At 58.4% G+C, this 113,611-nt stretch carries 103 protein-coding genes and 7 pseudogenes (1 of these 110 running past the window's edge); 37 read left to right on the top strand and 73 right to left on the bottom strand.

Going from position 1 to position 113,611, the window contains the following annotated elements; translation table 11 throughout:
- Positions 1 to 49: 49 nt before the first annotated feature.
- The 8 genes and pseudogenes from ACFSNN_RS31630 to ACFSNN_RS31595 all read left to right on the top strand — a co-directional run.
- Positions 50 to 1,075, top strand: a pseudogene (locus ACFSNN_RS31630) (tyrosine-type recombinase/integrase); the annotation flags it as partial.
- A 647-nt stretch (positions 1,076 to 1,722) separates the two neighbouring features.
- Complete coding sequence (locus tag ACFSNN_RS31625) at positions 1,723 to 1,956, top strand: FitA-like ribbon-helix-helix domain-containing protein (RefSeq protein ID WP_134466418.1); 234 nt, start codon at positions 1,723 to 1,725, stop codon at positions 1,954 to 1,956.
- Positions 1,943 to 2,359 (top strand): type II toxin-antitoxin system VapC family toxin, encoded by a 417-nt coding sequence (locus tag ACFSNN_RS31620; protein ID WP_134465868.1) that lies wholly within the window; start codon positions 1,943 to 1,945, stop codon positions 2,357 to 2,359. Before ACFSNN_RS31625 ends, ACFSNN_RS31620 begins: the two co-directional genes overlap by 14 nt.
- An 82-nt stretch (positions 2,360 to 2,441) precedes the next feature.
- Positions 2,442 to 2,762 carry a hypothetical protein gene (locus ACFSNN_RS31615; RefSeq protein WP_134465869.1) on the top strand — a complete coding sequence of 107 codons (321 nt, stop codon included), beginning with the start codon at positions 2,442 to 2,444 and terminating at the stop codon, positions 2,760 to 2,762.
- A 112-nt stretch (positions 2,763 to 2,874) separates the two neighbouring features.
- A complete protein-coding gene (locus ACFSNN_RS31610; protein WP_134465870.1) occupies positions 2,875 to 3,594 on the top strand; it encodes a DUF5677 domain-containing protein in 720 nt (239 codons plus the stop codon).
- 146 nt (positions 3,595 to 3,740) lie between these two features.
- Positions 3,741 to 4,018 (top strand): annotated as a pseudogene (locus ACFSNN_RS31605) (HU family DNA-binding protein).
- On the top strand, positions 4,015 to 5,172 hold the full coding sequence (locus tag ACFSNN_RS31600) for a PDDEXK nuclease domain-containing protein (RefSeq protein ID WP_134465871.1): 1,158 nt from the start codon (positions 4,015 to 4,017) through the stop codon (positions 5,170 to 5,172). Before ACFSNN_RS31605 ends, ACFSNN_RS31600 begins: the two are co-directional and overlap by 4 nt.
- Before the next feature lie 693 nt (positions 5,173 to 5,865).
- A complete protein-coding gene (locus ACFSNN_RS31595; RefSeq protein WP_134465872.1) occupies positions 5,866 to 6,474 on the top strand; it encodes a Cap15 family cyclic dinucleotide receptor domain-containing protein in 609 nt (202 codons plus the stop codon).
- A gap of 154 nt (positions 6,475 to 6,628) precedes the next feature.
- On the opposite strand, the gene ACFSNN_RS31590 is transcribed toward ACFSNN_RS31595, so the two are convergent.
- Positions 6,629 to 7,537 (bottom strand): helix-turn-helix transcriptional regulator, encoded by a 909-nt coding sequence (locus ACFSNN_RS31590; protein ID WP_134465873.1) that lies wholly within the window; start codon positions 7,535 to 7,537, stop codon positions 6,629 to 6,631.
- Positions 7,538 to 7,624: 87 nt separating this feature from the next.
- On the opposite strand from ACFSNN_RS31590, the gene ACFSNN_RS31585 reads away from it, so the two are divergent.
- The 5 genes from ACFSNN_RS31585 to ACFSNN_RS31565 all read left to right on the top strand — a co-directional run bounded on the left by ACFSNN_RS31585 (position 7,625) and on the right by ACFSNN_RS31565 (position 13,345).
- The gene (locus ACFSNN_RS31585) at positions 7,625 to 8,638 is read left to right on the top strand and encodes a CBASS cGAMP-activated phospholipase (RefSeq protein WP_134465874.1); all 1,014 of its coding nucleotides are present in this window, start codon (positions 7,625 to 7,627) and stop codon (positions 8,636 to 8,638) included.
- A complete protein-coding gene (locus tag ACFSNN_RS31580) occupies positions 8,632 to 9,771 on the top strand; it encodes a CBASS cGAMP synthase (RefSeq protein WP_134465875.1) in 1,140 nt (379 codons plus the stop codon). The genes ACFSNN_RS31585 and ACFSNN_RS31580 overlap by 7 nt, the downstream gene beginning before the upstream one ends.
- Positions 9,768 to 11,411 (top strand): ThiF family adenylyltransferase, encoded by a 1,644-nt coding sequence (locus ACFSNN_RS31575; RefSeq protein WP_134465876.1) that lies wholly within the window; start codon positions 9,768 to 9,770, stop codon positions 11,409 to 11,411. Before ACFSNN_RS31580 ends, ACFSNN_RS31575 begins: the two co-directional genes overlap by 4 nt.
- Entirely contained in the window at positions 11,399 to 11,905 is a 507-nt protein-coding gene (locus ACFSNN_RS31570) for a Mov34/MPN/PAD-1 family protein (protein ID WP_134465877.1), read from the top strand. Before ACFSNN_RS31575 ends, ACFSNN_RS31570 begins: the two co-directional genes overlap by 13 nt.
- A gap of 600 nt (positions 11,906 to 12,505) precedes the next feature.
- Positions 12,506 to 13,345 (top strand): hypothetical protein, encoded by an 840-nt coding sequence (locus tag ACFSNN_RS31565; RefSeq protein ID WP_134465878.1) that lies wholly within the window; start codon positions 12,506 to 12,508, stop codon positions 13,343 to 13,345.
- 313 nt (positions 13,346 to 13,658) lie between these two features.
- On the opposite strand, the gene ACFSNN_RS31560 is transcribed toward ACFSNN_RS31565, so the two are convergent.
- Positions 13,659 to 14,237, bottom strand: coding sequence for a nucleotidyl transferase AbiEii/AbiGii toxin family protein (locus ACFSNN_RS31560; protein WP_166799432.1), 579 nt, complete (start codon positions 14,235 to 14,237; stop codon positions 13,659 to 13,661).
- Between the two features lie 299 nt (positions 14,238 to 14,536).
- Here ACFSNN_RS31560 and ACFSNN_RS31555 point away from each other — a divergent pair, with 299 nt between their 5' ends.
- Positions 14,537 to 16,381 (top strand): hypothetical protein, encoded by a 1,845-nt coding sequence (locus ACFSNN_RS31555; RefSeq protein WP_134465880.1) that lies wholly within the window; start codon positions 14,537 to 14,539, stop codon positions 16,379 to 16,381.
- Positions 16,378 to 17,955 carry an argonaute/piwi family protein gene (locus tag ACFSNN_RS31550; RefSeq protein ID WP_134465881.1) on the top strand — a complete coding sequence of 526 codons (1,578 nt, stop codon included), beginning with the start codon at positions 16,378 to 16,380 and terminating at the stop codon, positions 17,953 to 17,955. Before ACFSNN_RS31555 ends, ACFSNN_RS31550 begins: the two co-directional genes overlap by 4 nt.
- A 492-nt stretch (positions 17,956 to 18,447) precedes the next feature.
- On the opposite strand, the gene ACFSNN_RS31545 is transcribed toward ACFSNN_RS31550, so the two are convergent.
- The 3 genes from ACFSNN_RS31545 to ACFSNN_RS31535 are packed head-to-tail and all read right to left on the bottom strand — an operon-like array spanning position 18,448 to position 21,562.
- Positions 18,448 to 18,732, bottom strand: a complete 285-nt coding sequence (locus tag ACFSNN_RS31545) for a DUF3850 domain-containing protein (protein WP_134465882.1) — start codon at positions 18,730 to 18,732, stop codon at positions 18,448 to 18,450.
- Positions 18,733 to 18,734: 2 nt separating this feature from the next.
- On the bottom strand, positions 18,735 to 20,948 hold the full coding sequence (locus tag ACFSNN_RS31540) for an FAD-dependent monooxygenase (protein WP_166799433.1): 2,214 nt from the start codon (positions 20,946 to 20,948) through the stop codon (positions 18,735 to 18,737).
- Positions 20,945 to 21,562 (bottom strand): nucleoside/nucleotide kinase family protein, encoded by a 618-nt coding sequence (locus ACFSNN_RS31535; RefSeq protein ID WP_166799434.1) that lies wholly within the window; start codon positions 21,560 to 21,562, stop codon positions 20,945 to 20,947. The genes ACFSNN_RS31540 and ACFSNN_RS31535 overlap by 4 nt, the downstream gene beginning before the upstream one ends.
- A gap of 801 nt (positions 21,563 to 22,363) precedes the next feature.
- On the opposite strand from ACFSNN_RS31535, the gene ACFSNN_RS31530 reads away from it, so the two are divergent.
- Both ACFSNN_RS31530 and ACFSNN_RS31525 read left to right on the top strand, forming a co-directional pair.
- Entirely contained in the window at positions 22,364 to 22,504 is a 141-nt protein-coding gene (locus ACFSNN_RS31530) for a hypothetical protein (RefSeq protein ID WP_166799435.1), read from the top strand.
- A gap of 193 nt (positions 22,505 to 22,697) precedes the next feature.
- Positions 22,698 to 24,299: an anti-phage dCTP deaminase gene (locus ACFSNN_RS31525; RefSeq protein ID WP_134465885.1), complete on the top strand. Its 1,602-nt coding sequence runs from the start codon at positions 22,698 to 22,700 to the stop codon at positions 24,297 to 24,299.
- 563 nt (positions 24,300 to 24,862) lie between these two features.
- Here ACFSNN_RS31525 and ACFSNN_RS31520 read toward each other — a convergent pair.
- The 3 genes from ACFSNN_RS31520 to ACFSNN_RS31510 all read right to left on the bottom strand — a co-directional run bounded on the left by ACFSNN_RS31520 (position 24,863) and on the right by ACFSNN_RS31510 (position 26,112).
- The gene (locus ACFSNN_RS31520; RefSeq protein ID WP_134465886.1) at positions 24,863 to 25,132 is read right to left on the bottom strand and encodes a DUF1488 family protein; all 270 of its coding nucleotides are present in this window, start codon (positions 25,130 to 25,132) and stop codon (positions 24,863 to 24,865) included.
- 357 nt (positions 25,133 to 25,489) lie between these two features.
- On the bottom strand, positions 25,490 to 25,813 hold the full coding sequence (locus ACFSNN_RS31515) for a type II toxin-antitoxin system RelE/ParE family toxin (RefSeq protein WP_244323199.1): 324 nt from the start codon (positions 25,811 to 25,813) through the stop codon (positions 25,490 to 25,492).
- A 14-nt stretch (positions 25,814 to 25,827) separates the two neighbouring features.
- Positions 25,828 to 26,112, bottom strand: coding sequence for a type II toxin-antitoxin system Phd/YefM family antitoxin (locus ACFSNN_RS31510; RefSeq protein ID WP_134465888.1), 285 nt, complete (start codon positions 26,110 to 26,112; stop codon positions 25,828 to 25,830).
- A gap of 290 nt (positions 26,113 to 26,402) precedes the next feature.
- On the opposite strand from ACFSNN_RS31510, the gene ACFSNN_RS31505 reads away from it, so the two are divergent.
- Complete coding sequence (locus tag ACFSNN_RS31505; RefSeq protein ID WP_377765083.1) at positions 26,403 to 26,813, top strand: DUF1016 N-terminal domain-containing protein; 411 nt, start codon at positions 26,403 to 26,405, stop codon at positions 26,811 to 26,813.
- A 7-nt stretch (positions 26,814 to 26,820) separates the two neighbouring features.
- Here the strand turns inward: ACFSNN_RS31505 and ACFSNN_RS31500 are convergent, their stop codons facing one another.
- The 8 genes from ACFSNN_RS31500 to glcC form a co-directional block, all read right to left on the bottom strand.
- Positions 26,821 to 27,078, bottom strand: coding sequence for a hypothetical protein (locus ACFSNN_RS31500; RefSeq protein WP_134465889.1), 258 nt, complete (start codon positions 27,076 to 27,078; stop codon positions 26,821 to 26,823).
- 291 nt (positions 27,079 to 27,369) lie between these two features.
- On the bottom strand, positions 27,370 to 28,209 hold the full coding sequence (locus ACFSNN_RS31495; protein ID WP_134465890.1) for a hypothetical protein: 840 nt from the start codon (positions 28,207 to 28,209) through the stop codon (positions 27,370 to 27,372).
- 253 nt (positions 28,210 to 28,462) lie between these two features.
- Positions 28,463 to 28,630, bottom strand: a complete 168-nt coding sequence (locus ACFSNN_RS31490) for a hypothetical protein (protein WP_377779202.1) — start codon at positions 28,628 to 28,630, stop codon at positions 28,463 to 28,465.
- A gap of 80 nt (positions 28,631 to 28,710) precedes the next feature.
- On the bottom strand, positions 28,711 to 29,139 hold the full coding sequence (locus ACFSNN_RS31485; RefSeq protein ID WP_134465891.1) for a UPF0158 family protein: 429 nt from the start codon (positions 29,137 to 29,139) through the stop codon (positions 28,711 to 28,713).
- 97 nt (positions 29,140 to 29,236) lie between these two features.
- A complete protein-coding gene (locus ACFSNN_RS31480; RefSeq protein WP_244323201.1) occupies positions 29,237 to 29,923 on the bottom strand; it encodes a DUF7713 domain-containing protein in 687 nt (228 codons plus the stop codon).
- Positions 29,924 to 31,245: 1,322 nt separating this feature from the next.
- Entirely contained in the window at positions 31,246 to 31,488 is a 243-nt protein-coding gene (locus ACFSNN_RS31475; protein ID WP_377688782.1) for a hypothetical protein, read from the bottom strand.
- A gap of 224 nt (positions 31,489 to 31,712) precedes the next feature.
- Positions 31,713 to 33,173 (bottom strand): APC family permease, encoded by a 1,461-nt coding sequence (locus ACFSNN_RS31470; protein WP_166799437.1) that lies wholly within the window; start codon positions 33,171 to 33,173, stop codon positions 31,713 to 31,715.
- 588 nt (positions 33,174 to 33,761) lie between these two features.
- Positions 33,762 to 34,520: a transcriptional regulator GlcC gene (gene glcC / locus ACFSNN_RS31465; RefSeq protein WP_134465893.1), complete on the bottom strand. Its 759-nt coding sequence runs from the start codon at positions 34,518 to 34,520 to the stop codon at positions 33,762 to 33,764.
- 222 nt (positions 34,521 to 34,742) lie between these two features.
- Here glcC and glcD point away from each other — a divergent pair, with 222 nt between their 5' ends.
- From glcD to glcF, 3 genes are read left to right on the top strand one after another with little or no spacing between them, the layout of a single operon-like run.
- On the top strand, positions 34,743 to 36,242 hold the full coding sequence (gene glcD, locus ACFSNN_RS31460; RefSeq protein ID WP_134465894.1) for a glycolate oxidase subunit GlcD: 1,500 nt from the start codon (positions 34,743 to 34,745) through the stop codon (positions 36,240 to 36,242).
- Positions 36,242 to 37,318: a glycolate oxidase subunit GlcE gene (gene glcE, locus ACFSNN_RS31455; protein WP_134465895.1), complete on the top strand. Its 1,077-nt coding sequence runs from the start codon at positions 36,242 to 36,244 to the stop codon at positions 37,316 to 37,318. Before glcD ends, glcE begins: the two co-directional genes overlap by 1 nt.
- A gap of 20 nt (positions 37,319 to 37,338) precedes the next feature.
- The gene (gene glcF / locus ACFSNN_RS31450; RefSeq protein ID WP_134465896.1) at positions 37,339 to 38,556 is read left to right on the top strand and encodes a glycolate oxidase subunit GlcF; all 1,218 of its coding nucleotides are present in this window, start codon (positions 37,339 to 37,341) and stop codon (positions 38,554 to 38,556) included.
- A gap of 27 nt (positions 38,557 to 38,583) precedes the next feature.
- Here the strand turns inward: glcF and ACFSNN_RS31445 are convergent, their stop codons facing one another.
- The 11 genes from ACFSNN_RS31445 to ACFSNN_RS31395 all read right to left on the bottom strand — a co-directional run bounded on the left by ACFSNN_RS31445 (position 38,584) and on the right by ACFSNN_RS31395 (position 50,225).
- Positions 38,584 to 39,696 carry an MFS transporter gene (locus tag ACFSNN_RS31445; RefSeq protein WP_244323267.1) on the bottom strand — a complete coding sequence of 371 codons (1,113 nt, stop codon included), beginning with the start codon at positions 39,694 to 39,696 and terminating at the stop codon, positions 38,584 to 38,586.
- Positions 39,697 to 39,759: 63 nt separating this feature from the next.
- On the bottom strand, positions 39,760 to 40,653 hold the full coding sequence (locus tag ACFSNN_RS31440; protein WP_244323203.1) for a LysR family transcriptional regulator: 894 nt from the start codon (positions 40,651 to 40,653) through the stop codon (positions 39,760 to 39,762).
- A gap of 68 nt (positions 40,654 to 40,721) precedes the next feature.
- Positions 40,722 to 42,038: an MFS transporter gene (locus ACFSNN_RS31435; protein WP_244323205.1), complete on the bottom strand. Its 1,317-nt coding sequence runs from the start codon at positions 42,036 to 42,038 to the stop codon at positions 40,722 to 40,724.
- A gap of 17 nt (positions 42,039 to 42,055) precedes the next feature.
- Complete coding sequence (locus ACFSNN_RS31430) at positions 42,056 to 42,550, bottom strand: RidA family protein (protein WP_134465898.1); 495 nt, start codon at positions 42,548 to 42,550, stop codon at positions 42,056 to 42,058.
- A complete protein-coding gene (locus ACFSNN_RS31425; protein ID WP_134465899.1) occupies positions 42,547 to 43,614 on the bottom strand; it encodes a DUF4392 domain-containing protein in 1,068 nt (355 codons plus the stop codon). The genes ACFSNN_RS31430 and ACFSNN_RS31425 overlap by 4 nt, the downstream gene beginning before the upstream one ends.
- Positions 43,615 to 43,653: 39 nt before the next feature.
- Complete coding sequence (locus ACFSNN_RS31420) at positions 43,654 to 44,640, bottom strand: threonine/serine dehydratase (protein WP_134465900.1); 987 nt, start codon at positions 44,638 to 44,640, stop codon at positions 43,654 to 43,656.
- A 405-nt stretch (positions 44,641 to 45,045) separates the two neighbouring features.
- On the bottom strand, positions 45,046 to 46,170 hold the full coding sequence (locus ACFSNN_RS31415) for a porin (protein WP_134465901.1): 1,125 nt from the start codon (positions 46,168 to 46,170) through the stop codon (positions 45,046 to 45,048).
- A gap of 163 nt (positions 46,171 to 46,333) precedes the next feature.
- The gene (locus ACFSNN_RS31410; RefSeq protein WP_208949660.1) at positions 46,334 to 47,140 is read right to left on the bottom strand and encodes an alpha/beta hydrolase; all 807 of its coding nucleotides are present in this window, start codon (positions 47,138 to 47,140) and stop codon (positions 46,334 to 46,336) included.
- A 137-nt stretch (positions 47,141 to 47,277) separates the two neighbouring features.
- The gene (locus tag ACFSNN_RS31405) at positions 47,278 to 48,036 is read right to left on the bottom strand and encodes an SDR family NAD(P)-dependent oxidoreductase (RefSeq protein WP_166799438.1); all 759 of its coding nucleotides are present in this window, start codon (positions 48,034 to 48,036) and stop codon (positions 47,278 to 47,280) included.
- Positions 48,037 to 48,412: 376 nt separating this feature from the next.
- Entirely contained in the window at positions 48,413 to 49,111 is a 699-nt protein-coding gene (locus ACFSNN_RS31400) for a helix-turn-helix transcriptional regulator (RefSeq protein WP_208949636.1), read from the bottom strand.
- Positions 49,112 to 49,292: 181 nt separating this feature from the next.
- Entirely contained in the window at positions 49,293 to 50,225 is a 933-nt protein-coding gene (locus ACFSNN_RS31395; RefSeq protein WP_134465904.1) for a LysR family transcriptional regulator, read from the bottom strand.
- A gap of 198 nt (positions 50,226 to 50,423) precedes the next feature.
- On the opposite strand from ACFSNN_RS31395, the gene ACFSNN_RS31390 reads away from it, so the two are divergent.
- Together ACFSNN_RS31390 and ACFSNN_RS31385 are read left to right on the top strand one after the other, a co-directional pair.
- Positions 50,424 to 50,612, top strand: coding sequence for a hypothetical protein (locus ACFSNN_RS31390; RefSeq protein WP_134465905.1), 189 nt, complete (start codon positions 50,424 to 50,426; stop codon positions 50,610 to 50,612).
- A 15-nt stretch (positions 50,613 to 50,627) separates the two neighbouring features.
- Positions 50,628 to 51,935, top strand: a complete 1,308-nt coding sequence (locus ACFSNN_RS31385; RefSeq protein ID WP_134465906.1) for an NAD(P)/FAD-dependent oxidoreductase — start codon at positions 50,628 to 50,630, stop codon at positions 51,933 to 51,935.
- A gap of 355 nt (positions 51,936 to 52,290) precedes the next feature.
- Here the strand turns inward: ACFSNN_RS31385 and ACFSNN_RS31380 are convergent, their stop codons facing one another.
- From ACFSNN_RS31380 to ACFSNN_RS31300, 17 genes are all read right to left on the bottom strand, one after another.
- Positions 52,291 to 53,376 (bottom strand): Gfo/Idh/MocA family protein, encoded by a 1,086-nt coding sequence (locus tag ACFSNN_RS31380; protein WP_377747683.1) that lies wholly within the window; start codon positions 53,374 to 53,376, stop codon positions 52,291 to 52,293.
- 8 nt (positions 53,377 to 53,384) lie between these two features.
- Complete coding sequence (locus ACFSNN_RS31375; RefSeq protein ID WP_134465908.1) at positions 53,385 to 54,350, bottom strand: Gfo/Idh/MocA family protein; 966 nt, start codon at positions 54,348 to 54,350, stop codon at positions 53,385 to 53,387.
- A gap of 43 nt (positions 54,351 to 54,393) precedes the next feature.
- Positions 54,394 to 55,389, bottom strand: a complete 996-nt coding sequence (gene iolG, locus ACFSNN_RS31370; RefSeq protein WP_134465909.1) for an inositol 2-dehydrogenase — start codon at positions 55,387 to 55,389, stop codon at positions 54,394 to 54,396.
- A gap of 19 nt (positions 55,390 to 55,408) precedes the next feature.
- The gene (locus ACFSNN_RS31365; protein ID WP_134465910.1) at positions 55,409 to 56,386 is read right to left on the bottom strand and encodes a Gfo/Idh/MocA family protein; all 978 of its coding nucleotides are present in this window, start codon (positions 56,384 to 56,386) and stop codon (positions 55,409 to 55,411) included.
- Positions 56,387 to 56,488: 102 nt separating this feature from the next.
- Positions 56,489 to 57,655: a Gfo/Idh/MocA family protein gene (locus tag ACFSNN_RS31360; protein WP_208949637.1), complete on the bottom strand. Its 1,167-nt coding sequence runs from the start codon at positions 57,653 to 57,655 to the stop codon at positions 56,489 to 56,491.
- A gap of 117 nt (positions 57,656 to 57,772) precedes the next feature.
- Entirely contained in the window at positions 57,773 to 59,488 is a 1,716-nt protein-coding gene (locus tag ACFSNN_RS31355) for an acetyl/propionyl/methylcrotonyl-CoA carboxylase subunit alpha (RefSeq protein WP_134465911.1), read from the bottom strand.
- A complete protein-coding gene (locus tag ACFSNN_RS31350) occupies positions 59,485 to 61,083 on the bottom strand; it encodes a 5-oxoprolinase subunit B/C family protein (RefSeq protein ID WP_134465912.1) in 1,599 nt (532 codons plus the stop codon). Before ACFSNN_RS31350 ends, ACFSNN_RS31355 begins: the two co-directional genes overlap by 4 nt.
- Positions 61,076 to 61,861 carry a LamB/YcsF family protein gene (locus tag ACFSNN_RS31345; RefSeq protein WP_134465913.1) on the bottom strand — a complete coding sequence of 262 codons (786 nt, stop codon included), beginning with the start codon at positions 61,859 to 61,861 and terminating at the stop codon, positions 61,076 to 61,078. The genes ACFSNN_RS31350 and ACFSNN_RS31345 overlap by 8 nt, the downstream gene beginning before the upstream one ends.
- A 62-nt stretch (positions 61,862 to 61,923) precedes the next feature.
- A complete protein-coding gene (locus ACFSNN_RS31340) occupies positions 61,924 to 62,217 on the bottom strand; it encodes a putative quinol monooxygenase (protein WP_134465914.1) in 294 nt (97 codons plus the stop codon).
- 74 nt (positions 62,218 to 62,291) lie between these two features.
- The gene (locus ACFSNN_RS31335; RefSeq protein ID WP_134465915.1) at positions 62,292 to 62,741 is read right to left on the bottom strand and encodes an OsmC family protein; all 450 of its coding nucleotides are present in this window, start codon (positions 62,739 to 62,741) and stop codon (positions 62,292 to 62,294) included.
- A gap of 38 nt (positions 62,742 to 62,779) precedes the next feature.
- Positions 62,780 to 63,118, bottom strand: a complete 339-nt coding sequence (locus ACFSNN_RS31330) for a hypothetical protein (protein ID WP_134465916.1) — start codon at positions 63,116 to 63,118, stop codon at positions 62,780 to 62,782.
- A gap of 51 nt (positions 63,119 to 63,169) precedes the next feature.
- Positions 63,170 to 63,973 (bottom strand): putative hydro-lyase, encoded by an 804-nt coding sequence (locus ACFSNN_RS31325; protein ID WP_134465917.1) that lies wholly within the window; start codon positions 63,971 to 63,973, stop codon positions 63,170 to 63,172.
- Between the two features lie 27 nt (positions 63,974 to 64,000).
- Positions 64,001 to 64,438, bottom strand: a complete 438-nt coding sequence (locus ACFSNN_RS31320) for a GlcG/HbpS family heme-binding protein (protein ID WP_134465918.1) — start codon at positions 64,436 to 64,438, stop codon at positions 64,001 to 64,003.
- Between the two features lie 28 nt (positions 64,439 to 64,466).
- Positions 64,467 to 65,222: an SDR family NAD(P)-dependent oxidoreductase gene (locus ACFSNN_RS31315; RefSeq protein ID WP_134465919.1), complete on the bottom strand. Its 756-nt coding sequence runs from the start codon at positions 65,220 to 65,222 to the stop codon at positions 64,467 to 64,469.
- A gap of 34 nt (positions 65,223 to 65,256) precedes the next feature.
- Positions 65,257 to 66,378 carry an acetoin dehydrogenase dihydrolipoyllysine-residue acetyltransferase subunit gene (locus ACFSNN_RS31310; RefSeq protein WP_134465920.1) on the bottom strand — a complete coding sequence of 374 codons (1,122 nt, stop codon included), beginning with the start codon at positions 66,376 to 66,378 and terminating at the stop codon, positions 65,257 to 65,259.
- Positions 66,379 to 66,384: 6 nt separating this feature from the next.
- A complete protein-coding gene (locus ACFSNN_RS31305; protein ID WP_134465921.1) occupies positions 66,385 to 67,392 on the bottom strand; it encodes an alpha-ketoacid dehydrogenase subunit beta in 1,008 nt (335 codons plus the stop codon).
- Between the two features lie 11 nt (positions 67,393 to 67,403).
- Entirely contained in the window at positions 67,404 to 68,372 is a 969-nt protein-coding gene (locus ACFSNN_RS31300; protein ID WP_134465922.1) for a thiamine pyrophosphate-dependent dehydrogenase E1 component subunit alpha, read from the bottom strand.
- A 282-nt stretch (positions 68,373 to 68,654) separates the two neighbouring features.
- On the opposite strand from ACFSNN_RS31300, the gene ACFSNN_RS31295 reads away from it, so the two are divergent.
- Entirely contained in the window at positions 68,655 to 69,602 is a 948-nt protein-coding gene (locus ACFSNN_RS31295; protein WP_377688783.1) for a LysR family transcriptional regulator, read from the top strand.
- Positions 69,603 to 69,667: 65 nt separating this feature from the next.
- On the opposite strand, the gene ACFSNN_RS31290 is transcribed toward ACFSNN_RS31295, so the two are convergent.
- From ACFSNN_RS31290 to lipB, 3 genes are all read right to left on the bottom strand, one after another.
- A complete protein-coding gene (locus ACFSNN_RS31290) occupies positions 69,668 to 71,149 on the bottom strand; it encodes an APC family permease (protein WP_134465924.1) in 1,482 nt (493 codons plus the stop codon).
- Between the two features lie 230 nt (positions 71,150 to 71,379).
- Entirely contained in the window at positions 71,380 to 72,339 is a 960-nt protein-coding gene (gene lipA / locus ACFSNN_RS31285) for a lipoyl synthase (RefSeq protein ID WP_134465925.1), read from the bottom strand.
- A 23-nt stretch (positions 72,340 to 72,362) separates the two neighbouring features.
- Positions 72,363 to 73,070 (bottom strand): lipoyl(octanoyl) transferase LipB, encoded by a 708-nt coding sequence (gene lipB, locus ACFSNN_RS31280; protein WP_134465926.1) that lies wholly within the window; start codon positions 73,068 to 73,070, stop codon positions 72,363 to 72,365.
- A 282-nt stretch (positions 73,071 to 73,352) separates the two neighbouring features.
- Between lipB and ACFSNN_RS31275 the strand changes: the two are divergent.
- Positions 73,353 to 73,513: pseudogene (locus ACFSNN_RS31275) on the top strand (IS21 family transposase); the annotation flags it as partial.
- Between the two features lie 385 nt (positions 73,514 to 73,898).
- Here the strand turns inward: ACFSNN_RS31275 and ACFSNN_RS31270 are convergent.
- The 5 genes from ACFSNN_RS31270 to ACFSNN_RS31250 form a co-directional block, all read right to left on the bottom strand.
- A complete protein-coding gene (locus ACFSNN_RS31270) occupies positions 73,899 to 75,158 on the bottom strand; it encodes an MFS transporter (RefSeq protein WP_377689132.1) in 1,260 nt (419 codons plus the stop codon).
- 215 nt (positions 75,159 to 75,373) lie between these two features.
- On the bottom strand, positions 75,374 to 75,964 hold the full coding sequence (locus ACFSNN_RS31265; protein ID WP_134466425.1) for a malonic semialdehyde reductase: 591 nt from the start codon (positions 75,962 to 75,964) through the stop codon (positions 75,374 to 75,376).
- A gap of 32 nt (positions 75,965 to 75,996) precedes the next feature.
- On the bottom strand, positions 75,997 to 76,503 hold the full coding sequence (locus tag ACFSNN_RS31260; RefSeq protein WP_377747685.1) for a cupin domain-containing protein: 507 nt from the start codon (positions 76,501 to 76,503) through the stop codon (positions 75,997 to 75,999).
- Between the two features lie 129 nt (positions 76,504 to 76,632).
- Positions 76,633 to 77,745 (bottom strand): alcohol dehydrogenase catalytic domain-containing protein, encoded by a 1,113-nt coding sequence (locus ACFSNN_RS31255; RefSeq protein ID WP_134465929.1) that lies wholly within the window; start codon positions 77,743 to 77,745, stop codon positions 76,633 to 76,635.
- Between the two features lie 75 nt (positions 77,746 to 77,820).
- Positions 77,821 to 78,402, bottom strand: a complete 582-nt coding sequence (locus ACFSNN_RS31250) for an amino acid synthesis family protein (RefSeq protein ID WP_134465930.1) — start codon at positions 78,400 to 78,402, stop codon at positions 77,821 to 77,823.
- Positions 78,403 to 78,550: 148 nt separating this feature from the next.
- On the opposite strand from ACFSNN_RS31250, the gene ACFSNN_RS31245 reads away from it, so the two are divergent.
- From ACFSNN_RS31245 to ACFSNN_RS31225, 5 genes are all read left to right on the top strand, one after another.
- The gene (locus tag ACFSNN_RS31245; RefSeq protein ID WP_134465931.1) at positions 78,551 to 79,405 is read left to right on the top strand and encodes a fumarylacetoacetate hydrolase family protein; all 855 of its coding nucleotides are present in this window, start codon (positions 78,551 to 78,553) and stop codon (positions 79,403 to 79,405) included.
- 64 nt (positions 79,406 to 79,469) lie between these two features.
- Positions 79,470 to 80,033, top strand: coding sequence for a VOC family protein (locus tag ACFSNN_RS31240; protein WP_134465932.1), 564 nt, complete (start codon positions 79,470 to 79,472; stop codon positions 80,031 to 80,033).
- Between the two features lie 17 nt (positions 80,034 to 80,050).
- On the top strand, positions 80,051 to 81,490 hold the full coding sequence (locus ACFSNN_RS31235; protein ID WP_134465933.1) for an aldehyde dehydrogenase family protein: 1,440 nt from the start codon (positions 80,051 to 80,053) through the stop codon (positions 81,488 to 81,490).
- An 83-nt stretch (positions 81,491 to 81,573) separates the two neighbouring features.
- The gene (locus ACFSNN_RS31230; RefSeq protein WP_377689131.1) at positions 81,574 to 83,196 is read left to right on the top strand and encodes a bifunctional 3-(3-hydroxy-phenyl)propionate/3-hydroxycinnamic acid hydroxylase; all 1,623 of its coding nucleotides are present in this window, start codon (positions 81,574 to 81,576) and stop codon (positions 83,194 to 83,196) included.
- Positions 83,197 to 83,334: 138 nt separating this feature from the next.
- Positions 83,335 to 84,030, top strand: a complete 696-nt coding sequence (locus tag ACFSNN_RS31225; protein ID WP_134465934.1) for a GntR family transcriptional regulator — start codon at positions 83,335 to 83,337, stop codon at positions 84,028 to 84,030.
- A gap of 94 nt (positions 84,031 to 84,124) precedes the next feature.
- Here the strand turns inward: ACFSNN_RS31225 and ACFSNN_RS31220 are convergent, their stop codons facing one another.
- The 5 genes from ACFSNN_RS31220 to ACFSNN_RS31200 form a co-directional block, all read right to left on the bottom strand.
- Positions 84,125 to 85,243, bottom strand: a complete 1,119-nt coding sequence (locus ACFSNN_RS31220) for a porin (RefSeq protein ID WP_166799440.1) — start codon at positions 85,241 to 85,243, stop codon at positions 84,125 to 84,127.
- 358 nt (positions 85,244 to 85,601) lie between these two features.
- A complete protein-coding gene (locus tag ACFSNN_RS31215; protein ID WP_244323207.1) occupies positions 85,602 to 85,919 on the bottom strand; it encodes a hypothetical protein in 318 nt (105 codons plus the stop codon).
- A gap of 50 nt (positions 85,920 to 85,969) precedes the next feature.
- Positions 85,970 to 86,107, bottom strand: coding sequence for a 3-hydroxyacyl-CoA dehydrogenase family protein (locus tag ACFSNN_RS31210; RefSeq protein WP_208949640.1), 138 nt, complete (start codon positions 86,105 to 86,107; stop codon positions 85,970 to 85,972).
- The gene (locus tag ACFSNN_RS31205) at positions 86,104 to 87,342 is read right to left on the bottom strand and encodes a CaiB/BaiF CoA transferase family protein (RefSeq protein WP_134465935.1); all 1,239 of its coding nucleotides are present in this window, start codon (positions 87,340 to 87,342) and stop codon (positions 86,104 to 86,106) included. The genes ACFSNN_RS31210 and ACFSNN_RS31205 overlap by 4 nt, the downstream gene beginning before the upstream one ends.
- A gap of 12 nt (positions 87,343 to 87,354) precedes the next feature.
- Positions 87,355 to 88,542: an acyl-CoA dehydrogenase gene (locus tag ACFSNN_RS31200; protein ID WP_134465936.1), complete on the bottom strand. Its 1,188-nt coding sequence runs from the start codon at positions 88,540 to 88,542 to the stop codon at positions 87,355 to 87,357.
- 122 nt (positions 88,543 to 88,664) lie between these two features.
- On the opposite strand from ACFSNN_RS31200, the gene ACFSNN_RS31195 reads away from it, so the two are divergent.
- Both ACFSNN_RS31195 and ACFSNN_RS31190 read left to right on the top strand, forming a co-directional pair.
- The gene (locus tag ACFSNN_RS31195; RefSeq protein ID WP_134466427.1) at positions 88,665 to 89,576 is read left to right on the top strand and encodes a LysR family transcriptional regulator; all 912 of its coding nucleotides are present in this window, start codon (positions 88,665 to 88,667) and stop codon (positions 89,574 to 89,576) included.
- A 1,021-nt stretch (positions 89,577 to 90,597) separates the two neighbouring features.
- Positions 90,598 to 90,945, top strand: a pseudogene (locus tag ACFSNN_RS31190) (DDE-type integrase/transposase/recombinase); the annotation flags it as partial.
- A 921-nt stretch (positions 90,946 to 91,866) separates the two neighbouring features.
- Here ACFSNN_RS31190 and ptsP read toward each other — a convergent pair.
- From ptsP to ACFSNN_RS31140, 10 genes are all read right to left on the bottom strand, one after another.
- Complete coding sequence (ptsP, locus tag ACFSNN_RS31185; protein ID WP_134465937.1) at positions 91,867 to 93,867, bottom strand: phosphoenolpyruvate--protein phosphotransferase; 2,001 nt, start codon at positions 93,865 to 93,867, stop codon at positions 91,867 to 91,869.
- A gap of 51 nt (positions 93,868 to 93,918) precedes the next feature.
- The gene (locus tag ACFSNN_RS31180; protein WP_134465938.1) at positions 93,919 to 94,296 is read right to left on the bottom strand and encodes a PTS glucitol/sorbitol transporter subunit IIA; all 378 of its coding nucleotides are present in this window, start codon (positions 94,294 to 94,296) and stop codon (positions 93,919 to 93,921) included.
- Between the two features lie 20 nt (positions 94,297 to 94,316).
- Entirely contained in the window at positions 94,317 to 95,342 is a 1,026-nt protein-coding gene (gene srlE, locus ACFSNN_RS31175; protein WP_134465939.1) for a PTS glucitol/sorbitol transporter subunit IIB, read from the bottom strand.
- Between the two features lie 31 nt (positions 95,343 to 95,373).
- The gene (gene srlA / locus ACFSNN_RS31170; RefSeq protein ID WP_134465940.1) at positions 95,374 to 95,919 is read right to left on the bottom strand and encodes a PTS glucitol/sorbitol transporter subunit IIC; all 546 of its coding nucleotides are present in this window, start codon (positions 95,917 to 95,919) and stop codon (positions 95,374 to 95,376) included.
- A gap of 106 nt (positions 95,920 to 96,025) precedes the next feature.
- On the bottom strand, positions 96,026 to 96,427 hold the full coding sequence (locus tag ACFSNN_RS31165; protein WP_134465941.1) for a transcriptional regulator GutM: 402 nt from the start codon (positions 96,425 to 96,427) through the stop codon (positions 96,026 to 96,028).
- 44 nt (positions 96,428 to 96,471) lie between these two features.
- Entirely contained in the window at positions 96,472 to 97,776 is a 1,305-nt protein-coding gene (locus tag ACFSNN_RS31160) for an acetoin dehydrogenase dihydrolipoyllysine-residue acetyltransferase subunit (RefSeq protein ID WP_134465942.1), read from the bottom strand.
- Position 97,777: 1 nt separating this feature from the next.
- On the bottom strand, positions 97,778 to 98,773 hold the full coding sequence (locus ACFSNN_RS31155) for an alpha-ketoacid dehydrogenase subunit beta (protein WP_134465943.1): 996 nt from the start codon (positions 98,771 to 98,773) through the stop codon (positions 97,778 to 97,780).
- Positions 98,770 to 99,804, bottom strand: a complete 1,035-nt coding sequence (locus ACFSNN_RS31150) for a thiamine pyrophosphate-dependent dehydrogenase E1 component subunit alpha (protein WP_134465944.1) — start codon at positions 99,802 to 99,804, stop codon at positions 98,770 to 98,772. Before ACFSNN_RS31150 ends, ACFSNN_RS31155 begins: the two co-directional genes overlap by 4 nt.
- Positions 99,805 to 99,814: 10 nt before the next feature.
- Positions 99,815 to 101,143, bottom strand: a complete 1,329-nt coding sequence (locus ACFSNN_RS31145) for an NAD(P)H-dependent oxidoreductase (protein WP_134465945.1) — start codon at positions 101,141 to 101,143, stop codon at positions 99,815 to 99,817.
- 276 nt (positions 101,144 to 101,419) lie between these two features.
- Entirely contained in the window at positions 101,420 to 102,382 is a 963-nt protein-coding gene (locus tag ACFSNN_RS31140) for a sugar-binding transcriptional regulator (protein WP_377688724.1), read from the bottom strand.
- A gap of 104 nt (positions 102,383 to 102,486) precedes the next feature.
- On the opposite strand from ACFSNN_RS31140, the gene ACFSNN_RS31135 reads away from it, so the two are divergent.
- From ACFSNN_RS31135 to ACFSNN_RS31120, 4 genes and pseudogenes are all read left to right on the top strand, one after another.
- Entirely contained in the window at positions 102,487 to 103,335 is an 849-nt protein-coding gene (locus ACFSNN_RS31135; protein ID WP_134465946.1) for a hypothetical protein, read from the top strand.
- A 14-nt stretch (positions 103,336 to 103,349) separates the two neighbouring features.
- Entirely contained in the window at positions 103,350 to 103,970 is a 621-nt protein-coding gene (locus ACFSNN_RS31130) for a hypothetical protein (protein ID WP_134465947.1), read from the top strand.
- A 348-nt stretch (positions 103,971 to 104,318) separates the two neighbouring features.
- Positions 104,319 to 104,558: pseudogene (locus tag ACFSNN_RS31125) on the top strand (IS6 family transposase); the annotation flags it as partial.
- 520 nt (positions 104,559 to 105,078) lie between these two features.
- A pseudogene (locus ACFSNN_RS31120) lies at positions 105,079 to 105,361 on the top strand (DDE-type integrase/transposase/recombinase); the annotation flags it as partial.
- A gap of 99 nt (positions 105,362 to 105,460) precedes the next feature.
- Here ACFSNN_RS31120 and istB read toward each other — a convergent pair.
- Both istB and istA read right to left on the bottom strand, forming a co-directional pair.
- Positions 105,461 to 106,210 (bottom strand): IS21-like element helper ATPase IstB, encoded by a 750-nt coding sequence (istB, locus tag ACFSNN_RS31115; RefSeq protein ID WP_134465948.1) that lies wholly within the window; start codon positions 106,208 to 106,210, stop codon positions 105,461 to 105,463.
- A gap of 16 nt (positions 106,211 to 106,226) precedes the next feature.
- Positions 106,227 to 107,777: an IS21 family transposase gene (istA, locus tag ACFSNN_RS31110; RefSeq protein ID WP_134465949.1), complete on the bottom strand. Its 1,551-nt coding sequence runs from the start codon at positions 107,775 to 107,777 to the stop codon at positions 106,227 to 106,229.
- Between the two features lie 260 nt (positions 107,778 to 108,037).
- Here istA and ACFSNN_RS31105 point away from each other — a divergent pair.
- Positions 108,038 to 108,189 (top strand): annotated as a pseudogene (locus ACFSNN_RS31105) (IS6 family transposase); the annotation flags it as partial.
- A gap of 441 nt (positions 108,190 to 108,630) precedes the next feature.
- Here the strand turns inward: ACFSNN_RS31105 and ACFSNN_RS31100 are convergent.
- The 4 genes from ACFSNN_RS31100 to ACFSNN_RS31085 form a co-directional block, all read right to left on the bottom strand.
- Positions 108,631 to 109,164 carry a gamma carbonic anhydrase family protein gene (locus tag ACFSNN_RS31100; protein WP_134465950.1) on the bottom strand — a complete coding sequence of 178 codons (534 nt, stop codon included), beginning with the start codon at positions 109,162 to 109,164 and terminating at the stop codon, positions 108,631 to 108,633.
- A gap of 37 nt (positions 109,165 to 109,201) precedes the next feature.
- Entirely contained in the window at positions 109,202 to 110,857 is a 1,656-nt protein-coding gene (locus ACFSNN_RS31095; protein WP_134465951.1) for an MFS transporter, read from the bottom strand.
- An 806-nt stretch (positions 110,858 to 111,663) separates the two neighbouring features.
- A complete protein-coding gene (gene gabD / locus ACFSNN_RS31090) occupies positions 111,664 to 113,145 on the bottom strand; it encodes an NADP-dependent succinate-semialdehyde dehydrogenase (protein WP_134465952.1) in 1,482 nt (493 codons plus the stop codon).
- A gap of 23 nt (positions 113,146 to 113,168) precedes the next feature.
- Positions 113,169 to 113,611, bottom strand: partial view of a class I adenylate-forming enzyme family protein gene (locus tag ACFSNN_RS31085; RefSeq protein ID WP_166799441.1) — the end only. It continues 1,138 nt past the right edge of the window; only the last 443 of its 1,581 coding nucleotides appear in the window; the start codon falls outside the window, past its right edge; the stop codon is at positions 113,169 to 113,171.

Raw genomic sequence — 113,611 nt, 5'->3', positions numbered from 1 at the left:
GTGTCCGCTTTAACACAGCCTGCGAGTATCAGAGAATCGTTACTGACTTGCGCATAAGGCGTGGCTGTCGCTGCACGAGTCGCCGGCCACACAGCGCGCGTACCGCAAGGAGGTCGAGCGCCTGATCCTGTGGGCGATCGTCGAGAGGGGGCGGGCGCTGTCGTCGCTCACCACGGAGGACGCGGTGGCGTACCGCTCGTTCCTGCGCCGACCGACCCCGCGGGAACGCTGGATGGGACCGGTCCGGCCACGCGGCGCGCCTGACTGGCGCCCGTTCTCCGGCGGCCTGTCGGCGCGCTCGGCCGCCCATGCGCTGTCCGTGCTGGGCGCGCTGTTCCGGTGGCTCATCGAGCAGCGGTATCTGCTCGTAAATCCGTTTGCCGGTGTCAAGGTGCGGGGGAGCGCCCGCGCAGGCGTGCTCAACACGTCGCATGTCTTTACTGAAGGGGAATGGCTGCTGATCCGGGCAATTGCCGACGGCCTCGAGTGGTCTTATGGCTGGGGACCGGAGGCGGCACAGCGAATGCGCTTCGTGCTGGACATCGGCTATGCGACGGGTCTGCGCGCGAGCGAACTGGTGGGCGCAACGCTCGGCGATATCGAGACCGACGCACACGGCGACCACTGGCTCAAGGTCGTCGGGAAAGGGCGCAAGGTGGCCAGGGTCGCCTTGCCGCCGCTCGCCCGCACGGCGCTTGATCGTCACCTGGTCGAGCGTCAGCTACCGGTGACGCCCAGCCGCTGGCGACCGGACACGCCGTTGATCGCGAGTCTCGCTGAGGACGCTGCAGTGTGCATCACCAGCGCGCGACTCTGGACCGTGCTGCAGCGGTTCTTTGCCGGAGCCGCCGACCTCGCCGAAGCTGACAGGCCGGCAGTTGCACAAAAACTGAGGCAGGCGAGTCCTCACTGGATGAGGCACACGCACGCCACTCACGCGCTCGCAAAGGGTGCCGATCTGACTACGGTGCGCGACAACCTCCGTCATGCCTCGATCTCGACAACATCCATTTACCTGCATGGCGACGACGTCAGGCGGGCGCGGCAGATCGCTGGCGCGTTTGGGGACAAATGAATGCCGGGACGGTATTGGCGAGCAATGAGATCAACCGGGCCGACGGTCTGTTACCGTTCCGACTTGGTCCGACCAAAAACCCACGTCCTGTTGTTATACCTAGCACAATCGCCGCGTTCAATTGGCATATCGAATGGCGGTGCCGACGCGGTGCCGGGTCGGCTCTGGATCGACGCAAGTATCGCGGTCTCATGTCCCACTGGCGGCTGATCCTCACGCAGAAAGGTAGCGCGTTCGAATTGAGCGTCAGGCGGCTGGTCAGCTTCAATGGAGAGGCGTTCGAATATCTCGTGGCCGACAGTCTTCAAAGCTATGTCACTAGTCTCTGCCGTTCTGCTGGCTTGATTGCCGGTTATAGCAGCCATGGTGGCCTACGAAGATTTGCGAGCCGCCTTGTCGCACCGGCACACTCGCTAGATACCGTTCAGTTATGGCTCGGGCACTCCCATCTCGAACACGTCTAGCTCTATCTGGACGTCACAGCGCATGAACAGCGGGAGAAGATATCGGCGTTCGATCGGTTGGAATGGGACTGAAGAAATCACCTGGCGAGCCGATATCACCGCACGAGGCTTTCGGTGATAGCAATGCTTGCAATTCTCCACCTGATTGCTATCATTGATAGCAATATCACTGGAGGTACTGCAATGGCAAATCTTTTGGTGCGTAACGTGGACGACGCTCTGGTTCAGAGTCTACGCGAGTTGGCGGCTGCGCATGGCCGTAGCGCCGAAGCGGAGCATCGCGAAATACTGGCAAAGGCGCTGCGAAAGCCCAAGCGTAAGAGCTTTGCGGAAGTGTTGACGGGTATTCCGAACGTCGGCGCGGATTCGGATTTTGAACGCATCGATGACGGCGAGGCATCGCGTGTATTTGGTTGATACGAACGTTATCAGCGAGGTCCGAAAGCGTGACCGCTCGAACAAAGGGGTGCGTGCGTTCTTCCGCCAAGCGGTGCGTGACGACAGCGATATTTACTTGTCGGTAGTTACCGTTGCGGAATTGCGCCGCGGCGTTGAACTGATCCGCTACAGGGGCGACACGCAGCAGGCGACAATCCTGGAAGACTGGCTTGTGAGAATCATGGCTGGCTATGCCCAGAACGTTCTGTCAGTGGACGAGGAAATCGGCCAACTATGGGGACGGCTCCGGGTCCCGCATCCGGAGCATGCTTTGGACAAACTGATTGCGGCCACGGCGTTGATTCATGACCTGACCGTTGTTACACGCAACGTCGATGACTTTGCAGGAACAGGGGTCCGGTTGTTGAATCCCTTCGACTAAGCAAAAGCGGCTTGGTTTCACAGTGATCGTTTGCAAAAACGTAGCGTCGGCAAACGCAAACCAATAAAAAAGGATGTGCAGCATGGAATCTTCTTTCATCGCGGATCTGTCAGCGTCAAACATGCACTTGCCCGAAAACGTGCTCACTTTGATGACGAAGCTGATCTCGAAAGGCCACACGAGTGGCGGCGAGAAAATGCTGCTAACGGGCAAAGACTTGACTGATATGGACATCACGGATCAAGAGCTGACGGACGCCCGTGATCTTCAAATCCCTCGTCTCAACTCAAGTATGGACGAAATCAATGCACCTAATCGCGTCACGCCTTTCTTTTCGCAGTTCGAACGCTATCTCGGCTCGGATGACGTGGTGGTGACGCTAGGGTGGAATTTGGTTCCTTGATGCCGACCACTCGGCGCACATCGTCGAGAGGATCGCAAGGCGGACTCATTCTGCAGTGAGTGTTATCAAATCGGAAAAGCGGCCTCGGCCGAGCGACAAGGAAAAAATAGGTATGAAAACCGAAGTCCCAAGCATTGAAGTGGCGGGCTTTCTTTCGCCCGAAATCGAAAACTATCGCTCAAACTTCCGAGTCAAGTATGCTTTGCTGTTGGCGGATTGTGAACGCGCGTCAGCAGTTGCTACGACGCGTTTGCACGCAGTACGATCGGTCGCTCGTGACAAAGCAACTCCGGTTGCAATCGCTCTATGGGCCCGCTGCATAACCGCGTGCCAATCGTCGATTCTTCTCGCGGAACGAGGGTTGGGGCTCGAGGCTCAAATTTTGTTGCGGAGCGCACTCGAAAACTTGTTTCTCTCGGTCGCCCTCGTCAAACAACCCGATGTGTTGGATAAGATGATCGCGAAGCAGAACAAGGAGATGCAAAAGCAGGCGAAAGCGATTTCGCAGCATAAAGACAACTTCGATGCTCTGAATCCGGAGAATCAAGCCAACGTTCAATCCTTCATCGAATCCGCGTCCACGATTGATGGAGATATTTCCGCGCATGGAGCTGCTGAAATCGCGAATCTAGAGTTTTTGTATCACGCGTCATACCGGACACTTTCACTCATTGCTGCGCACCCATCGTTGGCGACTGCGGCACAGTCGTTTGGCGAGTCTCCCTTCGACCTGCGCTTTGGCCCTTCAGATGCGCATCTCGATGAGGTATTTAAGCTGGCTCGAGAATGTCTCTCGATTGGAGATACGGAGATGGCACCGGTGTTGGGCTAGCCGAACGTCTCATACGACCGGCGACAGCGAATCGCTCTGGATGGTTTATTGGGGTGTTGTGATTCCAGCGCAGCTGCCTGCCCATTGCGCGGAGACGCGCCGGTCGGGTAGGGTGGTGACATCGTCAGTTACTCAACGAGGAAAAAATGAACAAGCAGGAACTGGTAGACGCCGTCGCCGCGAAGACCGGAGATAGCACGGTCGCGATGGGCGAGACGATCGACGCGATGATAGCCGCTGTCACCGGTGAGTTGACGAAGGGGAAACTGTGCAGTTGATCGGCTTCGACTCCTTTTCGACGGGCGCCCGCGCCGCGCGGGTTGGCCGCAACCCGGCCACGGGCGCTGAGATCCAGATCCCTGCCGCGAAGACCGTGAACTTCACTGTGGGCAAGGCATTCAAGGATGCCGTCAACGCGTCATGACGAAGGACGTGATCGCGCCCGGCGATTACGCGGGGCTGCATAAAGAAGTAGTCAGCGTTGTTGAGTCGGCGCGGCGCACGGCGGCACGTAACGTCAATGCTGTGATGACCGCCGCCTACTGGGAGATCGGGCGGCGGATCGTCGCCAGTGAGCAGGGCGGCCAGGCGCGCGCCGGCTACGGACAGGCGTTGATCGCCCGGCTCGCGGACGACCTGACCCACCGTTTCGGACGCGGATTCGGCAAGGCCAATCTGGCCAACATGCGTGCCTTCTATTTCGCATGGCCGGCGGCGGAGATTTTCCAGACAGTGTCTGGAAAATCAGCCGTTCCTGAAAATGCCCAGACACCGTCTGGAAAATCGCTGCCGGCGAAGGACGTCGTCGACGGCATGGCAACGGCGCCCGATTACATGGCGCTAGCCACCCGTTTTACGTTGCCGTGGTCCGCTTACGTACGCCTGCTTTCAGTGAAGACGGCGACCGCTCGCGCTTTCTATGAAACAGAGGCGTTGCGCGAAGGCTGGTCGGTGCGCCAGCTCGACCGCCAGATCAGTAGCCAGCTTTACGAACGGCTGGCGCTTTCGCGCAACAAGGCGGCCCTGCTCAGGAAAGCCGCCGATGTCCAGCCGGGTGATCTCCTCACGCCGGAGGAGGCGATTCGCGACCCGTTCGTCCTCGAGTTTCTAGACATCAAGGACGAGTACTCAGAGTCGGATCTTGAGGAGGCGCTGATCCAGCATCTGGCGGATTTCCTGCTAGAGCTAGGCGACGACTTTGCTTTCATCGGCCGGCAGCGCCGCCTGAGAATCGACGACACGTGGTTCAGGGTCGATCTGGTGTTTTTTCATCGACGTCTGAAATGCCTGGTCATTATCGATCTCAAGGTCGGTCGCTTCAGCTACGCTGACGCAGGGCAGATGCATCTCTATCTGAACTATGCGCGCGAGCACTGGATGAAGCCGGGCGAGAATCCGCCTGTCGGTCTGATCCTTTGCGCAGAAAAAGGCGCGGCCGAGGCACACTACGCGCTGGACAACCTACCGAACAAGATTCTCGCGGCAGAGTACCAGACTGTGTTGCCAGATGAGGCGATGATCGTGCAGGAGCTGGAGCGCACTACAGCGGAACTGGAACGGCGTACCGGGGCCGGGTAAAATCTGGTCCCGAGGCCCGACAGATCCCGGTCGTGTGAACGTGAGGCCGCGCATCGGTATACGATATGAGACTTATCAAAGGCTCCATCGAGAACAACGCCGCTGACGCCCTCTACCAAGTAAACGAAGCGTTCTGGGTAGGGCTTGGCATCGAGTAATGCGGTACGCTTCGTGTCCAAACTCCACTACCCCATGCCTGAACAGGCCACCATATTCAATGACCACTCAACTTCGAGGTTCCGAGTCGGAATGTGAAATTCTAATAATGCGCAAACTCCGGGATACGTTGGCAAACGTAAAGCAGAACGTTGGGGCTGATTTTTCCGGGATTGGGATTGTCGTTTGTGATTCGGTGGATGATCTTCCTATCCATCCACTCAGGACCGTAAGCACACCCGCGGAGACCGGCGACTTGGTCTCATTACTGTGTTCTTTCTCGTCGATTCACAGTACATACCACGATGGCTTCCACATTGTGTCAGCGAACTGGAAGCTGATAAAGGTAGCCCAGTACTTTTCGCCACCGATTGTCGCAGACGCCGAGATTGACTGGAGTAGACAGTTCGGCGGGCGATATCTCGCAGCGCTATTCGGGTCAGCTCTCCCTGTTGTTATGGCGACCGGGGTGGCCAGCAACGGTTTCGGCTTGGCTGTTTTTCAAGATGGAAAAGAGGTGCACTTTGAGGGAACGAAATGATAAGCCTTGTGCCGCTGAATCGCTTACTTGTGGCCGTCGCGGTCATCTATGCCGCTACAGTCTGCATTATTAGTGGGCTCATTTGGATGCATTCTGATGAGGCAAGCCTGCTAACTGGTTGGAGAGTTGCACTTGGGGGCGCAACGCTATTAAATATTCTTCTGGTCACGCTGCTGCGCTTCGCTTGGAAGCCGATATGGCAGAGAGTTGCCATCTTGAACAAAGTCTTGTTCCCTAATCTAAACGGCACTTGGAACATGGAAATTCACTGGCACAATCCCGTACAAGGACAGCAAGGTGTCGTGAAAGCAAAGGCCGTGATAAAGCAAACTTTGACAAGCATGAGTATGGAAGTGGTATCACCGGGTTCAGATTCGGAGACACTAATCGCTCATCCGAAAAAGGACCCTGAGTCGGGACGTCCTCAGTTGTTTTACGTCTACCGCGTTGTCCCCAAGAACAAGAACCTCAACTCAGAGAATGAGTATCGCGGGTCTGCTTTACTAAAATTTTCGGATGCGGGACAGGGTGAGCTGAGCGGCAACTACTTTACCGACCGGCTCACTAAGGGGCACTTCTCACTCACAAGAGCAGGCAGCCGGTAGCCAAAGAAGCGTTGTAGCGTTCATATATAAAGGTGTCCCTCGCTTCGACTTGACTACCCACTGGCTCGGTTGGGCATGACAGCATCAAGGCACCTTCATTGAACTTGCCGCGTAGGATGAGCAACCGACATTGGATTACCGCCCGAGCAGGCGGCTATTCGCTGGCGCGATCAAGACGGAAACGGTCCACTTCAGCACGGTTCTTCAACACTATCTGTTGGGCTTCGGGTGTTTCCCCCGCGGTGGCATCAAGACCTAACTGTTTAAGCGTATAGAACAGAAGCGCCTGCCTGCAATTTAGGTCTAGCTGGCCTTGCACCATTCCATAGTCCAATTCCACAACGCGCCGCTTGGCTTCGCTGAGCGCCGGATTGGGAGCAAGCTTCAGCGTGACGGCGGTGTGCCACTCCTCGTCGTCCCCGTGCCCAAGTCCGGCGGCCTCCTCGCCTTCGACCTTCAGTATCCGTGCAATTACGAAATCCAAGAATCGGCTTCTTGTGTGGCAATAGGCCCGAACGTGCCATCGAAAGCCGTCGAAGGCTAGCGCATGGGGTGTCATCACACGGCTATTGGGTTCTGTGCGGGACATCGACTGGTAGCTGATACAAAGACCTTTACCCTCGCGAATAGCGCGTAGCACGGCTGTCAGCACGTCAACGTCGAGCACGCGACTCGGAAGTGGACTTACCGCTATTGACGGCCACCAACCGACGAAAGTTGCGTCTCTGGGTAGTAAACCAGTAGCAGTGGCCAGCAACTCGTTGAGGTACCGAGAAGGATGGCTGACCGGATATTGGGGCGAGAAACGGTTGGTTTTGACGTAGACCCTCGAACTGCGGTCGTATTCCATATTCTCCGGGCGTAGCTCCTGGTACTTAGCGATGTCCGCCGACGCCTGCGGAACGGAGATGCCGAAGAAATCAGTAATGTCACTGCGGTTTAACCGCTCATCCCATTGCAGGCGGAAATCGATAAATTCTAGCCGGCGCTCCTGGCCCCAACGTGAACCGGTTTTGGGCTCGCCCGTAGCAGTCGCGGGATTTTGCTCTCTTTGCGTATTCATGGCCAGAGTGTGCCACAAATAAAATAAGTATACGCGTGTAAAAAATACGCGTATATTTAATTTACGTATATAAATTGGCGCGAGAGCATGGACGAAGCCGACCGGTCGAAGCCGTTTCACATCCTAGCCCTGTCGGGTGGGGGGTATCGCGGGCTTTACACGGCGACGGTCCTGAGTTCATTGGAAAAATCACTTGGGCGGCCACTCGCGAAGCATTTCGACCTGATTTGCGGCACCTCCGCTGGTGGCCTGCTCGCGTTGGGACTCGCAGCAGAGATTCCGGCATCAGAACTTGAGGCAATGTTTGCCAACGACGGAAAGCGAATCTTCGGGGCACGAAGCCTTGTCCGACGTGTGATTGGAAAGTGGATAGTGGCGAAACACTCCGCTGACGGCCTTAGGTCTGTGCTCACTGAGCGGCTCGGCTCTACGACCATCGGCGACTTGAAACATCGGGTTCTCGTTCCGGCGGTCAATTACAGCACGGGCAAAGGTCAGTTCTTCAAGACTCCGCATATGCCTGCATTCGAAACGGACTATCGCCGCACGTTGGTCGATGTCGGTCTCGCGACTGCGGCGGCACCCACCTACTTTCCGCTGCACCGAATCGACGGCGAAGGGGTGTTCGCAGACGGCGGCCTGGTTGGAAACTCTCCAGGATTCTTCGGGCTGCACGAAGCTACGAAGGTTCTCTGCGTCGGGGAGCAGACGCCGGTGCGCGTGCTTTCAGTGGGGACTATGACACTTGGCGCGACCCTTCGGGGTTCTGCCGGGCTCGACCGCGGGATATTCCGGTGGGGCTCGAAAGTGTTCGACCTCGTAATCTCTGCCCAGGAAAGTGCAGTCGACTCCATGCTCACGCATGTCCTCGGGGACTGTTACTACCGTATCGACGACCTTGCGACGCCGGACCAGAGTCGCGACGTTTCCTCGCTCGATGCAGTGACTGCCGGCGCGACCAATGTGCTTAGAGACAGGGGCGCTCAAGCCGCGCGTCGGACACTCGGGGATGCGAGATTTTCAGTTTTTAAATCGCATCTGGCGGCGGCGCCAACGTTCTATCACGGGCCTAACAAAAGCGCGGGAGTTGTCTCATGTTGAACTTGAGTTCGCTGTTCCACTCGACCGTCGAAGCTCCCACGTTGCTCGCCAACATGGACCTTTCGGACAATCGACGCACTTTCATCGCAGAGGCAAAGTCTGCGGTCCGCATGTGTCTGCGGGAAGAGCTGCTCAAGGTCTTGCGTGCGCATGGATATACGGGCCCGGCAGTGCGCCCCAGATTTTTCACGCAGGGCTCATGGGCGTACAAGACCATCAATGCGCCCGCCCAGCATCCACAGCAGGCCGATATTGATGACGGTGCATACCTGCCTCTTAGTTTCGTATCGCAAAAGGTGAGACCGAGCGTCGCCAGCAATATCTTTTTCGCTGCAGCCGAACTCGCGTTACTGCCGCTGGTCAGGCAACGTGGCTGGAAGCTTGTCACGGACAAACCAACTTGCATCCGCATCGAGATAGCTTCTTTTGCGCACGTTGACGTACCGCTGTACGCCATACCTGACGACGAGTTCGAAACACTCCAGAAAGCAGCATCGAGCGTCTACGGCTACCTGTCGCTGGATGCTGCGATGGACCGTGCCGAGCGCGATGCCTGGACGGCTTTGCCGCGCGACCACGTGCTTTTGGCGCACCGCGAAGACGACTGGGTCAAGTCCGACCCCCGGCCGGTGAAGACGTGGTTTCTTGACGAGGTAGAACGGCATGGCGAGCAGTACCGGCGGACGGTTCGATACCTGAAGGGATTTCGTGACTGGCAATGGAGCGCGGGAGGACCTTCTTCCATTCTTCTGATGGCGGCATCAGCCCCGATATTTGAGGCGAGAGACCGGCGCGACGACCTTGCATTGCTCGACGTGGTCGAAAAGTTGCCCACGGCGCTTCGTGAAGGCGTCTGCAACCCTGTCGATGCCAACGAATCGTTGACAGACCGCCTTGGTGCCGAGGGGGTAGAGGATGCTGCTAAAAGGTTCGGGCGCTTGGAGGTCTACCTGCGCGGCGCACTTAACAGCAGCAACTCCAGCCAGGCGTGCACGTGGATAGTCGACCAGTTCGGCCAGAGATTTCCGAACGCTCCACTGCGGGTGAAGGTGACAACAGCGGCAGCTACTGTTCTGGCGGTTCCGGCGAGCGCCGCGGCATCGCCGCTGGTGGGACGGAACCAGGCAGGATGAACGCCGACGACACGAGCGGTGCCCGCATATCCCGTTCGCTTGCGACGCGAGGGTTCACGTACAGGGGGCGAAGCCTCGACAGGTGGTATACGTTCGAAGGTCCGCTGCACGTTGACGGCGTCGACTATCCTGTCAGACTCGACGTCGACCCTATCGGACAGGCATTGCCGCGGATTTCCCTTACTCCGATTCCCGATTCACTCAAGCCGGTCGCCCCTCATGTCTCGGCATCGGGAAGTCTTTGCTACGCTGCGTCGACCTCCATAACCCTCGACGTGTTCGACCAGGGTGGACAGGTTCTTGCCTGCGTTGAGCGGGCGCAGCTTGTCCTCGGGCAAATACTTCGTGGCGAATTGACCGCAGACCTAGAGGAAGAATTTTTTGCGTGCTGGCCAGCGGAAGGCTTTTGCCTTCTCGACTTCGACGAGGGTTCGAATCGACCAGTTCGTGCGGTCGTCCTCAAGAGCGCAGACGGGGCCCGTCCGATGACTGCTGTCACGGACAACGTACCGGCGACTATCGTAAAGCTGACGGCCTGCGGACTGACAGTCGACGAGAATCGCGCTGTAAGCGTGCGTCGCGTCGTGACGGCTGCGGCACCCCGTGCGATGCAAGACCAATGGCCGCCCCGCACGGTAGCGGATTTGTTGCGATGGCAAGCTGCGCTCGACAGGCAGACCCGCAAAAAGCTCGAGACGGTAATTCACGCAGAGGCAAAGACTGGCGCCAACGGAGTACTTTGTGTGGTTGAGTCGCCAAAATTCAAATACGCCTTCGCGGTGGCGTTCGACCGCAAGGCGAAAAAACAAACTCACAAATGCTCACCGTTGCAACTGGCCTACCAGAGCGCCGTGTTGCCAATGGCGTGCTTCCGGATGGACGATGCATACCTTGCGCAGCGGAATACGCCGGGGCGGCGAACGCTTGCCGGTAAGCGAATCGCACTGATTGGATGCGGCACTATAGGTGGATATCTCGCTGAGAGCCTGGCAAAGGCGGGAGCGGGTACCGGTGGTGGCGAACTCGCGCTGGTGGACTTCGACATTCTCCTACCTCAGAACATAGGCCGACACCGGCTCGGGATGAATCACCTATTCCACAGCAAGTCAGCAGCGCTCGCAGAGGAACTGACACGAAGTGCACCCTCGGCCACCTTCCGTCCGTTGCCGGCCGATGCGATGAATGTTGATTTGTCAGCGGTAGATTTCGTGATTGACGCGACAGGCGAGGAAGCTTTGGGACATCTTCTAGCGCAAAGATTGTCCGGCACGGCATTTCGTCCCTCGCTTTCCGTGTGGATTGAAGGGCCCGGGACGGCAGTGCGGGCGCTGCTGCGGGACTCCCCACGCGCTGCATGCGTGCGTTGCCTGAAAACGGTCGACCGAACTCCCATCTATCGCGTCGTTGACGGCGACTTGCCGGCGAGGTTCGCAGGCCATGGATGCGAAAGCCTGTACGTCCCGTTTCCTGCTACTGCCTCCATGCAGGCCGCCTGTCTGGGTGCGGAGATGACGGTCGACTGGATAAACGGAGTCGTCTCTCCTCGGCTTCGAACCCGCGTGCTTGACACTGGCCTTCGGCCTGGTAGTGAAGATGTTGATGCAAAGCGACAAGCCTCCTGCCCGGCATGCAGGACGTAGATTCTTGGGCGACACCTGACCGGCGGGTGATGGTGCTATTTTCGGAAGCCGTCATCGCGACCTTTAACGCCTATCGCCAACTCCTCCCCGGCCAAACGGAAGCGGGCGGCGTATTGCTCGGCAGGCGCCGGGGCAAACATTTCGAAGTTGTGCACGCGACGCAGCCTCTGCGGACGGATAAGCGCACTCGCACATCGTTTGTCCGAGAAAGCTGCGGACATCAGGAACAGGCGATTGAGTTGTGGAAGGCGTCGCGTCGGGAGGTTGGATATTTGGGTGAGTGGCATTCACATCCTGAGACGTGCCCGTCGCCGTCCCGCGTAGATGTCAAGCAGTGGCAGCAGCATTCGCGGGAGACATCGGACGAGTCGCCGCTGCTCGCAGTCATCATCGGAACTGAGCAACTCTACGTCGCACTACTGACACACGGAAATGCGCATGTCCCTTTGGATTGCTTGTTGGCGGATGGCGTACCGAAAAGCGCTAATACTTGAATTTGCGGCCGATGCGAACTATTTAAACCGCATCTCACTGTGTCGGCTTCATGCAGAAGGCGCTCGTTGGACACAGTTGCGCAAACTGTGGGGACTCACCTGCGCTTCCGCAGGTGTAGTCGTCTGCTCGACATCCGCGTATCTGGCGCGTCGGAAGAAGCCGACCGCTGTCGTCAGCAGTCACAACTCGGAGATTTATGACGCCCGCGCCTTTAGCTCGACGTGGACCAGCAGTCTCGTATCGAGTCCCTCCCTTTGGGCTTTTTGACGATAGCCAGCGACCGCAGCAACGCGCTGCGACCAAACCGCTCAAGTCCCACGCTGCCAACAATCTTGTCACGTCGTCCTCCGCGACCGGGAAGTCGACGAGCAAGGCTGCATCGACATCAGTGTCCGTTGGTTCGTTCTAGGCGAACAAAGCTTATAGCATCGAGATGATCACTCCGGGCGGTACGTATGAAGCGCGCAATCTAGCGCACGGAATTGATAACGCTCTCGCCGTCGGAGGCTACAGAAACTCAGACTACGGCCGTAATGTTCTTAAAGGAGTAAATAGTTACTTCTTGCAAGAATAATCCATTCCAAAAGACGGACTAGAAAATGTCGACCACAAACCCACCTGAGATTCCTCCCGAGCAGCGTCCCGTGACCGCCTCGACGAGCCCAGCGAATTCGGTAATGCGGGAACTCGCAGTCGCCATCCTTCCCATCTTCTTCAGCTCTTTTCTGTTTGCTGCAATGCTCGAAACATATAAAGACAATATTTCTTCAAGGAAGGATCTAGTTATCGACTTCTATCGGCCCATGCGCGAAGCGCAAACCGAGTGTCGGTCGGAACAAAATCAGCAATTTCTCAAACACTCGGATCAAGCGAGCACCTTCGCGCTTATGGTTCAAGAGTTCGATCATGTGGCATCTGGTGATCCGCAAACACTATCGCCTGAATACTATGTGCTGCCTACATCACTTCTGAAGGCTACGAACCAGTTAAACACTGAGTCGAATGAGCTAAAAATCAAAGTGGATACATGCACAGCGGCGCTCTATCGGAAATACGAGGAGGTGGCGCTTGCTACCGGGACGTATGATCGCTTCCTGGAGATTGAGAACAAGCGTATCGCCACTGTCAACAAACTTTTGGACGAGCGCTCTAGGTTGGCAAACGCCGTAGCGCAGAATGCAAACCTTCCGTCAGTTATGGACACACTTCGAAAGTCCTTGGGTCCGGAAGCGGAAACTCCGGAGGGCAGACGCGAAATGTCAGGCAAGATTCATGAAATTGGCGACATCACCGTTGAAGGGTTCGAAAAAATATCAAAGAACGAGCAAGATGTGTACAACGTCGATCTTGAGGCGGACACACAACTCATCTCTCTGTTCGCGAATGAGGTCAGTCGCCGATATAAACGCAACTTGTTTTCGATGATTTTTCGGAACTGAGTCTCGAACACCCGCTCGTGTCCGGGGCTCGTCACGCCCTATGCACCGACTTCGCCTAGCGGCTTGGCTCCCAAGGGGAGATCGTTATTCAGACCACTGCCCCGCCAGCTAGCGACCGGTTTGTCGAGCCTGAAGGCGACGCGTGATCAAATCGCGAAGGATCAGGGCATGCAGGTCGCGATCGGCGCAAGACGTTGCTAGCACACGGACTCGTCGACTGATCTGTATTGGCCGCATCCCCGACCAGCCTGTGACAACGAAAGCGGAATTGCGAACAATCTCGCACCGGTATCGGTCGACCCTGGTTTACGGGCTACAGTTGTCGGTTGTCGGTCTGAAGCACGCCTGCAAGGCAATCCGTCATCGAGCGCCACGAAGCCTTCCTCCAGGAACGCGCCCTGATCAGCAAAGCGGGGCGGGGCGCGTCGCGTGTCCTGAGCTTGACAAGATTCTCGATCTTCCAGCGAATGGGCGGCAGGTCGCGTAGATGGTCATACGGCATCAATGACCAGTCGGGTTCAAGTCTTACGAGCGAGGCGAGAAATTGACGGCGCTCCTCGGTCAGCGCCCGCGGAAGGTCATAGTGGAGTCGTGCCTGAACGGTCTGAAGTGCGGCCAGCTCAACCTGGTCAACGGTCATCCCAACGAAGCCGGCTTCGTACTCGTCCTCCAACGAGCGCCGTTTTGCAAACAGTACCTCATGGACCGGGCGGTTATGGTCAGCAACATAGCCGACAGACGCCGTCACGACATCCTGGCGCGGACCATAAGTATCATACATGTGCTGCACATCACAAATATCGCGCGGATGCTGCCGGACCAGTGCCGCAAACGAGATAGGTCGGCGGTTCGCCGAGAGAAAAATTTCCGATTGACGATTCGGAAATCCCATCAAAGATTTTCCACTAGGGGGCAGGAAAAAATTTACGCAAGAAGCGGGAATCCTAGTGCAAACGTGTGTTCGAGGAGGAGCACGACATCCTCTTCTGCGCCTTTGGAGACTGATTCGAGTGGCCGCGTCGACGATCACCACGAAAAACGACCAGAGGTGACCACCGGAGTTAGATGCAGGTCGCATATCGACGACGATGTGTTCGTCGCGCAATTGGTTTTAAGTGCTCTAGCTATGGCAAGATTCTCGCTACACTCAGAAATACCCAGCGCGACAGTTCTTTCTTACATCACTTCGTCATGTCCGCCGACCCGATAACATACTGTCTCGAGCGCATCTCGGATTACAGAGATTTTGAACGACTGAGCTCGGCCATTTTGGCGGGGCTGGGATACCCAGAAATTGATCCGCTTGGTGGGACAGGCGACGAAGGCCGTGATGCCGTCATCCGAAGTGACGGGCAAGGCCGCAAAATCAGCTTCGCCTACACGGTCCGGTCTGACTGGCGTGCAAAGCTCCGTAGCGATTGCAAACGGGTTCATGACACAAATCATGCTCCAGATATCTTCGTGTTCGTTTGTACGGAAGCGTTGTCTGCATCAGACAAGGATTTCGCTCATGAGTTTGTTAGCGGCACGTACGGTTGGACGCTCAACCTGTTTGACCTTGAGCGACTACGCGTGCAACTCGTTGGTCCACAGCGTCATCTGATAGCGCAGCACCCGAGCATCTTCGCGCCCCCTTTCTTTCCGCAACGCGGTGGCGAATCAATCGCTGAAAGCCGCGATACCTTGCTGATTGATCATGTGAAGGAAGATCACGCTCTTGCCACCTGGCTGGCCCGCCGTTTGACACTTGCGGGATATCGGACGTGGTGCCACGGGACCGCGCCTCTTGTAGGTGAGCACGCCGACGATACTGTCCAACAGTTGCTTGAGGCTCGCACGCTCCAGTATCTGCCCGTGGTTTCGACTGCCAGTCTGTCGGATAGCATCTTTGCCGAACGATGCACGATCGCTTCGAGCAAGTCGGACTTCGTGCTTCCTTGCACTGTAGCCGTTGCTTCAGATGCACGCGTGCCTTCGCGGCTGGCAAGATTGGTCCCGGCCACCTTCGCTGGCTCATGGATCGTCGGGCTGAACCAGGTTCTTGCCCGGCTGAGTACGCTGGGAGTCAAGCCAACGCTGGACCGCGATCGAGGGCGCCAGATCGCTCTTCGTGATTACCTGCCGACGCGGGTGACGATAGCGAAGCCTGAGCCAGTCTATGCGAACGTGTTTCCCCTTCAGCTTCCGGAGTCGATGCTTGTTTTCGACCTTAGAAGGCCGCTTACGGAAGAACAGGCCAACGATCTGCGTGCTCGGTGGGCATATGTCGAGCTAAGCTCGACCCGGCTTGTTGCTTTCACACAGCCCCCGGAGAACGCCATCTCCGCCATAAAGGTGGCCCGTACGCCGGAGTTCCTGTGGCAACACGTGAAGGAGCAAAACGGCAAACGAACCCAAGATCTTGTGAAGGAACTTGCCTGGCGTAGTCTGCAGGTGGTGTGCGCGCAGAAAGGGCTAAAACTATGCTTGGACCGCAAGGTCTTTTATTTTCCCGACCGCGAATCAGGTGTGTGGAACCAGGCTATACGTCACGTCGACGGGCGCGCGACAAATGTGCAGCTTACGGGCGAGCGCACAAAAGGATGGGGGGACCGTGCGTCACGGTTCCTCTACCAGCTAGCACCGATTTTTCGTCCACAGCTTGACATTGATGGGTCGTGGAACGTGGTCGTCAAGGTTTATGTTCGTGTCACGACACTCGAAGGCGAATTGTTCGAGGGATTGGAGATCGGTCGGCGTCGCAAGGTCGTGACAAGGTCGTGGTGGAATCAGCAATGGCTCGCACGCATGCTGGGCGTCGTTCAGGGGCTTGAGACCTCGCCCGGTCAGGTCATGTTAGGTGAAGGGAAGCGGGCAGTAATTATGCAGACCCGGCCGCTCAGTTGGGTGTGTCCGATAGGGCTCGATGTGTTGGCACTGTCCGGCTTGTCGGATATTGGAGAGGAGATCGCTCAATACCGCGAGCGACTAGACGATGATGACGATGACGACGAGGGTGATGCGTCAACCTCGACCAAAGGAGCTCCTGCGCCATGACTGATGTATTTCACTTCCTTGGCGAGCCTCTGCTTCAATTCGGCCATGGCCAAACGGCCGAAGACCCGCATGATGGTCTCGCACTCTTTGGCCCAGCCGAGCCGCGCACGCAATTGCCCGACCACATTGTCATCGGCACGCCTCAAGGAGTCGAACTCTGGAATGATTGGTGCGCTGCATTGAATTCCCCCGCAGCCTGTGTTGATCCCGCGCGCCACCGGGCGTGGCCTCCATTTCCAGGGTTTGACGTTGCGTTCGGCGCACGGTGGCCGAATCCTGTCCGGCGCTACCTCGTAGACGCTGACAGTCTGTCGGACGCCTCGCGTAAGGCTGACAAATACGAACGCGCTTATGCGGTGGCGGGACTGTATATTGAGCCAACCGATCGGCTTTCGAAGCTCGACGCGAGGCCGGCGCTCGCGGTCTGTGTGGTCCCCGACGAGGTGTACGAAAACTGCCGACCAAAATCATCCGTTGCGTTAGCGAAGCGTAGCGATAGCGCACGCAGCAAACAGGAGGAGAAGTTTCTCAAAAAAGCCATCGACGATCGTAACAGCGGTCAGGTCCGCATGTTCGACGACGAAGATCCGGCCGTTCTTGAGGTGTTGGAAGAAATGGGCGAATTCGAAGAGGCTCGCGGCTTGTCACCCGACTTTCGGCGTCAGTTGAAGGCGAGAATGATGGCGCACGAGTTGCCGGTTCAGATCATCAAGGAGTCGACGCTGCGAATCGTGCCATCGGTCCGCAATGGTGAGCCAGGCACCAATCCTCTGTCGGACAGGCTATGGAACTTTGGAACGGCAGTTTTCTATAAATGTGGCGCCAAACCGTGGAAGACACCATGGGCGCGGGAAGGCGTGTGCTACGTTGGCCTTGCATACAAGCTGACGGAGGACGGTCGTAACGCATGTTGTGCCGCCCAGATGTTTCTTGACAGCGGAGATGGTGTAGTTTTCGTCGGAGAGTTCGGCCCGTGGTACTCAAAAGAGCGCGGCGAATTTCATCTGCCACCCGACAAGGCGGAGGCACTACTTCGCGGCACAATCGAAACGTATAAGCAGGAGGATGGACGTACTCTGAAGGAGATCTTCCTGCATACCCGCTCGGGCATCGACGTGGAAGAACACGCTGGCTTTCTCCGCGCGTGCCCGCCAGGCGTCAAGCTGACGGTAATACGCGTCCGTCAGGACCGCGGCGGCCTGCGACTCTATCGATACGACGAACACCCAAACGTGACGAAGCGCGGTCAGCATCCCGTTCAACGTGGGGTGTTCTGGCAACGGTCAGAGCGATACGGGCTACTGTTCACGAATGGTTTTAAGCCGCGGATCGCAACCTACGATGGGTTCGAGGTGCCTGTTCCATTGGCGATCAGCATTCAGCACGGCGACGCCGATATTGTGCAGGTTGCCAAAGACATCCTGGGCCTTACGAAGCTAAACTACAACGCCTGCCAGCTCGGCGAAGGTCAGCCCATCACCGTCAAGTACTCTGACAGGGTCGGCGAGATTCTACTCGCCAATCCGGGACTACCTCCCGAAAAATGGCGACACAATTTCAAGTACTACGCGTAGAGCACGATGGTGTGACGATTTTTTTTGAGGTTCGATGGGCCTCGACCTAGACATGAAGACACGATGCGTATCGACCCGACGGTGTATTCGATGGGAAGTACAATGGGAATGACGATCAGGGGTTTGTGCATGTCAACGTTACGCCCGATGGCACGGTGACGGGTGCAGCGCACTGCCGCTGCCGTCGGTTGCCAGTCCACGCTTTCCGATGGAAGTCGCACATGACCATCGCAAAGTGCCTAATACACCGTTCCGATAGCATGTTGGTCGCCGAGCGTCACAGGCCGCTCTGCACTCTGCTACCGTCAGTTTTGGCGTCAAAATGACGAATACCCCGAGTACCGAAGGCCGACGAACACGAGAAGCGTCATGGGTGTCACGACATCCGAAGAGATTGCTTGACGCGTCGCATTAACGAAGTGCAAAGAGGGGGATGCTGCTGGCGAGCGCTATGTCAACGCGCCCACAGGTAATAGTTAAGCAATGGTGCGGTCACGGAGAGGGCGAGACCAGTCTTATGCTGAGAATGCAGTAGTCCTGATGCAGGGCTTGAGCCGATACAGCACAGGGTTCCAAAGTCGATGTCATCGATGTGACTTCGACCATGCATTCGCGCCCCGTGAAAGCGCCACTGGAAACATCGAACTCTTGTAACGTCAGTCGGTCTCCGACGTGGAAATCTCTGTCATTCTTTCTTAACTCATGCGTCCTGGATCCGCGCACAATAGCTTCAAAGAAACGCGGCCAGCTCTTGAGCGTATGTGTGGTGTTAGGCATTGTTATTCCAGTGCTACGAATTCGCTGTAGTCGAAATTCATTTGAAATGGACCGCCGGTCATTGGTGGGACGATCGAAGTTACCTCCTCGAGTAACCTCTTAGCCGTAGCATCGAACAACGGGTGAGAGTTAGTTTCGGCGACAATCTTGTTCGGGGCAAACAGCACCGGAGGTGCCATATTGCTTAGGCGTTGAAGGCGACTCTCACTCAATACTTGTAGCCCGCTGACAAATCCGTCCGCCATTGTGACGATGCCAGACAGTACCTTGTTGTTGATAAAGTAGCCTGGCTGTTGGCTGTCGATATAGATAACTCCGACGACTGACGAGGGCGGAGTGTGTCTGTTGGGCTCGGGCGGCTCGACGATGGGAATTGCCAATACGAAGGTGACGGATGGCGACATGTCCCGACTCGCCTCGTTAAGAGCTCTAGCAGGCGACTTCATATAAAGTCGTAATTCGGTCGGTGATACTTTTTTGCGTGACCGGATAATTTGTCGAGTACCGAAGGCTAAGCCTATTGTCCCGACATGGGTCGGAAATGTACGCGCAACGCCGGATTTGTCTGCGTGAGACAACGCCACGCCCTGATAGTCGCACGCCTGCTGCAGAACCTCTCGTCCGCCGAACGATACGACCCGATGCAGAACAACTCTGAGTCTGAAATCGCTCGAATGACCCGCGGCGAGTACTCCAGATAGACTCGCGCAGAAGGCTGTCGCCATGAGTGCTGTCGGTCCCGGCAAGTACTCTTTCTTCCACGACGATTTTGTCGTTTCCGGAAGATGAACTGCATCAAGCTCTCGCCCAGGAAAACCGAAGTATCCGCCACGCCAAGCGGGGGCGTGAGGCTGAAGAAAGTAATTTGCATCTTTCTCCGTGCGCGCGCTCGAGATCAGTTTGTAAAGATACTCAGACAGAACGTCCTTCAGCATTTCATCCCGACGAGTCCCATGACGGCGCACAACTCGCTCAGCGATGAGTTCGCTGTCGCGCTCCAATTCATCAGTTCCCCGAGAGGATGGGAAAAACCCCCCGCACTTGTAAAGAAGGTAAACCAATACGCGATTTTGGAAGGAAATTCTGCGTGTGGCCGGATCAAACAGCTCAGAGAACTTTTTGACCTGAAGGCTGAGTATGACCTCGGTGTCGCGACGTAGCCTTCGCGACATCCGGTCGCGTACGGTAGCAAATTCGTCGGGGTGTCGATCGCTAAGAACTTCGAGGGCGTTGAACAAGCCCGGTGCCGCATTTAAACCAGTGTGCAGAGCTTGAATCTCTTGCAACGCATCCACAAGTTGCTTTTTACCTTCAAATATCTCTCCAAGAATGCGGTCTTGTCGAAATTGGGAAACGCGCAGGCGCAAGAGATCCATCATGGCACCGTCGCCTTGACCAGATACGACATACGTGTGGCGCTGGCTGTCCAGACTTGGCTGCGCGTATGTTTCATTGCGCCAGTAAGACTGCTCCGTGTCTCGCTCGGTACCAAATCCGACGGCGAGCAACACAATGTCAAACTCTTCGGAGCTTCCCGTTGTCACAGTGTGGTAAGTCGCCGAAGGCGAGCCGTTCAACGGCACTGCCGTGATTCCATCTTCTGGACTACGCTGTTCGCCTACCCATTCAATACGAAGTTGATTCCGATCTGTGCCAGTCTCGTGCACTTGAACATGGCGTGCATTGCAATACAGTCGAAACTTGTTCTCAGAAGTACCGTGCCATTCTCTATACGTTGCTTTCCATTCTCCGAGAATCTGGACGACAACGTCGGATGCGCGTGCTGCCGTCCAGTTCAAGACGGGAAGCAGGGCAGCGCCCGACAGGCTTCCAACCTTGGGCCAGTCATAGATATGGGGGTGTAACCACCGGGAATCGCTTCCCTGCTGTAGGGGAAGGAGCGTATCGCGTTGCTCAAAAAGCGTGATGTCGGCGTTGATTCCCTTGCGCAATAGGCCTGCTGCAGCCGTAAGGCCGGCAAATCCGCCGCCGACGATTGCAACTCGTTGAGGGCGACCAGCGGGACCAGCGACGTTTGATTGGCGGTGGTATTGGAGGAAGTCCTGCTCCACCAACGCCCACACCAGATTTAGCGCTCGAACTTGTTGGTCTAGAACGGTAACGCCGGCGTCGAAGGTACCGATCAGAAATATGTTCTGGCCTGGCACCTTATAACGCTTGAGCAAATCCTCGGAATTAAGATCGTCAGTGCTCACGTCGCCTCCGCGAGCCACTGATCGATCTGCCGATGGATCTCCGATACGTCCGGACTCTCTCCCACGTGAAGCACCTTCTCGCTTGGAAGGAGACCCACCAACTGCCTCAGCCGCTGGGTGGCAACGCTGATGTCTTCATCCGAAATGTTCTCGTTCGCTCGGTTTCTTGCTCGCTGACGGCCAACGACGGTCGTTGCTGGCAGATTGAGATAAAGATACCCTACGGGACCGCCGTATGCACGCGTGAGCGATTCGCGAATCGCGCGATAGACAGCGAGCTCTTCATCGGCTTGTCGCAAGCTTGCCCACAGATCGTCTGTAACGAAGGACCAATCACAAATCCCTAGTCTCGTCGCATCATCGTTGAGATCGGAGGCGACTAAGTAGTGATGTTGCAGCAAAAAGGAGACGTCGTACGCGAGGGCGCCAACCGCCATATTTGCCGCAGGGTTGTGCCAGAAGATATTGTGCTCGTGCTGCTCAAGCAGAAGAGAAACACCCTCTTTTCGAAGGCTGCTTGCCAATGTCGTCTTGCCCGCGCCGAACGCTCCGAGGACTTCCACTCTCGGGGCAAATTTGCGACCGCTTTCTGGCTGCCGATTCAGGGTCACCACCGGAGTACATCTCCTCGTTTCTGCGATTCCGCACGCATGTCTGCGTGTAAGTCGGCAATATGCGCTGCGGACTCAAAGTGCGACGATTTTTGCTTGGCGGGAAAGATCAACACACTTTCATCGCCGAGGGAAAGTGGTACCGAAAGATCTCTTCCGGGATAGACGGCTTGGGGCTGTCGATGCCCCAGAGGCAACTGGCGAGATTATATCGGATCACGACTTTTCCGGGACCGATGATCTGGAGGAAGCGGCAGCTTGCGGCCGGCCGCTGCGCGCATGTGGCAAGAGCAGGGCCCTTCGCGCGTTGGCGTTCGTCGACCGAACGAGTTCGCTGGACTTTTCCGCGATTTGGTTCCGTCCCAATCATTGTTGTTGCACGAAGAGGGCTAAGTCATCTGACTATGTCTCTTGCGGTCGTGATCCTTGGCAGCGTTGTGTGCTTGCGGCGCACAGTTCAGCGATGATGGTTAGGAACGAAGGCGCGGGGGATAAGTTTCCTCGCCGCCTGATGCTCGACCACTATCGGGTACGGTCGCCGGCGAAGGGCGAGAACTCGGAGACGGTTTTTGATGCGTGTCGGGTTGATCGGGCCGCAGCAGATCGGGTATTTCGCGCGCGACCCGTCATTCTCTTGCCTTTCGTTTCCGAAAGAAATGCCAACTTGGGGCGCGGCGACTGGTCAGCTTGACATGGTGTCAGCGGCCAGCGCTCCACGCCTATCAAAGGCCGAAAACGAGCCGATGGGTGCTACTCTCCAGCCTGTGGATATCTTCCAATCAAGCACTTCAACCGGGCGACGACATGAGTGAACTGACGGTTGGTGATCTGAAACGCCAGTTAGAGGAGTTGGGCGACGATGTAAAAATCTCGTTTGCCGACGGGCTGACATTTTATCGTCTGAAACGGTGGGGGAGACTAGGACTTGATTGTCGAGTTCAATGAGGCACAATCAGGTTCAGTGGCACCTCCGCCAAAGTAAGCGGCCCGTTGTGGCCTGTTTACGTTCCTTGGCACAGAGACGAGGGGCGCGTTATGCGAAGCGCATAACGCGCGAACTTGTTGCGTTGGACGACACACTTGTACAACGCTTTTCGTGGGAGAATCGAGCGCAGCGAATACTCGAATCAAGAAAAAAATGAGCGCTCAACCACTCTCTACGCGCATTCCCATCCAAGTCGTCACAGACGCCCATTCCAACCAATCGCTACCAAAGCTAAAGTCGAGAATTACTGAAGAACTGGTAATCGCTTTGGTCGGACCTGTTGGATCTGGTTGCACAACAGCGGGCGAGCTAATTGGAACGATTCTGGAGAATGACTACGGCTACAACGTCAGCTACTACCGATTGAGTTCCTTTATCGCTTCGCATGCGTCTGTGGTCGGCGAAAAAATCAACCAAGGAGTAGACGCTGCTGACCGTATCACGGAACTCCAACGAATCGGGGATCGCCTTCGTGAAGAGTGCGGACACGGGTATCTTGCAGCCAAGGCAGTTGAAGCTATAGCTGCCGAGCGAGAGCAAGACGGTTTTGGGAAGAGCGCCGACGGAGGAGAGGTGCCGCTGAGTCTGCGCCGGGTACATATAATCGACTCTTTGAAGAATCCTGAGGAACTTACCCTTCTCCGTGACACATATGGAGAAATGTTCTGGCTGTTCGGTGTTTTTGCTCCGGAATCCGTAAGAAAGGAACGTCTCGAGCACGACCGTAGGCTGGGCAGAGACGACCTCCAGGCGATCATAAACAGAGACTACAGGGAAGCTCACCAATATGGGCAAAACGTACGAGACGTTTTCCATGAAGCCGACTTCTTTGTTCGAAATGACAAAGCCAATAACCAAACATTACGAGCGGCGCTGACGAGGTATGTCGAGATATTATTTGGATACCCTGTACATACACCGATCAGCGACGAATCATCGATGGCTGCGGCGCATGCGGAAGGCTCCAAGTCAGCCTGTCTGTCGCGGCAAGTCGGTGCGGCGATCGTCAGCCCTGCGGGCGAATTGATAGGACTGGGGCGCAACGACGTGCCCAAATTTACCGGCGGCCTGTATAGCGAAGACGACAGCGAAAACGATCACCGGTGCTTCAAGTGGAGTGGTCATTGCTGTCACAACGATGACAAGAAGAGCCGCTTGTACCAACAGATCGCCGAGAAGCTTCTGGAACGGCAATTGATCAGTAGCCCCGCGCTGTTTGGCAACGTGATCGAGGCACTTAAGGAAACCGATGTGCGCTCCCTTATCGAATATTCGCGTGCGGTTCACGCCGAAATGGACGCTATCGTTTCCGTGGCGCGTGCCAACAAGGCGGGCTTGGCTGGAGGTACGTTGTATGCCACGACGTTCCCTTGCCATTCTTGCGCGCGGCATATTGTGGCCAGTGGAATTACTCGTGTCCTGTACATTGAGCCATACCCTAAGAGCTTGGCTCTGGATCTTCATCGCGACGCAATATCGGATGACGAGTCCCAAGCCTCGAAGAAGGTGCTCTTCCTTCAGTATTCGGGGGTCGCACCGAAAAACATGTTGACGTTTTTCAGCACGAGATTGACACGTAAGTCTGAGGATGGAAAACTACGCACGTTGGACAGACGCACTGCAAGGCCATTGGTTGCCGTATCGTTGGACGACGTCCCGACTCACGAACGAATGGTTATCGCGGAGTATGCACAAAATGAAAGAAAGGCAGCGGGTGCAAAGCAAGCAACTCTCTTTGGATCTGAGACAACCTGAAGCGTTGCGAATCGTCGCTGTTACCCAATCGCCGCGGACAGTGGTCCCGTTTCCCCAGCGTTCGCCCACGACCGGTTTTCAGGATCGGGTGATCGAAAAGCTCATGCGGACCAAGGTTGTTGTCACGGATTAAAATCAGGGTCGCATGAATACATTGGGCGTGCGAGCGTTGGTTTGCTTGTTTTTGTTCTCGCGGATGGGGCACCAGACTCGGCGTGGTGGTTGACCGGGAACAAAATTGCTTCCAAAAGTTGTACAGAGAGTTGTTTCAAAGACGAGTGGCCCTCGCAACCTTCCAGTCTTCCCATGCAGCGAAGACTTCAGAATCAGTGACTCGGAAATCCCGTCAACGATCGCCGCACAATTTGTGCAGCAGACTGCTGCACAATGATTTCCCTCGGGGGGCCAGGAGCGAATTTATGCAAATCAGCGAGACCTCCCGCCAGACTAAGCTCGCGCGGATAAATTTGACATAACATAATTTATCAATATTTGAACGATCGTGCTTTTTTGTATTTATCAGACGTATACCGCCGCAAAACGCATCGCCAGCCAAAGGTCGGCTACCGGGTCACGAAGTCGTTGACGCCCAGCCGCAGTGGCTCATTGGGCTGCGCAAGCAACTTTCGTTGGGCGACCGCGACAATGCGGTTGCGACCGTTTTCGAACGTCTTCAGCGTGCATGTCTCGTCGACGCCGCACGGTAGCCAGAAACATTCTTCAAGTGCGTCACGTGCAATGGCGGCTTCAACCTCGCGGCCGCGAATCGGCAGCGTGAAAATCACAGTGCGTCCGTCCGGCGAGACGGCGGGCACACCATCAAGCATTTCCATGGTGAACCTCGTCCGTAGCATTCGCGGTCCCTTATGTGTTTTGCATTACGCCACGCTGGGATCAATCTACCAGAAGCTGGAAGTGGCACGAGCACTGTCGGACAGGGTGCTTCAGCGAATGTCCATCGCCCTCGATGACGGGCCATCCTGAGATAGGGTCACCAGACCGCCCCCTCGCACTTGTCAGCCAAGGGTTTTCAGTTGTGGTCAGGTGATGCGGGATAGACGGTTAGTTGCGAATTTTCTCGATATCCAACGGCGTGGGTGAGCTTTTGCAGGAACAGTGTAGATGAGCGGAACGGGTGAGATCGCTCCGGGCAATGGCAGAGTGCCGTTCCCGCAGAGATGCCCGTTCTGCTAGCGTGAACGCAGTAGTCGCTTCTGAAGCAGCGTGCGTAGATCGCGGCGCGTGTCGGTGACGACGTGAATGTAAATCGTGTCGTCGCGCACCTCGTAAATTACCCGGTTCTGCCCGCTCAACGCTTCGCGGAAGTTCAGACCGCCGAAATCCGAAAGCTCCGCCGGAACATAGCCGCTCTGCGGGAACTGCCGGATATTGGCGAAGGTGACGGCCAGCTGTGCGGACGTTTGCTTCCAGGTCTCAGCACCGAAACTCCGGAGGATGTAGCGGCGCAAATCCTTCGTATCTTCCTGCGCATCGTCGAGAATCCGCAGCTTCAAACTCGCCTGCCCCATCAGCCGATCTGCTCCCTGCGATCAAGGTCGTCGAGCTCGGCAAGAAACGCATCGGCGTCCCTGAATTTCCCCTGCTCGATGTCCTTCTGGCCCAAGGCCAGGATCTTGAGGAGCGCCAGCGTCTGCTGGGTCTCCTCATAGCTTCGCACATCCTGAACGACGAGCTTCGCCTCGCCATTCTGCGTGATCAGCAACGGCTCGCCAGACGCCGTCAGATCCTTGACGATCTGCGCCGCGTCGCTTTTCAGGTAACTGATTGGCTTTACGTGATCTGCCAGCCTCATGTCTGATCCTTAGCGAATTCCCAATGAAAACCAAATATAGACTAAATTCAGCCTCACTGGAAGTTCCGGATCAAGGAGTGAAGACTACCGCCGCTGGCTGTACACATTGAAGGAGTTCGTCGAGCGTGCGACCGTGGGCTGAGCAAGCTGTACTGGCAGATCGGCCACGATATTCTTGTGCGTCAGCAGAACCAGGGATGGGGAGCCGGCGTCGTCGTCCAGCTTGCGCGTGACCTGAAGGCCGCCTTGCGGATATGCGGGTTTCTCGCCACGCGAACTGAAATACATGCGTGCGCTCGCTCCAGGCATGGCCGGACCCGGAATTTGTGCAGCAGCTTGTTGCACAATTGCCCTGGTTCCACCTTTGCACCATGCCAGACAAAGTCAAGAACCCCGTTCAACGCGACTGGCACGCCGCCGAGCCGCTCGAACACGGCTGGTCGAGCTCCATATCTCGTCGCACAGCTCGAAACGCCTGCATGGGGCCGTGGCGGCAACGCTGTCACGAATTTCGCCAACCCGTTGCCGCCTCCGCAATCCGATCTGGCCACGGGCGCAGTGATCGGCACGGGGCGGCTGCCCGATACGCGGTAACTGTGATGGCGCCCCTGTCTGCCGGGGCTTGTATGCGTCTCGTGCTTGTCGAGCCCCCACGAGTAGGCTCTTTTGGATCTCCCGGTGCAGAAGGCGCACCCTTCTGATCCACGCCTATCCACCTGCGCTGCCCGTCGCGCCAGACTGCCGCTTCGCTTCAGCAACCAGTTCCCTGAGCGCCTCGATACCAGCATCCGTGAACGCGGTTACCGAAACCAGCTGTTCAGCGGGGACGTCCAGTTCGTCGATGATCCCGAGACACCCGTCCTCCGGCTCAAGGTTCATAGTCGCCAGTTCGTCCAGCCAGTCCTCCGACTCTCCGAGCATCTTTGCGACACAGGAGATCGTATAGACAAAACTCGGTGCTGCCATCGCACTAGCCTCCTGGTTTCATGGGCATCCAGCCTTGTTCTGTCGTTGTTCCCCAGTCCCCGACGTCCATCTGTGCGCAGTTTCTGTCTTGTGCCGAGAGCGGCAGGTTGACGTGCCTTGTATGACCATCGCCTTCGTGCGCGGAATCGAGACGACGCTACAAGCCCGCTTTCGTGTCGAACCTCCCCAATCCTGAACGCGATTCCCGCCCTCGCCCGCTCGCCTCCGATTGCCGGGCAGCGCACTCTGCCACGCGCAGATCCCGGATTCGGCAACCTTCTGAACCCGTTATTACGGCGCACACCGCTTCGCGATGCATCGCCAGCCATTGCGCGTGCGAACTGCCTCCGCCAGGATCGCCAGGTATGTTCCGTGATCGACGCGCTCATCCGGCGGCAACTCCGACGCCTTGTGCCGTTCGAGCGCCGCCTTTCGGGACTCGCCATCCTCCGCCATCGCAAAAATGCGGCTGTAGGCCTCACACGCGTAAGCAAAGGTCTCTCGATGAGGGAAAGCGATGTCGAGCGGCGTTGGACAGTGACGGCGCTCAGGCAGACCGATCGCTGTGCGGCGACAATTGTGCAGTACGTGTGCCGCCTCATGCACGACGTAATTTGCAAACGGATCGGTCTGGTCGAAGTACGCGAGCGACACGTAGCACGTGGCGTCCTGGCTTAATCCGACCAGTTCGTCGGCCTGCGAGCCGAGCCGCTGCGCGCCCAGGCTATCCAGATAAAGATTCGCAAGGCGCCATGCGGTGGACAGCCACGGTTCCCTGGTGAGCACGTCGACGATATTGAGCGGTGTGACGAAGACGATCCCCTTTGCGAGCGCGTCGAGCACGCAATCACGTTCGTGCCCGGTGAATAGTCCATGCACCATGGGGCTGAGCTTATCGCGCAGCCATGGATCAATCGGCTCCGGCAAGGGCGCCGACCGCTCGAAACCACGTGCCCGACGCAGTGTGGCTTCCACAAGCGCGGCACGGAGCCGTTGCGTGGCGCCCGTCGCGATATCAACCACTGTGTGTCCCGGCCAGCCCGCAAAGAAGCCGTCGTAGTCGCCTCTTGTCAGATAGCGCCGGACTTCAGCTTCGATCCACAACGACGAACCGACTGCAGGCATGCTCATGTCCTGCTCCTCATTTCGTTGCCGCCTCAATCAGCAGGGCTGTGACGCACTCCGCGCCGATGTCCATCATAGTTCGGCATCCATTCCACAGTCTTCTGCCTTTCGGAAGGCGCAATTGATCAAAAATCCACGGTAGCGCGCCCATCACCAGCGACCCAGGACACGGTAACTGCCGACACATGCTACGCGAAGCCGCAGATTCTGACGTTTGCTTACGGATGCATGGTTCATGCGCCGGCAATCGACATCGGGCTCATCGCGTCGCCTGATTAAACAGCCGCGGATCCAGCGTAAAGGGTTCGGCGTTGATGACCTTGACGCCGGCCAACTCCGGATGACTCGGGTTCGGCAGCAGATTGAAATCATTTGTGGAGACGACCGACGGTCCCCGGACCGCCAGCTGCTCGACCACTCCAGCCATTGCCGGCCAGGCGTGCTTGTCGCTGTAGGCTCGCGCCTCAGGTCTGCTGAGCTTTCAAACAGCCTAGGCTACGGCGCCCGTCAAGTCTCCACGAGCTCGAGCCCGTTTTCGGCGCACCATTGCTTCAGCGCGCTTTCGACAGAATCGGCTTCATACGAATACCAGCGCTCGAGAACGCCTTCACGCTCCAGCAAATCCTTGAAACGCGCATACGCCCCTTGCCGTCGGAATAATGCATCGACCTTGTCGTAACATGCAGGCAACTCTTGCGCGATAAAACGCAATGCGAGACTTCTTCCGAGATGGAGCTCGTTCCTGTGCGGTATCGCAAGGTAGCGATCTGAGGTTTCGAGGTCGGCAGGAGTCTCCTCGTTGAATGCGTCGCTGGCATCGCAAGTCCAATAGACTTTGCCCGTATCGAGCGAGACATACGCGTTATGCTCCGCTGGCGCCGCGTAGCTGACGAAATCGAACGCCGTGGAAAGATCGTCGTACGTGACTGCGACCATGGCTCTACACCGGTAGTGTTGTAACGTCCGAGCGGCCAGGTTGGCACCGCTACGGGGCGGGGGTTGGCCGCCCGTTTCGCCGCATTTGCACCGCGACTCAAAGCTCTTCGCTCGGGTCAGCGAGATCGAGCCGGAACTGCCATCCTTCCATGCTCATGAGCATTCGCCCAAGATCATCCCACGAGACCTCCTTGCCGTCGACCACCACGAGTGGCAAGTCTCCCGCCTGCGACTCATCCCATTCGATGCGACCGCGCACCGTGCTGTCAATGATCTGGTGCTCACGGAAATCGATGTGCCGGACCGACAGTGCACGACGAACCTTTTCAACGAGACGCCCAAGCAGCACGAACGCATCGTCGTCGGCCTCGCCGATCAGCTGGAACCGGTAGCCGGTCGGCAATTCTCCGCAAAGCTCGAAAGCATCCAGAGCAACCCGGTCGCACAGGAGCCGGAGCTGAAAATGGAACTGATGGGACTCCCCGAGGCAATCGATCATCCGGATGGGATCAAACCGGACGTTTTCGAAGTCGGAGAGTCCGGTGGACCTGGCAATCCTCGCATTGAAGCAAAGAGTGCAAAGCAACTCATAGCTGCCGCCGCTGGAGCCGCAGTGTATGGCGTCCCAAGGCGGGGTCTGGTTACCACAGTGTTCGCATCGCTCGTGTGCCATGACGCGCCTGCTGTAATGGTTCTTCCCACGATCGCTGGGAGGATGGGTTCCGCTTGTCGTCTGCGGCACTGTTCGTTGCACTTTGGCGGCGACGGGCAGCACGACTAACATGCAATGGCGTACGTGGGGATCGGCGGAACAACTACTGCTATTGTGACAGGGTCTGCAAGCGCTTGCCGGGGGCGAGGAGCGCCGGACCGGCGTCAAGCGTCTTCGGGCGGGCGACCGGGATGGAGACACGCCATCCATGATCGACGCGCTCGGTGAAGTCATCAACGCATGACTCCCGCATACGAAAGCGAAACATTCCTGGGCTGGCCCCCACAGAAGAGTCCGTGCCTGGCGCCGGCGCAGGGTGAATTAGCGTACTGCGCCTGGCCACCAAGCTCATTGACATCCGGGCTGGCGTCCATGCAGACGAGCTACAGGTCTCATATGTCCGGGGCTTTGAAGCCGGCATCACTTCGCCCCATTAAAATAGGAATGCGAATTAAATGCTGATTTCTTTTATGTCAAATTAAGTATTTTGCGAAAAAGGCTTGATGTCGACCCGTTGGTTTGCATAATTTTGTTCCCCCCTTGTCCGTGTAAAAACGGTTGCCCAGCCTGCGCCGTTCTCCACCTGCATCTGCTTTTGTGGGTATTCCGGAGCATCGTGACCGACGATTCCGGATGAGCGTGACGGCCATTCCGGGCGAACGTGACCGATTTCGGAGGGCTTCCGGAATCATCGGTCACGATGCCGGAACGGCGTTGTACGGCACAGGAATGGTGTTACGCATATGAGCAACTGAGTGGGTACGCTTCCAGCTTTTTCGTCTTGAGACGGGGTAAGCGTACTTTTTGTGCGAAATCTGGCGGCTACAGGGTGCCGAGCCGCTTGCAACAAGGCTTTGCAGCCGATGGGATTTCGCGCGCGACATGCGAAAACACAAGTCCCTGATATTTCGGCTGTTTTCTTGTCTTACCGCCACTTTTGGCACGAAAAGGACGGATACCCCTTGACAGAGAAGCGGCGAAAAAAATGTCGTTGGTCGTGCCTGCAGACGGACACAATCAACGACGCGAACTCCAACTGTCATCTGGTTTGGCAGACTCGCTCGAATTTGATTCGCCGCTGCAGGTATCAAAGTTCAGGTACGCCACCACCTGCCCGAGACTGAAGAATGCGGGATACTGAACCCCATTCGTCACTCCCCCGCGGAATCCAGTACTAGGATCGGGAGGGCAGTTAAGGGCTCCAGTCGAATCGACCGACGAACGTTGATCGGATAATCGCCGTGATGACTTTCTCATGATCAAGCACCTTTTAACATGCACTTCTTGACGTCGCTCGCATAAGAATCCTCCGAACCTCCGCGACTTCGTTACAGCGGCGGTGTCCTGTTGAGTCAGCCTCTGCACTGAGATTCAATACGAGGAAATCCACAATTTCACGAGACATACATCGAGAAGCTCATCTGTATGTTCCTGGGATCCGGGGGAAACACGCGCCACGAGCCATCGTGATGGCGAAAGAAGAACATACCCTCGTCGTCCGGCGAGTTCAGCAGCACGACGCGCACGTACCGTCGCGAGTGAGCATCGCTCAGACGAGAAACGCGGGCCGATTTGTGGGCGGCAGCGCCCAACCATTTTTCAACGACCGCCCGCAACGACACTCTCAACTGTTCCATGACGCCCTCCATCCCGACCATACGACTTATCGAAGCTCGAATCTGCATGTTATGACTTAGCATATCGACGGCAAGGTTGCGTCGCGTCCACCGAAAGGATGAGAAACGCGCACGAGGTCGTGCGAATAGCAAGCGTGCTCGCGGGGGGCCTTCATCGAAGCAGAACGCAGCCAGCGAACATATCGCCGACTGCGTCTCTATCCAACTGCCTGCTTCGAACAAGCTCAGTCTTTGTGGCTGCGCCCGAGTCGCTCGAACACTTCCGGCTTGGCGCGCTTGAAGTATTGCGCGAGCACGATCCCGAACACCTGAACGCCGATCAGGCAATAGAACATCCACACATATTGGCCCGGATCGCCGCCTGCCAGCACATCGAAGTGAGCGGCGATCAGGACCACCAGCGCGATGAAGAACAGCGAAGAAATCGCTGGCGCGACGAAAGACTTGAACACGTTCACGCCCTGCGCCTTGCCGCTACGCACATACCATACGAGCGACGAGATGCTGACCACGGCCATCAGAAAAACAATGCCGGCGGTGCCCACGCCCGACAACTGACCGTACAGGAGGTCGGGTTTCGCGCCGAGTGCGATGAATGGCACGAGCACGCACAGCACCATGATCGACACCGTCAGCGAAGCAAGGTAAGGCGACTCGTGTTTCGCGTGCACCTTGCCGAGGAAGCGCGGCAACGCACCGTCGGTGCCGAGGTTGTGCATATAGCGCGCGAGAACGTTCTGGGTCGACAACGCGGACGCGAACGCAGAGATCAACACCAGACCCGAAACGAGCGTGTGCAGACGGCCACTGACGAAGCGTGCAAACGCATCGGGGAACATCGCGGCGGGCGTCTTTGTTGCGACATCAGCCGTATGGCTGCCATAGGACAGAATGAGTGCGTACGCGCAGATCGTGTACACCACGCCGATGAAGATTACCGCGCCGTACGTCGCTACAGGAATGGTCCGATCGGGTAGGCGCACCTCGTCACGGAACAGCGCGGTCGCTTCAAATCCCATGAAGAAGCCAACGATGAACAGAATTGAAAACGGCACGCTCTGACTCTTCGAAAGCTCGCTCGGCGAGAACGGCGCAGTGGCCGAAATATCGCCACCACCGCCCTTGACAAACACGAAGAACGAGAACGCAAGACAGACCACGATTTCCAGCAACATGATCCACGTCAGCACCTTCGCCGACAGTTCGACGTGCAGATAGCCGAGAATGCTGACGACCAGCCAGCAGCCGATGGTCGGCACGTACCACGGAACCGTCGCGCCGGACAGTTCGTGTATCAGATCGGAGCACGAAACGCCGAAGAACGACGTGACGCCTGCCAACAGCAAAAAGTATGACACGGCCGCCAGAATTCCGGAGCCGAGGCCCGTCGATTTGCCGATGCCGAAGCTCACGAATGCATAAAAATCGCCGGGCCGCTTCACGATGTTATTTAGCGTGACATAGCCGACTGAAAAGAGCAGCAGCACGACAGTCGTAACGCAAAACAGCAACGGACTCGCTACACCACCGAACATCAGCGCGAAAGGTATATAGCCCGATACCGTCGTAAGCGGCGCCGAGAATGCGAGGACCATCAGCGCGAGGCCGATCGGCCCCATGTTGCCGGTCAGCTTCTTCCTGGATGTTGGCGCCGCCAAACTCACGTCTTGCATATTCATATCCATCACCCCACTCCTCCATCGTTTCCGTGAATACCTACAATCTCGATTGGCAGGTCCGAAAGTTCCTGTTCTGGCTGGCCGCGCAGCACTGCAATGTGTTGTGCTTGAAACCACGCAATTAAGGATCTGCATGCTTAGCTTGACTATTTGTCGCCTAGATGCATCCCGAGATGATCGTCCTTCGACAAATTGGGGCAGTCCAATCGCTATGCATGATTTGGCGAGATAAGCGTTGCTTATCAGAAATGCACCACGTTGAACGATGCGGACGAAGAGAAGGCCGGAAGCCACGTCAGTCAAGGCGCTCGGGGAATCGATGATGCCGGCCCCAAGGCCCATTGAAGTGACGCGTATGGGTACAGCGCGATAGTGGCGAAGGGAAAACCCCGACCAGCTGAGCGGCTTGTCGAGGTCTCACCGAGATAATCGTACGCAGAATTAGTCCTAGATGATACAAAACACCTTCGAATTACTTACGAACGTGTTTATCGGAATCTCGCGACTCATTTGGGATGTCCTGCTTGGGGCGAAGAGAAAGAATCAGCGCTGCTGGCGATTGATCTGGTTTGAAATTGCCAGGAGAAAACAGTGTCAATCCCAACCTTCCAGACGCAACGTCGAGCGTACCAGACGCCGCTCCTCCTGCTCGATTTCAGAAAGACTCTCGCGCACGCTCTTGATGTGCTGTTCCGCTGCGCGCCGGGCCTGCTCCGGTCGGCGGCCTATGATCGCGTTGTAGAGCTTCGCATGCTGACGATCGATCTCGCGCTTCTGCGGTTGACGGTGATAAAGGTTATTCACCGATGCGAACACGGAACTCAGCATCAGGTCGTTCAACATGCCGAGTGTGTGCACGAGAACTGGATTGTGCGAAGCCTCGCAAATTGCCTGATGAAACGCGTGATCCAACTGCGCATGTTTAGACGCATGGGTGTCCGTCGCGTTTGCGCCGCTCATGTCCTCATACCGCCGTCTGATCAGAATGTGATCGGCGGGCGTTGCACGCAACGCAGCGAGCCGTGCGGATTCGGCTTCGAGCATTTCGCGCACCTCCAGCAGATCGTAGAGCGTGCGCGGTTGTGAGCACAGCAATTGCAGCATCGGCGCCTGCGTGGGTTCCGCGGTAAGTTGGGCGACGAACGAACCCTTCCCATGCGCCGTGTCGATTACGCCGCGCGCGCGCAAGATCTTCAGTCCCTCCCGCAACGCCGTTCGCGACACGCCCAGCTTTTCCGTCAGACGCCGCTCCGACGGAAGCGTTTGTCCCTGTCGAACCACACCATCGACAATGAGTTGCTCGATGCGCTCGACGACAACGTCAGCCAAGTGCCGCTTTGCATCCGTGTTCACGGCTCACCCTTCCTTGCTGGTATTACCAGTGACTTTTCCCGCACTCGCAGAATCCTGCGTTTTACATTAAGCCGACTTTACAACGAGTTGCGTCGTTTAGATCGGACCTACATCTCAAAAACTGGTAATACCAGTGAACAATCGGTTCGACAAGCTGAATCCGGCAGGCAAAATGCAAAGAAAACGCGGCACCGCATCGATGCCCTCGAACCAGAGACGCAAATGACCTATGCCTATGACGAGCACGTAGACGGCCCGCTGCTCACGCATGACAAAGCCACGATCGTGCGCGAGCTGCAGGGGCTGATGCCCGCGCTCAAACTGCTGCATGCGACCGAAGACCTGCGGCCATTCGAGTGCGACGGCCTGTCGGCTTATCGGATCACGCCGATGCTCGTCGCGCTGCCGGTGTCGTTCGACGAGGTCGAAGCGATCCTGCGCTACGCGAACGAACGCGGTGTGCCGGTGGTGGCGCGTGGCGCTGGCACGGGCTTGTCTGGCGGCGCGCTGCCACTCGAAAAAGGCATCTTGCTCGTGATGTCGCGCTTCAACCGCATTCTTGCCATCGATCCGGAAGCGGGTACAGCACGCGTGCAACCCGGCGTCCGCAATCTCGCGATCTCTCAGGCAGCCGCACCACATGGCCTGTATTACGCGCCCGATCCGTCGTCGCAGATTGCGTGTTCGATCGGCGGCAATGTCGCGGAGAACGCGGGCGGCGTGCATTGCCTGAAGTACGGCCTCACCGTCCACAACATTCTGAGCGTGGATATCGTGACGATCGAAGGCGACCGCCTCACGCTCGGCGCCGAAGCACTCGATTCGCCCGGCTTCGATTTACTCGCGCTCATCACGGGCTCGGAAGGCATGCTCGGCGTCGTCACCGAAGTCACGGTCAAGCTGCTCACTAAGCCACAAAGCGCGAAAGTCTTGCTCGCAAGCTTCGACGATATCGAAAAGGCGGGCGATGCTGTGGCCGGCATCATCGGCGCGGGCGTCATTCCAGGCGGCCTCGAAATGATGGACAACCTCGCGATCCGGGCAGCCGAGGACTTCATTCACGCGGGTTATCCCGTCGAGGCCGAAGCGCTGTTGCTCTGCGAAGTGGATGGTGCCGAATCCGATGTGGCCGAAGACTGCGAGCGCGTTGCGTCGCTGCTGCGCGATGCCGGCGCAACCGATATCCGCCTCGCCGCCGACGAAGCCGAACGTCAGCGTTTCTGGGCGGGACGCAAGAACGCGTTCCCCGCTGTCGGCCGCATCTCGCCGGACTACTACTGCATGGACGGCACCATTCCGCGCCGCGAGTTGTCGCGCGTGCTGCGCGGCATCGCGCATCTGTCGGTGCAATATGGCCTGCGCGTCGCCAACGTTTTTCACGCCGGCGACGGCAACATGCACCCGCTGATTCTGTTCGACGCGAACACACCCGGCGAGACCGAGCGGGCCGAAGCCATCGGCGCGCGCATTCTCGAACTGTGCGTAGAAGTCGGCGGCAGCATCACCGGCGAGCACGGCGTGGGACGCGAAAAGATCAATCAGATGTGTGCGCAGTTCAACAGCGACGAACTGACGTTCTTCCACGCGCTCAAGTCCGCTTTCGATCCATCCGGCATGCTTAATCCCGGCAAGAACGTGCCGACGCTCCACCGTTGCGCCGAATTCGGTTCAATGCATATTCATCACGGCGCGCTGCCTCATCCCGAACTGGAGCGATTCTGATGCGACACGGTCCTCTGTCTCTCGACAACAGCAAACAGCTCGTCGAGCAAGTGCGCCATGCGCTCGCCCATAAGCGCGTGCTGCGCATACGCGGCGGCGACAGCAAGCATTCGCTGGGACGCGCGGTCGTGGGTGACGACATCGACACGCGCTCGCATCGGGGCGTAGTGACGTATGACCCGAGTGAACTCGTCATCACGGCGCGCGCGGGCACGCCGCTCACGGAAATTGTCGCAATTCTGAACGACGCAAACCAGATGCTGCCCGCGGAGCCGCCGACGTTCGACGGCACGGCGACAGTCGGTGGTGCAGTGGCGAGCGGCTTGTCTGGCCCACGCCGCCCGTGGGCCGGTTCATTGCGGGACTTTGTGCTGGGCTGTCGTGTCGTGACCGGTGAAGGGCAGCATGTGCGCTTTGGCGGACAGGTCATGAAAAACGTCGCGGGCTACGACGTGTCGCGCTTGATGGCAGGCAGTTTCGGATGCCTCGGGCTCCTTACCGAGGTGTCGCTGAAGGTATTACCGAAGCCACGCGCGTTGGCATGCGTGAGCATCGCGATGGACGCGAGCGAAGCCATGAGTGAGCTTTCCGTATGGCGCAGGGCCGCATTGCCCGTCAGCGGCGCGTGCTACATCGATGGACGTCTTCACGTGCGACTCGAAGGCGGCGAAGTTTCCGTGCGCGCAGCAGCGGACCGGGTGGGCGGCGAAGCATCGGAGACGTCGTTCTGGGCGTCGCTGCGCGAACATCGTCTCGCCTTTTTCGACGATACCAACGATACGCGCGCGCTCTGGCGCGTATCGTTGCCGAACAATACGCCGCTCGTCGCATGGCCCGGCGATGTGCTGATCGACTGGGGCGGCGCACAACGCTTGCTCAGGAGCGATGCGAGCGCCGCCGAAATTCGCAACATCGCGCAAGCGCACGGTGGCCACGCGACCTGTTACACGCCTGCCGACGATGTCGAACCGTTTCATCCGCTGGCGGCGCCGCTCATGCGCTATCACCAACGCCTGAAGCAACGTCTCGATCCGCACGCCGTGTTCAATCGCGGCCGCATGTACGCCGAATTCTAAGTCACTTTCCGACCTGACCAATGCAAACCAATCTCAGCGACAAAGCCCGCGCACTCGCTCGCGCGGACGAAGCGGAAACCATCCTGCGTACGTGCGTGCATTGCGGATTCTGCAACGCGACATGTCCCACATATCAACTGCTCGGCAACGAACTCGATGGCCCGCGCGGCCGCATCTATCTGATCAAACAGATGCTGGAAGGGGCGCCCGTTACCGACAAGACACAAGTGCATCTGGACCGTTGTCTAACGTGCCGTAACTGCGAAACGACGTGCCCTTCCGGCGTCAAATATCATACACTGCTCGATATCGGCCGAGACATGCTCGATCAGACGGTCGAGCGCCCGCTTGCAGAACGTGCGCTGCGTGCAGGCCTGAGACATCTCGTGCCGCGTCCGCGTGCATTCGACGCGTTGCTCAAGGCGGGACGGATGATACGCCCCGCCCTGCCGAAAAAGATCGCCGATAAGATTCCACACAGTATCGCCGATGCAGGCGAGCGTCCCGCGATCCGTCATGCTCGACGCATGCTGATGCTCGAAGGCTGCGCGCAGCGATCGCTTTCACCGAACACGAATGCCGCCGCCGCACGCGTGCTCGACCGGTTCGGCATCAGCATCGAGAACGCGCCGGAAGCGGGCTGTTGCGGCGCGACGGACTATCATCTCGATGCGCAGCAGGCCGGGCTCGTCCGTGCACGCCGCAACATCGACGCGTGGTGGCCGAGTGTGGAAGCAGGAGCGGAAGCGATCGTGCAGACCGCGAGCGGTTGTGGCGCGTTCGTGAAGGAATACGGCGAACTGTTGCGAAGCGATCCCGCGTATGCCGAACGCGCGCGCCATATCAGTGCGATTGCGCGCGACCTCGTGGAAGTTATCGCGTCAGAATCCGTCGAGGAATTGCGCGTCGCGACGGATATGCGCATCGCGTTTCATTGTCCGTGCACGTTGCAACACGCGCAAAAGCTCGGCGGTGCCGTCGAAGGCGTGTTGAGCCGTCTCGGCTTCGATCTGACGAACGTACCGGACTCACATCTGTGTTGCGGATCGGCGGGCACGTATTCGATCACGCAGCCCGAACTAGCGCAACGTCTGCGCGACAACAAGCTCGATGCGCTTGAAAGCGGCCAACCCGATTTGATCGTCACGTCCAATATCGGCTGTCAAACTCATTTGGGCAGTGGCGGGCGCACGCCGGTGCGTCACTGGGTCGAACTGGTGGATTCGATGCTTTCTTGAGTTCTGGTGCTTCGAATCGATCGACGGTCAGCCCTCGATTCGGCGTCCCGCGAGCGCGGCCGCGAGCAGAAGTGCGGCCAGAATCGCAAAGGCCATCTGCAAGCCGAGCGCATGCGAAAAGAAGCCGACGACGGCGGGCCCTATCAGATTGCCGCCATACCCGAGCATCGTCAGCGCGGAGATCGCCTGAGTCGGCTCCATCGATTCCTGACGGCCTGCCGCAGCGAACAACACCGGAACGATATTCGCGCAGCCCAGACCGGTGATCGCGAAACCGAAAATCGCCTGATTTCCCGTCGGAAATAATATCGAGGCAATCAGGCCAATGACCGCAAGCACGCCGCCGCCGGTGATCATCGACCTCGCTCCGAGTCGCTTGACGAGATAGTCACCGCCGAGTCTGCCGATGGTCATGGCGATCGAAAACGCCGTATAGCCGAAACCCGCGCGGTCCTGATCGTACGATTTCACCGACGTCAGGTAGACAGCGCTCCAGTCGAGCATCGCCCCTTCCACCAGGAAACTGACGAGCGCGATTCCACTCATGACCACGACCACGCCTTGCGGCAGCACGAGTACCGACTTCGCACCCGCTTGCGCCCCTTCCGATTCGATATGACGAGCAAACACGGCGACCAGCGTAATCACGGCCGCGACGACAGCACCGGCAACGCCTAAGGGGTGGACTCCGATTGACAGTAACGTTCCGCCTAGCAGCGACCCGGTGATGCCGCCCACGCTGAAAAAACCATGAAAGCCGGACATCAAGCGACGCCCGGTGCGCGCTTCCAGTTGGATCGCGTTGATGTTCATCGATACGTCGATGAAGCCAAGACCCGCGCCGAAGATGAGTAACGAGCACCCCATCGCCACCTTGTTGGTGACCGTCGCTAGACATGGCAGCGCGACGCAGATCATCGCTGCGCCGCTATAGACCATCGCGCGGCATCCATATCGCGCAACCAGTCGTTGACAAATCGGCATGCAGCCGACAGCGCCGATTCCAAGACACAGTAAAAGAAATCCTAAGAGCGCGTCATCAGCCCTTAGGCGATCTTGCGCATAGGGCACAAGCGGCGCCCACGCTGCAACGCTCGTCCCCGCCAGGAAGAATATTACCCGTGTGGCGATGCTGGGCATCAATGCCTGATTTTTATCTGAAGCCATCTTTGTGAACGAGAGCGGGGATTGTGCGGCACCAGGTCAAATAGCGCCCGATACGTCAGAGGCTATCTGAGTCAATAGTTCGTAGATCCTCACGTCGATGGCGCGGGGATACGCAGAGCAAAACGTAAAGTCTTCAAGCACGAGCGTCGATTCCTTCTCGATCAGCGTGCCGCGATCGAGTTCGCTATGCGCGGCGGCCAGAGGCATCACGGCAATACCGATCTTGTCAACGGCCATCTTCACGATGGTCGATAAAGACCAGTTGGCGAATATTCTTGGTGACGGATTTTCTCGCGTTGCGATCGCATCGCGTAGCGTCACATAGGGGTGCGTGCGCTTGGGCAACGTAATGATCGGATAGCGAGATAAATTCGCCGGCGTCAAAGGACCTTCGCCAAGCTCAAGATCCGGCGAAACGATGAATTTCACCGGATACTTGCAAAGCGGCTTTTCGATAAAGTCGGCATCCGCGCCTGGGCCAGCCAAAAGAAATGCCATATCGATTTCGCCCGATCTAAGCGATTCCCTTAGCGCAGGGGAGATGTCCACGACGATATCTATGACAATGCCCAGATATTTCCGATGAGTCTCTTCGATAAAGTCGGTCAGCCACGTGTGAACGATCGTCTCTGCCACGCCGAGCCGCACCACACCCGAAAACTGGCCTGGACTGGCGATCGCGGACAGCAATTCCGATTCGAGCGCGAGAAAACGTTCAGCATACTCGAGGATCGTTCGCCCGTGAGGCGTCAGACGGACCGATCGCGACGTGCGGTCGAACAACGTCACGCCAAGCTCGCCCTCGAACGTGGCGATACGATGCGACACCGTCGACTGGGTCGCGTGCACCCTGGCCGCGGCTTTGTGAAAGCTGTTTAGCGTTGCAACCCAATAGAAAATTTCAAGGCTTCTGAGATTGAGCATCAGCATGCGCGGAGCAATGCCGCTCCGTTAAAATGCTGAGTTTGAGGTCTCGTGTTCATCGTTATGGTCCGCGTCTAGCGATTCACGATCTTCTTAGGAAGCGCCCAGGTAAGAGCCGCCCCGACAATCGCCATGCACGCAATGAACAGAACACCGTTGTTGGTGCTACCCGTTAGATCCTTGATTGTGCCGACGACATAAGGGCTTACGAAGCCGCCAAGACCGCCTAGCGAGTTGATCATCGCCACGCCCGCAGCCATTCCGACGCCAGACAAAAACAGGCCCGGAATCGAGAACAGCATAGATGTCGTGCTATAGGCGCCGACAGCAGCGACGCTTAGCGCCGCCATCGCGCCGAACGGCGAGTCGTGCAGATACACACTCGATGTGAGACCCGCGCTCACGCACAAGAACGGACCGACCAGATGCCACCTGCGCTCTCGGCGCTGGTCCGAACTCCGGCCGATGAGGTACATCAGTATGAACGCGGCGGTAAACGGGATCGCCGTATAAAATCCCACCTGCAGCGGATTGCCAACGCCGAGTTGAGCAACCAATGTCGGCAGCCAGAACGAAACGCCATACGAGCAGATAGCAGAACAAAAACAAATTAGGGTCATATGCCACACCTTGCGGTCGCACAGCATGGTGGACAGCGTATGGCTTCCTCCGTCGTCGATCGTGGCTTTCTGCTCGGCATCGAGATCGGCCTCAATGGCGTGCCTTTCTCCATCGCTTAGCCACTTCGCACGCTTTGGGTCGTCGTCGAGCAACGCCAGCGCGATCAAACCCATGACGACGGAAGGCATGGCTTCGAGCAGGAAGAGCCATTGCCAGCCGGCTAAACCGCCTACGCCGTCCATCGAGCTTAAAATTGCCCCAGAAATGGGCGAACCGACCATGCCTGCAAGCGGTACTGCTCCGACAAACAAGGCTACCATCTTGGCGCGACGCGCCGACGGAAACCAGTACGTCAGATAAAGAATGATTCCCGGATAAAAGCCGGCTTCGGCTACGCCGAGTAGAAATCGAAGGACATAGAACTGCGTCGGCGTCGACACGAACGCAAAGCCTGCCGAAATCACGCCCCAAAGAATCATGATGCGGGAAACGGTTTTCCTGGCGCCGATCCGCACCATCAAGATATTACTAGGAACTTCGAAAAGCAAATATCCGATAAAGAACAAGCCCGCGCCTAAGCCGTAAGCAGAATCGCTGAGCCCGAGATTGGTCAGCATCCTAAACTTTGCGAAGCCGATATTTATCCGGTCAAGGTAGGCCGTGACATAGCACACCATGAGAAATGGCATAACGCGCAGCGCGACTTTTTGATATACGTCCCGATCAGACACCGAGTGCGCGGCGCTGGTCCTGAGCGATTCGAATTCCACGTAAGGAATCTCCAACCTTAGGCGAGCTTTGAGCTGACGTCTTTAATCTCGACGGTCGCTTCGATCTCGACCGCCATATTTGACGGCAAACTACTCGCACCCGTCGCGATACGCGCATGCTGACCCGGCTCGCCCAGCGCCGCGAAGAACAGATCCGAGGCACCGTTCAAGACCTTTGCGTGTTCAGTGAACGAAGACTCGGCCTGAATGACGCCCGCGACACGAACGATCCGCACGACTCGACTCAGATCGCCATCGAGCATTCTCGACAGATGACTCAGAATGTTGAGCGCGCAAAGCTCGGCGGCACGCTGGCCCTCTTTGATCGTCAAATCCCGCCCGACCTTGCCTGCGAATTTGAGTTCACCGTCCCACCGTGGACCTTGTCCCGCGACCTGGATGTAATTGCCCGTCCGAACGGCGGGTACATAGCTTCCACGCGGAACGCTCGCAGGCGGAAGCGACAGACCGAGCTCCCCCAGGCGCGCGAAAATGTCGTCGTTCGCGCTCATTTGAGCTGCCTCCAGTCGCCGCGCTCGCCTTGCCAGTTGACCGAATCGCCCAGCGTGCGCCGTACCGTTGCCTTCAAGGCACGCAGCAAACCTTCCCACTCCAGCGAATTGATGCCGTCCACCGCTGGCTCAGGTGCCATGAACATTCCGTCCACGCCGCCCGAATTGACGCAGCATTCGATGCATCGGACCTCGAGTTCGGGATCGTGAAAGACGATCGGATTTTCCAATAACGCCGACAGTGCAGCAATCACGCCCGTCGCGCCCCAGTTCGATACATTCGACACGACGAGGTGATCCGCCGCATTCACCGCCGCCACGCCGCCGCGACCCGGCACGCCGGTCGACGCAGCTTTAGGCGAAAAGAAAGGCAACTCTTCGGCAATGACGCCCATGCCGAGTTCGTTGCCGCCATCGCCGATGCCGATATGCAGCACGCCACGCTTTTTGCCCTGATAGAACAGATAGTCGAGATCGCCGACCAGTCCATCGAGCGGACGGCCGCCCAAACCGTGATACAGGCCTAACGCATTGCAACCGGGGCGCTCAATGGAAATCATCACGCTCGGCTTCGTACGCTCGAGCAGATCGTCCGAGACACGCTTGCAGCCTTCCGTGTCTTTAGGCACCGTGCGGATGAACACGGGACGCAGATAATCGATTCCCTTGATGACGCCATCGGCAGGAAACGGCATCGGTGCAAGCCCTGCTCCTCTGCACGTGGCGATCATCATCTCTTCCCAGTCTTCGTCGATGACGATCACCGAATGCACGCCCAGACCCAGAAAGAATGCACGCGCCAATAGCGCCGCTCCGACGGGTCCATCAGTTTCAGGCGCGCCACCGCCTTCTGGAAAGCCAGTCGCAATCAGGACCGGGCCGCCAGCACGTTTAATGGTATCCGAGATCTTCTCGGCCGCACCCATGCAAGCGAAGCCGGGTTGACGTTTCTGAAGCGCCTTATAGATGTTGCCGATCAGACCCACGCCCGTGTAGTCAAGTGTCATGAAGTCGTCGATCGTTCGCGCGACCCGCTGATATGTCTTCGAATCCTTTTGCAGCATTGCCATGGCTCCTTGCGCCGATTGTCGTGACTGAACGCGTCAGACGAGTGCGCTTTGAAACACGTCCGCGTCGACATTGCCGCCGCTCAACACGAGCGCAACGGTCTTTCCGGCAACGTCCACTTTTCCACTTAACACAGCGGCAAGCGGCGCGGCACCGCCAGGCTCGACCACGAGTTTCAACGTATCGAAGGCGACGCGCATCGCGTGCCGCACTTCGTCGTCGCTCACGACAAGGCTCCCAGCAAGGAGCTTTTTGTTCACAGGGAAGGTCAGCTTGCCCGGCGACACCACTTGCAGCGAGTCGCAAATCGACTGAGCGCCAGCTACGTTCGACACCTGCTTGCCTTCCGCAAGCGAGCGCGCGTGATCGTCGAATCCGGAGGGCTCTACCGCGTACAAAAGCGTGTCCTCGTAGTGCGCGCTAATCGCCGTCGCGACGCCCGCAATTAGACCGCCGCCGCTCGCCGCCGCCAGCACGTAATTCGGCACCGCGCCGATCTCTTTCGTCTGCTCGACGATTTCGAGCCCGACCGTGCCTTGACCCGCCATGATGTACGGATCGTCATACGGTGGAACTGTGATGGCGCCGGTTCGAACCGCGATGTCGCGCCCGATCGCTTCACGATCATCCGTGCGGCGGTCATAGAGCCTTACCGTTGCACCAAAGCTGCGAGCGCCTTCGATCTTGGCGCGCGGCGCATCGCTCGGCATGATGATGGTGGCCGGCATGCCAAAGCGCGCGCAAACGGCCGACGTAGCCAGCGCGTGATTACCGGATGAGAAAGCCACTACGCCGACCCGGCGCTGCTCGTCGGTCATTTGCAGCGCTCTGTTGCACGCGCCCCGGAACTTGAACGAGCCTGTCTTCTGCAGCGTCTCTGCCTTCGCCAACACGCGGCCGCCAACGAGGCGGTTCAATGCTTCGCTTTCGAGCAGAGGTGTCCGTACGACGTAGGGGCGGATACGCGCGTAAGCCGCTGCGATGTCCGCGACACAAAAATCCTTCGATAACGATTCGGTCATGGTTCTCTCAAGTTGATGCGAATTTCCAATGCATTACATCAAAATCAGTCTATCTAATCCAATGATCATTCGGCATCGGTATCGATCGAATTTATTCATCGACTGGCCTGGAGAATTTCTTAGTGGCGGTAGAGGCCTTTAGACGCGACGAAATCCTTAAGCAAAGCAGGCACACCGCAGTCGACGCAAAACAGTTCCATCGAGTCGCTAGATACACCGACCTGGACTTTGCGAAAACCCTCCGGCGCAGACGTGGCGGCCATTTGCTCCACTTCCAGCGTTCCGACGGGGAGCGGTATGCAAGCCTCCCGACGACACCGCGGACAAAAAATGCGAACCTGACTGTCCTGCATTTCAGCTCCTTCAAGACCGTCCGACGAACGCCGATGCAAACTTGCAGGCAGATTAGAAACGGTGACGCAAGCCGATCACCACAGCTTCCTGGGTACTCTTGCCCGCAGGAATGCCGTATGAGCCGATCGACGCCTCTGCCGGACCTTGCCCGTTGTCGCCCATCGCATGCTGATAACCGGCCAACGCATAGACGTCGGTGCGCTTGCTCAGCAGATAGTCGGTTCCCACGTTGATCTGGTGATACTTCGCGGAAGAGTCGCCCAATGCTCTCGTATAGTTGTAAGCGCCGATCACCATGAACGCGGGCGTGAAGTTGTATTGAGCGAAGATCGAACCGTTGTGATATTTCTCTGAGCCGGCGTAGGTCGACGCTGCATCGGACGCGTATTGCGAGTAGCTGTACGCGGCGCCGACGGTGAAACCGCCAAGCACCAGATTTGCACCCACGCGCGCAATATTGATGGTTCTTGCCGACGCGTAAGCAGCGTTGATCGGCGTGTTGAATAACGTATCCGATGTGGACGTACCTCGCTGCCCGACGTTCGCATTGCCGTTGTCAATGTGCAGATAGCCGCCCGCGATATTAAACGGCGCCCTTGAGTACGCGAGCGCGGCGCTCCACGTCTGACCAGACCCGGTTGCACCGGCTACGCCACCGAGCGCATACATCGCCTCCGCGGTCAGACCGTTCCACGCCGGGCTTACCCACTTCACAGCGTTGTTGAAGCGGGCACTCGAATCGTAGTTGTCGATATCGCCCGGGGTCGCGAACCATCCGCTGAAAGTGTCGGCAGTGAGTCCTTGTTCGAGATCGGTCAGTGGATCGTATTGCCTGCCCAGCGTCACCGTGCCGAACGGAGTAGCCATACCCACCCACGCCTGACGTGAGAACAGCCGCCCTGCCGTCGCCAGATTGCCGTTCGAGCCATCGAACCCATTCTCGATCTGGAAGATCGCGGACAAGCCTCCACCGAGATCTTCGGTGCCCTTCAGACCCCAAGAGGTGGCCGACAGATTGCTCGGCGCCATCCTCCATTGTGAGGACTGTCCTTCACTGTTGTGAACATACGCAAGGCCGGTGTCGACAATGCCGTAAAGCGTGACGGAGCTCTGAGCCTTCGCTTGTCCGACGGCGATGGCACCGAGCGCAATAGCGGCGATGATCTTCTTATACATGTACATCTCCCCAATTTTTAATAAGTATGCGTTTCGGCATCCTTATTATCTGTTTCGTAAATAGGTTTAGGAATTGCAAGGTCGAACTTTTATCGGGCGATTGCTATATGAATCGGCATCACTAACAGCAATGGCAGGACCCTTGCGCCCTGCCCCTTTACGTTTAACCGAAGAACTTCTTCAATTCGGCTGCAAGCGGTTCCGGTTCTTCCTCGGGTACGTAGTGACCGGAAGCGATCGTCGTGCCGGTGACGTTGTTGGCTATGGCCTTCAACTGCGGCACCAGGTCAGGCATCGAGCCCTGGTCTGCCCGAACGGCAAGCACTGGCATCTCGAGCTTTCGACTGGCGCTGAGTTCGCGATTCTGTTGCGCGGAGACGGAGATTGCACGGTAATAAGCAAGGCCGCCCTTCCAGCCATTTGCCTTGAATACGCGCAAATACTCTTCGAAGTCGGCTTGCGAAAATACTTGCGGCTTTGCAGCCTTGCGCTGTAAATACCATTGCAGATAGATATGCTCGCGATCCTGCAACAACGCTTCCGGCAAATCCGGAATATTGTGGAACGCGACATGCCATGTCCGCCATGCGACATCCGAGGCCCATGGTAGTGTGTCGGGAAGGCTGATACCCGGAATGCCCGTATCGACGATCGCCACGCCGGTCACATGCTGACCGTAGAGCGCTGCATACGGATAGCCTACCCAGGCGCCGATATCGTGCAGCACGAAACCGTGGCGCTCGACGCCCAGTTGTTCGAGCAGACCGCGCACAAGCTTCGCCGAGCGCGTGGTATCCAATGTGCCAGTCGGGCGATCCGAATCTCCCTGACCCGGCAGGTCCAGCGCGATCACGTGATAGCGATCCGCCAGCAGTGGCATCAGCTTGCGCCACGCATACCAGCTTTGCGGAAAACCGCACATGAGAACGATCACTTCGCCGCTGGGTTCTCCGCCAGAAACGTAGTGCATGCGAATGCCATCGACGGTTTTATAACCGCGATTGAACCCCGGCAATCCAGACTGAGGCCATTCAAGCTTACTGAACATATCGATCTCGTGGTGAGAGGATGAAGCGTTGATAATTGCTTAAGGAACTGATTAGGCATTTAGAACGGATCGCGCGCGGCCGTGAGCCATCCGCCATCCATCACGTAGTCGCTGCCGTGCACAAAGTCGGCATCGTCGCCACCGAGGAACGCTGCCAGCCTGGCGATTTCTTCCGGACGGCACCAGCGTTGCGCCGGAAAGCTCCGGATCGCCGCTTCCATATCCGGCGACGAACTCATCGCCAGCGGCGTTGCAGTGGCGCCCGGACAGATAGTGTTGACGCGGATGCCTTTCGCGCCGTATTCGAAACACAACTGGCGCGTCAATCCGATCACTCCGTGCTTGGAAGCGGTATAGGCCGTTCCGCCACCCGCGGCGCTAAAGCCGGATGTCGAAGACGTATTGATGATCGCGCCTTTCTCTTGCTTGAGCATCTGCGGGATCACCGCTTTGGCCATCAGGAAAGGACCAGTGAGATTGATGGCGATCACGCGGTTCCATTCTTCGATGCTGGTTTCGTGCGCTGGCGCGTGACCGTCGAGCACGCCGGCGTTGTTGCACAGCAGATCAATACGTTCGAAGTGCGCGACGATGTCATCGACGGCTCGCTGAACGCTTGCAGGATCGCTGACATCTGCGCGATACGCCCGTGCGCGGGACGGATCGGCCAGGCCTGCGACCGTCTCGTTGGCGCGCTCGAAATTGACGTCGATTGCAGCCACACGTGCATTGCGAGACGTGAATTCATGAACCATCGCTCGGCCCATTCCCGAACCTGCACCCGTTACGATCACGACTCGGTTGGAATAATCATTCAAGGCGCACATCTCCTATTTACAAGGCTGGCTGGTCTTAGCAGACTTGCCGTTGCCTAATGGTTATTTGAAACAGATCGTCTGTCGTCAAATTGATAAGGTCCAATAGTGATTGTGGATTTGCTCAGATCACTTTTTTTTATCAGCCAGCAAGCAGAGCCCTTGACTCAGTCGCAGTCGGTATCGTTACCAGATCTCAGCAATGTTCGCGTGATCGGGCGACGACGCAGCCTGCTCGCGTCGGGTGCAAGCAAAAAAAGGCGGGACTGTCGGAACAATTCTAGGACCGGGCGAGGCTACGGACGTCCATCTAAAGGATTAGAAAAAACGCCCGGCCGGAGAGGAAACGCGCGAGGAAGAAGGGAAAAAAACAGCCGCGTTAGCGCGCGGCGGTGGGATCGCTGAAAAAAGCAGCGATCTGCGTGCGACTTTCCAGCCCTAATTTTCCGAGGACGCGAATGACGTGCGACTTGACAGTAGCCAACTCGATGGTCAGCGCGTCGCCGATATCTTTATTCGAAAGCCCGCTGTAAATCAGCTTCGCAACGTCGAGCTCCCGTTCGGTCAGGAAGTATTCGTCCTTCAGGATGGCTTGAGCGCGAAACCGCTTGACGGCGGGCAGCAACGACAATCCGTGCTCCATATAGCTATGGATCTGAGTGAACGCTTCGTGCGCGGTGAACGGTCGATCTTCGGTGGTCTGTATCGCCGACAGACAACCTATCGGCGTGTCGCCGCTCCAGAACATGAAGCCCACCTCATCTGCGAGGCCGAACTTGCGCTGATAGTCGCTCCAGGGCGTGTGCTGCTCTTCCCGCTTCGCACCTTGTAGCATGACGACCGTCGCACGCTGCTTGATCAGCCGGTAGATATTGAGCGGATCGGCCGACGAGTAGACGCTGTAGTACTCCTTGATCGTCGCCTCAGGCCAGCCGACCTGCGAATGAGGAAGGAACTGATCAGTCGAATCAGCCCACGTGAAGACGGCCGCCGAGCATTGAAGCACCGATCGGGCGAAGTGGACGGTCTGGTCGGCAAAGTCCTGCGAATCTCTGAATTTGCTTGCTTCGATCTGCATCGCCCTTTCCTCTTCTCTGTGACTCGGCGAGCGACTCGCCAAAGATCTCACGGCGGCGCAACTCATGTCGGCAAACATCGTGCCGAAAAGCGCCAACCAGCTCTGGCAGCCTATCGCAACAAAAAATTTTTGCACATTAGGGAAGATGCATAGGCGATTTCTAGCTAGCGCGGAGGCTGCTCTAAAAGGTCTCAATCAACGCGCGTGAGTGGTGCAGAGCGTAGGCAACGCATTCGCTGGCCGCGGTTTCGGCAGCGGCCCGCACCATCGGCGACGCATCGACACGAGTGCAGAGCGACACCACGATCGGCGGCAGAAGGTGTCCAAGCGGCACTTCGACGAACTCGCCACTCGATAACGCGTCACATACGAAAATGGCTGGTATCGCTGCGACGCCGTAGCCTTCCCGAACGAGTTGAAGAATCGCCGCGACTGAAGACAAGCATGTCATTCGAGGCATTTCGACCGGGACGCCGCTCTCTTCGGCGAGCCGATGTACGAGATTCTCCAACGCCAGCTGCGGCGTCGTTCCACGCCCGAATGTCAGCACAGGATGCGCGAGCACCTCTTGTATGAGAGCGCCCTGCTTGCCGGAAAGAAGGTCATGTCTTGCGATCCATCGCAGCGGATAACTCGCGATCGTTCTCGATTCAATCCTCGGGCTGTCGATGCCCTCCACGCGTACGACGACATCGAGCTCGCCGCTCAACATGCGCCGCTTGAGCACCGCACTGGAATCTACCGTCAAGTCGATCTGCAGATTCGGAAAGTCAGCACTCACCCGTCTCATGTAAGCGGACAACCAGCTGTGCACCACGGTGTCGATCACACCGATCCGCATGCGGTCGCGCGCAACGACCGCGTGTGACGCCGATTCCTGAAGAATCCGCGTTGCATTCACGACGTTCTTAGCCAGTCCAACGAGATTCTGTCCCGCCGGCGTCAAGCGAAATTTTGCCGATGAGCGATCGATGAGTTCGGTCTTGAACTCGTCCTCTAGCGATCTGATTCTTAGCGATACTGTAGCGGGTGTCGTGTTTAACAGTCGCGCGGTCGCCCGAAAATTCTCCAGTTGGGCAAGCGTGACAAAGGTCTCTAGAAAGCGCGTATTCATTGTGTAATAGCCCACAGTCCGAGCGTGATATCTGTTAAACAAAACTTAACGCAAGCGGCACGAATTTCTCGCTGGCGATATTTTTTTGGGGACCCTAGTCTCCAGTGAATCGAGGCGGATATTGCTCCGTCTTAAGTGTCCGAAACACTCAGTTTCTATCCTTATCCTTCTAACGAAACGCCCACGGCGTTAGCTCGCATGCTCAAGCAACTCGAACTCGATAGCGACAACCTGCTGACCGAAGTCAGCGCACGCCAAAACAACGAACCGCCTGAACAAAAAAACTCACGATACAGCGCGCTGCTCGAAGGACCGATTTCTTCGATAGTTTGCAACGTGCCGGATCGTCCGGATGTGCAAACCATCGCCATTCTGGGCTACAACTAAACGAGGAGCCGTTCGATGCATCGCATTGTGATCGTGGGAGGCGGCGCGGGCGGCCTGGAGCTTGCCACCCGCCTCGGCGACAGAGTCGGCAAGCGGCAGGATGTTGAGGTGTTGCTGGTTGACCGGAGCGCCACTCATGTCTGGAAGCCCCTACTGCATGAAGTGGCTGCAGGCAGCCTCGATACGCATGTTCATCAGATTGAGTACGCGGCTCAGGCACGCTGGCATGGGTTTCAGTTTCATCGCGGAGCGATGACCGGATTGAATCGTTCCAGCAAGGAAGTATTGCTTGGACCGGTGCATCAGGACAGCGCGCAGGCGCTGGAAATCATACCCGCCCGAGCGATTCGGTACGACACGCTCGTTCTCGCGCTTGGCAGCCAGACGCATTTCTTTGGCGTCGACGGTGCGGAGCAACATGCGGTCACGCTTGATTGCCTCGAACAAGCGGAAAAGCTTCGCAAGCGCCTGTTGCACACCTGCGTGCGCAACTACTCTCGGGGCGATGCTGCCGTGATGCGAAACATCAGTCTCGCGATTATTGGAGGCGGTGCGACTGGCGTCGAACTCGCCGCCGAGTTGCGTACCATGGAAAAGGAGTTTCGCCTGTTCGGTCTGCACTCGACCGCAAAAGACGATGAAATTCGCATCACGCTGCTCGAAGCCGGGCCGCGCATTCTTCCTGCGCTCCCTGAGGACGTATCCAATGCAACCACGGCGCTTCTCACCAAATTGTCGATCGAAGTGTCGGTCGGAGACCCGGTCACAAGGGTTCAGCCGGACCGCGTGCAAACAGCGGGCGGACGCGTGATCGAAGTGGACGTGACGATCTGGGCAGCGGGCATTCGCGCACCCGATGTACTGTCGACGCTCGATGGCGTGTCCGTCAATCGAATAAATCAAGTCGTCGTTTCGGGAACCTTGCAGAGCATAAGCGATGAAAACATCTTTGCGCTGGGCGACTGCGCGAGCTGCGCGTGGTCGGACGGTCGCATGGTTCCGCCGCGCGCGCAGGCAGCGCACCAGCAGGCAATGTTCCTTTCCAGAGCGCTGCGCGCACGTTTGAAACGCCGCCCGATGGGCGCTTTCAGATATTCTGACCACGGTTCGCTGGTTTCTGTCGGCCCTGCGGCGGCGATCGGAGTGGTCGCCGGACTTGCCACGCGAAGAGGCATGCTGGTGAAAGGGCCTTTGGCCCGGCTTTTGTATTCGGCGCTTTATCGAAAGCATCTTGCAACTGTCTCCGGGGTTCGTCGGACCATTGCCAGCATGGTTTCTCAACGACTCCACCGGCGCAGCGCACCGCGCATCAAACTTCACTAAATCCCGCTTAGTGTTTTTGATCCTGCCGCGCGTGGGCTAGACCGAAATAAGGTGTTAAGGTGCTCTGGTGCATCAGGAGACTGCACAATGGTAGATCACCTCCTCGACGGAGAAACAATAGCCTCTTTGCTCCATTCCTTGCCCCCGCCGGTCATGGTCACGGTGAGCGTCGTGTCGACGTTGATCGTCGTTGCAGCGGCTTCATGCTTGTCAAAGCGTCCAGAACCAACAAGTGAAACGCCTCAAGACAAACTGATCAGCGTTAGCGATCGAAACGCTTGCATAACGGTTATCTAGTTAATCAGCGAAGCCGCGCAGTGATTGCTCGCTGCGCGGCATATCTGTTAGCGAACGCTTAGCACTTTAAGCGTCTTTCCGTATGCCGCACCGTCCTGACAATCTCCGCAGTAGGATGCCGATTCCTTTGCGGTGTGGAAATTGCCCGAGGCAAGCCCGTTTTCGCCGCCCCTTCTATCGCCAGGAGCGCGCGCAAGTCCGCGAGTCCTTCTTCGCCATCTGCAATCGGTGCAATGCCCTTCTGAACGCACTCGGAAAAATAGCGTATCTGCCCGCCGAAGTGATCGCCGTGAAGAAACTGGATGGTTTCATTTCCGCACTTCGTATTCAGGACCATCCGGGTCGGCGTCTCGAATCGAAAGCCGGGGTCCATGGTCAGCACGCCTTCTGTGCCAACAACGCGATAGGTATCGATCGCCGCGGCGCCGAAGCTGCAATAGAACTGCGCGAGGCGGTTCTCCGGAAAGCGCAACGTGACGGCAACCGCCTCGTCGATATCGGCGAAGCGGGGATCGTCGTTTGGCCTCGTGGTCATCGCGGTCGCCTCGACAGGCTCCGAGGCAAACACATGACGCGCAGCATTCAAACAGTAAATGCCTATGTCTTGCAGCGGACCGCCCCAATGCTCGGCATTCAGGCGATGGTTTCCCAATGCCGCCTGAAAGCTGAAGTGCGCAGAAAAGTGCCGCGGATCGCCGATACGGCCATCACGAATCGCATCGAGTGCGGCCACAGTGCCGGCTTCGTTATGCAGGCGATAGCTGGTCATCAGTAAAACGCCCGAGTGTTCGGCCGCCTGAATCATCGCTTCTGCGTCTGACTCGGTCGTTGCAATCGGCTTCTCGACCAGCACGTGCTTGCCCGCCTTGGCTGCGCGGATTGCGTAAGTCGCGTGAAGCGGATTGGGCACCGCGATATAGACCGCATCGATGTCATCGCTGCTCAAGAGCGCGTCGAACTCAGCATAGGACGCGACTTTATCGACTGAATAGAACTTCGCCAGCTTGTTCGCCCGTTCCGCGTCACCCGAGACAATGGCCGCAATGCTCGAATTCCCCGTCTGACTGACTGCGGGAAGAAACGCTGCCTGGGAAATCCAGCCAGCACCGACTACGGCGTATCTAATCATGTCAGCCTCGCTCACGTCAGCTATCAAAGCACATATTGGACGGCAATCGCCTGTCGCTCTCGAAGCGACTGCCGCGCTGCATCGAGCAGGATGGCCGCATCGCACGCATCCTCCAAAGTCGACAACGGCTTTTCACCATTGCCAAGGCAATTCTTGACAAAGAAAGTCTGAACCTGAAGGAAGCTATCCCAGTAGGTCGCATCGTCCCAGAACGGCAGCGCTGGCTCGCCGAATCGCGTGACGTCCCAGGGAATGACGCTACTGCCCTCGGAACCGATGACCTTAAAATAGACCGACCACGGTTCGCGACTACGATCGTCCGCAGAAAAGCTGCCCCACAGATTCGCAATCTTGCCGTCGGGATAGGCCGCCGTGATCATCAGTTGATCGTCTGCGTTCGGATCGTCGAAGTGAACGTTTGAGCCTGTCGTGAAAACGTGCGAAGGACGGCCAATGAAGTACAACATGCAGTACGCGTGATGGATCATCAACTCGCGCATCGTCAGATCCGGCTCGCCAATCGACGCGTCGTGACGCTTGTTGTAGATCGCCCAGAAGTTGTAGATGTCGCCGAGCTTGCCCGAATCGATATGCGCGCGCGTCCGTCGCATGGTCTCTGCGTAGACGTAATTGTGCGAAGGCATGCAGACGCGCGACACGTTTCGCGCAATCTGTGCGAGTTCCAGAATTTGTTCTGGCCGCTCGCAAAGCGGCTTTTCCAGCAAGACATGCTTGCCGGCCAATAGTGCGCGTTTAGCAAAATCGAAGTGGCTCGCGGTGCCCGTGAGCACAAAGATTGCATCGATCGATTTGTCGTCGAGCAGTGCGTCCACCGACTCATACACTTTGCCGCCAAAGCGTGCGCAGAAATGCTCCGCCTTTGCAGCCGTTCGATTCCATCCGCCCGCAAAAAGACCGTCGCCGATCTCGCGAAGCGCTGTCGCGTGCAACTCGGCGACATTTCCTAAGCCAATAAATCCCACTCTCATTTCAGTTCTTTCCCTGCACGAGGTCGTCAACGACGCCTCCGCCTCATTGATAAGCGATGTCCACCGGCTCGCCGCGGTGCCATGACAGCGTAGCGGCATCCGCGATACACTGTGCGCGAAGGCCGTCGTCGGCATTCGGTGCGGGTTTGCGACCGTTGCTTATCGCGTCGATGAAATGTTCCATCTCCGCGAGATACGCCGCACCGAAGCGCTCCAGAAAGAAGGGCTGAGCCACTGATTTCCTAAAGCCGCTGGCCGTGGCGCTCTCCACCAATGACGCGAGTACGTTTGGTACGCTCAGCATTCCCTTCGAGCCGTGGACTTCCACACGCTGGTCGTAGCCGTAGGTCGAACGCCTGGAATTTGAGATCTGGCAAATGCGCCCGGTACGCGTGGTCAGAAGGACCGCAGCGGTATCGACATCGCCTTCTTTCCCGATGGCGGGATCGACGAGTGCCGAACCCACCGCATAGACTTTGACCGGTTCCTCATTGAGCAGGAAGCGCGCGAGATCGAGGTCATGAATCATCATGTCGCGAAACAAACCACCCGACGTCCGGATATACGAAACGGGCGGCGGACTTGGGTCACGTGAAATGATAGTGACCGTTTCGACATCGCCGATTTCGCCATCTCGAATGCGTCGCTCGAGGCCTGAAAAATGAGGATCGAAGCGCTGATTGAAAGCGGTCATGAATGGCACGCCCGCCGCTTCGACCGTTCTGATGCAAGCGACCACGCGTGACGAAGACAGATCGATTGGCTTCTCGCAGAAGATGGCTTTGCGCGCTTCGGCAACGGCGTGCACGACATCGAAATGCGTCGACGACGGCGTAGCGATGACGATGGCATCGATGTCTGCCGATGCGATGATGTCAGCCGCGTCACGCACTTCAGCGTCGAATCGCGTACCGCATGCCTTCGCCGCATCCGCAGACACATCCGCTACTGCAACCAGCTTTGCGCCGGGAATCTGTTTGATGCTTCGCGCGTGGACCTGACCGATTCTTCCGCAACCAAGAATGCCGACTCGAATCATTTGTTTCCCCTTTGGTCTGCTACGCGTAGATTGCAGGGCGCGCTTCCACGTCGAGATGCGCCATCTTGTTGGCGTTCATCGCGGAGACAATGTCTCCAGCCATCTTCGTTGTCACATAGCCGTCCCACGCGTTAGCGCCTGTGTTGGGCGCGCCGGTTGCAATCATGTTGATCCACCCCTTGATCTGCCGTGCGTAGGCTTCGCGGAACCGGTCGATCCAGTTGATCGGATACGATGTGATGCTCTGCTCTTCAGCGTTACGACGTGTCAGCACGGGCCGAACCGTTTCGACTGTCGCCTTGCTTCCGACAAGCTGCGCGTGCACGTGATAACCGTATTGGCAGTTCATGAAGACTTCTGTCGAGACGATCTCGCCTTTGTCCGTTTCGATGGTGATCATCAACGGGTCGCCGCCCGCGATGCTGCGCACATCTGCCAGCACTGGTTCCGAACCGAGCAACCATCGGCACACGTCGATCTCGTGAACGAATGCGTTCGTGACGGACATGGGACCGTTGAACCAGTCGGGCGCGACCGCGTTGCGATGAATGTTGTGCAGGAGATGCGGTTTGCCGATGTGACCATCCGAGAGAAGACGCTTCATCTCTTCGTAGGGCGGGTCGAACCGGCGCATATATCCGACCTGAACAAATCGCTTGCCTGCCTTCACCTCCGCTTCGACGACACGAAACGCGCCAGCGGCCGTTGCGGCCAGCGGCTTTTCGCACAGAACCGGCTTGCCCGCTTCGATGCATTTGAGCACCAGATCACCGTGCATCGCATCGGGCGCTGCAATGAGCACTGCGTCGACGCGATCCGAATGGATCAACGCGCTGGCGTCCGAGAATACTTCACCCTGTCCTACCACTGCGCGCGCCCGCTTTTCATCGGCATCGCACACCGCGACCAGATTCGCGCCATTGATATCCTCGCGAAGAATCCGGGCATGCTCTGAACCCATGACGCCCGCACCAATAACGCCCACTGCTACGCTCATGTCGCGCATCCTGAGTGAATGCGTTCCCGGTCTCGAATGATGCCGAGACCGGGAATGCCGGTGCCTTCTTATCGTTCGATTACCTGCGTTGCTTCCCGATGCTTACTTGCCGGGCTGTTCGATCTTTTCCCAGCCCTGGCTGCTGCCTGACACGAGAATTGCATCGGCAATGCGCTCGATCTGCACGCCATCCGCAAAGTTCGGCGAAGCCGCCTTGTTTTCCGCAATGGCCTTCAAAAAGTTGTACCACTCGATCGATTTGATATCGATATAGCCCTGACCCATGCCCGCCACCGGCCACAGCTTGTCGCCGAACGGTTGATGCGGACCTGAGTAGATCGTGCGGAAGCCGAATGCATCCTTCGGGTCGTCCGCGAACGCCACGCGCAGTTCGTTCAGACGCTGATAGTCGAACGCGATCGAACCCTTGGTGCCGTGAATCTCGAAGCCGAGCTGGTTGTGATGACCCCACGCATTACGCGTCACTTCGATGCTGCCGGTCGCGCCGCCCGCGAACTTGATCATGGTCATCGCCATATCGTCGACATCGACCTTGCCCTTCTCGGACGACGCCTCGCCAGCGGGACCAAAGAAACGGCCGGCCGGCAGGGGGCGTTCGTCGATGAAGGTCTTGACAATCGAGTTCACTTCCACGAATTCTCCGACGAGCAGACGGGCTGCGTCGATCACATGCGTGCCGATATCGCCCAGTGTTCCGGAGCCCGCCTTGGCCTTGTTGAAGCGCCACGAGAGCGGCGTGCTCGGGTCTGCGCCCCAGTCCTGCAGGTAGTAGCCACGGAAGGTCAGGATCTGACCGATTCGCCCTTCCTCAATGAGGCGCTTGGCCATCTGCAGCGCAGGCGTATGGCGATAGTTGTAAGAGACCATCGTCACGACGCCGGTTTCCTTCGCGGCTGCGTACATGGCTTCCGCGTCTTCGACGGTCATCGCCATCGGCTTCTCGCACATCACGTGCTTGCCAGCCTTCGCTGCCGCGATCGCGATCGGTGCGTGCGTGTCGTTCGGCGTGCAGATATCGACGATATCGATGTCCGGGCGCGACACCACTTCACGCCAGTCTGTCGCGTATTCGGCGAAGCCGTATTGCTTCGCGGCGTCGCGCGCGAGCTCTTCGTCGATATCGACGATGACCTTGCGCTCGATCTCGACCGGCGAGCCGAAGAGGATCGGAACGACGGCCGTGGCGATCGAGTGGGCCTTACCCATGAAGCCAGTGCCAACCAGTGCAACATTCAGTTTCTTCATCATCCATTCTCCATTCGAGCCGGCCCTTCTTTGGATATGCCAGACTCATCGTGACGACAACAGCTTTTCCTCTTCCGCGAGGGCCTCTTTGAATCTCATGCAGCGCGTCGAGCACCCTCCTTATTGCGGTTCGACGAGCGCCAGCTTTCCGCCTGCGGCGAGCATCGTGCCGGGTTCGACCGCAAAGCGAATGCGTCCGGCTTTCGGCGTGACCACGCGCATTTCCATCTTCATCGCTTCGATCAGTGCGACGGCCTCACCTTCATCGACGACATCGCCATCGGCGACGAGCCACTGTTGCAACGTGCCGGGCATCGGTGCCGTGACGGCGTTATCCGCCTCAGCAAGAGCGACCGTCGGCGTTGCCTGCGGTTGAGCGACGCCGGCGAACAGTCCGCTCGGGAGACCGAGCTCGTGCCGCTTTCCATCGATCTCGATCCAGCTACGCACGATGGCGCGTTCGACCGGCTCGACACGCGGAAACGAAGCGCATTCGAGAAACTCCGTTTCGATCCAGTTCGTAAACACGCCAAAGCCGTGCTTCGCCGTGAACGCGCTCTCGTTCACCACCGCACGATGAAACGGCAGCACGGACGCCACGCCTTCGATCACAAACTCGCTCAACGCGCGACGCGCGCGGCGCAGTGCCTGCTCGCGGCTCTCTCCATAGACGATCAGCTTGGCCATCATCGAGTCGTATAGGCCCGGAATGTCGGAGCCCGTTTCGACTCCGGCATCGACACGAATGCCGGGACCGGACGGTGCGCGGAACGTCATGATCAAACCGGGCGTCGGTAAAAACCCGCGGCCCGGATCTTCTGCGTTGATGCGAAACTCGAACGCGTGTCCCCTCGGCTCAGGCGTTTCCTTAATCGACAAGGGCAAGCCATCCGCAACGCGAAGTTGCTCGATGACAATATCGACGCCGGTCGTTTCTTCCGTGACCGGATGTTCGACCTGCAAGCGCGTATTCACTTCGAGAAACGAAATGGTTCCGTTCTGCGACAGCAGAAACTCGACCGTGCCCGCGCCGACATATCCCGCTTCGACGCAGATCGCTTTCGCCGCCTGATGAATGCGTTGCCGCTGATCTGCCGTGATGAACGGCGCGGGCGCTTCCTCGACGAGCTTCTGATTGCGACGTTGCAGGGAGCAGTCGCGCGTGCCGAGCACGACCGTGTTGCCATGCTGATCCGCGATGATCTGCGCTTCGATATGCCGTGGCTTGTCGAGGAATTGCTCGGCATAGCAATCGCCACGGCCGAATGCTTCAGTCGCTTCGCGGACCGCCGAATCGAACAGTTCGCCGACTTCCTCAATCTTTCGCGCGACTTTCATACCGCGCCCACCGCCGCCGAATGCGGCCTTGATCGCTACCGGCAGTCCGGCAGTGCGCGCAAACGCTACCGCTTCCTCTGCTGTGTTCAAAGAACCAACCGATCCTTTGACGAGCGGTGCGCCCACCTTCGCCGCGATCCGGCGCGCCTGGACCTTGTCGCCCAACGCCGTGATGACGTCAGGCCCGGGCCCTACCCACAGCAGCCCCGCATCGATCACCGCCTGCGCGAACTCCGCGCGTTCGGACAGGAAGCCGTAACCGGGATGCACCGCGTCCGCGTCTGCACGGCGTGCAATCTCTAGGATCTTGGCGATGCTCAGATAGGTTTCCGCTGGCCGCCCTGCTCCCAGCGAATACGCTTCGTCCGCCATCGATGCGTGCAGCGAGTGGGCATCCGCATCAGCATAGATGGCGACCGACTCGACGCCATAGTCGCGTGCAGCACGCATGATCCGGATCGCGATCTCGCCGCGATTGGCAACCAGCAACTTCTTCATCGAACAATGTCCTTCTTCAGCGAGACCGTATCGATTCCTGCGTTGAAGCGGATCCGCGCTCCAATAGGGATCTGGCCCAGTAAATTCAAATGGTGCTTCGACACCACGGCGATCACGGGGTAGCCGCCGGTCAACGGATGGTCGGCTAGGAACAGCACCGGCTGGCCGTTATGCGGCACCTGAATCGCACCGATCGAGGTTCCTTCCGACAGCAGTTCGGCCTGGTTGCAGCGCTCAAGCGGCGTCGGTGCAGACAAACGCATGCCGACGCGACTCGACTCAGCTGTAACGGTCCACAGTTGGTCTAGAAAGGCACCCAATCCAGCGGCGCTAAACCAGTCCGTACGCGGTCCGAGTTGCACGTCCAGTGTCACGATGTCGGATGCGCCCGGCAATGGCACGGGGGCAGGTCTATCGAGCCGAACGGACGATGTAGGGCGGCGCGCAGGCGAAAGGATGTCGCCCTGCGTGATCGGCGAAGGGCCGATTTTCGCGAGCGTATCGAACGATGCCGATCCGAGCACCGTGTTTAGTTGGAAACCGCCGCGCAGCGCGATGTAGCTGCGCACGCCCTGCGTCGGCATGGATAGCGACAACTCGTCGCCGGCATCGAGCGCAAACGGCTGCGCGAACGGCGCCTGGTGCGATTTGCCCGCTAAGGTCCTGATCGTCAACGCGCACGGCGCACCGGTAATCGCGACTGTCGCCGGTATCTCTGCCTTGATTGCGAAGCCACCGTAGCTCACTTCGATCGCGGCCGCGTCTTCGGCATTACCGACGCACGCATTCGCGTCTCGTAGCGCGGACAGGTCGAGCGCGCCCGATTCGGACACGCCCTGATCCGCGCGACCCAGGCGACCGGCGTCCTGGAACAAAGGCGGGCGATCCGCGCGAGTCACGTGAAACGCAACTTCCCTTTGCTCCGCTGCACGACGCTCGGGCATCGCGTGCGTCACCGGAATGACCGGACCTTTGCGCGCGTCGCGAAAGCGCACGGTATCCCCCGGCGCCAGTAGCGCTGCGCGCTCGCGCTGAAGATCCCACATACGCACGGACGTCAGTCCGATGAGCTGCCATCCGCCGGGACTATCCGACGGATACACGCCGCTGAATCGGCCCGCAAGCGCTACCGATCCCGCAGGGATTCGCACGCGGGGACTCTTGCGCCGGGGAACGTCGAGGCTTTGATCCTCGCACGTCATGTACGCAAAGCCGGGAGCGAAACCGGTGAACGCAACGGTATAAGTGGCATCGGTGTGCCGACGAATCACTTCGTCTACCGTCCATCCGAGAGACTCGGCCACTTCGTCAAGGTCTTCTCCTTCGTAAGCGACAGGAATATCGAAATTGTTTCCGGCCCGGTCTTGACGCGAACCGAAATCGAGGGATGTGACGAACGCTCGAAGTGCCAATTCATTTGTCAGCACCGGATTGAACTTGATCAAGACCGTGCTTGCGCCCGGGACGACGTCCGTCACGCCATCGGGCCTGTCCGCAATAAGCCGGTCGAGAAAGGCCAGCGCGGCATCCAGATCAGCCACTTCGATCAACAGTGACTCGCTTCCGGAAGGAAGGATGCGAATACGCTCACCCATGGAGCGAGCCCTCGAACATCGGCGCAAACGGAGCCAGTTCCACTCCGCTGGCGAGAAGCGTGTTTCGCAACGTCCGAGCCGTGACGACAGCGGCCGGATTGTCACCGTGCACGCAGATAGACTGCGCGTCGAGTTCGATATCGGTTCCGTCAATGGCGGTGATCGCGCCTTCTTCGACGAAGCGAACCATACGCCGCGCGACCTCGTCGTGATCGTGAATCACGGCGCCCGGCACGCGGCGGTTCACCAACGAACCGTCAGCGTTGTATGCGCGATCCGCGAACGCCTCGCACACGACATTGAGGCCTGATGTCCGGGCTTGCTCCACGAGCCGCGATCCGGCGAGAACGACGAAGATCAGAGTCGGATCGATCAACTGAATGGCGGTGATCACATCCGCGGCCTGGCGCGTATCCCTGGTGATGGTGTTATAGAGCGCGCCGTGCGGTTTCACGTACCGTACCGCCGAACCGACTGCCATCGCCAGGCCCTTCAGCGCGCCGATCTGATAGATCACGTCGCCGATGAGCTCCGGACTCGTGGGGTCCATCGGCCGACGGCCAAACCCGACGAGATCGCGATAGCCGACGTGTGCACCGACACATACATTCTGTCGCTTCGCCTCACTGAGAACATCGAGGATTCCGGCGGGATCGCCCGCATGAAAACCACACGCTATGTTCGCGCTTGTGACGACGCCGAGCATCGAGGAATCGTCCCCCATACGCCACGGACCGAATCCTTCGCCCAAATCGCTGTTGAGGTCAATGCTTGCCATGCCGCGAGCCTGCAAGTTTCGTGAGGCTGCCCGGCCGGTTGGCGACGGGCAGCGTCGATTGATCAGGAAATCTTCTTGTACTTTTCGAGTGACACGGATTCGATCCAGTCGCCGGTACGCGCGCCGAACGCTTTGGCAAAATCCGTTTTCGAGTGCACGTCCAGCGATTCCTCGTCCTTCCAGATTTCGTAAAAAACAAAATGACCCGGCTTTTCGATCGACTCGTGCAAGTCGTACTGAATGAAGCCCGGTTCCGTTCGAGCGACCGGCACCAGTTCCTTGAACGCCTCGCCCAATTGCGCTTCCTTGCCCGCCTTGGCAACGACCTTTACGACGACAACCAGACCATCTTTCATCTCTACCTCTCGTTTCGGGAAAAATTCAATTCTTGATTGAAAAATGCTTTTGAGGCTTAAATTCGCCGAGCCGATTAATCCAGGTCGATTGCAAACTCCGACTTGATACTGTTTGCAATGAAACAGCCGCGATGTGCGCGATCATGAAGCCGTGCAAGCTGGGCGTGATCTGGCTTCTCTTCCGAAGAAAATGTCACGCGCGGACGCAAAGTGATCTTCGAGACCCACTGAAAGCCTTCCAGACTTTTCGCCACGACGCCCACCGCTTCGTCCTCATACGACTGAACCACATAGCCGCTTCCTTCTGCAATCGCGAGGAAATACAGCATGTGACAGCTCGCCAACGCATTGACGAGCAATTGTTCCGGATCGGCGAATTCGCTATTACCGAGAAACTCGGGCGCAGCAGATACCGGAATGGAAACCTGCTCGCTGATAATCGCGTGATGATCCCGGCTGTACGTTTCCCGTTTACGCGCGTGCGGCGACGCGCGCCACTCGACGCGGATTTTGTGCTCCGACACGATCTTTCCCTTTTTCTATGAACGCCCTTTGACGGCGCTCAGCAGTTCTGCATGCGTAATGCGACTTCGCGATCTGCTCTGCGGGACATATCCGCGCTACGGGTCTCCGTTTGAGCAGGCGCGAGCGAGGTCCAGTCGGTCCATCCGCCTGGTCCGTCTTCGGTGCACATGCGCAGCGCGCGCGAGCCGTCGGAGAACGTCAGCATTTCCAGATCGAGCGGATAAGAATTGCTCAGGTCATCCACCATCACGCGTCCGATCTGATGACCAAAGGTCAGGCGCCCTTCCCTAAGCACATCGAGATACTGGCTGCTCATCGTCCCAGACGAGAGAAGCGATCGATTAAGCAATTTCACAGCAATTTCTGCATCAAGCATTTCTACGTCTCCCCAACTACACGGCCAGCCGACGAGATCAGATATGACGCATCAAGCGATTGCACTCAGCGCCTGTTTCGGCGCAACAACGGCATCGGCCGGCAAATCGGTCACCAACATGTATCCTGGCTCGTGGGTAATCGCCAGAGCGGGTTTGGCCTGACGAATAGCCATTTGCGGCGTGACTCCGCATGCCCAGAATCCGGGAATGTCACCTTCAGCGATCACTGGCGTGTCGCCGAAGTCAGGCTTGTAAATATCAGGGATGCCAATCTTTGACGGATCGCCGATGTGCACCGGTGCGCCATGAGCAAGCGGAAACGCATGCGACAGGATGATCGCCTGAATGAGGTCCTTCGGACTCAACGCGCGCATCGACACAACCATCGGACCTTTGAACGAACCCGCCGCATTCGTTTCCAGATTCGTCACGTACATCGGCACGTTTCGGCCTGCGCTGATATGGCGAACGTCGATGCCAGCCTTCAGAATGGCGCTTTCGAACGAGAACGAACATCCCAATGCAAAAGTGACGAGATCATCGCGCCACAGCCCGTCGAGAGTATCGACCGTATCGGTCTGTACACCGTTGCGGTAGACGCGATACCGCGCTACGTCGGTACGGATATCGATCTCCCCTAAGCCGGGCAGACCCGGCTGCCCCGGCTTGCCAACGCCGATCAGTGGGCAACTCTTCGGGTTGCTCAGACAGAATGTCAGAAAATCCGCGGCATACGATTCAGGCAGGATCGCGAGATTGGCCTGCATGAAACCGTCCGCAAAGCCAGTGGTCGGAACCCGCAACTCTCCGCGACGAATCATCTGGCGCACTTCAGCCGCAGACGCATTGCGCATGGCTACTTCCTTCATGTGAACGCTCTCTCAAGAATCCTTTCCAACCTTCATGCTGCGCGCGATCGCATCGACCATCGCGTGCGCAATGGCTTCATCGGCTTCCGTCGGACCACCCGATACGCCGACACCACCGATTACCGTCTCACCATCGAAAACGGGCATGCCGCCGCCGAATACCACATACGGACGCGTGCCGCTGCGATCGAGACCATATAGACCTTCGCCCGGTTGAACGAGCTTCATCCAGTGATCGCTGGGGAACCGAAACGCCGCCGCCGTGAAAGCCTTGCTGGTGGCGACTTCAATCGTGCCGAAGGCTCCGTCCTCTACTCGCACGAAGCCAAGCAGATTGCCGCCCTTGTCGACGATCGAAAGCGACGATCGCTGCGACAACTCTTTAGCCTTTTCGACGCCGGCCGCCAGCGCCAGCATCGCCGCTTCGTGCGGAATCTCTCTGAATGACATCGTGTGCGCTCCTGCCTGCATTGTCGATTTAGTTATAAACGCCGCCGCAGACGTTAATCGCCTGCGCCGTCACGTACGAGGACTCGTCTGACGCGAGATAGACGAATAGCGGCGCGACTTCGTCCGCCGTGGCCTGACGGCCGAGCGGGATGATGTTCTTGATAGCGGCTTCCTGTTTCTCGCGCCCGCCCATGAGGTCGATGACCGGCTGATTGAACGGCGTATCGATCCAGCCAGGGCAAACGGCATTCACGCGCACACCTTTCGGCGCAAGTTCGATCGCCATCGTCGTCGCAAGGCCGATGACTGCCGCCTTCGACGACGAGTAGCAAATCAGACCCGGAGCGCCGCGCTTTCCGGCGAGCGAGGACATCAACACGATGGACGATCGCCCGGCCGCTTCAAGATGACGAAGCGATTCGCGCGCGAACAGGAAGCTTGATCGAACGTTGATTGTGAACGTCTTGTCCCATTGCTCGGTGGTGAAATCTTCCAGACGTCCCGAGATCTGCACGCCAGCATTGAGGCACAAGGTATCGAGCCCACCCAGCCACATCGCGGACTTCGCAATGGCGCTCTTGATCTCTTCCTCCTGTCCGATGTCGGTGCTGAAGAACTTCACCTGACCTTCGAAACGCTTCTCGAGCTCCGTCCCGCGCGCAACGTCGATGTCGAGAACAGACACCTTCGCGCCTTCCGCGACGAACGACTCGAGAATCGAAAGCCCGATATTCGCTACCCCACCCGTCAGCAGCACTCTCTTTCCTGCCAGTCGTTCCGCCATCTTTCTCTCCTTTCCTTGATCTCTGTCTTTGAACTTACCGCGCCCGGCGGATGTTCTCGAACACCGCGTCATTCAATGCGGACGAGGCTTCCATCTGAGGCATGTGTCCCACCTCCGGAATCACGCGCAGTTCGACATTCGACGGCAATTTTGATTGTTCGGGCACGGGAATGATCGCGTCCCTCTCGCCCCAGATTGCCATCACCGGGCACTGGAGCTTTTCGAGCGCTGCACCGATCGAGCGCGCCTGACCGTCGTCGTTCGCGATGCTTTCCGCGATTCGGGAAAGCGCTTCCTGCACGCCTTCCAGACGCTTGAATTGCAACGTTCCTTCGACCATTTCGCTCGTAATCTTCGACGGGTCCGAGAACAGACGTTCGAGCACGTTCAGCAGCGGACGGCGGCGCTCGGCCGCAACAAAGTCGGCTAGAAATGCACGATTGATTTCCTTGCTCAATCCGACTGGCGCGATCAAGGTCAATGAAGCGACCTTGTCAGGTTCCTTCTCCGCGATGGCCGCCGCAACGGCGCCGCCGAATGAATGACCGACCAAATGCAGACGCTTGACGCCCGTTGCGTCAGTGGCCGCGATCAAAGCGTCGGTGATGGCCGCGAACACATCCTCGGTCGCCACGGGGGTCGATGCGCCGTGTCCCGGCAAATCGACAGCGATCGTGCGCAGCTTCTCCGCGAAGACCGCCTGATTAAACATCCAGGTCGACAGATCGCCGCCGAAGCCGTGAATCAGCACCACGGCTTCGTCGCCTTCCGCGCCGACATCCAGCACATTCACGACACCGCTAGGCACGGCGACCGCACGCGGCCCGTTGCCGGCAGCATCGCCGTCTTCCACCGCATTCATGCGATGCGCATAGCTTTCGATCAGCGCTTCGATCTCTTCATCACTCGCGGAGTCGTCTGCGATCACGCCGATGAGCGCACCGACCGGCGCAGCGTCACCCTCTTGAATAACGATCCGCTTCAACACACCATCCGCAGTCGATTCGACGACATTGTTCACCTTGGTTGACTCAACTTCGAGAAGCTCCTGACCGCGCGTCACCTTCTCGCCTTCCTTCACCAACCACTGGACGACCGTTCCCTCGGTCATCGTCATTCCCCACTTGGGAATGGTCACTGCTTCGATTGAAGACATCGCTCGTTACCTCTTGAGAATTTGCTTGACGGCCTCGATCACCGCAGGAGCGGACGGCAGATACGCGTCCTCCAGGTTCGGCGCATATGGCACAGGCGAATGCGGCGCGGTCACGAGCTTGATCGGCCCCTTCAGGGCATCGAAACACTTGTCGGCAAGCAAAGCCGAGATGTCAGCCGCCACGCCGCAGCGGGGATTGGCTTCATCCACAATCACCACGCGACCGATCTGCTCCGCGTAATCGAGCAGCGTGTCTTCATCAAGCGGCGAAGTCGTGCGCGGATCGATCACGCAAGCCGACACGCCTTCAGCTGAAAGTTTGCGCGCGGCTTCTTCGGCGATCGCCACCATGCGGCCGATACCGATGATAAGAACGTCCTTGCCGTCGCGTACCACACGCGCTTCACCGAAGGGAATTGTGTAGGCCGCGTCCGGCACTTCGCCGACCGTGTCGTACAACATCTTGTTTTCGAGGAAGATCACGGGATCGTCGTCACGAATCGCTTGCAGGAGCAGGCCTTTCGCGTCGTACGGATTCGACGGAATCACGACCTTTAGCCCAGGGATATGCGTGAAGATCGGATAAAACGCTTGCGTGTGTTGCGCCGCCGAGCGCGTCCCCGCGCCGTATGTCGCGCGAATCACCAGCGGCGTACGCGCGCGGCCGCCGAACATGTACCGGAACTTGGCGACCTGATTCATGATCTGGTCCAGACACACGCCCGCGAAGTCGACGAACATTAGCTCCGCGATCGGGCGCATGCCGGTAAGCGCCGCGCCTGCAGCCGCGCCGATGAACGCCGCTTCGCTGATCGGGGTATCGCGGATGCGCTCCGGCCCGAAGGCTTCGAGCAAGCCACGCGTCACACCGAATGCACCGCCCCAGGCGTCTTTTACGCCGTTCGCGCCAGCGCCACCGGTCAGGTCTTCGCCCATCATGATCACGCGAGGGTCGCGTGCCATCTCCGAGTGCAGAGCGTCATTGAGCGCCTGACGAAAGGATTTCTTTGCCATGCTTCGAGTCCTTACAAATACTTCACGTACACATCGGTGGTCAGGGCCGACAACGGCGGGAAGGGTGCGGCTCGTGCCGCTCTCACCGCGTCGTCGATCTCGCTCTCGATTAATTGGTCGATTGCATCGAGCTCGGCGGCGTCCATCGACTCATCCTGTTTTACGCGCGCGCGCAGGTTCACGAGACAGTCGCGCTCTTGCCGCATGGCCTTCTTTTCTTCGACCGTACGATACGTGTCGGGGTCGCCGCTGTAGTGGCCGTAGTAGCGCGGAACATGCACGTGAAGCAGGCTCGGGCCGCCGCCAGTGCGAGCGCGCTGAATCGCGTCACCGGCAGCGGTATACACCGCGAAAAGATCTGTGCCGTCCACTTCGACGGCGGGGATGTCAAAGCCTTCGGCGCGACGGGTGAAGCTGCCAGCAGAAACGAACTCGTTTGCAGTCGCTTCGCCGAATCCGTTGTCCTCGATGACGAAGATGATGGGAAGCATCCAGATCTTCGCTAGATTGAAGCTTTCCGACATCGCGCCTTCGTTCATCGCGCCATCCCCGGCGAATGCCACTGCAACCTGATTCGTGCCGAGCAGCTTCGCGCTCAACGCAGCACCGCACGTGATCGGCGCACCGCCAGCGACGATACCGTTCGCGCCTAGCATACCCTTGTGCAAATCGGCGATGTGCTGTGAGCCGCCCTTGCCTCCGCACGTGCCGGTGGCCCGGCCGAACAGTTCGGCCATCATCGCGCCAATGTCGCACCCTTTGGCAATACAGTGGCCATGGCCCCGGTGAGTCGACGAGATGTAGTCGTTGTCAGTCAGATGAAGGCACACACCGACTGCACTGGCTTCCTGGCCAGCGCACAGATGCGTATTGCCGGGAATATCGCCGGTAGACATTTCATCCATCACGCGTTCTTCGAAGCGGCGGATCGTCCGCATGGCTCGATAGGCTTCAGCAAGCCGCTCGCGGGGAAAATTCATAGCGGACACTCCAGTTCTCCTGTCTTTTAAGAAGCTTTCTTCGTGGATGCTTAACGAAGCTCGATCCATCCTCGCTTGCCAATTTGATAAGGTCCAATTGTGTTTCTGGATTTGTTCAGATCACTTAGATTTATCAGCTCGGCGATTTTTCTAACCAGTGCATTGGGCAAGGAATCGCTGCGAAAGTGCGTGTACTTATTCTATTAAACGCACAAGGAATGCTCTTCCACCTTAAGGATGAGAAACAATCACGGCTCGCTTTCATGCGCGTGTAAGGCGGATATGATCGATTGTGTCAAGTCTCATCGACGGGACAAGCCTGCCTGCCACAGAGAACCTGCCATGATCGATATGAGGAATCTTGAGACGTTCTACGCCGTCGCTCAAAGCGGAGGATTTCACCGCGCCGCAGAGAAACTGCATACGACGCAGCCGGCCGTGTCCGCCCGTATCGTCCAACTCGAGCAGCAGCTCAAGGGACGGCTCTTCGAGCGGGATAAGCGCGGATGCTTTCTCACGGCGAAAGGACGGGCACTGCTCGGCTATGCCGAGCGCATGATGGCGCTGCGCACCGAGATGGTCGAAGCGATCGCGGGCGGAAGCGCGCTGAGTGGCGTGGTTCAGCTAGGCGCCTCGGATACAATCGTTCATACATGGCTATCCGATTTGCTCAAAGGACTCAATCGCGAGTATCCGGACGTCACACTGGAGGTCAATGTCGATACGACCGCGGCACTAACCGCAGGTCTGGTCGATGGAAGCATCGACGTCGCTTTGTTGATGGGACCGATAAGCACGAGCAGCGCAGAAAATCTTCCGCTATGCAGCTATGCAATCAGTTGGGTAGTGTCGAGCGATTTTCCGCTGCCGGACAAGCCCACGTTGGCCGATATCGTTCAGTATCCGATCATCACGTTTGCGCGTTCTACAAAGCCGTATTGGCAATTGAAAGGGTTGTTCGACGAGGCACATCTGTCCAATGTGCGCATCTTCGCTAATTCCTCGCTGTCCTCCATCGTCAAGATGGCCCTGGACCAAATCGGCGTGGCTGCGATTCCCAAGCACGTAGTGGCGGAACAGCTTGCGAGCGGGCGTCTTCGCCTGCTACAGACGGGGCACGACATGCCGACGATGTCTTTCACGGCGAGCTACTTTCGCCGCCCTGATATGCCGCTCAATCCGATCGTCGCGGAGTTGGCGCAAAAGATCGCCAGGGTATTCGAGGTCTGAATCCGCTGATAAAAGTCGGCTAGACAATTTCACAGTGATTGTCTAGCCGATATTCACGTTCGTTATCAGGAATGGTGGCTACGACCCAAACGCCTGAAAACATCCGGGCGCACACGCTTGAAGTATTGCGCGAGAACCATGCCGCCAAGCTGAACGCCGATCAGACAATAAAACAGCCATGTGTATTGGCCCGGCTCGCCACCCGCAAGTACGTCAAAATGCAGCGCCACCAGCACGACCAGCGCAATAAAGAACACAGAAGAAATAGCCGGTGCCAGAAAGGACTTGGCGAAGCTCGTGCCTTGCTTCCGGCCGCTTCGAACATACCAGGCAAGCGAAGCAAAGTTCACGATAGCCATCAGGATAATAACGCCCGACGTACCGAGACCCGACAACGCGCCGTAAAGAATATCGGGCTTGGTCCCCATAGGAATGAACGGAATCAACGTGCAAAGAACGAGTGTCGATGTCGTCATCGAAGCAAGATATGGAGACTGATGCTTCGGGTGCACTTGACCGAGGAAACCAGGGACCGCACCGTCCGTCCCGAGGTTATGCAGATAGCGCGACAATACGTTTTGATTCGACAAAGCCGCAGCAAATGCCGACGTCATCACAAGAATAGTCACGATGGTATGAAGTCGCGGATCGACAAACTTCGAAAATGCTTCCGGAAACATGACGGCAGGCGTTTTAGCGGCAACGTCCTGCACATTCGTGCCATACGCCATGATCATCGCGTAAGCGCAAAAGGTGTAGATCACGCCGATAAAAATCACCGCGCCATATGTCGCTCGCGGGATGGTCTGATCCGGCAGTTTGACTTCATCGCGAAACAACGCCGTCGCTTCGAAGCCCGTGAAGAACGACATCACGAACAGCATCGAAAACGGAATATGCGAGCTATGCGAAAGCTCGTGCGGGTTGAACGGCGCGCTTGCGGCAATCCCCGGCACGCCGCCTTTGAAAACGACACCGAACGAGAACGCGAGACACACCAGGATCTCGAGCATCATGACCCACGTTAGGACTTTCGCGGACAACTCCACATGCAAGTAACCGAGGATCGCTACAACGAGCCAGCATCCGAGCGTGGGCCAGAACCATGGCAGGTTAGCACCGGTCATCGAATGGACCAGGTCCGAGCAGGAGACGCCGAAAAAAGAGGTCACGCCCGACAAGAGAAGGAAGTACGCAACTGCGGCAAGAATGCCCGACCCCAGTCCCGTCGACTTTCCGATGCCGTAGCTGACAAAGGCGTAAAAATCTCCGGGCCGCTTCACGATATTGTTCAAGGTCACGTAACCAACCGAAAACAAAAGAAGCACGACGGCCGTAACCAGAAAGATTAACGGGCTCGCAACGCCACCAAATGCCAGTGCAAACGGGATATAGCCCGACACGGTCGTAAGCGGTGCGGAGAACGCGAGAACGGTGAGCGCAAGCCCTATGGCGCCCATGTTTCCCGTTAGCCTCCTGGGCGAGTTCTCGATGGTGGCCGAGTCCACTGTGGAATCGTGTCTCACGTCCTGCAACTTTATGTCCATCTCCCTGCTCCTTCATTTGGATTTCGTTCGATCGCCGTTTTCTTTTGAGCGCGAGGAACGCGGTCAGCCGCTTCTCTTCACGTTACGAAATTTTCATGGATCGGCGTCCGCCCATATGGTCGATCGTCACATTGATAACGTCCGATTGCCATTCCCGATCGAACCAGGTCAATCAGATTGATAAGACGCGCATCCATTCGACTCGGCGAAGTGCGTTTGAAAGCCCATTTTCAGCGGATTCCAGCCTCCATCGCCTGCTGATCGGCGTGATAGCTTGACCGCACCATCGCGCCGACGGCCGCGTGCGTGAAGCCCATCTTGTACGCTTCTTCCTCATACATCTTGAACGTATCCGGATGCACGTAAGCCCGTACCGGCAGATGGTGCTCCGACGGCTGCAGATACTGGCCGATCGTCAGCATATCGACGTCGTGCGCGCGCAGATCGCGCATCACCTGAAGAATTTCCTCGTCCGTCTCGCCGAGGCCGACCATCAGGCCCGACTTCGTCGCGACTTCCGGATGCAGCGCCTTGAAGTCCTTCAGGAGCTTGAGCGAATGGTGATAATCCGACCCCGGACGCGCTTCCTTGTACAGACGCGGCACCGTTTCGAGGTTGTGGTTCATAACGTCCGGCGGCGCCGCGGTCAGAATGCCGATCGCGCGGTCCAGCCGGCCGCGGAAGTCCGGCGTCAGAATCTCGATGCGCGTTTCCGGCGAATGCTCGCGAACCTGCCGGATGCACTCGGCGAAGTGCGCCGCCCCGCCGTCGCGCAGGTCGTCGCGGTCGACGGACGTGATCACCATGTATTTCAGCTTCAGCGCGCCGATCGTGCGGGCGAGATTCTTGGGCTCATCCGCATCGAGTGGATCGGGGCGGCCGTGTCCGACATCACAGAACGGGCAGCGGCGAGTACATTTGTCGCCCATGATCATGAACGTCGCGGTGCCCTTTCCAAAGCATTCACCGATATTCGGGCAGTTCGCTTCCTCGCACACCGTATGCAGGTGGTGCTCGCGCAGAATCTGCTTAATTTCGTAGAACCGCGAGTTCCCGACTGCCATTTTGGAACGAATCCAAGCGGGTCTCCGGATTTTTTCAATTGCAACGATCTTGATCGGAATGCGCGATGTCTTCGCCTGCGCCCGTTGCTTGGTGGCAGGGTTCGATGGACTGTCGATCTCATTCATGAAGCATTCCCTTGTTTTTGATGCTATGTGCTGATTTGAAGCGCCAGCTTTGCGGCCAGACGCTGAGCGACTTCTTTCCACTCTGCAACAACACCGAGCGTCGCCATGTCTACCGTGGCGAGTGTCGGATCTCCGCATGCATCGATCATGGTGAAAGGGGCCAGATCCATCTCCACGTTCAAGCTGAGGCCGTGATAGGTGCATCCTTTAGACACCTTGAGACCTAGAGCTGAAATTTTCGAACCAGCGTGCGATTCCCTTGATGGGCTCATCTCGACATAGATGCCGGGCCGACCCGATTTGCGTCCCGCCTTTACCGAAAAAGAAGCAAGCGTGTCGATGACCGCCTGCTCAACGACGTCAACGAGCACGGGAATGGAAAGTCTCCGTCGGCGCAAATCTAAGAGCAGATAGGCGACTACTTGACCGGGTCCGTGATATGTGATCTGCCCCCCGCGATCAACGTTGAGAAGTGGAATTCCGCTGTCGCGCCTGCGCAAATGTTTATAGTCTCCGGCTTTACCCAAGGTGAAAACAGGTGGGTGTTCAACAAGCCAGATCTGATCGGTGCTTCCGGGTCCACGCTCACGCGTGTAACGACGCATGGCGTCGTACGTTACCAAATACTCTTCGCGGCCTCGCCAAAACAAAACAATCGCCAAGCTGTCTGCGTTGCTCACTGCTGCGGATGTCCCTACAACATCCCAAGTCACACCCGTCTCCGTCAGCATCTCGCGATCCCAAAGCGGTCAATGTCTTTCGAGCCGCAAGATCCACCTCTAACATCCTGATCGTCTTTTTGGCCCTTGAAGCGAGTCTAGATGGTTGTGGGTGTAGGTGCGTCCACCCAAAGAATGAGAAAGAATTGATCGCAGAAATGTGAAAATGGTGAGAACTGAAATGTCGTCACTGCCGACACTGAGTAAAAATGCCGCGGCGCGGTAGGAATACTGTGCCAGGTAACTGAAAAACTGCCGCTAGAGTTAGTGAAATATTCCGGGCGTGTCGCGCTTGATCACCGCCTCTATCACTTCCGGCTGGCCTGGTCGGGCTTTGAGCACGCTCACGTCATTCTCGGCGGCGAGAGCTATGTCGCGCTGGCCGAATCTGGGCACTCGGGGGCGCGCCGCGCGAGCACCGCAGCGACAGCCTATCGGCGGCGTTCCGCAATCTCGATGTCAACAGCGCGGGCAATCAAAATAAGTAAACTATCGCGGCTCAATGGCTGGCCCGCACGTACCCCTGTCAACGCTTTGCCGCATGTCTCGCGACATACTGCGCATGACTCGGGGACAACGTGGTTTGCTCGACCTTCATTGTAAGAGACTTGCACTCTTTACTCCTTGCCGGTCTCCCGGCGCACTGACGATTTTACTTCGCGGGCAAACGAAGTAATTTCGTCACCTCGGAGGCCCCAGCCCTGTCCCTGGCGGCCATTGGCCGGTGACGGCATTAATTCGCCGTACCGCAGCGCTATCCGAGTTTTTAAGTCATTCAATCCGTTCCCCGTTCAGACGTGCAGTCTTATCCGGCAGCACGCGCAGCGCGCTGCCGGACCTTCAAGCTACTTGCTGAGGTTCTTCCGCCGACAGCGCGACCGCCCCCCTACGTCGAGGCGCCGTTTCGACGAGCGCGAGCACGACGAATACACCCAGCGCAAGGCCGCCTAACGCGAAGTAAAATACATGCGGCAACCCGAAATTCTGAGCGACATACCCGGCGATGGCGGGCGCCACGCCCCCGCCAAAGATCTCGCCGATCCCGGAGATCAAGCCGATCGTTGAAGCCACGAGTCCCGTGGGAGCCGCCTCGGTCGCAATGGGGCCGCTCAACAAGCTAAGTAAGCCAATCGAGCACATTGAGATACCGAACAGAAGCGCGAAAAGCTTTGCTGGCTCCGCCCCGGTTCTGGCGAACACGAAGAGGAGCACTGCCGCAACAGCGAATGCGCCGATGGCTGCGACCTTGCGCCCGACGTAGTCGGAGAGCCCAGACAAACCGAACGAGCCGATGAAGCCCCCGAAGCCCAGCGCCGACGCAACAAATCCCATGCTTTGCGCGTTAAGGTGCAACACCGCGACGAGATACGTCGGCACCATCGCACCGACGACAAAAATGCCGGACATCGCGCAAAGCATCGCTGCGATCGCGACAACGACATTCCGACTGGCAAAAATCGAACGCCACTGGACTTTGGGATGATTGAGTGAGCTAGCGCCCACGGTTCCCGTCCGCGGGCGATCGCGAAGAATCCTGGCGTACAGTGCCGCCACGATCAATCCCGGCACCGCGGAAACCATAAATACCCAATGCCATGACGGCACGATACGCAGCAGCTGCGTCGCGAGAATGGGCGCGACGCCAAGCCCGAGCAACGAGAACATGCTCATCTGGAAGCCGAGGTTGAAGCCTCGCCTCGAGGCAAGCGACGCTTCGCTGGTGGCCGCCACACTGGCCGGCGTGAATGCACCCTCGGCGACCCCCATGATCCCCCGGATCAGCATCAGGCTGGCAAATCCCGTCGCGAGCCCCGAAAAACTCGAGAGCAACGAGAATGCGATCATCGTCCACACGAGGATCTTCTTACAGCCGATTCGATCCGAGATCGGACCGCTTGCTATCGCCCAGGCGCCCCAGGCAATAGCCAGCACGCCGATCAGATTGCCAAGTTGCTGAAAATTCAATCCCAGGTCGCGCATCATGTACGGAAACAAGGGCGCAACCATCCATCGATCCAGACCAACCAACCCGAAGCCGACTGCCAACAGCAAAACCGTCTTAAACTCGTAAGCACTATCGTGCTTTCCCGGCGTATCCATGCTCTCGTCTCCTCCAATGATGCCTTCGAAAGGGTTTCCTTCAATGCAACCCAGTGATGCTTTCTCAAAATTATTTACTTCGCAATACTACTTATTATTCGAACGCCTGCAGATGGATAAACTCGTCACAGCGCTGCATGCGATTGCGCCCAGCGCCTGGATTTATCAAGTCTCGAGACGCTATCGTCCCGCGGTTTATGGATTGCTACTGGGACCTACACGATCGCGCAAGCTTCGTCGAATTTGAGCCGAGGACTGCGCGGATACAGTCCAGCCGGATCGCCATAGCCGAGACAACAGAGAAAATTGACGCGCAACGTTGTGCCTTCGAAGAACAGCGAATTGACGGCGCCTGGATCGAACCCCGACAGCGGTCCGCAGTCGAGCCCGAGCATTCGCGCCGCGAGGATGAAGTAACCGCCCTGCAGCGAGCTGTTTCTCAGGCAAGTCTCCTCGACGAACGCGGGTCGATCTCGAAAGAGATCGCCGGCATTCGGACGATGCGGAAACAGCTTGGGCATTTGCTCGTAAAACGCCGTGTCGTAAGCGACGATTGCGACAACCGGTGCCGTGCGAACTTTCTCGACGTTGCCGGTCAAAACAGCCGACTGCAGCCGTGTGCGAGCATCCGTCGAACGCACGAATGTCACGCGCATGGGCGAGCAGTTCATGCTCGTCGGCCCCCACCTGGTGAGTTCGTACAATTCACGCAGCATTTGGTCGGACACCGGGCGGGACAGCCAAGCGTTCTGACTTCGCGCGTCCGTCAACAGTTGCGCTCGAGTACGGGCATCAAGAGGCGCCATCATGGGTTCGTACTCCAGTTCGGCGTCACTCATCACGCGGTCCTGACCTGCTGCCGGCAAGCGCCCACCATGAAAAACGCCACAGTCGAGGGCGTATCGCTCTTGTTGCGCCACGCGTGCCGCGTACCCTGCTGCACGACGACATCATTCGGACATAGCAACGTCTCATTTCCATCATCGACCTCCAGCCAAATTTCCCCTGATAGTACGATCGCGTAATCGACGGTATCGGTCCTGTGCATGCCCGGGTATTCCGGCTCGAACGTCCGCGCGAGGTCAGGCATTCGTGCGACGCACTCCTCGCCCGCCGCGACAGGATCGAAGCCGGGCGTGCTCATCGTCCTGTCGGGCGGAAATGTAACGATCAAAAGGCTCGTTCCGCCCGCGGGAGGCAGTAAACCGATTTGTCCTTCGGTGGGATCCGCGTTGCCGGCAGGCAGGACAGGCGAAAGCGGTGTCGTCCAAATCTGCGCGAATGCGTGTCCAGGGATCGATTCGAAATTAACAGTGCGCGGCGTGGCGCCATCGAAAATCACCACGGAGCGGCCGTTGTTGTCGTGACCGGTTACCACTCTTCGGATAGCCATGAATACGCTCGATGCAAGAGATAGAGGTAGCGATGCGCCCCACCGGAAAGTCACTCGCCGGCCAGGCGCTGATGCCGTTGGTTAAGGGCAGATCACATAATTACTGAAGCCGCCGTTGCGATTCTCGATGCCGCCAAGCGCAGTGTTGATGTCTTCAAGCCTGAAGGTGCAATGCTCGAACACCGACAAATCGACGACACCCGACTCCACCATATCGGCCATCTCCTGCCCTTGCCCCGCCGTGAACCATGCCGAACCGCTCAAGCTCTGATCATTGTCCATCATGTAGTGCAGGTTGACGGGAACTTCACCCGCCACGGCGCCGATGTTGATAAGAAGGCCACCGCGCCGCAGCGTGTTCAACGTCTCGCGCAGTGTCTCTTGCGCTGCGCCCGGTCCCAGTGCGTCGATGACTGCGTCGACACCCGCGCCGTGCGTCACCCGCGCGGCCCATTCGCTGACGGAGCCGTCATCGAGCGACATGACTTCGATGCGCTCCGGCGCAATCGCCTTGACGCGCTGCAGGAGTTCCCTGTTACGTGCAGTACCTAGAATCTTCCTGGCGCCCATCGCGAGGCCGAAGAGCGCGACGCCGATACCCAACGTTCCGCTGATGCCGCTCACAAGAATCGTGCTGCTTGGGCCCACTCCGGCCTTCTTCAATGCTCGATAAGCCGTGCCCAAATAGCCGAAGCGCGCGGCCGTCTCGTGACTGAGACTATCGGGGATGCTCACGAGGCTGTATTGCGGAGCCGTCATGTACTCGCACAAACCGCCGTACGGATAGTCGTCGAATATCGCCTGCGAACGTTTGCTGAATCCGAAGTAGCCGTTGAACGTGTAGTAAGGGCACGCTGTCGTATCGCCGGAACGGCAAGCGCGGCACCCTCCGCAATAACGGGCGGGGTTCACGTAGACGCGATCGCCCGGCTTGAATGCATGAACCTGGTTGCCTACCTCTTCGATCACCCCCGTGGCATCGAGGCCGAAGATCGCCGGCAGTTTGGGCAACGGAAGATGAGGGAACCACTTCTCCCAATTGCTCAGGACGTTGCCGAGGTTCGGGACGATGCCGCATGCCTTTACTTTCACGAGCACATCGGTCGGGCGCGGCGACGGAATCGGGATGTCCTCCACCACCATTGGCTCGCCTACATTGTGCATGCGCGCCGCCCGCATCATCTTCGTCGTCATCGTTTGTCTCCTGTTTATCGATACGTGCACGATATATATTTTTGTGCACAAAGCAAATCATCGTTTACCTGAACGCTACCGCAGGCCGTCGAACCCTTTGATTTCCGATGCCTGCAATCCGCCTATTCGCGCATGAACGCGTCCGCCCGTCGCCATGGCCAGAGCAAATGCGATTTCATTGCGGCGCGGGCCGTCCCACACCGTGACCTCGCACGTTCCGAAGTGGCTGCGGACATACGAAGCTTGAATGTGGCCGAGCGGAACCATCAGACGTGTGCCCACACCGCCGATCGTCTTGGCCGACGGCACGATTGCTTTCGGCCCGTCCAAGGTTTCCCGCATGGCCCATCCGCCCGCTTCATGCCAGACGGCGCCGTGTTCGAGTTCACCGTCTTCGCCGACGATCGCCCCCTTCCCATATGCCTGCACCTTCGACTTGCCGCCCAGCTGCGCCACGAGACGGGACGACAGGTCCGCCCCGAGCTGCCGTAGTTGGCTCATGAACGGCAATAGATCCGGCTCGTACCTTCCAGCGTAAGGGTTCGCGACGATCGCGGTCGCCACCGCGATCACCAACGGCTCGCCGAGCCGCTCACCGCCTTCGTGCCAGACCTCTTCGACGTCCAGCTTGACCTTTCTTACATTGACTAGCGACATCCGCTGCTCCGAGGAAATGGTTCGCATCCGCTACTTCGCTTACATCGACTACTCACCGGCTCGTCATCTTGCTCGCCGGTCCTTGCATTATATCCAGCACGGTGTAATATGCACAAAAATATCTTTTATGCCCATGAGGAGAAAACAGATGAAACTGGTCTCGTACCGACGTCAAGGCCAACCGGGATTCGGCGCAGTCAAGGATCAAGGCATCATTGATCTCGCGAAGCGACTGCCAGCGATCGCCGATCTCGCGGCGCTAATATCGAACACGACCGCGCTCGATGAAGCACGGCGACTCGTCGACGCTTCAGTGTCCGACGACTTCGCACTCGCGGCGGTCGAGCTGGAACCGGTCATTCCCCGTCCGAATAAAATCATTTGTGTCGGAATCAACTATGTCGCGCACGCCGCGGAGGCGGGACGCACGGTGGGACAGTACCCCGTCATCTTCCATCGCTTCGCGCAAACCCTCGTTGCACACGGCGCGCCGATCATCCGTCCGCGCGTGTCGGAGCATTTCGACTTCGAAGCTGAACTCGCGGTCGTTATCGGCAAGGGCGGCGCGCACATCAAAGCGGAAGATGCGATGGATCACGTCGCCGGCTATACCTGCTTCAACGACGCGAGCGTCCGTGACTGGCAATTTCATACGCACCAGTACGGAATGGGCAAGAACTTCCGGGGCACGGGCTCGCTCGGTCCGTGGCTCGTTACCGCGGACGAAATCCGTGACTATAGGGAGTTGTCGATTCAAGGGCTGCTCAACGGCGAACGCATGCAGACTGGCAAGCTCTCCGAACTAGCGTTCGACATTCCCGCCCTGATCGCGTACGTTTCGCAGGCCCTCGATTGGCAACCGGGCGATATCCTGGCGACGGGCACCCCGAGCGGGATCGGTTTTAAGCGTCAACCACCGATCTTCCTGAAACCGGGCGATACGTTCGATGTCGTCATACCGGGAATCGGGACGTTGTCGAATCCCGTCGCAGACGAAGCGTGAACGCGCGGGTACATGAACGGCTGAGTATCTGAACAAAAAGCAAATGAGACATCCGGAGACAACCATGGCAGCCTTGCCGAAAATTCAGTTCACGCATTGCGGGATTTTTTGCAGCGACCTCGAGATGATGGTCGACTATTACCGCAAGTATCTTGGCTTTGTGATCAGCGACAAGGGCGTCGCATCGACCGGCCACCGTCTGTACTTTATGACCCAGGATCCCGAGATCCATCATCAACTCGTCCTCTTCGACGGAAAGCCGACCGATCTGCCGTTCAACCCCGTCAATCAGCTGTCGCTGCTGCTCGATTCGCTCGCCGATTTGCAGTCGTACTACCGGCGTGCGGTCAAAGCCGGCGTCCAGGGGATCGACCAAGTCGATCACGGCAACGCATGGTCGATCTATTTCAAGGACCCGGAAGGCAATCCGATCGAACTGTACGTCGACAGTCCGTTCTTTTCGGCGCAACCGTGCCGCGAACCGCTCAATCTCGATCTTTCGATTGACGAAATCCTGAAGCAGACCGAGGCAATGGCACGGCGCCGCCCCGGGTTTTTAACTCGCGAGGCTTGGATCTCCGAGATGCGCTCGCGGATTGCCGCCCAGCGCGTGGCGTTCGACGCTTAAGTACGGTAGGTCTTCGTATGAAGCGCAACTTTATCGGCGGTCACTGGCGCGAAAGCACGGCATCCCGCACCAACATCAATCCCTCGGACCTGGACGATGTCATCGGGGAATACGCCCACGCCGATGCCGACGACGCGCGAGCCGCCATCGACGCGGCGCGCGCGGCACAAGCAACGTGGGCGCATAGCGGCATCCAGGCGCGCTCGACCGCGCTCGATTTCATCGGCTCGGAGTTGCTAGCGAGACAGATCGAACTCGGCACGCTGCTTTCCCGCGAGGAAGGCAAGACGCTTACCGAAGGTGTCGCGGAAGTGGCTCGCGCCGGTCAAATATTCAAGTTCTTCGCCGGAGAAGTGCTGCGCACGGGTGGCGAAAAACTGCCGTCCGTTCGTCCTCTTGTCGAGGTGGAAGTCACACGCGAACCGGTTGGCGTAGTCGGCATCATTACGCCCTGGAATTTCCCGATCGCCATTCCGGCCTGGAAGATCGCGCCCGCTCTTGCCTACGGTAACTGTGTCGTGTTCAAGCCTGCCGATCTCGTCCCTGCATCGGCATGGGCATTGGCCGAGATCATTTCTCGTAGCGGGATCCCTGCGGGCGCATTCAACCTTGCCATGGGACGCGGCGGTGTCGTCGGCAATGCGCTCGTCTCGTCGCCCGACGTCAACGCCGTTTCGTTCACGGGCTCCGTCGAAACCGGCTCCACACTGTTGCAACGCGGGGCACTGCAGTTCAAACGCATGCAACTCGAGATGGGCGGCAAGAACCCCCTCGTCGTACTCGACGATGCGGATCTCGACGTGGCGATCGATTGCGCGGTCCAGGGTGCTTACTTTTCGACAGGGCAACGGTGCACCGCTTCGTCCCGATTCATCGTGCAAAAGGGAATCTATTCGCGGTTCGTTTCCCGTCTGACGGAAGCGGTCGAACGTCTGCGCGTCGGCCATGCGCTGGATCCGCAGACGCAGATCGGCCCGGTGGTCGACGAGGCGCAGTTGCGGCACGACGAGGACTATCTGAACATCGGCAAGAGCGAGGGTGCCAGGCTCGCCTGCGGTGGTGAGCTCTTGACGAGGGACACGCGTGGCCACTTCCTGTCACCGGCGCTATTCGTCGATGCAACGCCAAAAATGCGCATTGCCCGCGAAGAGATCTTTGGCCCGATCGCATGCGCCATCGCTGTGGACAGCTATGAAGAAGCACTCGCCGTCGCGAACGATAGTCCTTTCGGGCTCTCATCCGGCATCTGCACGACTTCGCTCAAATACGCGACGCATTTCAAGCGGCACGTGAAGAGCGGCATGACGATGGTGAACGTGCCGACCGCCGGCGTCGATTACCACGTGCCGTTCGGCGGAACGAAGGCGTCCAGCCATGGACCGCGCGAACAGGGCACGTACGCGGTCGACTTCTTCACGACCGTCAAAACCGGTTACACGAAGGCATACTTCGAATAATCCCGGCGCCGACCAGGACGGTCGTCGCCTTGCAAGCGCCGCCCCGCGCGCGCTTGCGGAACAGCATTCCATAAGGAGGAGACGTGGACTTCGATTTGATCATCGTCGGGCTCGGACCGGTTGGCGCCGTGGCTGCCAATTTAGCCGGCGAGGCCGGGCTGCGCACGCTCGTGCTTGAAAAATCCCTGACGGTCTTCGATAAGCCGCGCGCGATGGGCTTCGATCAGGAAATCATGCGGATCTTCGGCAATCTAGGACTCGCCGACAAAATCGCGCCTTATGTCATGCCCTATCGGCCATCCGAATATCGGACGACGGATTCGAGTGTAATTCGCCGCATCGAGGCTGCTGAGCCGCCGTTCCAACTCGGATGGGCGCCGAACTACGTTTTCATGCAACCTCAGATCGAAAGCCTGTTGCGCGAGAATCTCTCCCGCTTCCCGTCGGTGTCGGTCAAGCTCGGCGCGCAAGTCGAGGCCGTGACGTCCGGCGATGACGAGGCATCGGTCACGGTCGTCGAATCCTCAAACGAGCCGAACACGCCGCACACGTACAGATCGCACTATGTGCTTGCATGCGACGGCGGCACGAGCCCGATCCGCACGGGGTTCGGCTTGGAGATGGAAGACCTCGACTTCGATGAACCGTGGCTCGTGGTCGACGTCGTCCTCAAGGACGGATGCGGCGCAAATCTACCGACGACCAACGTCCAGTACTGCGAAATCGAGCGCCCCTGCACGTTCGTGGTCGGGCCCGGGCAAGTTCGACGCTGGGAATTCATGATAAATGCAGACGAAACGCCGGCGCAGGTGATGGAGCCCGCGTTCGTGCGCCGGCTCATCTCGCGCTGGCTCGACGAAAGCGAATACGAAATCTGGCGCGCCTCGTCTTATCGTTTCCACGCCCTTGTCCTGCGCCAATGGCAGTCAGACCGTGTGTTCTTCCTCGGCGACGCGGCGCATATGACCCCCCCGTTTCTGGCGCAGGGCATGTGCCAAGGAATCCGTGACGCAGCCAATCTCGTCTGGAAGCTGGCCCTTGCCAACCGCGGCGCGGCCAGTCCCGACCTGCTGGGGACCTATCAAACCGAACGGCTCCCGCATGTGAAGCAAACCACGCTCGTCACGAAATCGCTTGGCAAGTTGATCTGCGAGCGCGATCGTGTGGCCGCGCGCGATCGGGATGAACGCTTGCTCGAGGAAATGACGGCCAATCCGCGCGGGACCGTCCGGCAATCGTTGATTCCCGGGCTCAGCGCGGGCCTCCTGGTCGCATCGAATGACGGCCCGCGAGGCCAATTGTTTCCGCAACCGCTCGTCAAAACTGCAGACGGTTTCAAATGCCTGCTCGACGAAGCAACCGGCATGACGTTTCGCATCGTCGTCGAGAATGACACCGATCCAGTCGTCATCGAACGCGTGGCGGGGGAATGGGGCGCACTGAGCGATATTCCGGTGGAGCTGGTCGTGATCGGGACCGAGCCGCTTACGTCGGATGCGCCGTCATATGCCTATCAAGACGTCGATGGCGTACTCGTCAGCTGGATGCAACGGCATGATTGCGCCGCCGTGATCGTCCGGCCCGATCACTACGTGTACGGCGGCTGCCGCAAAGTGGAAGACGCGGTCGCGATGATCCGTGAGTTGGCCGCTGCGCTGCGGTCGGACAACGCACACAAACATCCCACCCCCGCCGCTTGCGCTTGATCGACTGTGCATCCGTGCAGCGCGAGGGACCCTAGCCCTCGCGTTTTTCTTGCGCAGGGGAATATTTATATCTTGCATATCGCCATATTTTGCGCATAAAATCGATCTCATCGATAAATCCGCAGTCAACCCACGCCCATGGACTCGACATCCGCTTCGAATGGTGTACCGCTGATCGACGTCGCCTTCGCCCGGATGAAAACGTCCATCATCCGCTGCGAACTCGTACCGGGTACCCGGCTCAAGGTCGAGAGCCTTTCTAAGGCGTACGGGCTCAGTAGTTCGCCGATCCGCGAAGCCTTGAATCGGCTCGCGCAAGACGGCATCGTCCAAGCCACGGAAAATCGCGGGTTCTGGGTCGCACCGATCAGCATCGACGACTTCAAAGACATCACACGGCTGCGCGTGCTGCTCGAACTCGAGGCACTCAGCGATTCGATCGCACACGGCGACGAAGAATGGGAAGTGGCCGTGCTCACAGCCTTTCATCGATTGAGTCTCGCGGAAAAGCGCCTTGGCTCGGGCCCCGTCGCACTCGACGACGACTGGTCCGAACGACACCGCGCCTATCACATGGCGTTGCTGTCGGCGACGCCCAGCGCCCTGCTTTCAAGTATGGTCGCTTCGCTCTTTGATCGTGCCGAACGTTATCGGCGCTATTCCGCGCTGCATCGAACCGAAGAAAGGCATAAGAACAGCGAGCACGAGGCGCTCATGAAGGCAGCGATCGATCGAGACACGGAAAAGGCCATCCGTCTGCTGCGCAAGCATATCGAAGGTACGCTGGCACGTGTCGGAGGCGCACTCGAGCGCCAATTAGCTATCGTCCAATAAGCAAACGCGGCGCTGATCAGAAACCGCGCAGCGCCTCCCATGTCGCGATATCGGCCAGGCAAGGCCTTGTCTCGCCCTGCCGATATCCGAGTCCTTAAAACATCGTTTGCATGCCGATCCGGCCGACGAACTGCGAGCGACCGCTCGACGGACCGAACGTCCCGTTGATGACTGCGTTAGCGCCAGAGTTAGTCAACTGATACGCGCCCTGGACGTAAACCGCCGTCCGTTTGGAGAGGAAATATTTGGCAACGGCGCCAAGTTGATGAGCGTGATTGCGATCCACTCCGCCATTGCCCCACATATACGTGTACGCGAGGCTGGTTGAAAAGGCCGGTGTAAAGCGATAGAGTGCGCCTAGTTCCGCGGCGTTCACGGCCGCACCATTCTGGGTGTTGCGCGTGTTGGTGAAGAGCGCCGTCAACAGCAGTTTCTGTCCATTGTATTTCGCACCGAGACCAAAGTTTCGAATGCTGTCGCCAAGCATCGCTGCGTAACGAACGTCCGTATACGCTGCACCAAACGCGAACGAACCAGCGGTATAGCTCGCCCCAAAACTGTCCGCGCTGTTCTGACGGAAATCCCCCGCCGTTCCGCCAAAGGCATACATGGCGCCGAACCGCAGCCCACCGACTAGCGGGCTAGTGTATTTGACCGAGTTATTCAACGGTGTGTCGCCGTTCATGCGATCGAAATCGAATGCCTCGTCCGGCGGTGAATCGGGGATACCCAGCTTGGCGAACGGACCATCGCGGAACTGATAAAAGCCACCGCCATACATCGCCATATCGGCGCCAACGTCAGCAAACAGCGTATCGACCATGAAGTCGTATTGGCGACCGAGCGTGAGCTTCCCATACTGATCGTTATCGATGCCGACCCATGCATTGCGCGCGAACAGCCCGACTCCCGAGCCGCTACCGTTCGATTTCTGAGAAACGAGCGTTCCATTCAAAGAGAACTGCGTCGTCAGCTGAAAAATCGCATGGGTACCGTTACCCAGGTCTTCCGTGCCTTTGAACCCTACCAGGTTCGGCAGCGCGATGCCGTCGTCCATCCTCCATGCGGAATGTCCCCCAATATTGCTGATGTACGACACCCCGGCATCGAGCAAGCCCCACAGCGTTACGCTGCTTTGAGCGTGCGCACTCGGCACGATGCCGACACACGTTCCCACTGCGACTGTCGCCGCAGCCATGATGCGCTTCTTCACTTTCGCCTCCTCCGATTGCATTGCCTAATTAATATTTAACGCACAAATATTATCAACATACACATATCGTCTTTTTATGCATATTCACTCAAACAGCCGTGATGGTCAATGCTGATGTGGATAAATCGTGCTCAGTGTTTACGCGCGTGCGCGGCGCGGAGCACAACAGGAGCATTGAACTTGCTAAGGCGGGTGACATCGCGAGCAGACGGCCTCGCGCGTGTAGTAGCTGCGATGGGGATTGGGACAGGACGAGGGGGATGCTATGAGACGCAGCGCCTACTTCTTGAACGCCTATGCCATAAAATTCCCAGTGACGTGGGCGTACGCGCTTGGCACCAGACGGCAAGCGATCCGGCTAGTAGGGATGAAACTCGTTCTGAGCCTGCTGCTCGAGCTCGGAAGCCCCGGAACGCATCCGGTGCGTTCGCGATCGTTCGGCAGACCGTCCAAGTCCACGCCGATCGGCTTCATCCTTCGCCGCTCGTATCGCGTCATAGAATGTCGGCTCCGTGGCAACACGTGTCCGATCTACGTTCACGACCCAGCTATCGAACATGTAGCGCCAGCGGATTCGGCGCTCTTCGAGCAGCGCGGAGAACCAACGCCAGACCGACGCGTCTTCGGCATTGACCGCGGCGGCGGCGTTGACGCGAACCCGTTGCATGGCGTCCATAGGGTTACGCTCGCTCGAGCCCATTTTCTATCAACATGTCGGCGCCGTGCTCAAGTCCGAACGTCGGAATAGACATAAAAGCCCCGCCCGCTCTTTCGTCGCAGATAGCCGGCATCGACCATCTTCTTGAGCGACGGTGCGGGACGATACTTCGGATCGTTGAAATCGCGGCACAGCAGTATGTTCATATCGCGTTCTTCGCGCGCAACTCATCAATCTCAGTCGCCGCCGCTGCTAGCCAATCCGACAATACCTCGTCCGTATGCTGACCGAGCGTCGGTGGCGCGTTCCGATACCGCACGGGCGACTCGGAGAATCGAATCGGATTCGCCACGAGCGCAACGTCCTTCGCCAACGGATGAGGCATTTCGATGCGAGTGCCGCGAGCCTGCACATGTGGATCTGCGAATACCCGATCGAGCGTGTTGATCGGACCGCACGGCACGCCAGCCGCTTCCATCGCGGCAACCCAATCGTCGGTCGTACGGCGCACCGTCATGCTGTGAATCAGAGCGATCAGTTCGCCCCTATGCTTCACGCGCTGTGGGTTCGTGGCGAAGCGTTCGTCGCTGGACCATTCCGGCTTGCCTAGCGTCTTGCAAAGATTCGCAAACTGACTGTCGTTGCCAACCGCTACGATCATGTATCCATCGGCTGTCGGGAATTCCTGATACGGCACGATGTTGGGATGCGCATTGCCCATGCGTTGCGGCACGACACCGCCCACCAAATAGTTTGCCGCCTGGTTCGCCAGGCACGCAATCTGGATGTCGAGTAACGCCAGATCGATATGCTGCCCTTCGCCGGACTGCTCGCGACGCTTCAACGCAGCCAATACGGCAACCGTCGCGTACAGACCCGTCATGATGTCGGTCAATGCGACGCCAACCTTCATCGGGCCGGCGCCCTCCGTACCGTCAGGGCGGCCGGTCAAGCTCATCAGGCCGCCCATGCCCTGAATCAGAAAATCGTACCCGGCGCGCGACGCGTAAGGGCCGGTCTGACCAAACCCGGTGATCGAGCAATAGACGAGCCGCGGATTGATCGCTTTCAGACTGACGTAGTCGAGCCCGTACTGCGCCAAGCCAGCTACCTTGAAGTTCTCGAGCACGACGTCAGCCTTGCTTGCCAACTGCCGGACAAGGTTTTGCCCCTCGGCGCTCGCGATATCGATCGTCACCGATCGCTTATTGCGGTTGGCGCTCAGGTAATAGGCCGATTCGCCCGTCGAATTGCCGTCGGAATCGTTCAACCACGGCGGCCCCCAGGCGCGCGTGTCGTCACCCGCGCCCGGGCGCTCTACCTTGACGACGTCTGCGCCGAGATCGGCCAGCAACTGCCCGGCCCACGGGCCCGCGAGCACGCGAGAAAGATCGAGGACGCGCACGCCCGCGAGCGCGCCCGGTTGCAAGGTATCGTTCATGGCGATCGGAGATCAGAACGCGGCGATGCCGGTCATAGCGCGCCCGAGAATCAGCGCGTGGACATCGTGCGTTCCTTCATAGGTGTTGACGACTTCCAGATTCACGAGATGGCGCGCGACGCCGAATTCATCGCTAATGCCGTTTCCGCCTAGCATGTCGCGCGCCACGCGAGCGATGTCGAGCGCCTTCCCGCACGAATTGCGCTTCATGATCGACGTAATCTCGACCGCAGCCGTCCCTTCGTCTTTCATGCGCCCGAGCCGCAAGCAGCCTTGGAGACCAAGCGTGATTTCGGTTTGCATGTCAGCCAGTTTCTTTTGGATCAGCTGGTTCGCCGCGAGCGGCTTGCCGAATTGCTTGCGATCCAGCACGTATTGGCGGACGCGCTGCCAGCAGTCCTCAGCTGCGCCGAGCGCACCCCATGCAATACCGAAGCGCGCGCTGTTCAGACACGTGAACGGCCCCTTCAATCCGCGCACTTCCGCGAAGGCATTTTCTTCGGGGCAGAACACCTCGTCCATGACGATTTCGCCCGTGATCGACGCGCGCAGCCCCACCTTCCCATGAATAGCGGGGGCAGACAGTCCCTTCCAACGTTTTTCCAGCACGAAGCCGCGAATCGCGCCTTCGTCGTCCTTCGCCCAGACGACGAACACGTCGGCGATCGGGCTATTAGTGATCCACATCTTACTGCCAGTCAGCTGGTAGCCGCCCGGCACCTTCCGTGCGCGCGTCACCATGCTTCCGGGATCCGAGCCATGATTCGGCTCCGTCAACCCGAAGCAACCAATCCATTCACCCGTCGCGAGTCGCGGCAAATATTTCTGTTTGGCGGCCTCACTGCCGAAAGCATTGATCGGCACCATCACGAGCGAAGACTGAACGCTCATCATCGAGCGATAGCCCGAATCGACCCGCTCCACCTCGCGCGCGACGAGGCCGTAACTAACATAGCTGAGGCCCGCGCCGCCGTATGCTTCGGGAAGCGTCACGCCCAGCAACCCAAGTTCGCCCATCTCGCGGAAAATTGCGGGATCCGTCCGCTCGTTGCGAAATGCATCCAACACGCGCGGCGCGAGGCGCTCCTGGCAGTAGGCACGCGCCGATTCGGCAACGATCCGCTCCTCGTCGTTCAATTGCTGTGTCAGCAGTAGAGGGTCATCCCATTGAAACGACGAGGGCTTGTGCTGTTGGCTCATTTCAGACTCAAGTGGTATTGATCGTGGAGACAATCTACCGGCCGCCCGGTGCCCAATCAAACGATTTGTTGTCAGTCACCTGTGCGAAAATCGCACAAGTCAGTCAACCAGGCATTCATGCCATGCGCCGAAAGATCCCGTCTACTCTGGCACTGTCAGCATTCGAGGCTGCAGCGCGCCACCAGAGCTTCACAAAAGCCGCCGATGAGCTGGCGGTGACGCAAAGCGCTATCTGCAGACAGATCGCCACCCTCGAAGACTTTCTTGGCCTGAAGCTGTTTCGCCGCGATCGGCGAGGAGTCGCATTGACCGAAGCGGGGCTTGCCTACAGCCGCAAAGTGGCCGCTCGATTGGATGACGTGGAGCGCGACACAGTCGAATTGATGGGCAGCGGCGGCACGGGGCGCACGATCGAAGTCGCCGTGGTGCCCACGTTCGCAACCAAGTGGCTGCTGCCGCGCATGCCGCAGTTCATCGCGGCCCATCCGGACATCACGGTCAATCTCACTACACGTACGCGCCCGTTTCTGTTCGGCGACACGGAGTTCGACGCCGCGCTCTATGCGGGCCCCGCCACGTGGCCCGGTACGTGCAGCCGGTTCCTGATGCGCGAGAGTCTAATTGCTGTGTGTAGTCCCCGTCTCATCGCGCCCCGGCAGAGGCTGAAGGCTTCCGACTGGACGCAATACCGGCTGCTGCAGCAAAGCACGCGGCCCTATGCGTGGCGCGACTGGTTTGCATCACGCGGCATGCGGGTCGAGGGCGATATGTCGGGGCCGAAATTCGAGCTGTTTTCGATGCACACGGAAGCAGCCATTCAGGGAATCGGCATTGCGCTGCTCCCTCGCCTGCTGATCGAGGACGAATTGAAGCGAGGTGTGTTGATTCCCGTCGTCCAGCATGACCATCTGAGTGACCGATCGTACTACCTCATTTATCCGGAGCGGAAATCCGACAATGAGCCGCTTCGAGCCTTCAGTGAGTGGATCGAGGAGCAGGCGCGAATCTATCGGGAGCCGTTGGCGTTAGGGTGATGTTTGTGCGCCACGCGCATCCGCTACTGTGAGCAAGGTTATCGTTCGCGAAAAATATGTTCCCTGCATGGACGACACTCTGCGCCTGGTCTTTCCCCGGTGGGTGCCGCAAGGGGAGGCAGCCCTTGGTTTGTCCGACTATCTCGTGAGGCAAGCCATTCAACGCAGGGAACCGTCGCTCTTGTGCAACGTACCTTGAGAATCTTTCTAGCCTGCTAGCGCACGTTGCGCTGACAGTCGAACGCGTGCTCCTCATGAACGAGCAGCCGTTCGAATGGAGTTGGCTCATCTGATTTTGCAGCATGCTTTCTGCGATTGATGTCGGCATGATTCCGAGCATACGGCGGCAGGTTCGGCTCAAGTGAGCGGCGTCGGCAAATGCTGCCTCCAGTGCCGCCTCGGCCGCGCTTGCACCGCGCATGAGTTCACCGCAGGCTAGTTGCGAGCGCAACCAGAGCAGGTGGGGCCGCAGCATGATGCCTATCGACGCGGTAAGGCATGCGTCAGCCGCGAGGGCGACAGCCCAGCCACTACGGCCAGCGCATACAGCTACAGCACATCCAGCTCTTACAACTGGTTGCGAACGTGGCGCAGTACGCGCACGCCTGAGTGCAAGGTAGGCGGGGGGCGCTCGCCAAGTAGATTCGCGTCCAGCCACCTTTTGACTCCCGCGTCGCTTGGTGAACCGCCCCGCCCAGGCCGCACTGCGCCGGCGGGCTGCCTCGCCCGCTGTGACGTGGTCAACATCCACAGGAATGCCTGTCGTCAGAACCGCGCCCAGCGGGTCTTCCGGCCCTGAGAGCGACTAGCACCATGGCGCCGTGCGCGTCGACTTCGTGCGATGCGTCGGCGCGCACACCAGCGCGGCGTCGCAGATGTGCCTCGGTTCGCCCTTGCCGCGGCGAACGCGCACGCTGGATGTCTGCGCTAGGATGGGCAATGCCAGGTCGCTGGAGATGTGGCGGCAAAATGAAGCGATGAATAAGATGAATCGCATTATCACGGCCACCGTTTCCCTGCTATCGTCATCGGTTGCGCCGTTCGCTGGTACTTCCGGTTCAACCTAAGCCTGCGCGACGTCGAGGAGTAGTTGTTTGAGCGTGGCGGTGTGGTTACGTATGAAACGATCCGTTGCAGGTGCGACAAGTTCGGCGCTGGATTCGCTCAGCGTGTCAAAGCGGTGCGGCGCAAGCCGGGCAGCACCTGGCATCCAGACGAGGTGTTCGTGACGCTGCGCGGTGAGCCGTATCTCCTGAGGCGCGCGGTCGACGAGCATGGCGCCGAACTCGACGCGCTGGTGCAAAAGCGTCGCGACAAGGCCGCGGCAAAGCGCTTCTTCCGGCGGGTGCTACGTTCAAACCATGTACCGTTGCCGACAGTGAAACACTTACAGTGGCTGAAGGTAGAGCGACCCAGACGCCGAAAAAGTCACGCCGCAAATTCGAAATAACGCAGAACTTTCGTACCACACGCAGGCTGAGTTCGTTTGATAAAGTCGCTTCCATGCAGACCAAGAGCCTACACTAGCCCCTTGGGAGTTGGAACAGCCGTTGACCGATATATTCACGCGTGCGATAAGGGATAAGTGTTCAGATCACCCTTCTTATCATAACGCGTCGATTTCTAACTAAACTTCGTCAGATGAAAACACACCGTGAGACGCCTGTCGGGTCCCGCCCAACCAATCAGCCTCCCGTGGTCCCTACCGTAGATCACGTTAAAACTGCCACGTTCAAATCCGAGCGCATCACCGCGAGGCTGAGTCAGCGCCATAATTATTTAGTTATACTATATGCAAATGCAGGCGACGGCCGAACATAACCGCCGTGAACATCTGGTCGCCAGCAAGCGTCGTGGCCAACGGAGTGAACAGAAGGTTGCTCGTCATAACAGGATGGCGCCACGCGCGTAGCGCTTGCGACGCACGCTAGAACCTCAGATGGTAGTCAGGGTCAGCGTATAGTGCATCTGTCAGCTGCTCTCGTTCAGCGCGCATCTCTGCCCTTGCCCCTTCTTCGCTAAATCGCGGAGTGCCAAAAGTCGCGCCACGAATGTAAGCAAAGATTCCCGCCTGATTGGGCTCCGCCACGATCCGGGCACACCGGATGCTCATCCACCAACCAGACCAAGGAACTGGCGCCCCCTCGAAATCGTCTCAGCCCCAAGCGCCTCAGCAGCGGGAGCGCGCGTCGATAGCAATGTGTCACTGTATTCTTAGCCGAATGGCTCACGAATGGCATGTCCCTGTTGCCCGGGGCACGCCTTGAAGTTGCAAATCGCCAGGCCATCATCAAGCGGCGTCTAGGTGCTCGGCCTCGATTTCCGTGATCACCTTCTTGGCACGAAGGATTGCAGACGGACTCATGCTGAGCTCGTGCACGCCGAGCTTGACTAGTGTCGGTATCATTTCCGGACGCGATGCCGCTTCACCGCAAACTCCAACGCTGATCTTCGCACGTCGCGCCGCATCGCAAACTATGCGAATCGCCTGCAGAACGGCTAGATGATCTGTCCGGTAAAGGGAGCCGAGCCGCGGATTCATGCGATCGACAGCCATCACGTATTGCGTTAGATCGTTGGTGCCGATCGAAAAGAAGTCAGCCTCCTTCGCCAGAAGATCGGCTGTGAGCACCGCCGCAGGCGTCTCTATCATGATACCTAGTTTTGGCTGGCCATAAGGAATCCCCTTGTTGCACAGGTCCGCAGACAAGCGCGCCATGATAGCTTTTGTTCGACGAACCTCCTCGATGTCATCCACCATTGGAATCATTACAGACAGGTTTCCGTGGACCGCAGCGCGCAACAGCGCCCGCAACTGAGGCTCAAATATCTCCGGGCAATCCAGGCACATGCGAATCCCGCGCCATCCGAGGAAAGGATTCTCTTCTTTTGGAAACGGCACGCCTGGCAGAGGTTTGTCCGCGCCTGCATCCAGTGTGCGAATGATTACCGGCCACGGCGCAAACGACCGTGCTAGTGTCGAATACACCTCGTATTGCTCATCTTCCGACGGCACACGCCGCTGGTCCATGAAAAGCAGTTCAGTGCGAAAAAGCCCAACACCCATCGCGCCGGTTCGTTGAGCGGCTTCAATTTCCGTCAGAGACCCGAGATTTGCCGCGACCTGGATCTTATGGCCATCCTGAGTCTGCGGCTCCACGTCACGATATACGAGTAGCGCCGCGTCGGCTTCGCGCTGTGTCTGCAGCCGCTTCGCCATCGAGCGCTCCAGTTCCGACGAATGATCGAGCCATACTTCACCCGTACATCCGTCGATGGCCGCCCAGGACGCGGCGCGCAGCACCTCGTGCCCGGCCGCGACGCCCAGAATCGCGGGAATGCCATGTGCTCGCGCGATGATAGCGACGTGCGAGGTAGCGCTTCCCGAAGTACAAACAATGCCTGCAATGTTGCCCAGGTCCGCTCGTGCAAGATCCGGCGCTGAAAGACTCTCTGCGATGACGATGCACCGGCCGGGGAGGTCGCTCAGCGAGCAACGCTCCCTGCCGAGCAGCGTCGCAGCGACCGCCTGGGTCAGCCCCCGGATGTCGTCGGCCCGGCTGCGCATATATTCGTCTGGCAGCGCGGCGAATGCGCTCGCCAGATCATGGCCGCACTTCAGGGTGGCCGCTTCCGCACTCCAGCCGGAGGACATCAGCGCTCGAATCGCGCCTTCGAAGTCGTCGCTTCTTGCCACCTCGGCAATGGCCGTGAAAATCTCTTCGTGGTCCTCTGCATTGTCCCGCGGCTCCAGCATCGCGCGAAGGGCCGCATCGAGAGCAGCACTGAAGCGGTCAAGTTCTGCGACGATTTCGTGCGGCGCGACGAACTGGCGATCCGCGACGAATTCCTCTGTGAAATACAGATAGGCGCTCCCGTATGCGAGACCCTCGCTGGCGGGAACGCCGCGCAACGACGGTGCGTCCGTCCGGACCGCCGCCCCTGTGCCTGCACGGTCGGCCCGCGTAGCAGGGGCCGGGTCGAGCGTTTGGGCAGGCACGCCACCGCTGCCTTCGGCATTCGCCGGCAAACACAGGGTCTCGTCGGCGAGGAACTCGGCCAACTGCCCCACGGCTTCGCGTTCGTCGTCGCCCTCCGCACGCAAAATGATCTGCTCGTGCTGCTTCACGCCCAGCAGCATGAGCTTGACCGCGCTCTTCGCATCGGCCCACGCGTCGCCGCGCCCCACCTTCAGTGAGCAGTTGAAGCGCTTGGCCAGCTTTGCGAACTGCGTGGCGGGACGGGCATGCAGCCCCTCATGTACCTTGACGACGACCGGTGTCTCCAGCATGACGTGCCCTTTTCGGTTATGCAGATATATCGATGTTGTTGTACGCGCTTCTCAGGCGCCCAGGATCTCAATGACGGTGCCGCTCTTCATGCAGTCGAAAAGCCGGCCGCAATCGATCTCCGATACGCAGATCTCGCCGGGGCGCTCCGCGGTCTGAGAGCCGTTGAAATTGATCACGACGTGACCCAGTTCGCTGACCTTATTCCAGGCGGAAGACCCGACTGCCGTGACGACGGCCGAATCTTCGCCGATGCGTAACACAGAGCCGATACGGGGAACGTCGCGGCTTGCTTCCTGCACGCGATGGAGGACCGACACCTCCGCCAGTTCAGGCGGGGCGCCATCTGCATAAAGGATCAGCACGCCGCCTTCCAGCAGCGACTGAACTTCTTCTCCTATCGATGAAATGACCGTCCTGTAGTAATTCATAGCGCTTTCCGAAGGTTTGATCAAAGGGCGAAACTTGCAATCCATGCGATGAGTACTGAAACAGGGCCCATGATCTGGCGGCTGATCAGCACGGCCGGCACGCCGACCCGGATCGTGTCCGGCTTCGCCTCGCCGAGCGCCATACCCACCGGCACGAAGTCACAGCCGACCTGCGTGTCATAGGCGAACAAGGCGGGCAGCGCCATGTGCGGCGGGATCGTACCGCTGCCTATGGCCGGGCCGATGATGGCCGCACCGATCACCTGGGCGATGACCGCACCGGGCCCCAGGACGGGCGAGAGAAACGGCAAGCCGCAAATGGCCGACAGCGCCACCAGTCCAATGATATTCCCGGCCAGTGGGGACAGGACATGCGCGAGCCCGACGCCAATGCCCGTCGAGTTGATGATGCCGATTAGCATGGTGACGAACGCCATGAAAGGCAGGACGTTGCGGATCACCGTATCGATCGACTTGCGGCCGCTATTGAACAGCACATTGACTACCCCGCCCATGCCGCGGCCGATTGCCGTGATCCATCCGACCACGCCGCTGGAAGGTACGGCCTCAGCTGCGCCCAGGGCGGGCGAGCCGCCCACGGAAGCATTCGCCGCGGCCGCGGCGAATGCTTCGGTTGCGCCGGCGCGCACAGCGGCTTCGGTGGCGTCATCGACTGAATGAAGGCCCTCCGGCTTGACTCCTGACACGTAGATGTCCTCGGTAATGAATTGCGCGAGCGGGCCCGACTGGCCAACTGGGCTCAGATTGATCGTCGGTATGCGCTTGCGCGGGTAGACGCCGCAGCGGGCAGTGCCTCCGCAATCGATCACGACCGCGGCAATCTCAGATTCGAGCGGCGGATTGCGGAAACCGTCGACAACCACGCCGCCCGTCATTTCCGCGAGCGCCACGGCGAGCTTCGGAATATCGCCGCCCGTCACGGCCATGATCTTGTTGCGCTCCGACGTCGGCATGATGACGAGCGGGCCGCCCCACCCATTCGGTCCCTTCTCGACCCGTACGGCGCGATAAGTACGCGTGTCCATGTTCATCTCCTCCAGTTTGCTTTTTTTGATGTCAGAGCTTGAGCCCTTCCCGCCTCGCGATCATTCGCGTGATCGCTTCTGTCAGGATTCCTTTCAGCAGATTCACCACGAGGCCGACCGCGAGATAAAACAGCGCAAGCTTCGGCAAGGAAAACGGCGCAGCGTGGCTTTCGGCGAGCTTGGTAATGCCGGCCGCGACGCCGAGCCAGACAAAAAGCTCGCCGGGATTGCAATGCGGAAAGAGACCGGTGATCGGATGACACAGCGATACCGCCGAATCGTAGAAAGCCGGTTTATGTTTCTCTTCAAGAAAGACGCCGAAGGTATACGCCATCGGATTCGTCAGGAAAAACATGGCAAGCAACGGCAACAGCGTGTAGCGGGTAATCACATTCTTCGAAAAGAAGCGCGCGAGACCTTGAATGCGCTGCTCGCCGACGAGGGCGATCACCGTATAAACGGCAGTCAGTAACACAATCAGCGTCGGCAGAATGCCTGTAACGAAGCCAATGAAAACCTTGCCGCCTGCATTGAAAACGCCGATGAATGCCTCGGCCGCGTGAGTGAGAAGATCCATGCTGCTCTCCTGATAGGGAATGAACCTGAATTTATTTGTCCCGGCCGCCCAGGCAATGCGAAACACCCAAGGCGGCTGGCTTTTTTTCCAAGACCTGCTTCAACCACTACACTTGCGCGCGTTCGCTTGCCGTGCGGCATGCGATTTCAAATGCGTTATCAAGCGCACGCTTGACGCCGGGCGCAAGCGCGGATGCCGCGAGACGCTGGTGAAAGTCGGCGAGGCCGGCGCCGGTCAGCGCATTGAGTTTCTCGAAGCGGGCGAAGACCGAGAGGCCGGACATGCTGAGTGCCTCGCGCACGCGCGCTTCGTTGTCGATGACGACAATGGCGAGGGCTCCGCGTCCGAGCTTCGGCTTGAACGAACCGGCTCCGAGAAAGCCGTTGCCATGTTCACTCGCCGTTCTTCGCACCACCGTGCGGTAGTAGCGCATCTGCATCCAGGAGGCGATGACCTGAAGCGCCCACATGAGGGCCAGCAGCAATAAGCCAAGTCGAACGAGTTCCATTGCGCGTCTCCATGCCGCCGTCGGGCGGCCTGCCGAATCTACGGTTAATTGAGCAACTGTTCTCCGACAATCTTCGCCACTTCATTGGCCACTTCCATCTGCGGAAGATGGCCCACTCCGGCAAATCGATGTTGCGCCACCACGCCGGGCAAATGATCCGCGTGCGCAATCGGCAAGATGCGGTCGTCGCCACCCCAGATCGCTCGCACGGGCATGGGCAATTCCAGGATCGCCCCGCGCAGATCGAATTGCAGCCGCCCATCGCGGAAAAACGTTGCGGCAATGCACTGCAGTGCCTCGCGTCTGCCGCTGCGCCCGAGTTGCTGCAAAGCGGTCGCGACAAAAGCGTCGTCAATCAATGCGCGGTTCTCAACCAGTTCTTCCAGCCACACGCGAAGCGTCGCGGGATCGATCGCCTTCACCAGCCCGTTAATGAAAGCCCAATTGCAGCTTTCGCCCAAACCGGCCGGCGCGAGCAGCGTCAGGGAGCGCACCCGTGAGCGCAAACGGCCGGCCAGCTCGATCGCCACCGCGCCGCCGAAAGAATGGGCGACCAGGTGCAGTTCGTCGACCTGCTCCTCCTGCAACACTGTTTCGACCGCCTGACGAATGCTCGTGAGCGAGTCGGCGGCATCGTCAGGCGACTTGCCGTGCCCGGGCAAATCGATGGCGAGCACGCCCGTGTCCGTCAACAGGGACGCGCTCCGCATTGCATTGAAAAGCGGGCGCCAGCTATTGGACTCGGCGCCGAAGCCGTGTATCAGCACGATCGTAGCCGCGTTTCCTGTTTGCAGCCAGATCCGGTTCAATGACTTTGACGACGCCGCAGCCGCACCTTCGCGCTGCAAGAAAGCGCGAACATCTTTCTCGACGATACGGCCGAGCGGGCCGGACCCGTCCACACCTTCGAGCCGGATCCGGCTTTCGCGAGCCGCGCGGCGCGCCGCCGGTGTGGCACGCAATCCGCCCGAGGCTGCGGGGGCGGGCTCGTCGTCTCGCCCGCGGCTGCGCAACACGGGTTCCGGAGCAATCGAGGAGCCCATCGGCGACGTGACGACTTCTTCAGCAGCCGCCCCGACCATCGCTTCTTCCAACTCCTCCACCGCCTCCGCGCTCGCATAGATCCACGCGATGACTGTCCCGACCGGCACCGTGTCGCCGACCGCCGCCGTGATCTTGCGCACCACGCCCGAAGCCGGGGATTCGATTTCCATCGTGGCTTTGCTTGTTTCGATGTCGAACAGCGGCTCGCCCTGCCTCACCGTGTCGCCGTCCTTCGCATACCAAGCGGTGATGGAGCCTTCGGTCATGTCCATGTCGACGCGCGGAAGAATTACCTCTGTCGGCATCTCAAATCCTCCCGTCCATGAGGCGCCGGACCGCGTCGACGATATCGGGCACCTGGGGCACCGCAGCCTTTTCGAGTTGCGGGTTGTAAGGAAGCGGGCAGTCGGCGCCTCCGAGGCGTACGACAGGCGCGTCCAGCGCATCGAACGCGTCGCCCTCGCTCACGATCGCGGCGATTTCCGCCCCGATACCCAGTTGCTTGACGCCCTCGTACACGCAGACGAGCCGCGACGTTTTGCGCACGCTTTCGACGATCGCCTGACGATCGATCGGCCGAATGCTGCGCAAATCGATCACCTCGGCGCTGATGCCTTCAGCGGCCAAAGTCTCGGCAGCTTCGAGAGCCCGGATACTCATGATCGAGGTCGCCACGATTGTGACGTCGCGCCCCTCGCGCCGCACGGCCGCCTTGCCCAACGGTTCGACGTAATAGCCTTCCGGGACGACGCCTTTGCTCTTATAGAGCAGCTTGTGTTCGAAAATCATGACCGGGTCGGGATCTTCGAGTGCCGCGAGCAGCAGACCTTTTGCGTCGTGCGGCGTGCTGGGCTGAATCACCTTCAGGCCAGGCACATGCGCGAACCACGCTTCGAGGCTCTGGCTGTGCTGGGCTGCGGCGCCCGTCCCCGAGCCCGCCGGAAAGCGCATCACCACCGGCACCGAAACGCCGCCGCCCAGCATATACCGCATCTTTGCGGCCTGGTTGACGATCTGCTCCATCGCGAGCGTCGCAAAGTCCGAGAACTGGAACTCGTAGACGGGCCGCGAGCCCGTCATCGCAGCGCCCACCGCGATGCCCGCGCCGGCCAGTTCGGCGATGGGCGTGTCCATCACGCGGTCGCCACCGAAGCGCTGATACAGATCCCCGGTGACCTGAAACGCTCCGCCATATACGCCGATGTCCTCTCCCATCAGGAACACGCGCTCGTCGCGCTCCAGCGCGATGGCAAGCGCCTCGTTGATCGCCTGCGCGTAGGTTAGCTCACGCTCGTTGCTCATTGCCTGTTCCCTTCCTGTGCCAGTTCGGGCGTATAAACGTCGCGTACCAGATCGTCGATCCGCGGTGAAGGACTGTGCTGTGCGAAATCCAGACCCGCATCGATCTCCGCCTCCACGTCCGCGCGCATGGCTTCGATCGCAGCGTCGTCGATCACACCATGTTCCAGCAGTTGCGCCTGCAAAATGTTGATCGGATCGCGCGCTCCCCACGAGTCGATTTCCTCGCGCGTGCGGTACCGGTTGCGGTCGCTCTTGGAATGGCCGCGAATGCGGTACGTCTCGCATTCGACGAGCGTCGGCCCGCCGCCGGCCCGCGCCCTTGCGATTGCCGTCTCAGCCGCTTCGAGCACGTCGCTCAGACGGTTACCGTCGACGGTAACGCCCGGCATGTCGTATGCCGCCGCCCGCTGCGCGATATGGCTGACCGCCGTCGAACGTTCGACCGACATCGACATGCCGTAACGGTTGTTCTCACATACGAAGATAACGGGCAGCGTCCAGATGGCCGCGAAATTCAGCGACTCATGAAACGCGCCTTCGTTGTTTGCGCCGTCGCCGAAAAAGCACACGACAACCGAGTCGCGCTTCTGCTTCTTGATGGACAGTGCAGCGCCGACGGCGATGGGCAGCCCGCCGCCCACGATGCCGTTTGCACCGAGGTTGCCGCGGCTCACATCGGCAATGTGCATCGAGCCGCCGCGCCCGCGGCAATAGCCCGTTTCCTTGCCGAAGAACTCGGCGAACATCAGCTTCGGGTCGGCACCCTTGCCGATGCAGTGCCCATGGCCCCGGTGCGTCGACGTGATGTAGTCGTCGTCGGTGAGCAGCATGGTCATTCCGATCGCCGAGGCTTCCTGGCCGATGGAGAGATGCATGGTGCCGTGGATGAGCCCACGCATGTAAGCCTGCTCAGCGCTTTCCTCGAAGCGACGCACGAGGATCATTTTGCGCAGCGCATCGCGCAGCGCCGATTCGGAGACGTTACGGAACGCCGCCGGCATACCTGTGACCTTGTCTTCTATGTATCCCATGGTAAGCCCCTTACGCAGCGCGACGCGCGCCGAGAACCAGTTCGTCCTGCAGGTGCCGAAGGCGCACAATCGGCGAATTGGCATTCACGGCGCAGTTCTGGCGTGTGAGAAGTTCTCCTTTCCTGATCGACTGCGTGACCACGCCGCCTTCCAGCAAGCCGCACGGCACGGCGTCCTTCGACAGCGCGTCGCTGACCGCCAGCGCCCAGGCGCGATACGTGTATTCACCGATCGCGTCAAGATGCTCGCCCGGCGTCAGATCTCGTTTCGCCACAGCACACACTTCGACCACTGGAACTGGCAGCGGGCGCATATCCGGCTTACCGTATAGCGCGGCGCGCGCGCAGCTGAGCGGAACTTCAAGGCTCGTCAAGTGATACGGACGATAGAAAGTGTAGTACGGGCCTTTACCGAGCTTCAGGTCGTGCATACGCTCGCGCAAGCGGGGATGCGCCAGTTCCGCGACCACGAACACGCCAGGCGCCACACCCTTCCCGATCGTGTAGTCGACTACGCCCTTGCGGCTGAGAATACCGCCGTCTGCGACCGGACAGAGAACGTCGTGCAACTGGTCGAGCGTCGCCGACGGTCCATGCATTCCGGGAACGTCGGGCACAAGACCGGTTGCATTGCCAATTGCAGCCATTTCCACCGCCGTCTTCGAACCGTCGACGAATTCCACCAGCATGCGCGGGTTCATATTCCGTGCCTTCGCCTCCGCAGCGTAGTCATCCGGCGTCGCCTCGACGTTCAGCGGATTGTTTTTGCCTTTGCCGGCCGCCACGATCGGATAGCCGAGCGCGCTGACGAAATCGATCAGTTCGATAGTGGAGCTCGGCTCGTCGCCTGCGCCGAGCGTATAGACTACGCCTAGGCGTTCCGCCTCCCGACGCAGATATGCGCCGATGGTGACGTCTGCCTCGACGTTCATCATCACTAGGTGCTTGCCGTGTTCCATCGCGAGCAGGCCGATCTGCGCGCCCACCGCAGGTTTGCCGGTCGCATCGATGACGACATCGATCTGCTCATGCGTGCAGACAGCCCTCGCGTCCTCGGTAATCGCAATGGAACCGGACTCGATTGCCTCCGAAATCCCTCTGGCGTTTGCGACCACACGATATCCCTCATCGGCCTGCCGGGCGACGCGCACTGCGTCGCATGCTGAGTCGACACGCAGATCGGCAATCGCACCGATCTCGAGCCCTTCCATCTGCTGAACCTGCGTGACGATATCGGTTCCCATTTCCCCTGAACCGATAAGACCGATACGAATGGGCTTGCCCGCCTGTGCACGAGCCTGAAGCGCGGCCGCGAGGCCACTTGGGGTGATGTTCAGCATCAGCAAAGTCTCCTGAAATAAAGGCGCAACACGCGCCGAACCGTGCTTCGGCCGCATCGCGGGACAACATCAAACCGCCGTTGCCGCATTTGCCGCCGAGTTGCTTTTCGCACATTTGTTTTTTAGAATAGACATATGTTCATGTCAGGGCAAGCGATTTCCAGCGCGAAAGTGCCCACCTGGGGAAAGTCCGGAAGTCGGAGATGAAGAGTCGACCTAAAGGTCTTTTTTGCGCCGCATGGAACGGCGGCGCGAGAGGACAAACCGAGAAGAAGCTTACTCGCCGGCCTGAAGCAGCGCGGCGGCCGCATACTCGTCGGTGATCAGCACCGTGGGCGCGAGCATCGTTATGGAGGCTCGCAGCGCGCCAGTCTTTGTCGTGCCACCCGCGGCGATGATGCGCTGCGGCACGTGCTTAACGATGTCCAGCGGCACGGACATAACGCAATCATTGATCCAATGCCTAACGATATGCCCCTCGGCGTCCAGGAAGTTGAACAGCAGGTCACCCACCGCTCCCGCGGCTATAAGGGATTCGCGGTCGGAGTCCGAGATGAAACGAGAGCGGTACGCGGTCGCGTCCGTACCCATGCCTGCTGCACCGAGAATGACCGCGTCAAGTCTGCGCGCCATGTCGAATATGTCGCGCAAGCCGCAGCGTTCGATCAACGCCGTACGCGTTTCCGGACTGTCCACCACAAGCGGTGCCGTCATCAGATAGCAGTCGGCCTGATAATGACTGGCGAAGCGCCATGCAAATTCAGCAGGGTTGAAAGTGCGCGCCTTCATGATGCCGCCAAGCAGCGAAACAATCGAAACATTCTCCACTGCCTTTTCGCTCATGTACGCGAGCGAATTCACCAAAGTGCGGCCCCAGCCCACGCCGATACGCATGTCCGAACGAACCATCGCGGACAGGTAGGCTCCGGCCGCCGCGCTGACTGGTTCAGTGGCGTCGGCGTCGGGCGAAGAAAGAGGCGCCACGATTGCCTCGTGCAGCCCGAATCGTTTTTCCAGTCTGCGTTCAAGATCGACGCATTCAGCAAGCCGGTCGCTGATGACGATCTGAACTTCATTGCGCTCCCGAGCGGCTGCGAGCATACGCAAAACCGTGACGCGCCCGACCCCCAAACGCTGCGCGATTTCCTGCTGCGTCATCTCTTCAACGAAGTACATCCAGGACGCGCGCAACCGCATGCGCCGGGCTGGGCTTTGATCATCGAGGTTTTCGTCACGCACGTTATTCGTCGCTCTCGCCACCCTTGCTTCCCCTCGTTAAACTGACATTCGGATATGAACAATCGTGCTATCTTAACTTCAAACATTGCATTCCTGAGGTGGTCATGGAAGCCAAGTCGTTGATCCCCCGTCACATCGCCCCAGATTTAAACCAGGTCCGGATCGCGCTCGTCGACTGCGCCAGACAACTCCGTTACACAGCGCGCAATGTGCCGGGCACGGAGTCCGTGAAGACGAAAAATTCTTCTCCTCAGGCAACCTTTCCGCGCCCGCCGTTACCGCAGTTTCTCGGTTCTGTCGGGCATCTGGCGGATTCCCTTCTCGAGACCGCGGAGACCTACGCCGGTCACGCCATTCCCCCCTTACAGGATCACTGGAAGCTTCCAGTCACTGTTGATATTGATGTCCAATGCCTTATTCACTGCGCTGAGGACATGAAACTCGTTCGCGGTTATCCAGCCATCTATTACGCTGCCGCGAAACGCTTCATTCTCCGGACGGGGGCTCGGGACGTGCTAATCTTTGAACACCGGATCAATGACGCTTTCATAGCCTTCTGCGAAAGCCCCACCCTGCGGCCACCGTCTGAAGACAAAGCAGATACCCCCGCCGGGAACCCCCTGGAGGAAGCCAGCGGGATCTTCGCCCGGCTGACGATGTCGCTCATCGACAAGCACCCCATCCGCAGCGCAAGGTTCGTGGAACTCCCTGACGTTCTCGCGCCCTGGTGGCTGGTTGCCGAACCGAATGCCTATGTGTTCCTGGTGCTTGGGCTCGTCGGGTGCGCGAGAAGCCTATGCCCGGACTCGTTACCAGCGGCCCCTGACGAGACGCTCAGTCTAGCGGCGGACATCCTAGGCAGTCGGGAGTTGAGACTTCGCGCCGCTCTCCGCGACGCAATGCCCGAAGAGGCCTTGCAGCAGGAATTTGCAGCAATCGTCAAATATCTTTGATATGGAAGCCTGCCATGCTTGAGGATCTCGTAACGATAAAAGGTCACGTACCGAACGTCTGGAAGGCGGCGACTAGGCTATCGTCTTTCAAAGAGTTGCTTGGCGAGCACTGCCGGTCGATGTCTTCCGCCTACGGCGTGTCCGTCGAAACCGACGACCGCGCACTCGCCAGCGCTTTTTTTATTTGGGCGCAGACTATTGAGAATCACCGGCACTACCTCCAACAGAACGCGCCAGACTATTTTCAGTTTCTCGTTGGTCGTCTGCTGGCAGAACTCCTGAAGGCGCACGCGGTAAATGCCGTGCCCCGTGTAGATGATGTGGCATCGCCGACTGAGGACAACTCGATCGCAAAATGGTGGCCCACCGGCTTCATACTGACCATCTTCTTAATAGAACTCGTGCGCAAGGTTATCTTACAAGAATGCGATCGGATCGTTTGCCCGTCCGACAAGCTGGCAAACATCAAGGTGTGGCAATCGTTTCGCGAGAATCTGCTCGAAGAACCGTCGATTGCGGTCGCTTATTTTGACGACTTTATGCGCATCGTGCCTAACTGGCGCAACCCGTCGGCCGTATGCGAGCGCAATGCTCGGGCCGTGCGATACGACAAGCCGCCCGGAAATCTCGACTAAGCAGATCGCACGCTCGCATCCCCGGCTCACAGATTTTGCAGCGTAGCGCGCTGGGCAAGCGATTGCTGAGCCCAGATTAGTATCGCGGTTGTTGAATTGATCGGGCCTCATCGAACCAATATAGATAGTCCGTCCGCCGTCAACGACTGCCCACTGATTTGAAATAGTCCTATTGACCGGAGCCGTCTCACGGAGAGTGAGAAGGCAGGTCTCGCCAGAGACTGGTACTTCCTAGATGCTATATGGGAGGGCAGCGACAAAAAGGGCTCTGTCGCAATAACGCAGTCCGCTATGATGTACGGAACAAGGTGAACGACAGAAACCTCGACGAATACGTTGAATCCGGCCATGGCAAGGGTGCTCAAACGGCTACAGTATTCGCTCGACGTCATGTTGACTTGTGTCCGATAGTATGTAGCTTATCGGTCGAGTCTACGCCATCTTCAACAGATGATGGCCGAGCGCGGCACTGCGGTCGATCACCCGACCGTGCACCGCGGGGCGGTGATGCTGTTGCCCGCCTTGGAGAAAGCGTTTCGCTTTCGCACGCGCGCAGTCGGTAAGAGCTGGCGTATCGACGAAACGTACAGTACGCCGAGCCGACGTAGCCCGCCCGTGTTGGGGGTGAAGTTGCTTGAGCATGCTTGGAATGCACAACTCGGAGAAGTTGTTGTTGCAGTACCGGCGTATGCCCTTCTTCTGCCGCGAGAGGAAGTGAGCCGAAGCGACGGTGACTTGCCGACACTGGCAAGGTGACGAAGTCCGTGGGAAATGGAGCGTGAGGCGAAGCGGTTACGCCAAGATGAGCTTCCAGGCTGAACATGGGACGATTGAGGGACACGAACCTGTTTGAACGCATCTGAGGGTTGAACCGTCACTCCTGCCGTCTACACCGCTTAACAGGCAGGACGCGGATCGGCGTCGGTCACATGTAGGGCCCGACGCCGCGAATACTGGCCGGAGATGTAAGCCGGCCAGCAGGGCATCACGGAGAGCGTGCAGCTAGACCGTGATATCTCCGACGACTTGCGGCAAGCAAGGATAAAGACTGCGACAGGCAACCTCGCTCGTGCGATTGAGTCCAGCAAGTGAACTGGGGAGGCTTGCACAGGGGCAGTGGAAATATTTGTACCGCGCAGTCGACGAGGCCGGCACACGGTCGATTTCCTGCTTCAGGCCCATCGTGACAAGATCGCGGCGCGGCGGTATTTTGAGGACCTATCGATCGGAACCGCGCCCCCGACATCGTGACGATCGACCGAAGCGGCGCCAATCTCGCCGCTCTCGAAACGATCAATGCCGATCGTGAAGTGCCCGCCAAGATCCGCCAGTCCGAATATCTCAATAATCTAGTCGAGGAGGACCATCCGGCGATCAAGAGACGCACGCGACTGCGGATTTCGGGGAAGGCGAACGCTCGTTTCGGTGAAGTCGAACAAGCTGGAGGGCTGTGCTGCGAGGTGCATGGATTGTAGCGTGAGTGTTCGGGATCAGGCTACGCCGTCATCGGGCTTATTCTTTCGGCGCATCGAGTCGCCCTTCAGCGGAAGCTTGTGGGCCTGATGCACGAGGCGATCGAGAATGGCGTCAGCGAGCGTCGGATCCTGTAGCCAGGCATGCCAGTGTTCGAGCGGCAACTGGCTGGTGATGATTGTCGAGCGTGTGCCCACGCGATCGTCGAGCACCTCGAGCAGATCGTTACGCGCGCCCGAATCGAGATCCTGCAGGCCCCAGTCATCAAGCAATAAAACGTCCATTTTTGCGAGTTGCGCGAGGCGTCGGGTGAAGCTGCCGTCGCCATGTGTGATCTTCAGTTCCTCGAACAGGCGGGCAACACGCACATACAGTACCGAGAAGCCTTGCCGGCAGGCTTGCTGCGCGAACGCGCAGGCGATCCATGTCTTGCCCGCGCCGGTCGGCCCGCTCAGGATGATGTTCTGCGCGTTGCGAATCCAGTCACAGCCGGCGAGCGTGGCCACGACCCGCTGATCAAGTCCGCGACTCTGCCGGTATTCGATATCTTCGATGCATGCCTGCGGGTTCTTCAACTTTGCAGCCTTCATCAGGCGTTCGAGTCGTCGCGTGTCGCGCCATGCCAATTCACGATCGACGACGATGCCAAAGCGCTCTTCGAATGACAGGCTCGAACTGGCGGTGAGCGAGACCTGCTCCTCGAAGGCGCGCGCCATGCCGTCGAGCTTGAGGGCTTTGAGCTGGGAGAGGGTTTGCTGCATCAACATACGCGACCTCCTTGGGTCAGTGGTAATAGTCGGGGCCTCGCACGTTCTCGTGCTCGGGTGAATGCCATTCGGTCAGCTGCAACGGGAGTGCGGGTTGCCGGTCCAGGCCGGACTTGAGAATCGAGAGCACCGAGCGGCGCGTTGGCGAGCCAATGACGAGCGCGCGCTGGCAGGCGATTTCGAGGCGCTCCTTGCCGTACTTGCGGGCGAACCCCAGCAGGCCAAGGCAGGCCCGGTAGCCCATTTCGGGATGCGGGCGGTTGGTCAGCAGGTGGTTGACGATGGCTTGAGCGCCGGGGCCGATCGAGGCGCCCCAGTTCAGAAGGCGACCTGGGGTCCATTCCATGTGGGCACGATGGGCTGCTGGCATGTGCTCGGGCAGAGTTGTGTGCTTGCCTTTGAGCCGACTGCGCGCGTGTGCGGCGACACGCCTGCCGCCGTGCAGGATCTCAACGCCATGACGGGTGACGCGAGCGTACACTTCCTGACGAACCAGGCTGTGCGGCACGCTGTAATAGTGGTGGTCGACCTCGACGTGGTAATCGATGTTCACGCGGCACTTCTGGAACGCGGCGATCTCGTAGCGACGCGCGGGCAGCGCACGCAGCGCCGGCTGGTCGAGCCGTTCGAACCATTCCCGGCGATTTCCCTTGAGCTTCCTGAATGGGCGCTGGTTCAGGTCGGTGATGAGCTTGCCGATCGCTCTGTTCAGTTCGGCAAGGCTGAAGAAGCGGTGATTGCGCAGCCGGGCCAGAATCCAGCGCTCGACGATCTGTACGCCGACTTCAACCTTGGCCTTGTCCTGTGGCTTGCGCGGCCGGGCCGGGAGCATCGCGGTGGCATAGTGGTTCACGAAGTCCTGCGTGGTTCGACCGAGACCAGGCTCGTACCGGTCGGGCTTCGCGATTAGCGCGCGGGGGTTGTCCGGGACGAGCAGTTCGGGAACGCCGCCACAGAATTCCATCGCGTCGATCAGGCCGCCAATCCAGTCCGCCGTCGTCTCCGAGCGTGTCGCACAGGCATACGTGTAATTCGATGCGCCGAGCACAGCAACAAAGATATGGGCCTGGAAGGCAACCCCGCCGTCGCGAGCGAGGACCGGCATGGTCTGTCCGGCAAAGTCGGCGAACAACTTCTCGCCGGCGCGGTGCTGCTGACGCATTGAACGCTTGAGCGTTTGCGCCCAGTCCTTGTAGCGCTGGCAGAACTGCGTGTAGCGGTACGTGCGCCCGCCGGGATGGGACTCAACGTATTCCTCCCAGAGCAGTTGCAACGTCACGCCCTTGCGGCGCAATTCCCGGTGGATCACGTTGCAATCTGGCTCGACCCGCTTCGTCGGCGTCGGCGACGAAGCCGGCGACAGGATGCGCCGCTCAAGCTCGTCCTCTTCCAGTGGTTCGGCCGCAGCCCAATCGAGCCCTGCCGCGGTGGCGAGCTGAAGGTATTGCGTGATCGTCCCGAGGCCGACGCCGAGCGCGCCCTGTACCTGTCGGTGCGTGAGATTGCATGCCCACTTCAGGCGGAGCACTTCCTTGATTCTGCGCATGGTCGTCCGGTGAGCCGGCATCGTCGATAACTCCCAAAGGGAGCCACCTTAATGCCGGCAGATTGGTCCATACGCAGCACCGCCATGATGAAGCCGACGATCGGTTTCGGTTTGCCGAACACTCATTCCGGGAATCCGAACAGGCGTTTCGGCAAATCGAACAACCGTTTCGGAACATCAGCGTCTTTGTTCGACTTCAACCGAAACGCGTGTTCATCTTCCAGCGAAAACCCTATTCGATATCAACCGAAATCTCTGTTCGGCTTCGCCGAAATACGCACACGCGACCAATGCTCGGTTTCAAGTCTTTTCGCTGTGCCCGGATCTTGCTCGCCGGAATTGAGCTGATGCATATGATCGCAAAAGGACCGATGCAGCGTGCTCGCGGACACATCGGTCGGACGCTGATCAATTCTACGACGTCACAATATAAGCAGTACTTTGCATATCGATATCGCGGGCTCTTTAAGCATTACCGCGACAAAGCCGCTAAAACGCAACGCGCACAAGGGCGCGCGAAACGGCGGCGATGCCTTATCTGGCGTGCCCAGGATCCTTGCTTGCATTGGCGTAATCTACGGACGCGGTTGGCAGTCTTCAAGAGGTCATCGAAGCGTTGGCTTTTCGCCGGTAGGTTGCCGCTGATCATGCCACTCCAGGCACAGTGCGGGCCACCCAATCTCGGTGTAGTCTTATTGTTCGACTGCCACAATCCCTTCCGGCGCCCCGCGATTGATGCCGAAGGTTGCGTCCCGGTACAACCCATTTTGATATGCAGATAGCATCTCACCACCGAGAATTTCCGTACGTCGCGCCCGAACATTGCCGACAACCGTGCGCCCTACGTTGGCAAGCGTCTCCTACGCGATTAAAACTAAGGGCTGGTCTTCACCTCGCGTAAAGTGGAAAGACAAGCAACCGCGAGTTCCTGGTATTTGCGCGTGGCCGTTGCTTTTCCCTCACGCTCGCCCTCCTCAAGCTGGCGGACCACGCGCGCTGGAATGCCAGCTACAAGGCATCCGGGCGGCACTTCCCAGCCGGCTTTCACAAATGCGCACGCAGCTACGATCGAGGACTCCCCGATGACAGCGTCGTCCATGATGACCGCATTCATCCCGATCAAAGTGTTGCGTCGCAGGAAAGCACCGTGAACTACCGCCCCATGCCCGACATGGGAAGTCGGTTCGAGTTCGCATCGACGGCCGTGCCCAACATGCAAGGTACAACCATCCTGCACGTTGCTGCCCTCGCCGATAACGATTGCGCCGAAGTCACCACGGATTGACGCAAACGGGCCGATGTAGCAGCGCGCCCCTATCTGGACGTCGCCGATAATAGACGCCAACGGATGAACGAACGCACCGGGATCAATCTTTGGTGCGTTCCCTTGAAACTCGTAGATTGGCATGCTGCACCTTTGCCTCTTGCACTTCTGTGGATCCAAACTACCCGACGTTGATATCCATGCAACGTGTCTCTCGAACAAAGATAAATCCGATCACGAACGACGCAACCGCTATAACAATTGGATACCATAGCCCGGAGTAGATGCTGCCTTGCGCGGCGACAATCGCGAATGTCGACGCCGGTAAAAATCCTCCGAACCATCCGTTTCCAATATGGTACGGCAAGGACATCGAGGTGTAACGGATTCGCGTTGGAAAATACTCCACAAGCATCGCTGCGATTGGCCCATACACCATGGTTCCGTAGATCATGAGAATGGCCAGAAGCAGAATAGCCATCGGCCTGTTCATGAGAGAAGCGTCTGCTTTAAGCGGATATCCAAAGCGCTGCAGATTCAACTTCAGTTCATTGTCAAATCTAGCACCACGCGCCTTCGCATCCGGACCTTTTGCGTCATACGCGGAGATCATCACCGAGCCAATTGTCACGGTCGCCGTCGAACCCGCTGGGGCCGCTTCATTCTGATAGTTCAACCCAGCCTTCGACAACGCTCCCTTTGCGATATCGCATGAACTCGTAAAGTTTGCAGTGCCCACAGGATTGAACTGAAACGAACATTGAGAGGCATCTGCCCTCACGACGATTGGCGCGCTACGCTGCGCGCTCTCAAGGGCGGGGTTAATGTAATGTGTCAACCCTTTGAAGAGAGGGAAATAGGTGACGGCCGCAAGAACAAAGCCTGCAAGGATGATTGGCTTCCGGCCGATCCGGTCGGACAACGAGCCAAAGACCAGATAGAACGGTGTTGAGATGACCAACGCAATCGCAAGTATGACGTTCGCGGTCGGACCGTCGAGCTTAAGCGTCTGGGTAAGAAAGAATAAGGTGTAGAACTGCCCCGTGTACCAGACCACAGCCTGCCCCGCCGTAAGACCAAACAGTACGATCAGAACCAGCTTGAGATTTTTCCATTGCCCAAAGGCTTCGGAGACCGGTGCTTTGGATACCTTTCCCTCGGCCTTCATCTTTTCAAAAGCGGGTGACTCGTGGAGCTTGAGGCGAATCCATACCGAGATTGCAAGCAAAACTATCGAGAGTAGAAACGGCACGCGCCACCCCCAGTCTGCAAAAGGACCTTCTCCCGTCCCAGTCCTGACGCCGAGAATCACGATCAGCGACAGGAACAAACCGAGCGTCGCGGTCATCTGAATCCACGCCGTCCACGCTCCCCGCTTATCACTGGGAGCATGCTCCGCAACGTAGGTCGCAGCGCCTCCGTATTCACCGCCAAGCGCAAGACCCTGAAGCATGCGCATCGCGATAAACAGGATCGGAGATGCTATCCCTATTGTTGCGTAGCCCGGCAATAATCCGATGAAAAATGTTGACGCTCCCATCAGCAGAATAGTGACGAGAAACGTATATTTCCGTCCTACTAAATCCCCAAGACGACCGAAGACTACAGCACCAAAAGGGCGAACTGCAAAGCCAGCCGCAAAGCTTAGGAGAGTGAAGATGAAACCAGCAGTTGGGTTAACACCGGCGAATATATTGCGGCTGATGAAGATGGCTAGCGATCCAGCCAGAAAAAAGTCATACCACTCAAAGACGGTCCCGAGGGATGACGCAAAGATGACGAGTCGCTCGTCCTGTGACATTCGTGCAGCTGGCAGTGCCTGATTTGTGATCGACATGACCATCTCCTCCAACCTGAAATTTGCCTGTTATATTGACTTGCATTACTAGACTATACGAAGTAAACGCCCACCTTTCAAGAACGAACACGTCCACGTTTTCACCTACATATACGGCGTTTTACCAAATGCTTCAGAAAAACATCCGATGCCATCGCGTGTTTTCTCACTTGCTCATGGCGTTACTTTCCTCAATCATCGACCATAACTCGGGGAGAAATACCTCCGTCAGAACGAGCGGCGACAATCCACGGTGGAATTCTGAAATCCGCGCCCACGCCCGGTTAGATTGACTATCATCGTCGAGAAGATTGCGATCAAAGAATGGCGTAGCAGACAAGAGAAAAGACGCGTATGCGAATTCTGTACGGGTTATTGTTGGGTCGTTATACAGGAGGCTGCCAAGCGGACGCGCGGCTATCACGCGTCGAGACGATACTGCGCGCAGATACTACGGCTTTTTTATCAACGATAAGAGTGATGTCGCGCACCCACAGCGGCGACGTGGGCGTGCCAGCCCTGCGGGTGCCTCCGCCTACGGACGGGGGCTTGCATTGCAGCGGCATTTCGCCAGAATGCATGCTAACGACGCCTTCGAAATTAACACTTACATCGACGCTCCCGAGCGCCTGAAGCGCACGAGTCAAAGAGCCGCCGCGGCGTAACCACCGAGCCCATAACCGAGGAATAGAAGCTGACGGGCTGGAGCGCCAGCGACCGCCGCGGGGTACTGCCGTATTTGGACGCATTGGCTTTTAGGAAGGGAAGTAACGCGCCTGAGAGCCAGGCGCACTTCGACACACCAATCAGGCGATACCGCCTATGCAGAGATACTTCACTTCCATATAGTCTTCAATACCGTACTTCGATCCTTCTCGACCAAGACCGCTCTCTTTTACACCGCCGAACGGAGCGACCTCCGTCGAAATAAGGCCCTCGTTGATGCCGACGATTCCGTATTCCAATGCTTCGGCAACCTTCCAGATGCGACCAATATCGCGCCCGTAAAAGTACGACGCGAGGCCGAACTCAGTGTCATTCGCTAGCGCGATCGCTTCGTCATCCGTCCTGAACCGGAAGATTGGCGCCACCGGTCCGAATGTCTCTTCACGGAATATCTGCATATCGGGCGTTGCGTCAGCAAGAATGGTCGGCTCATAGAAGTTGCCGCCTTTCGGGTGATGCCGTCCGCCGAGCACTAGCCGTGCACCTTTCGCCAATGCATCCGTTACATGCTCATGGACCTTGGCGACCGCATTGTCGTCGATAAGCGGCCCAATCAAGGTCGTCTGCTCCAGACCGTCGCCGACCCTTAATTTCTCGACTTCAGCCGCCAGCTTCTGAACAAACTCGTCGTAGACACCGTCCTGGACCAGCAGACGATTCGCGCATACACAGGTCTGGCCAGCATTGCGGTACTTCGAGGCGATCGCTCCCTTGACAGCTGCGTCGAGGTCAGCATCGTCAAACACGATAAAGGGTGCGTTACCTCCCAGCTCCATTGATGCTTTTTTGACCGTAGCAGCGCACTGCGCCAGCAGCACTTTGCCAATTTCAGTCGAGCCAGTGAACGACAGCTTCCGGACGGTCGGGTTGGCGGTCAGTTCTCCACCAATAGCGGACGCAGCGCCCGTCACACATGAGATAACACCCTTCGGCACCCCGGCCCGCTCGGCAAGCACGCAGAGTGCGAGCGCTGAGAAAGGCGTCTGACTAGCCGGCTTGAGCACCATCGTGCATCCGGCAGCAAGGGCGGGCCCGATCTTACGGGTTAACATGGCCGCAGGAAAATTCCAGGGAGTGATGGCCGCACATACGCCGATCGGCTGCTTGAGAACGATAATGCGCTTGTCGCGACCATGTCCCGGAATAGTGTCGCCATAGACGCGCTTGGCCTCCTCTGCAAACCACTCGAGAAACGAGGCGGCGTATGAGATTTCGCCTCGACTTTCAGACAACGGTTTGCCCTGCTCCGCCGTCATGATGACAGCGAGATCCTCCTTGTTTTCGAGCATAAGATCGTGCCAGCGACGAAGAATAGCTGCCCGCTCTTTTCCTGTGTGCGCGCTCCACTCTTTGAGTGCGTCGTTTGCTGCCGCAATAGCGCGCCGGGTTTCTTCGGTTCCCATGCGTGGAACCGTGCCAAGCGAATCTCCGTTTGCGGGGTTCGTGACTTCGATGGTTGCGCCACTGTCAGCGTCAAGCCACTCGCCGCCAATCAGACATTTGTTCTTGACGAGACTAGTATCCTTGAGCGGTACTGCGACCGCGAAAATGTTCTTTTCCATGACTTTCAACCTTTTCAGTCAAATTAACCGGATGCACGGGTCGTGGGCGCAACGGCGATGACTTCAATCGCCTCACGCAGCTTGAAGCGCATCACCTTTCCCGATCCGGTGCGCGGAATCTCGGCCACAATGTGCACCGCATGCGGCACCTTATAGGCTGATAATTGTGTTTTGCAGTACGCAAGCAGCGCTCCTACGTCAACCGTTTCACCTTCACGCTGAACCACAAAGACAACCGGCACCTCGCCGAGGTGCTCGTGCTGGCAGCCGGTAACTGCGCAGTCCATCACCCCTTCAAATTCGGAAACTAGCTGCTCAATTTCCGCAGGAGAGATGTTCTGCCCACCACGAATAATCACTTCCTTGAGTCGCCCGGTGATAGTGATGTAGCCGGCCGCGTCGAAGCGTGCAAGATCTCCCGTGTGGTACCACCCATTCCGAAGTGCAGCGTCAGTCTCAGCAGGTT

Source organism: Paraburkholderia dipogonis (assembly GCF_042680985.1).
GTDB lineage: Bacteria > Pseudomonadota > Gammaproteobacteria > Burkholderiales > Burkholderiaceae > Paraburkholderia > Paraburkholderia phytofirmans.
This window is presented reverse-complemented; position numbering and strand designations above follow the sequence as displayed.

Excerpts from the sequence above, each read along its gene's own strand:
- ACFSNN_RS31625 (WP_134466418.1), top strand. The coding sequence starts at position 1,723 with ATGGCAAATCTTTTGGTGCGTAACGTGGACGACGCTCTGGTTCAGAGT.
- ACFSNN_RS31615 (WP_134465869.1), top strand. The coding sequence starts at position 2,442 with ATGGAATCTTCTTTCATCGCGGATCTGTCAGCGTCAAACATGCACTTG.
- ACFSNN_RS31610 (WP_134465870.1), top strand. The coding sequence starts at position 2,875 with ATGAAAACCGAAGTCCCAAGCATTGAAGTGGCGGGCTTTCTTTCGCCC.
- ACFSNN_RS31600 (WP_134465871.1), top strand. The coding sequence starts at position 4,015 with ATGACGAAGGACGTGATCGCGCCCGGCGATTACGCGGGGCTGCATAAA.
- ACFSNN_RS31595 (WP_134465872.1), top strand. The coding sequence starts at position 5,866 with ATGATAAGCCTTGTGCCGCTGAATCGCTTACTTGTGGCCGTCGCGGTC.
- ACFSNN_RS31590 (WP_134465873.1), bottom strand. The coding sequence starts at position 7,537 with ATGAATACGCAAAGAGAGCAAAATCCCGCGACTGCTACGGGCGAGCCC.
- ACFSNN_RS31585 (WP_134465874.1), top strand. The coding sequence starts at position 7,625 with ATGGACGAAGCCGACCGGTCGAAGCCGTTTCACATCCTAGCCCTGTCG.
- ACFSNN_RS31580 (WP_134465875.1), top strand. The coding sequence starts at position 8,632 with ATGTTGAACTTGAGTTCGCTGTTCCACTCGACCGTCGAAGCTCCCACG.
- ACFSNN_RS31575 (WP_134465876.1), top strand. The coding sequence starts at position 9,768 with ATGAACGCCGACGACACGAGCGGTGCCCGCATATCCCGTTCGCTTGCG.
- ACFSNN_RS31570 (WP_134465877.1), top strand. The coding sequence starts at position 11,399 with ATGCAGGACGTAGATTCTTGGGCGACACCTGACCGGCGGGTGATGGTG.
- ACFSNN_RS31565 (WP_134465878.1), top strand. The coding sequence starts at position 12,506 with ATGTCGACCACAAACCCACCTGAGATTCCTCCCGAGCAGCGTCCCGTG.
- ACFSNN_RS31560 (WP_166799432.1), bottom strand. The coding sequence starts at position 14,237 with ATGGGATTTCCGAATCGTCAATCGGAAATTTTTCTCTCGGCGAACCGC.
- ACFSNN_RS31555 (WP_134465880.1), top strand. The coding sequence starts at position 14,537 with ATGTCCGCCGACCCGATAACATACTGTCTCGAGCGCATCTCGGATTAC.
- ACFSNN_RS31550 (WP_134465881.1), top strand. The coding sequence starts at position 16,378 with ATGACTGATGTATTTCACTTCCTTGGCGAGCCTCTGCTTCAATTCGGC.
- ACFSNN_RS31545 (WP_134465882.1), bottom strand. The coding sequence starts at position 18,732 with ATGCCTAACACCACACATACGCTCAAGAGCTGGCCGCGTTTCTTTGAA.
- ACFSNN_RS31530 (WP_166799435.1), top strand. The coding sequence starts at position 22,364 with ATGAGTGAACTGACGGTTGGTGATCTGAAACGCCAGTTAGAGGAGTTG.
- ACFSNN_RS31525 (WP_134465885.1), top strand. The coding sequence starts at position 22,698 with ATGAGCGCTCAACCACTCTCTACGCGCATTCCCATCCAAGTCGTCACA.
- ACFSNN_RS31520 (WP_134465886.1), bottom strand. The coding sequence starts at position 25,132 with ATGGAAATGCTTGATGGTGTGCCCGCCGTCTCGCCGGACGGACGCACT.
- ACFSNN_RS31510 (WP_134465888.1), bottom strand. The coding sequence starts at position 26,112 with ATGAGGCTGGCAGATCACGTAAAGCCAATCAGTTACCTGAAAAGCGAC.
- ACFSNN_RS31500 (WP_134465889.1), bottom strand. The coding sequence starts at position 27,078 with ATGGCAGCACCGAGTTTTGTCTATACGATCTCCTGTGTCGCAAAGATG.
- ACFSNN_RS31495 (WP_134465890.1), bottom strand. The coding sequence starts at position 28,209 with ATGAGCATGCCTGCAGTCGGTTCGTCGTTGTGGATCGAAGCTGAAGTC.
- ACFSNN_RS31490 (WP_377779202.1), bottom strand. The coding sequence starts at position 28,630 with ATGGCTGGAGTGGTCGAGCAGCTGGCGGTCCGGGGACCGTCGGTCGTC.
- ACFSNN_RS31485 (WP_134465891.1), bottom strand. The coding sequence starts at position 29,139 with ATGGTCGCAGTCACGTACGACGATCTTTCCACGGCGTTCGATTTCGTC.
- ACFSNN_RS31480 (WP_244323201.1), bottom strand. The coding sequence starts at position 29,923 with ATGTTAGTCGTGCTGCCCGTCGCCGCCAAAGTGCAACGAACAGTGCCG.
- ACFSNN_RS31475 (WP_377688782.1), bottom strand. The coding sequence starts at position 31,488 with ATGGAACAGTTGAGAGTGTCGTTGCGGGCGGTCGTTGAAAAATGGTTG.
- ACFSNN_RS31470 (WP_166799437.1), bottom strand. The coding sequence starts at position 33,173 with ATGGATATGAATATGCAAGACGTGAGTTTGGCGGCGCCAACATCCAGG.
- glcD (WP_134465894.1), top strand. The coding sequence starts at position 34,743 with ATGACCTATGCCTATGACGAGCACGTAGACGGCCCGCTGCTCACGCAT.
- glcE (WP_134465895.1), top strand. The coding sequence starts at position 36,242 with ATGCGACACGGTCCTCTGTCTCTCGACAACAGCAAACAGCTCGTCGAG.
- glcF (WP_134465896.1), top strand. The coding sequence starts at position 37,339 with ATGCAAACCAATCTCAGCGACAAAGCCCGCGCACTCGCTCGCGCGGAC.
- ACFSNN_RS31445 (WP_244323267.1), bottom strand. The coding sequence starts at position 39,696 with ATGCCCAGCATCGCCACACGGGTAATATTCTTCCTGGCGGGGACGAGC.
- ACFSNN_RS31440 (WP_244323203.1), bottom strand. The coding sequence starts at position 40,653 with ATGCTGATGCTCAATCTCAGAAGCCTTGAAATTTTCTATTGGGTTGCA.
- ACFSNN_RS31430 (WP_134465898.1), bottom strand. The coding sequence starts at position 42,550 with ATGAGCGCGAACGACGACATTTTCGCGCGCCTGGGGGAGCTCGGTCTG.
- ACFSNN_RS31425 (WP_134465899.1), bottom strand. The coding sequence starts at position 43,614 with ATGCTGCAAAAGGATTCGAAGACATATCAGCGGGTCGCGCGAACGATC.
- ACFSNN_RS31420 (WP_134465900.1), bottom strand. The coding sequence starts at position 44,640 with ATGACCGAATCGTTATCGAAGGATTTTTGTGTCGCGGACATCGCAGCG.
- ACFSNN_RS31415 (WP_134465901.1), bottom strand. The coding sequence starts at position 46,170 with ATGTATAAGAAGATCATCGCCGCTATTGCGCTCGGTGCCATCGCCGTC.
- ACFSNN_RS31410 (WP_208949660.1), bottom strand. The coding sequence starts at position 47,140 with ATGCACTACGTTTCTGGCGGAGAACCCAGCGGCGAAGTGATCGTTCTC.
- ACFSNN_RS31400 (WP_208949636.1), bottom strand. The coding sequence starts at position 49,111 with ATGCAGATCGAAGCAAGCAAATTCAGAGATTCGCAGGACTTTGCCGAC.
- ACFSNN_RS31395 (WP_134465904.1), bottom strand. The coding sequence starts at position 50,225 with ATGAATACGCGCTTTCTAGAGACCTTTGTCACGCTTGCCCAACTGGAG.
- ACFSNN_RS31390 (WP_134465905.1), top strand. The coding sequence starts at position 50,424 with ATGCTCAAGCAACTCGAACTCGATAGCGACAACCTGCTGACCGAAGTC.
- ACFSNN_RS31385 (WP_134465906.1), top strand. The coding sequence starts at position 50,628 with ATGCATCGCATTGTGATCGTGGGAGGCGGCGCGGGCGGCCTGGAGCTT.
- ACFSNN_RS31375 (WP_134465908.1), bottom strand. The coding sequence starts at position 54,350 with ATGAGAGTGGGATTTATTGGCTTAGGAAATGTCGCCGAGTTGCACGCG.
- iolG (WP_134465909.1), bottom strand. The coding sequence starts at position 55,389 with ATGATTCGAGTCGGCATTCTTGGTTGCGGAAGAATCGGTCAGGTCCAC.
- ACFSNN_RS31365 (WP_134465910.1), bottom strand. The coding sequence starts at position 56,386 with ATGAGCGTAGCAGTGGGCGTTATTGGTGCGGGCGTCATGGGTTCAGAG.
- ACFSNN_RS31360 (WP_208949637.1), bottom strand. The coding sequence starts at position 57,655 with ATGATGAAGAAACTGAATGTTGCACTGGTTGGCACTGGCTTCATGGGT.
- ACFSNN_RS31355 (WP_134465911.1), bottom strand. The coding sequence starts at position 59,488 with ATGAAGAAGTTGCTGGTTGCCAATCGCGGCGAGATCGCGATCCGGATC.
- ACFSNN_RS31350 (WP_134465912.1), bottom strand. The coding sequence starts at position 61,083 with ATGGGTGAGCGTATTCGCATCCTTCCTTCCGGAAGCGAGTCACTGTTG.
- ACFSNN_RS31345 (WP_134465913.1), bottom strand. The coding sequence starts at position 61,861 with ATGGCAAGCATTGACCTCAACAGCGATTTGGGCGAAGGATTCGGTCCG.
- ACFSNN_RS31340 (WP_134465914.1), bottom strand. The coding sequence starts at position 62,217 with ATGAAAGATGGTCTGGTTGTCGTCGTAAAGGTCGTTGCCAAGGCGGGC.
- ACFSNN_RS31330 (WP_134465916.1), bottom strand. The coding sequence starts at position 63,118 with ATGCTTGATGCAGAAATTGCTGTGAAATTGCTTAATCGATCGCTTCTC.
- ACFSNN_RS31325 (WP_134465917.1), bottom strand. The coding sequence starts at position 63,973 with ATGCGCAATGCGTCTGCGGCTGAAGTGCGCCAGATGATTCGTCGCGGA.
- ACFSNN_RS31320 (WP_134465918.1), bottom strand. The coding sequence starts at position 64,438 with ATGTCATTCAGAGAGATTCCGCACGAAGCGGCGATGCTGGCGCTGGCG.
- ACFSNN_RS31315 (WP_134465919.1), bottom strand. The coding sequence starts at position 65,222 with ATGGCGGAACGACTGGCAGGAAAGAGAGTGCTGCTGACGGGTGGGGTA.
- ACFSNN_RS31310 (WP_134465920.1), bottom strand. The coding sequence starts at position 66,378 with ATGTCTTCAATCGAAGCAGTGACCATTCCCAAGTGGGGAATGACGATG.
- ACFSNN_RS31305 (WP_134465921.1), bottom strand. The coding sequence starts at position 67,392 with ATGGCAAAGAAATCCTTTCGTCAGGCGCTCAATGACGCTCTGCACTCG.
- ACFSNN_RS31300 (WP_134465922.1), bottom strand. The coding sequence starts at position 68,372 with ATGAATTTTCCCCGCGAGCGGCTTGCTGAAGCCTATCGAGCCATGCGG.
- ACFSNN_RS31295 (WP_377688783.1), top strand. The coding sequence starts at position 68,655 with ATGATCGATTGTGTCAAGTCTCATCGACGGGACAAGCCTGCCTGCCAC.
- ACFSNN_RS31290 (WP_134465924.1), bottom strand. The coding sequence starts at position 71,149 with ATGGACATAAAGTTGCAGGACGTGAGACACGATTCCACAGTGGACTCG.
- lipA (WP_134465925.1), bottom strand. The coding sequence starts at position 72,339 with ATGAATGAGATCGACAGTCCATCGAACCCTGCCACCAAGCAACGGGCG.
- lipB (WP_134465926.1), bottom strand. The coding sequence starts at position 73,070 with ATGCTGACGGAGACGGGTGTGACTTGGGATGTTGTAGGGACATCCGCA.
- ACFSNN_RS31270 (WP_377689132.1), bottom strand. The coding sequence starts at position 75,158 with ATGGATACGCCGGGAAAGCACGATAGTGCTTACGAGTTTAAGACGGTT.
- ACFSNN_RS31265 (WP_134466425.1), bottom strand. The coding sequence starts at position 75,964 with ATGGCGCCTCTTGATGCCCGTACTCGAGCGCAACTGTTGACGGACGCG.
- ACFSNN_RS31255 (WP_134465929.1), bottom strand. The coding sequence starts at position 77,745 with ATGACGACGAAGATGATGCGGGCGGCGCGCATGCACAATGTAGGCGAG.
- ACFSNN_RS31250 (WP_134465930.1), bottom strand. The coding sequence starts at position 78,402 with ATGTCGCTAGTCAATGTAAGAAAGGTCAAGCTGGACGTCGAAGAGGTC.
- ACFSNN_RS31245 (WP_134465931.1), top strand. The coding sequence starts at position 78,551 with ATGAAACTGGTCTCGTACCGACGTCAAGGCCAACCGGGATTCGGCGCA.
- ACFSNN_RS31240 (WP_134465932.1), top strand. The coding sequence starts at position 79,470 with ATGGCAGCCTTGCCGAAAATTCAGTTCACGCATTGCGGGATTTTTTGC.
- ACFSNN_RS31235 (WP_134465933.1), top strand. The coding sequence starts at position 80,051 with ATGAAGCGCAACTTTATCGGCGGTCACTGGCGCGAAAGCACGGCATCC.
- ACFSNN_RS31225 (WP_134465934.1), top strand. The coding sequence starts at position 83,335 with ATGGACTCGACATCCGCTTCGAATGGTGTACCGCTGATCGACGTCGCC.
- ACFSNN_RS31215 (WP_244323207.1), bottom strand. The coding sequence starts at position 85,919 with ATGGACGCCATGCAACGGGTTCGCGTCAACGCCGCCGCCGCGGTCAAT.
- ACFSNN_RS31210 (WP_208949640.1), bottom strand. The coding sequence starts at position 86,107 with ATGAACATACTGCTGTGCCGCGATTTCAACGATCCGAAGTATCGTCCC.
- ACFSNN_RS31205 (WP_134465935.1), bottom strand. The coding sequence starts at position 87,342 with ATGAACGATACCTTGCAACCGGGCGCGCTCGCGGGCGTGCGCGTCCTC.
- ACFSNN_RS31200 (WP_134465936.1), bottom strand. The coding sequence starts at position 88,542 with ATGAGCCAACAGCACAAGCCCTCGTCGTTTCAATGGGATGACCCTCTA.
- ACFSNN_RS31195 (WP_134466427.1), top strand. The coding sequence starts at position 88,665 with ATGCGCCGAAAGATCCCGTCTACTCTGGCACTGTCAGCATTCGAGGCT.
- ptsP (WP_134465937.1), bottom strand. The coding sequence starts at position 93,867 with ATGCTGGAGACACCGGTCGTCGTCAAGGTACATGAGGGGCTGCATGCC.
- ACFSNN_RS31180 (WP_134465938.1), bottom strand. The coding sequence starts at position 94,296 with ATGAATTACTACAGGACGGTCATTTCATCGATAGGAGAAGAAGTTCAG.
- srlE (WP_134465939.1), bottom strand. The coding sequence starts at position 95,342 with ATGGACACGCGTACTTATCGCGCCGTACGGGTCGAGAAGGGACCGAAT.
- srlA (WP_134465940.1), bottom strand. The coding sequence starts at position 95,919 with ATGGATCTTCTCACTCACGCGGCCGAGGCATTCATCGGCGTTTTCAAT.
- ACFSNN_RS31165 (WP_134465941.1), bottom strand. The coding sequence starts at position 96,427 with ATGGAACTCGTTCGACTTGGCTTATTGCTGCTGGCCCTCATGTGGGCG.
- ACFSNN_RS31160 (WP_134465942.1), bottom strand. The coding sequence starts at position 97,776 with ATGCCGACAGAGGTAATTCTTCCGCGCGTCGACATGGACATGACCGAA.
- ACFSNN_RS31155 (WP_134465943.1), bottom strand. The coding sequence starts at position 98,773 with ATGAGCAACGAGCGTGAGCTAACCTACGCGCAGGCGATCAACGAGGCG.
- ACFSNN_RS31150 (WP_134465944.1), bottom strand. The coding sequence starts at position 99,804 with ATGGGATACATAGAAGACAAGGTCACAGGTATGCCGGCGGCGTTCCGT.
- ACFSNN_RS31145 (WP_134465945.1), bottom strand. The coding sequence starts at position 101,143 with ATGCTGAACATCACCCCAAGTGGCCTCGCGGCCGCGCTTCAGGCTCGT.
- ACFSNN_RS31135 (WP_134465946.1), top strand. The coding sequence starts at position 102,487 with ATGGAAGCCAAGTCGTTGATCCCCCGTCACATCGCCCCAGATTTAAAC.
- ACFSNN_RS31130 (WP_134465947.1), top strand. The coding sequence starts at position 103,350 with ATGCTTGAGGATCTCGTAACGATAAAAGGTCACGTACCGAACGTCTGG.
- istB (WP_134465948.1), bottom strand. The coding sequence starts at position 106,210 with ATGTTGATGCAGCAAACCCTCTCCCAGCTCAAAGCCCTCAAGCTCGAC.
- istA (WP_134465949.1), bottom strand. The coding sequence starts at position 107,777 with ATGCCGGCTCACCGGACGACCATGCGCAGAATCAAGGAAGTGCTCCGC.
- ACFSNN_RS31100 (WP_134465950.1), bottom strand. The coding sequence starts at position 109,164 with ATGCCAATCTACGAGTTTCAAGGGAACGCACCAAAGATTGATCCCGGT.
- ACFSNN_RS31095 (WP_134465951.1), bottom strand. The coding sequence starts at position 110,857 with ATGTCGATCACAAATCAGGCACTGCCAGCTGCACGAATGTCACAGGAC.
- gabD (WP_134465952.1), bottom strand. The coding sequence starts at position 113,145 with ATGGAAAAGAACATTTTCGCGGTCGCAGTACCGCTCAAGGATACTAGT.